Source organism: Nannocystis pusilla (assembly GCF_026626665.1).
In the GTDB taxonomy this organism is placed as follows: Bacteria; Myxococcota_A; Polyangia; order Nannocystales; family Nannocystaceae; genus Nannocystis; species Nannocystis pusilla.
This window is the reverse complement of sequence record NZ_JAPNKE010000002.1, coordinates 619,217-734,559: the sequence shown is the minus strand read 5'-3', so window position 1 is coordinate 734,559 and position 115,343 is coordinate 619,217. Positions and strand designations below refer to the sequence as shown.

Genomic DNA, 115,343 nt, shown 5'->3' with positions numbered 1-115,343 from the left:
TCACCGCCGACAGCACCGCGCTCTGCGGCGAATGCAGGTGCATCAAGTCGAGCGCGCGCAGGTCGGGGTAGGTCACCGCGAACGCGGCCGGGATGATGGCGAAGTACTTGGCGACGTCGTTGGCGACGCTGAAGGTGGTCAGCGCCCCGCGGGTCATCAGCATTTGTTTGCCGATCTCGACGATGTCGAGCAGCTTGGTCGGATCGGAGTCGAGGTCGACCATGTTGCCGGCCTCCTTGGCCGCCTGCGTGCCGGTGTTCATCGCCACCGCGACGTCGGCCTGGGCCAGCGCCGGCGCGTCGTTGGTGCCGTCGCCGGTCATCGCCACCAGGTGGCCCGCGGCCTGCTTGCTGCGGATCAGCGCCAGCTTGGTCTCCGGCGTGGCCTCGGCCTGGAAGCTGTCGACCCCGGCCTCGGCCGCGATCGCCCCGGCGGTCTGCGGGTTGTCGCCGGTGATCATGATCGTCTCGATGCCGATCCGCCGGAACTCGGCGAAGCGCTCGCGGATCCCGCCCTTGACGATGTCCTTGAGGTGCACCACCCCGAGCGCGCGGCTGCCCTCGGAGACCACCAGCGGCGTGCCGCCGCTCCTGGCGATCGTCTGCACGAGGGCCTGGACATCGGGGCTCAGCCCGCCGCCCTTGGCCTTGAGGTGCTTGCCGATCGCGTCGGCGGCGCCCTTGCGGATCCTCGCCCGCCGAGGTCGACCCCGCTCATGCGCGTGTGCGCCGTGAAGGCGATGAAGCGCGCCTCGGTGTTGGCGAGCTCGCGCTGGCGCAGGCCGTACTTGTCCTTGGCGAGCACGACGATGCTGCGGCCCTCGGGCGTCTCGTCGGCCAGCGAGGCCAGCTGCGCGGCCTCGGCTAGCGCCTCGACCTCCACGCCCGGCGCCGGCAGCAGCTCGACCGCCTGACGGTTGCCGATCGTGATCGTCCCGGTCTTGTCGAGGAGCAGCACGTCGACGTCGCCGGCGGCCTCGACCGCGCGGCCCGAGGTAGCGATCACGTTGGCGCGGATCAGCCGGTCCATGCCGGCGATGCCGATCGCCGACAGCAGGCCGCCGATGGTCGTGGGGATGAGACACACGAGCAGCGCGACGAGCACGGTGATCGGGACCGGAGATCCCTGTCCTCGGGCCTCGAGCGCGAACAGCGAGAACGGGTACAGCGTCGCGCAGGCCAGCAGGAACACCAGCGACAGGCCGGCGAGCAAGATGTCGAGCGCGATCTCGTTGGGCGTCTTCTTGCGCTTGGCGCCCTCGACCATCGCGATCATGCGGTCGAGGAAGGTCTCGCCGGGGTTGCTGCGGATCTCGACGACGATCCAGTCCGACAGCACGCGCGTGCCGCCGGTGACCGCGCTGCGATCCCCGCCGCTCTCGCGGATCACCGGGGCCGACTCGCCCGTCACCGCGCTCTCGTCGACCGAGGCGATGCCCTCGACGACGTCCCCGTCGCCGGGGACCGTGTCGCCGGCGAGGATCAACACGAAGTCGCCGCGGCGCAGCGCGCTCGCCGGCACCTGTTCGGCGCGCGCGTCCTTGTGGCGCTCGGCCAGGCGGCGCGCCTGCACGTGCTGCCGGGCCTTGCGCAGGCTCTCGGCCTGAGCCTTGCCGCGGCCCTCGGCCAGCGCCTCGGCGAAGTTGGCGAACAGCACCGTGAACCACAGCCACGCGGCGACCCCGGCGATGAAGCCGAACGAGGCCTCACCCTCGCCGACCAGCGCCTGCACCGCGAGGATCGTGGTGAGGACGCTGCCGACCTCGACCACGAACATCACCGGGTTTCTGATCATGCGCCGGGGGTCGAGCTTGATGAACGCCTCGACGGCGGCGCGGCGGACGATCGGCCCGCGCGGGGGCTTGTGCTTGGCGGCGTGCATGGCGAGGAGACCTCAGGGGTGGGCGCCGGTCATCTGCAGGTGCTCGACGATCGGCCCGAGCGCCAGCGCGGGCACGAACGTCAGCGCGCCGACGAGGACGACGACCGCGGCGAGAAGGAACACGAACAGCGGGGTGTGCGTCGGCATCGTCCCCGGCCCCGGCGGGACGGTCTGCTTGCGGGCCAGGGCGCCGGCCAGCGCCAGCACCGGGACGATGATGCCGTAGCGACCGACGAGCATGCACAGCCCGAGGGCCAGGTTGTAAAAGAACGAGTTCGCGCCGAGGCCGGCGAACGCGCTGCCGTTGTTGTTGGCGGCCGACGAGAAGCCGTACAGCACCTCGCTGAAGCCGTGCGCGCCGGGGTTCGAGATGCCCGCGCGCCCGGACTCGCTGGCCACCGCGATCGCCGTGCCGACCAGCACGCCGGCGGACGGCAGCAGCACCACCAGCGCCGCCATCTTGACCTCGAACGCCTCGATCTTCTTGCCGAGGTACTCGGGCGTGCGGCCGACCATCAGACCGGCCAGGAAGACCGCGAGGATCGCGAACACCAGCATGCCGTAGAGCCCCGAGCCGACCCCGCCGAACACGACCTCGCCGATCTGCATGAGCCACATCGGCACCAGCCCGCCCAGCGGGTTGAACGAGTCGTGCATCGCGTTGACGGAGCCGTTCGAGGCCGCGGTGGTCGCGGTCGCCCACAGCGCGGACGCGGCGGCGCCGAAGCGCACCTCCTTGCCCTCGAGGTTGCCGGCCGAGGGGTCGACCCCGAGCTCGACGAGCTGCGGCGCGAGCTGTCCTTCGGACCAGACGCACAGGCCGAGCAGCGGCAGGAAGATCGCAAACATCGCCCCCAGCACCGCAAAGCCCTGCCTCCGATCGGCCACGAGCTTGCCGAAGCTCAAACACAGCGCCGCCGGGATCAGCAGGAGCGCCAGACACTCGAGGAAGTTCGTCAGCGGCGTCGGATTCTCGAGCGGATGCGCCGAGTTGACGTTGTAGAAGCCGCCGCCGTTGGTGCCGAGCTGCTTGATGGCGATCTGCGAGGCGCCCGGGCCGAGCGGGATGGTCTGCTGGGTGATCACCTGTCCCTCGGGACCGGTGGCCGCGCGCATCAGCTCGACCTCGGCCGCGGGCGCGAACGTCTGCACCACCCCCTCGGCGGCCAGCGCGACCGCGAGGACGAGCGCCAGCGGCAGCAGGACGTACAGTGTCGCGCGGACCAGGTCGGCCCAGAAGTTGCCGATCGTCTCGGCCCGCCGGCGCGAGAAGGCCCGCGCCAGCGCGGCCAGCACGGCGATGCCGGTGGCGGCCGACACGAAATTCTGCGTCGTCAGCCCGACCATCTGCGTGAAGTAGCTGAGCGTGGTCTCGCCGCCGTAGGCCTGCCAGTTGGTGTTCGAGGCGAAGCTGACCGCCGTGTTGAAGGCCAGGTCCGGCGCGACCGGGCCGAGCTCCTGCGGGTTCAGCGGCAGCAGGTGCTGCAGCCGCTGCAGGCCGTAGACGACCAGGACTCCGAACAGGTTGAACCACAGCACCGCGACCGTGTAGTCGCGCCAGTGCATCTCGGCGTCGGGGCTCACGCCGGCGGCGCGGTAGAGGAGTCGCTCGAGCGGGCCGAGCAGGCGCTGCAGGAGCGTCGCCTCGCCGCTCACGACCCGGGCGCAGTAGCTCCCGAGCGGGATCGCCAGGGCGACCAGGACCGCCACGTAGGCGCCACACAGCAGCAGAGCCTGCGCGGTCACGAGAACTTCTCCGGGGCGAGGAGAGCGACGAGGAGATAGACGCCGAGGCCGATCGACACGAGGCCGGCGAGCCAGTGCATGAGGGTCATGGGACGTGGATTCCTTGTCAGAGCCGGCCGACGAGGCGCATGAAGCCCCAGAAGGCCGCGAACGACGCGAGCACGACTGCGATGAAGAAGAGGTCGGTCATCGGGGCCTGCGTGGAGTGGACCGATCGAAGGCGAGCCGGAGCTGCGCCCGGCACGGCCCCCTGCGCTCGAGAAGCTGCATCCGGCCGAGTTAAGACGGGGTTAAGAATGCAGCGACGGCAGCACGCATTCGTCGAGTCGCGCTCCTACGAGTCCCTCTCGGCTCATCGACGAGCGAGCGACTTTTGGCGCCATCTTAACCTCGCCGGCCGCACCCTTCGGTTCGCCATGCTCATGACCACTCCGAGCGATTCGCAGTCGATGGAGCCTCCCAGTCTCGACGACCCGTACGATCCGCTGCCGCTGGCCGCCTCGTTGCTGCGCTGTCCGAGCGTCCCCCCGCCGATGGCGGCGCGCTCGCCGTCGCGTCGCGCGCCCTCACGGCGCGCGGGTTCTCCTGCAGACGCGTCGACTTCGCCGGTGCCGGCGGCGACACCGTGCCCGACCTCGTGGCGCGGCTCGGCAGCGGTTCGCCTCACGTCGCGTTCTTCGGACACGTCGACGTCGGCCCGCCCGGCGAGGGCTGGACGGTCGACCCCTTTGCGGGCGAGCTGCGCGGCGGCGTGCTGTACGGGCGCGGCGCCTGCGACATGAAGGGCGCGATCGCCTGCTTCATCGCCGCAGTGGCCCGCTTCTGCGAGGCCCGCCCGCACGGCTTTCCGGGCACGATCAGCGTGCTGCTCACGGGTGACGAGGAGCACGACGGCGTCGGCGGCGCCGCGCGGCTGCTCCCGCATCTGGCGGCGCTCGGCGGCGCTCGGACATCTGCGTCGTCGGCGAGCCCACGTCGCAGAGGGCGCCAGGTGACACGATCAAGATCGGTCGCTGCGGTCGAATGTGCGGGACGGTTCGGGTGCGCGGCGTGCAGGGCCACGGCGCCTACCCCGATCGAGCCGACAACCATCTCGCGCGCCTGATTCGCTTCCTGAGTCACCTGGGCGAGACGCCGCTCGACCATGGTTCGCTTCACTTCGCACCTTCGAGCGTCAGCATCACCTCGATCGATGGCAGCAACGCCGCGACTCACGTGACGCCAGGGCAGGCCCAGGCTTGCTTCGACGTCCGGTTCAACGACTGCCACACTCGTGCGTCGCTCGAGTCGCGGCTCCGTCGCCTCGCGGCCGCACAGCTCCACGAGACGCACGAGCTCGAGCTGCGCTGCGACGCCGAGCCGTTCCTCTGCGCCCCGGGCCGCTGGCACGAGGCGCTTGCGCATGCCGCATATGCGGTGGTCGGGCGCCGGCCGGAGTTCAGCACCAGCGGTGAGACTTCCGACGCTCGCTTCATCCACCCGTACTGCCCCGTGGTCGAGCTGGGTCTCGTCGGAACGCCGGTGCACCGCGCCGACGAGCACGTCTCCCTCGCCGACCTCGACTCGCTGACGGCGATTTACACCCTCATGCTCGCTGGGTTCGTGCGCGTCGCCGCTCACTGATCGACGGACGGTCCCCGTTTTACCTCTTTCTTAACCCGCGCCAGCCAAACATCCGGGGTCGCCGCATGAAGAGCGCGTCCCTGCCTCGTCCCGCACGTCGACTTCAAGCCGCGCGCATCCTCGGGGCGACGGTGCTGAGCGCGATCGGCGTGCGCATCGTCGTCGACGCTCACGAGGGCAGCTTCCTCGGCGCCCCGGACCGGCTCTTGACGCTCGGCGGCGTCTACTGCGTCCTCGCCGGCCTCGCCGCGCTCCTGGCAGTAGTAGCGATCCTCCGCGGACATCGCTGGGCGCTCCCCGCGGAGCGGTGGTCCTGTCGCTCAACATCGGCATGGGCATCCCGATGATCGCGGTCGACGTGCTGATCGCCGGCGTGCTCGTCGTGTGGAATCTGTTGCTGCTCGGGGACAGCCTGTTCGCGGTCAGCCAGCACCCTCGTCGCGCCCGCCGGTCCCGAGAACGCGAAGTCGGTGAGCTGTGGCAGCAGCGCTACGGCGCCGCCGCGCAGCACGCTCTGCTGGTCTCCTTGCTCGGCGGCCTCGCAGTGATCGGCTACCCGCTCCGCGACGCGCTCGTCCCCGGGGCGCTGGCGCTGGCGTTCGCGCTGGCCACGACCGCCATGACTGCGCCGTTCGTGGCCCAGCTGCTCCGCCATCGTCGGCGCTACGGCGTCGCGCTCGCGCTCCTGCTGCTTTTCTGGCTGCCCGGCGCGCTCACGAGCCTGACGGTCGCCCTGGTCCTTCTGTGGATCCTGCAAGCTAGCGTGCTGCTGGTGCTCCTCGCTGGAGGGCCCGTATTCGGGGACCTGCTGCGGAGCTTCTACGAGCGCCCGGCGCTGCTGATCCTCTCGACGTTCGGCCTGCTCGCCTTCGCCGGCGCGCTGGTGCTGACCTTCCCCGCGGCGTCAGTCACCGGGAGCTCGCTGGCGTTCATCGACACGCTCTTCACTGCGATGAGCGCCACGTGCGTCACGGGCCTCATCGTGCTCGACACGCCAGTCGCCTTCTCGAGCTTCGGCCACCTCGTGATCCTCGTGCTGATCCAGCTCGGCGGCCTCGGCATCATGGTCCTGTCGACCTTCGCCGCGGTGCTCCTCGGCGGACGGCTGGCCCTCCGCGGCGAGCAGGCGCTCGAGGAGGTCCTCGACCTCGCCAGCCCCGGCTCGGCCTACGAGCTGACGCGCTTCATCGTGCTGTCGACGCTGGCCATCGAGGCGCTGGGCGCCGCGGCGCTCGGACTCTCGTTCGCTTACGCCTACGGCATGGCGCCGCTCGACGCCCTGTGGCGCGGGACGTTCCACGCGATCTCGGCCTTCTGCAACGCCGGCTTCTCGCTCTGGAGCGACTCGCTGATCCAGTTCCGGAGCGACCCGTGGGTCCTGGCCGTCCACGCGGGGCTCATCTTCCTCGGAGGCCTCGGCTTCCCCGTCCTCGCCGCCTTGTGGTGGCGGGCCAGGGGCGACAAGCGGCGCCTCCCCTTGCAAGCGCGCCTCGTCCTGATGATGTCGCTCGGGCTGCTCGTCGCCGGGACGGCGCTGTACGCCATCTCGGAGTGGGACGCGTCGCTCGCCAGCCTCTCGGTCGAGGACAAGCTGGTGAACGCCACGTTTCAGAGCGTGACCCTGCGGACGGCCGGCTTCAACAGCGTCGACTACGTGCCTCTGGAGCGCTCGACGATCTTGATGATGATCGTCTTCATGTTCATCGGCGCCTCGCCAGGGAGCACGGGCGGCGGGATCAAGACGACCACCCTCGCGGTGGTACTCGCCGCGATCCCCGCGCTCGCGCGCAACCAGGCGCGCGCTGCTCCTGCGCCGCACGATCCCGCACGACGTCGTCTACCGCGCCGCGACCATCATGACGATCGCCACGCTCGTGGCGATCCTCGTCACCTTCGCGCTGCTCGCCAGCCACGACATGGCGTTCGAGAAGGCCGCCTTCGAGACAGTGAGCGCGCTGGCCACCGTGGGCCTGTCGATCGGCGGCACCGCCGAGCTCAACGCGCTCGGCAAATGGTTGATCATCGTCACCATGTTCATCGGCCGCGTCGGGCCGATCTCGCTGGCGCTGGCGCTCGGCACTCCCCGAAGCGTCCACGTGTCTTTCCCCGAGACGAAGCTGATGGTCGGCTGATCCGCGCTCGCCCGCTTTCGTCTCCGACTCTTTAGCACCGTCTTGACCTCGCCCGAGCTATCGAAGTAGAGGTGCGTCGGCGTCTCGGGATTCGCCAGACCTGACGCCCCGGGATCGATAGGGATGACGTCCAGCCGAGGCATATCTCCGCGCTCGTCCGTCTATGCCTCGAGAGGCGCCTCGGCTGCTCGTTGACGCGCTGCGGCGCTCCCTTTACCTCGGGCGGGCTCATCCAGACCGGAATTCCGACGCCCTGACGCATCGGGCCATGAAGCGTGGATGGGCGCCGGCGGCTCCTCCGGATCAGGGGCAGCTCGCGGGCGCGCTGACGTACAGCTGGCCGAGCTCCGTCAATTGGCCCGACTCGCCGAGCAGGTCGATCGACGGGGTCGCCTCCCAGCGCCCGGTGAACCACGAATAGCGAGCGACTGCCGGCTCGTCCTCGAGGTACTCGAGCGCCTCCTGCATGTATTGCTTCTGCACCGCGACCGACTTGTCCTCGGCGTCGAGGCACGAGAACTCCGTCAGCCAGATCGGCAGGTCGTAGCGCTTCATCTCGCCGATGTACCAGGTGAGGGCGTCGCGCGTGCAGGCGTACCAGTGGACCGCCAGGTGGTCGACGCGGCAGCCCTGGCACGCCGCGAAGAACTCGTCGAACCACTCGAACGGGTCGGTCTTGTTGCAGTCCCCGCCGCAGTAGTTGAGCGCCGGCGACACGATCTCGAGCCCGTGGGCGTCCGCCACCGCCTCGACCTGCGGCCACAACGCCGCCGCCTCCTGCGGCGTCAGGTTGGCCTGGGCGCCGAAGTTCGGCTCGTTGAACGCCAGCAGGTAGCGCGCCCCCTCCGGGATGGGCGGTTCCTGGTCGAGCGATCCGCCGCCCCACAACATCGGCACGAACTCGACGTCGAGCGACGCATAATCACCCGCGTCCTGGTCGGGCGGGACCGCCCAGTTGTACCACCACGACACCCCCGGCGCGAGCGCGGCCAGGTCGGCGTTCGAATGATAGCCGTAGGCGATCCCTCGCTTGCACGACGAGCGGTCGACCCCGCCCGAATCGGTCGAGTCGCCGGTGTCGGTGCCGGGCTGCTCGCCCGTGCTCGTCGGCGTCGCCGGCCCCGTCTCCGTCCCGTTCGCCGCGCTCGTCTCCGTCCCGCTCGCAGCGCCCGTCTCCGTGGCGCTCGCCGGGCTCGCGGTCGAAGGCCCGTCCGAGCCGCCGTCGCTGTCGCCGTCCCCGGGCGGCGCCGCAGCCGATCGCGAGCCCCAGTCCCCAAAGCCATGTCATGCGAATCGTCATCGTCTTGTTCTCCGTCAATGGGGCAGACGCAGCCCGAGCGCGTCCGCGATCGCGGCCTGCGAGAGCGACCCCGGCAGCCCCGGGAGCAGCGGCGCGAGCGCCGGCGGCACCTGCTCGGGGTGTACGATCGCCAGCTGGACCGTGCGCGACGCCGTGTCCATGAGGATGATGAAATAGCGGTAGCCCTCGATCGGCCGGCGGAACGCCGCCCCGGGCCCCTGATTCGGGGTGGCCACCGCGCCCGCGGCCGCCTCGACGTTCTCGCCCTTGTCGATCAGGTCGACCTCCGGCCCGAGCTGCGACACGTCGCACTGATCGCCGCACGGCCCCTCGCCGACGTAGCCGGCGTAGCCGAAGAAGTTGGTGCTGAACACGCCGAAGTTCTGGTACTGGTTGTTGTCGTTGACGACCTCCCACACGTTGAACTGGCCGCAGCCGTCGCCGAGGTACCATTCGTCGGGGTTCTTGGCGTAGCACTGGCAGCTGGAGAACGCCCCCGCGCGCACCAGCTCGCCGAGGCTCAGGCCGATCCACGGCGCGTCGTACCAGTTGCCGGTCATGTCCTCCGAGCACGGCTCGCCGACCTCCTCGGCGTTCGGCATGCGCGCCAGCAGCACGAACAGCTTCGAGCCGGCCCAGCCGTCGTACTGCGTATCGTCGGAGGCCGGGCAGAACGGCACGCTGCCCTCGCCGCAGGCGAACGGCGCCGCGGTCGAGACATTGACCAGACACTCGGTGCCGACGACCCCGTGGAACCCCTGCGATTCGGTCTCGTTGCCCTTGAACGCCAGCCCCTGCCCGTCGGCCGGCCAGCGCTCGTCCCAGCTCGACGCCAGCGTCCACTGGTCGCCGCCGCCCGGCTGATACGCCGCGAATTGCTTGAGCTGCAGCGGCCCGCGCAATGTGAGGATCAGGTCCTCGTCCCACGGCGTCAGCTGATCGCCCGCGACCTCGTGCTGCGCCAGACAGCACGTGTCGCTTGATACGCGTCGCACGGCCCCGTCGCCGGATCGCGGCGGCTCGGGTACCAGCCCGGCGCGCCGATCTGCTGGAACGTGATCGTCCCGCCGTGCGACGGCGCGTCGAGCTCGTCGGCGTCGAATTCGGCCGGCCCCAGCCCATCGCCGCCGCCGGTCGGGTCCGTGCCGACATCGGGCCCCGGCCCCCCGGTCGGCTCCTGGCCGGTGGGGTCCGCTCCACCCGTCGGATCGACGCTCCCCGTGGTGGGGTGCTCGCCACCCGTCGACGGCCCTGCGCCGGTCGGGCCCTCACCCGTGGCGCCGGTGGCCGGCGAGCCCGTGGGCCCCGCGGTGCTGCCATCGGTCGGCTGGTCCGCGCCGCCGGGCGTACACGCCAGCAGCCACGCGAGCGCGACCGAGGCGTGAATCGAGCTTGTCCGCCGCATCCTCGACCTCCCCAATGCGCCCACTCTACCGCGACCCCGGGCGGCGAATCCACCGCGATCGTCGCGCGCGCGAATGCATCCACCGCGCACACCCTGCAAAACGCAAACGACGCGGCGCGTCCCCGCTTGCCGAAGGCCGTGCACCGCTGCCCGGGCATGGGCCGCCGCCCGACAGGGGTTCCACGACCCGCGCCCGCGCACGAGCCTCGGCGCGCCGCCGTTCAATCACTGCAGAGAAAGCGAGACAACCGATGTCTCACCAATGTCACGAGTCGCGCCGCGCTCACGGCTCGCTGGCCGCCAGCAGCCCCTCGGGCGTCGCCGGCAGCCGCACCGCCCCGAGCGGCGCGCCGACCACGATCACGTCCTGACTGTCGGCGGTGAACGCCAGGGTCAGCGGCGCGTCGCTCTGCAGCCGCGCCACCGTCCCCGCGAACGCGCCGTCGCGCGCGTCCCACAGGCCGATGGCGCCGCTGCGATCGGCCGCGGCGATCCGCGACCCGTCGGGTGAGAACACGGCCGACAGCATCACCCAGCTGCGGCGGCCCTCCAGCCGCCCCAGCGGCGACATGTCCTCGGCGCGCCACAATCGCCCCGAGTGGCCCTCGTCCAGCGTCAAGATCGTGCTGTCGTCCGGCGAGTAGACGGCCGACAGGATCATCGTCGAGCTCCCCTTCAGCTCGGCGAGCGTCTCGCCGGTGCGGGCGTCCCACGCCTTGGCGTCGCCGCGCCAGCCGTGCGCGAACACCTGCGAGCCGTCGTTGCTGAACGCGACCTGCAAAATCGGGCTCTTCATGCCCTCGAACTGCACGCGGCGCTCCGGCGACCACGGGTCCACCAGCTCGAGCTGGCGCGTGATCCCGGGCAGCACGATCTGTCCGGCCGGCGTGCCGCGCACCCTCCCGTAGGGCAGCGGCGGCGCGTTCAGCGAATGCACCCCGCGGCAGTCGAGGCTCGACCACACGTGGACGGCGCTGTCGTCGTCGACCGTCACCAGGCCGTCGGTGTGGGCGACGAAGATCGGCCGCTGCTCGAGCTTGACGCGGGTCGGCAGCACGCACCGGCGCGCCCCGGTGTCGGCGTCCCACAGCTCGGCCGTGCCGTCGGCCGTCGCAGTGAACAGCACGCCGCGGTCCGACAGCTCGACCTGCTTGCGCGCCTCGCCGGCGCCCGGCAAGCGCGCCAGCTCGGCCCCGTCGGCGAGGCGATGCACCCTCACGGCCCCGGGCTCGGCCATCACCAGGCGGTCGCTGCCGACGTCGATGTCCATCGCCGTCGGCGAGCCGGGCACGTGCCACCGCGCCGGCACGCTCACCGGCACCTCCCACACCATCGTCGGCCCCGCCCCCGTACCGACGAGCAAGCGGCGCCCGTCCGGCGAGAACTGCACCGACATCCCCGAGTCGCGGTCGGTCCGCAACGTCGCGCGCAGCGCTCCGCTCGCGACCTCCCACACCCGCACTGTCCCGTCGCCGGCGCCGACCGCCAGCCACCGCTCGTCGGGCGACAGCTCGGCGCCGCCGAATTGATGGAGCTGGGTGTCGACACGACGGATGAGGCGCCCGTCCTCCGGGTCCCAGGCGAACCACGTGCCGTTGGCGATCACCGAGATCAGCGTCCGCCCGTCGCGCGTGAACATCAGCTCCTGCGGCGTGTGCTCGGGCCCGGCCGCGCGCTTCACCAGCCGCGGCGAATCGCCGCTGGTGTCCCACATATAAATATCATGATCGTTGCCCGCGACCGCCACGCGCTGGCCGTCGCCGCTGATCGCCACCGTCGAGTACATGCGGGCCGACGTCGGCAGGTCGCCGATCGGCCGGCCGTCGGGCAGCGACCACAACCACGCGTAGCCGTTGTCGCCGGTGACGACCCGAGAGTTGTCGCGCGAGAAGGCCGCGGCGTAGCCCTTGCGCGGCAGCCTCGCCACCAGCGCGCCGCTGATCGCGTCGCGCACGAAGGTCCCGGCGTCATCGGTCGTCGCCACCCGCGTGCGATCGGGCGACATGGCGATGAGCAAGTCCTCGTCCCCCAGCTTCGCAGTCACGGCGCCGGTGCGGGCGTCGCGGCGCACCAGCCCCGCGGGGCCGGCGGTCACGAGCGCGCCGTCGGCCGCGACGCCGAAGCCCGTCACGCCCTCGATGTCGGCCAGCATGCGCCCGCTCGCGGCCTCCCACAGCCGCAGGCGCTTGCCCGCGACGACATCGGCGATCACCTGGTCGTCGCCGACCCAGCGGGCGTGGCTCACGTATTCGCCGTCGGCCGCGCCCACCGTCGTGATCGCCCGCGGCGCCGTCATCGCCGCCGCCAGCGCCCGACTGGCCGCCGCGACCGGCCCGCCGGTGCGCAGCGCCTCGCCGAGAGCGGCCCGCGCGATGGTCCGCGCCTCGTCGGTGCGATCGGTCTCTTCGGACATGTCCTGCGCGCGCAGGATCGACGCCTGCAGCCGCTGCGCGTCGACCACGGCCTGGCGTTCGAACGCGCTGCGCGCCGCCTTCTCGGCCTGCGCCGCCGCCTCGCGCTCGGCCTGCTCGGTCTGCGCCCGCGCCTCCGCCCGCGTGCGCGCCTGCTCGTAGCCCAGCCACCCGAGCGCCACGCCGCCCGCCAGCACCAGCCGCAGGCCGGCGAACGCCACCGGGTGCGTGCGGGTCCACAGGCGCGTCCGCTCGCGCAGCGAGTACGAGTGCGCCGCCACCATCTGGCCGGCCTGGAAGCGCCGCAGCTCCTCGGCGAACGCCGCCGCGTCGGGGTAGCGATCGTCCGGTGCGCGGGCCATCGCCCGCTGGGCGATCGTCGCCAGCTCGGCCGGAATCGCCGGATCGACGCGGCGCAGCTCGTCGACCTCTCCGGCCAGCACCTGCGCCGCCAGCCCGGCCCCGGTCACGGCCGCGAACGGCGGCTGCCCGGCCAGCACGTGATAGAGGATCGCCCCCAGCGCGTACACGTCCGAGCGCACGTCGACGACCTCGCCGGCCGCCTGCTCCGGCGGCATGTAGCGCAGCGTCCCGAGCACCGTGCCCGCCTGCGTCATGTCCGAAGCGCCATGGTCTTCGGGACCTGCCCCTTCGGCCATCTCCGTGTCGACCGCCGTCAGGTCCTTGGCCAGGCCCCAGTCGATCACCACCGTCTCGCCGAAGCGCCCGACCAGCACGTTGGCCGGCTTGAGGTCGCGGTGCAGCACCTTCTGGTCGTGCGCGTAGGCGATCGCGTCGGCGACCGCGATCACGTGCTCGACCAGCCGCAGCCGCTGCGGCAGCGTGGTGGCCTGGCGGATCTTCGCGTCCAGGCTCTCGCCGTCGACCAGCTTCATGCAGTAGAACGGCTCGCCGGTGGCGCGCCAGCCGAGGTCGTACAGCGGCACGACGCCGGGGTGCTGCAGCCGGGCGGTGATCGCCGCCTCGAGCGCGAACCGCCGCTGCGCGTCGGGGCTGGCGCGCAGCAGCTCCTTGACCGCGATCACCCGGCCGAGCCGGCGGTCCTCCGCGCGGCGGATGACCCCGATCCCGCCGGATGCCAGGGCCTCGCGGAACACGTAGCGCTGCGTGTCCGCGACCTCCGGCAGGGTTGCGATCGCGACCGCGGGCGGCGCGGCCTCCTCGGACAGGGTCACCGACGATTCGCCCAGCGAGGACACGCGGGCGAGCAGCCGGTCCTGGGCGCGGCGGACGATCTCGGTGGGCGGGGCAAGGTGGGGCACGGGCATGACGAACTCCTCGCCGGTGGTGTGTCCGCAGCCAGTATTTCTGATCCCCGCCGCGCGGGGCCCTCGTCGATTGTTCGAACCGGCCTCACCGCTCGGGCTCGCGCACCCGGCCGAGGTGGGCCTGCAGCTTGCCGTAGATGCTCTGCATGCAGCTGTCGAGCCCGTGGACGCTGGCGTCGCGCAGGGCCGGGTCGGCGACCAGGCGCTCCACCGCCTCGCGCAGGCGCGTGCGGGCGCGTTGCAGCCGGCGCGCCACCGTCGGCTGCGGCGCCTCGAACAGGTCCGCCAGCTCGGCCTGCGTCAGCCCCTCCCAGTCCTTGAGCTCGACCAGGATCTGGTCGTCGAGCGGCAGCGACCGCAGCGCCTGGACGACGATGTACTCGAGCTCGCGGTCGGCGAACAGCGCCGTCACCGAGCCCTCGGTCGCCGGGTCGATCGCGCTGTCCTCGGCCGGCTCGAAGCGCTTGCCGTGCCGCTGGCGCCGGCGGATGTGCGCCACCAGCACGAACCGGGCGACCCCGTAGACATAGGCGCGGAACGGGCTGTCGCCGCGGAACGCGTCGCGGCGGCGCACCACCACCTCGAACGTCTCCTGCGCCAGGTCCTCGCACGCCGCCGGCTCGGCCTTGTTGTAGAAGAAGCGATAGATCGCCGCGTAATAGCGGGTGATGAGCTGCCGCCCCGCCTCGGCGTCGCCGCCGCGCCATGCCTCGAGGAGCGCCTGTTCTTCCACCTGTGCAGTCTAGCGCGAGTTTCTCCGGTACCAAGCGCCGACTCCGGCGCCCACCGATCTTTTTCTCGCTCACGGCAATGCCATCGGCCGAGGCGTTCGCCGGGTCGGCACCGAGGATGCGCGTCGCCGCGTCGACGCCGGCGTGGCCGGGGCTCGTGCCGGTCGCTGCGCGCTCGAGGACCGCGGCCCTCGCCGGATGTCCGAGGCGCTGCCGCCACGCGACGCGCCCGAGCCGTGGTACGTTCGGCGCGCCGGAAGCGTCGACCTGCTACCATGATTCGAGGCGTGTGATGACCGCGGAGACCACAACGGAGAGCGTCGATTGGCTCGTGCGGGCCCTGGGCCACCCCGCGGACGATCCGGCGCTCGCGGAGATCGCGTTGGACGCCGCCCGCACGCTCATGCGCGTCCCGCCCGAAGAGCTCGTGCCCCACGTCGCGCCCATGATCACGGCGCTGGCGAATCGGTTCAGCGTCACCGGCGGTGACGCGGCGCTCGACCGCGCCGCCGAGGTGCTCGCGCGGATCGAGCCGGGCGCGCTCACGGCGGCGCTCGCGGGCATGCTCGCCGCCTGCGACGAGACCGCCCGCCTGTCGTGGCTCCGCGAGCTCGACGGCCTCGCGCTCGCGTGCCCCGCCCTCTTGCCCGTGCTCGCCTCGCTCTCGCCGCGCCCGCCCGCCCGCGACGCCGCGTTCGAGGCCGAGGTCGGGCGCTTCGGGCCCTACGTCGACGCGTTCCTGGCCGCGCTCGCCGAGAAGTCCGCGATCGGCTCGCTCGGGGCGTACAAGGCAGTGGTGCGCGCGCGACTGCGGAGCCCGAGGGTGCTCGACCGGTATCTTGCGCTCGACTGGGCTGCGCCTCGCTCCTCACCGCGGAGGAGAAGAACGCGATCATCGTCGCCGGCGCGCACAGGCCCGCGCCGAACGTCGATCTCGTGGACTTCTGCGTCTGGGTGAACAAGCGCGTCGTCGAGGTGGTGGAGGACCCGGCGACCGAGATCGATCGCACGGAGCTGCGCGAGCGCGATCCGGCCTACTGGGAGGAGATCGAGCTCGGGGAGACGGTCGGCCTGCTCGACAGCGACCGCACGCACGCGCTTCAGACCGCCGCGCTGCGGGCGTTCGGCCTGTGAGGCCGGCGGCGCACCTCAATCCGCCATCACCGGACTTCGGCCGCTCCGCTCCCTCCGGCCCTCCCCACATTCCATTCATGACAGTGCGCGCCGTCTCGCACGCGGCGCCGTCCTGCTCATCTTGCGAATCACCCCTCGACTCGATTCACCGCCCCCATTCACGGCACCTCAGCGCCTCGCCGCCGTGCAGCGACGAATCGCGGCTGCCAGCGCGTCGGCCACCGTGGCGAACGTCTCGGCGCGGGGGGCCGTGCCCTGATTCACCAGCGCGTCGGCCACGGCCGGGCGCACCCCGCTGACGAAGCATTGCACCCCGAGCAGCTGTACCGCCTGGAAGATCGCGTGCAGCCGCTCCGCCGCCGTCACCTCGATCGTCTCGAGCCCCGTCATGTCGAGGATCGCCACCCGCGCCCGCGTCTCGACGATCGTCTCCAGCAGCTTCTCGCTCACGTGCACGATCTGCTGCTCCTCCAGCGTCCCTGCCAGCGGCACCGCCAGCACGTCGCGCCAGATCCGCAGCACCGGCGCCGACAGCCGGAGGATCTGCGCCCGCTGGCGCTCGATCTCGTCGACGCGCTGCTGCAGCTCCGCGTTGCTCTGCTCGAGCGCCGCCGCGCGGGCAGCAGCCACGCTGCCGAGGTGTTCGCGCTCGCGGGCCACCAGGCTCTCCAGCACCGGCCCCGCCGTGTGCAGGAAGCTCCTGGCCAGCGCCACTTGCCGCGGCGAGAAGGCGGCCGCGCGCGGTGGACCCCCAGCAGGATCGCCGCTCCACGGCTCGTGCGCAGCGGCAGCATCAGCGCCGCGCGGACCCCCGGCACCGCCGCCAGCGGCTTCAGATCGGGCACGCGCGCCACGTCGAACACGGCGGCCACCTCGCCGCCCTCGACCCGCTGCACGAACCCGCCGGCGGGCAGCCGCACCGCCTTCAGCGCCTCGTGCGTCGCGGTCGCCGGGCGGTACTTCCCGCCCGTCTCGGGCACCAGCACCGCGCCCGCCTCGTAGCCGAACACCGGCGCCAGCGCGGCCAGCAGCGCCTCCTCGGCGTCTGCCAGCGAGCGCGCCGTCGCGGCCGTGCCGACCCCCGACAGCAGCCCCTCTGCCTCGCGTCGGCGCTCGCGCTCGCGGTGCAGCGCCTGCTCGAGGTGGGCCACGGTCTCGCGCAGCAATTCGTCGTCGCGCGCCACGTGGATGCCTATGCGCGCACCAGCGCGGTGACCGAGATCATCAGATTGCCGTGGCGATTCTCGCCGCCGACGAAGCAGCCCTGCTCGCCGAACGTGAAGCAGCCGACGAACGGCGCCCCGCCGAGGGCCGCGCGCAGGCCGGCCGCGATCGCGTCCAGCTGCGAGCGCAGGGCCAGCATGCAGCCGGCGCAGAACACCACCAGCGCCCCCGCGACCGCCTCCTGCGGCACCCCGGCGAACGCCAGCGCGTCCGCGGCCACCCGCTCCGCGCGGCTCGCCAGCGCCTCGTGCGTCCCGTGCATCAGCACCACCTCGTCGCCGACCTCGAAGCTGGCGAACAGCTCGATCGCCCCGTCGGGCCGGACCACCGCCGGGTGGGCCAGGCGATAGGACGCCAGCTCGCCGATGCCGCCGACCCGCCGCCCCAGCGGCTGCAGCGTCGATTCGGCCAGCACGTTGCCCCCGCCGCGCGCCGCCGCGATCGCCCCGCCGGTCCACGCATTGTAGACCTCCGCCGCCGGCGCCCCGTCGATCTCGAGGATCGCGCGCTCGTCCGCCCGCGTCACCTTGCCGCTGCGCGTCGTCGGCGTGTAGCCGCTCTGGAACGCCGAGGCCACCCGACCCGAGGGGTACAGCACGCTCACCACCACCGCCTGCGAGTGCGTCCCCTCGCGCGTCCATTGATACCAGCGGCCCGCGATCGCGTCGTCGGCCGCGCTGCCGCCGACGATCGGCACGTCGGGCCCCAGGACCGCCTCGATCCCGGCCAGGCACGCCTCTTCGTGGCCCGGGGCCGCGGTGATCCACACCAGCATCGGCACCTCGCCCGGGCGGCCGGCGTCGTCGATCGCCGCCATTACCGCCTGCTCGGCCGCTGCGCGCGGGTCGGCGCCGAGGTCCGCGGCTCCGACCCCGAACGCCCCCTCCGGGTCGCGGACTGCCAGCAGCGCCAGCCCGCCCGCGTGCACCCCCGCCTCCGTCAGCACCGCCATGCACGAGCTGCTGCCGTGGGCCGCCGGCGCCCCGAGCTCGACCAGCGCCCGGCGCACCGCCTCGCCCGCGTGGGCCTCCGTCGATTGCACGAACAGCCAGTCGGGCGGCCCGCCGAGCGCCTCGACCGCCGCCGCGTACGCCGCCCTGGCCGCTTGCGAAGTGTCCCGTTCGTCACTGTGAGCACTCGCTGTCCGCATGCAGCGAAGGTACTACAGAAGGCCGCTGCGCGGGCCTCCGCAGACATTCGCAGGCCGCGACATGTCCGTGGAATCACGCCTCGCACGAGCCGCGTCGACCTCGGCCTACATCGGCATCGCCGAACTCGGCTTCGTCCGGAGGTGCCCTCATTCATCACACCGATGCGGCGGTCGCCGCGCCCGAACGATGATTCGAGGCCTGCCGACCCCAATCACAGGAGATGTCCCTGAGGACAGTCGACCTCTCAGCCCTCCAGGATCACGAGCAGCTCGTTGCAGATGCCGATCCGCGGATCGGCCGGATTGAACTGCCAGCCGCCGTTCACCGGCAGCGCGATCGTGGTGCCGCTCGCCTCGTGGGTGAACACCGAAAACTTGCCGCCCTCCAGCTTCCAGCCGGCAGGCCGCGGCGCCGCGAAGTCGGCGACGTCCTCCAGTTCGTCCGCGACGCGCTCCTCCTCCCCGCTGGCGAGCGTCCAGATCCGCCACGCCTGGTCGCCCACCCGCGCCGCGATCCGCCGGCCGTCGCGCGAGAACCGGGGCGGCGGGTCGTACGACCGCCGCTCGCGTGCCCCCTGGATCACCTGACCGCAGCGCCGCACCAGCGCGCCGTCCACCGTGCGGACCTCGACCCGCCCGCCGCGCTGCACCGCGAGCATGCTCCCGTCGTCGGCCATCCCCAGCGCCTGGCCGGCCAGCTCGAAGATCACCGTGCGAACGAGACGCCCATGCGGCAGCTCGTGCAGCGCCACGGGCTTCTTGCCCTGTTGCAGCGCCGCCAGGCGCGAGCCCTCGCGGTCGTACGCCAGAGTGTACCAGTGCGGGAACCCGAGCGGCTCCGTCGTCTCCAGCGGCTTGCCGCGGCGCGCGTCCCACAGCTGCAGCCCGCCGTGCGTGCAGATCAGCACGCGCGTGCCGAAGTGAAGCCACGGCTGCGGCGGTCCGCCCTCGAGGTACGGCCCGAGCTCCGGATTCAGCCGCGCGACGCGCTTCCCCGTGCGCCCGTCGAGCAGCTCCCGGTCGCACAGCAGGCGCTCGCCGTCCGGATCGAAGCACGCCGGAAACCCGGGCTCGGGCGGCCGCGCCTCGTGGCGCACGAGCTCCGCCAGCGACCAGAGCTTCAGGACCCCGGCGAAGGTGGCCACGTACTTGCCGCTTGGTGACACCGCGAACTCGTATTCGCCGATCGGCAGCACGTACTTGCGGCCGTCGACCCACCCGATCGTCCCGCTGCGGTACGTCGATACCACCATTTGTCCGCCGCCGTCGACGACGCTCGACACCGGCGAATCGACCTCGAGCGCGCGCTCGACCGCCAGCGTCCCGGGATGGACGACATACACGAATCCCCCGGCGTATTCGTCGTGCGTCCCGTACACGATCAGGCGCGAGCCGTCGGCCGACCATTGCACGCTCGCGCTGCCCCCGTCCGGGCACGGCAACGCCACCCGCGGCGCTCCCTCGGCGCGGATCATATACGTGGGGCCCCACCCGTCCGACACGAACTGCGGATATTTCGCCGCGGCCCCGTCGCCCGCCGGCGCCGGCTCGACGATCGCGCGGCCCTCGGTCCAGTGCCAGCGCACCCGCTCCTTTTTTCGCCCCGATCCGCGCGGGTGCGCGGTCAGCAGCAATTCGTCGTCCGTCACGAAGAGCGGCACGCGCAGCCCCCCGAACGACAGGCCCCTGGCGGATTCCAGCTCGGCCAGCGGGAGCACCTCCACCGGCAGCTGGCGTAGCGGCCGGATCCACGGCCGCCCGCGCGCCGCCAGCTCCTTCGCCCACGCCCGGTGCAGCGACGCCAGCGCCTTGACCCCGAACGTCCGCGCCAGCAGGCAGCTCCCCAGCGAATCGGGGTACTGCGTCCACAGCTTGCGATCGGCCTGCAGCGCGCGCTGCACCTGTTCGCGCACCGCCTCGTCGCTCAGCTGCGCCAGCCATTCCGCTTCGGTGCCGGTGGCGAGGGCGGACTCGAGCGCTGCGAGGGTCGCGGGCATGCCTCGCTTATCGCACGTCCCCGCGCCCCTGCGCAGCCATTCTCCGCCCGCGCGCCCTCGCTCGTCGCGGCCGAGCTCCGGCCGCGCCCGATCGCCGCGAATCACATGTCCCGAAGGACAGCCATCCGGGAATCACCGCGCGACGAACTCCACCTTGCAGACCGTCCCGACCCGCAACGCCTGCAGCGGCCCGTCCTCCGGCGCCAGCCGGGCCTCGGCGAACACCAGCCGCGTCCCCGCGTCGATCTCGGGCGCGATCGCCGTCACCTCGCCCGTCACGGTCAGCCCCTCGTCGACGAACTCCACGCGCACCGCCGCCCCCAGCCGCAGCGCCTCGCCGCGCGCCTCGGGCACCGCGAACCGCACCAGCCGCGCGTCCGAGATGAGCTGCACCACCGGCCGCCCGAGCTCGAGCGTCGCCCCCGCGTCGACGTAGCGCCGCGAGATGGCGCCGGCGAACGGGGCCCGCAGCTGCGCCTCGACGATCTTCGCGCTGGCGTCCTCGACCGAGCTGCGCTGCTGCCGGAGCGACGCGCTGGCGCTGCGCTTGCGGGCCGCCGCGAGCTTCTCGGCGTAGCGGTGCTCACGCAGCTCGGCCCCCGAGACCACGCCCTCCAGCTGCTCGGTGTCGGAGCGCGTCTCCCGGGCCCGTTGCAGCTCGAGCTCGAGCCGCTCGAGCTCCGCCTTGCTCGCCTCCCACGCCGCGGTGGCGGCCGCGAGCTCGTGGCGCTCCTCCCGGACGTCCAGCGCCGCGACCACGTCGCCTTCGCGCACCCGGTCGCCGACCTGCACCTCGATCCGCTCGAGCCGCGCGAACTCCGGGGCCGTCAGCACGACCTCCGCCACCGGCACGAGCACGCCGACCATCGCCTCGGCCGCGGCCGCGCTCGCTGCCACGGGCTCCTCGCTTGCACGCGAAGCGACGCGCTCGGCCACGTGCGCCGCGGCGACCTCGCGCGCATCACACCCGTTCGCGCCGAACACCAGCGCCCCCGCGAGCGCGAGCCACTGTCTCTTTGCTGCGCGCCTCATGACTCCTGCCTCTCGTACAGCCGGCGGTACACGTCGCCGTGGGTCAGCAGCTGGCGGTGCGTGCCCGACTCGACGATGCGCCCGCCGTCCATCACCAGGATCAAGTCCGCGTCCACCACCGTCGACAGCCGGTGCGCGATGACGATGCGCGTGCACTGCAGCGACGCCAGCGAGCGCTGGATCGCCGCCTCGGTCACCGTGTCGAGGTTGCTGGTCGCCTCGTCGAGCAGCAGCATCGCCGGCTTGCCGACCAGCGCCCGCGCCAGCACCAGCCGCTGCCGCTGGCCGCCGGACAGCGACGCCCCGCGGTCGGCGAGGATCGTGTCGTAGGCCATCGGCAGGGCCATGATCTCGTCGTGGATCGCCGCCCGCTTGGCCGCTTCGATCACCTCGTCGAGGCTGATCTCGGGCCGCCCGAGGGCGATGTTCTCGCGCACCGACACGCCGAACAGATCGCCGCGCTGGGTCACCACGCCCAGCTGCTCGCGGACGCTGCGCAGATCGAGGCCGGCGATGTCGATGCCGTCGTAGAGCACCCGCCCGCCCTGCGGCGAGTACAGGCCGACCAGCAGCTTCGCCAGGGTCGACTTGCCCGCCCCCGAGCCGCCGACCACGGCCACGAACTGGCCCGGCTCGACGCGCACCGACACCTCGCGCACCGCCGGCGGCACCGCCTCCGAGTAGCGGAACGTCACCGTCTCGGCCTGGATCCGCCCCGACAGCCGCGGCGCCCGCTTGACTCGCTTCGGGTCCTGCTCGGGCTCGGTCTGCATCACGTCCTCGATGCGCTCGAGGTAGCTGCCCAGCACCTGGAACTTGATGGCGACGCCCACCAGCGTGCCCATGGGCCGCAGGAACCCCGAGCCCAGCGCCGACAGGCCGAGCATCGCTCCGAGGCCGAGGTCGCCGTCGAGCACCAGCTTGGTGCCGACGCCGAGGATCACCAGCGGCGCGGCCATGCTGAAGCCGTCGAGCAGCGACGAGATCATGGCGTCGAGGCGACCGCGCCGCAGCGACACGTTGAGCGAGTCGACGAACAGGTTGGACCAGCGATCGACCGCGCGGTACTCGGCCCCTATGCTCTTGAGGGTCTCGATGCCGGTCAGCATCTCGACCTCGTAGCTCGACGTCTTGGCCTGCACCGCCAGGCCCTCGCTCATCAGCTCGCGCTGGGCCCGGCGCGTCGCCCAAAACAGCGCGAGCTGCAGCGACGCGAGCAAGAGCACCACCGCGCCCACGAGCGGGCTGATCCAGAAGATCAGCACCAGGTACACGCTGACCAGAGTGCCGTCGAGCAGCGCCGACATGGCCCCGGACGTGAGGATCTCGCGCACCGTGGCGTTGCTGCCGAGGCGCATCAACAGGTCGCCGGCGGACCGCTTCTGGAAGAACGAGTACGGCAGGTCGATCAGGTGGTCGAGGAAGCCGATCGTCATGTTGGCGTCGAGCAGCGTGCGCAGCTGCACCAGCAGGTTGGCGCGCACCAGCGAGCTGACGAACGTGAACAGCACCATCATGACGAGGCCGGCGACCAGCACCATCAACAGGTCGACGTCGCGGCGCGGGATGATGCGGTCGACCAGCAAGGTGGTCATCAGCGGCAGGGCGAGCGCGAGCAGCTGGACCAGCACCGACATCAGCAGCGAGCGGCTCCACAGCGCCGGATAGGCCAGCACCTGCGCGAAGTAGCGGCGCAGCAGCGGCTGGCGCCGGCCGCTGGCCTCGAACGCCTCCCCGGGCTCGAGCAGCAGCGCGACCCCGGTGAACGCCTCCTCGAACTCGGCCCGCGGGACCCGCCGCCGACCGTGCGCGGGGTCGAGGATGATCGGGACGCCGCGATCGACGCGCTCGAACACCACGAAGTGGTTGAACTCCCAGTGCAGGATCGTCCCCGCCGGCAGCATGTCGAGCTCGTCGAGGTCGTCGACCCGCACGCCGCGGCCGCGCAGGCCGTAGCTACGCGCGGCCCGCAGGATGCCCAGTGCGCTGACGCCGTTGTGATCGACGCCCATCGCGTCGCGCAGCTCGTCGAGCGGGTGGGTGCGGCCATAAAATCGCAGCACCATGCTCAGGCAGGCCGCGCCGCAGTCGGTCGCGGTCATCTGCTGGACGTGATCGAGGTGCCGGAGAACCCGATCGCGCCCAGCCGCTGCAGCGCGGGGAAGCGCCGGGAGAGCGCACGGTCTTGTTCGGTGTGGCTCATGACGACTCACAACTGCTTCAGGGCCGGAACGAGGACTTCCAACAGGGTCTCGGAGCGCAGCCGGGCCTCGAGCACCCCCTGCATGCCGTCGTACACGCGGTACTCGGTGTCGTCGGCGACGAAGGTGTCCGAGGGCAGCTCGGTCTCCACCACCACCACGGGGCCGGCGAGCTCGAGCGCACCCTGGCGGTCGCGTCCGAGGTAGCGCATCGCCTCGGCGGGGCCGACGACCTCGTCGGCCACCGATCGCACCGCGACCTCGTGGCGGCTGTCCGGGAAGCCCTCGAGCTCGAGGGTGAGGCGGCTCCCGGCCGCGCTCAGCAGCGGCCGATAGTGCCCGGGGAACAACCCAATCACCACAGTGCGCGCGGTGTCCTGTTCGACCGCGATCACCGCGTCGCCGGGCGCCACCGGCTGGCCCGGCCGCACCCGCACGTCGGAGACCCGCCCCGGCTGCGAGGCGACGATCTGCCGCTCGCGCACGCGGGCCTGGGCCAGCTGCAGCTGCGCCTTCAGGGTCGCCAGGCGCTCGCGCTTGGCGTCGTCGGCGGGGCTGCGCAGCAGCTCCACCAGGCGCTGGTGGTACTCCTGCTCCACCCGCGACAGCTCGGCGCGCGGGGCCGCATCGTCGAGCTGCACCAGCACCTGGCCGGCCGCGACGCGCTGACCGGCGCGCACCTCGATGCTCTGCACGGTGCCCGAGACGTCCGAGGTGACCGCCACGCGCCCCTCGCGACGCACCACCGCGCGGCCCTCCGCGTATTCGCCGACGCGCGCAGTCACTGCGAACACCAGACTCGCGGCCACCAGCAGCAGGGTCACGCCCATCGCCCAGCGCGTCCAGGTGGCCACGATGTGCAGCGGACGGCCCGGCCCGGCGCCGCGGCGGTGCGCCTGGACGGCCTCCTCGCGGAAGATGGCCCGCCTCGCGGCCGCGCCGTCGTCGTTCGGCTCGCTCACGGGGCCCCCTTCTTCGCGACCTGGCTCGCGTCGTGGTGGGCCGGGGTCTCGCGGCGCATCACGACGAGGCCGTCGAGGACCTCGTGCCATTCGGCGCGGCGAAACTCGTGATTGAGGGGACGCGCCTCGACCGAGCCCAGCGCGCGCAGCTTGGCGGCGTCGAGGTAGCGGAGCGGCTGCTCGGGCGCGAGGACGCGGCCCTCGAGCGATTCGGGCGGCGCGACGGACAGCTCGCGCCCCGGGCGACCGCGCGGCTGGGTCGCGCCGGACCAGGCGGAGAAGCCGATCGCCGCCGCGCGCTCGCCGTAGTGCTCGCGGATGTGCTGCCCGAGCGGCGAGAACCCGCGGCGCGACGCGATCCCGCCGAGGTCCTTGGCCGCGTGCACCGTCGCGCACCACACGATCGCCTTGCCCTGACCTCCCGCGCGCTGGCGGTGCCACTGGAAGTTGTCGAACATCGAGCGATCGCGGGCGTTGAAGATCGCCTGGCCGTCGGTGACGAAATCGCGCGCCGCCCAGCGCCCCAGGTTCTTCGCCATGACGAGCGCCTCGGCCGTCTCCGTCGACGGCGCCGCCTTCGCCGCCGCAGCCTCGATCTGCGCGTAGCACGACAGGAGCTCCGCCTGGCTCGCCTCGGAGTGCGGGTGGGCCTCGTCGTACGTCCACTGGTGATGCCGCGCGATCCGGGCCTCGCAGTCCTCCTTGCGCCCCGGCGGCAGGTAGGCCGCGAGCACCGCGGGCAGCTCTCTGCGCATGGAAGGCGGTGGAGTGGATCTGGTCGTCGAGCCCCATCACCTCCAGGCGATTCGCGGCCGCGGCCTCGTGCACGTACGTGATCCACGCCTGCGTCTCGCGGGCCTCCGCCCACACCGCGCCGATGGCGTTCGCCACGTCCTTCGCGGTCGCGGTGCCGGCCGCGTGGGCGCGGTCGAGGGCGAAGAAGTCGTACAGCCCGCTCTCGACGTACATCGAGTCGAAGCCGCACGAATCCACCAGGGCGCGCACGAGCTCGGTCTTGATCTCCCAGGTATGACCGTCCCCGTGCTCGCCCTCGCCGAGCAGCACGACCTGCTTGTCGCACAGGTCGCCGACCAGGCGATCGAGCTCGGCCCTGTCCTCGCGCTGCTTCGCCGGGGCGTGACTGTCGCCGGGCCCGGGCGCGCAGGTGGCGAGGGCCAGGAGGGCTATCGATCGCAGCATCATGGTCGTCTGCCTCGGGCTAGGGCGTGGTGAAGACAATCGATCGATTCAGGACCGCACGATCGGCAGGTGCAGGCGCGCCTGATACCGGGCCATCGTCGCAGCGGCGCCCGGTCGCTCCCGCCAGTCGGTCCAGGAGTCGGTGTAGGGGTCGTAGCCGCACTTCAGCGGCTTGCTGTCCTCGGCCTCGGGATCGGCGAGCAGCGCGCGGCAACCGGTGCACGCGTAGCGGTACGGACAATCGCGGCAGCCCTGGATCTCGTCGTTCCTGGCCCGCCACACCCGGCGAAAGTCCTCGCGCGCGACCACGTCCGCCAGCGCGACCGTGCGGTGGTCGCCGAACGACCCGCGCATCGCCGGGCAGTTGCGGACCTGGCCGCCCTCGTCGACGGCGACCTTCCGATTCAGGCACCCATTGGATGGTGCAGCTCGTTGAAGCTCGGCGTGCTCGGCGGGAGCAGCTGTCGCTTCGCCAGATGGCCGCAGTCCAAATGAGTCTCGAGCGGCCCCGGGGTCAGCTGGATCTCCGTGGCAAGCAGCTTCGCTATGCTGCCGCGCGCGCCGTACTCGACCGCGATCGTCCGCTCCGCGTCCGCCGAGTGGAGGACCAGGCCGGAGATGATCCGGTGGGCGCCGACGACCGCCACGTAGTCGGCGTCGCCGAGGCCCGGATCGTACTGGAGGATCGCCTCCAGGGTCTGGATCGACGAGCTGCGGCACAGCTCGGCCAGCTCGGCCAGCTCGGCCAGACCGAACAGCTTCGAGTAAGCCCGCACCTGCAGGTGCTGGCAGCCCAGCGCCTCGAGCCCCGCGACGATCTTGCGGTAGTCGTGGTGCTGGCCGCGGACATCGATGATGGCGTTGTGGATCGTGCAGGGCGCGTCCCAGGACCCGGCGATCGCGGGGAACGACGCCGGATCGTCGACGACGGTCACGTATTCGTGCTCGAGCAGGAAGTCCAGGAACTCGACGAAGTCGTCGCCCTCCTCGGGGGCCAGCTCGCCGAGGATCTCCCGCAGCCGGCGGGCCCGGAACAGCTCGAAGAACGGGAAATACGCCGACGGGAAGGTCGAGATCAGCCTGCGGGTCAGATCGTAGATCGCCGACGCCGCGTGCCCCTCGACCGGGATGCAGTCGGAGTAGAGGAACACGTACTTGTCGAGGCCATCGCGCAGCAAGGTCTTGGCGTCCATGGTCACAGCTCCAGCTTGGAAATCGGCTTGCCCGCGCGGGCCACGTAGACGACCGCGTGGCGGTACTTCGGCAGCGCGAGGGTCACCCGCTCGTTCGTCTCGTCGTCGATGATGGTCTCGCTGGTGAAGATCCGCGCGTACCCGAGCGGCATCCCCTCTTCCATCATGGCGGCGGTGTCCATCGGCTTCAGTTCAGTGCTCACGTGCCACCAACCTCTCCGCGATCATGCGCTCGATCCCCATGTTGCACTTCTCGGACAGCGGCCCGAACTGGCCGACCGGGTTCACCTCGAGCAGGTAGTACTCCCCCTGCGAGTCGACGATCATGTCGAACGAGCCGGTGTTCAGGTCGAGCGCACGCGCCAGGCGCGACAGCTTGTCCTCGATCGCTTTCGGCAGGCGGAACGGGATCACCCGGTTCGGCCGCACGTCGTTGTACTTGCGATAGTCGACCCGGGTCTGCTCGTCGTTCTGCGAGAAGATGGCCCCCGCGCGGAACTGGTCGTCGAGGAAGAAGATCCGCAGCTCGAAGGCCTTGTCGACGTAGCGCTGGAAGAACGACGGGGCCATGCTCGCGCCCACGCCGTCGAGGCTCTGCGGCCCGAGCGCCTCCGTGTACGTGAAGTACCCGGTCTTGCTCTCGGTCGCGTCGAACAGATACAGGCCGTCGGACATCGCCTTGGTCACGTAGCCGCCGCCCGAAGCCACCAGGCCCTCGGCGTGGCTGCGCTGGTTCGACACGCTGAACGACGGCGTGCGCAGGCCCAGCTCGCGCGCGTGCTCGAGGACCACCAGCTTGTTGGGCGTCGAGCCGTGGGCGCTGCCCAGCACGGCGCAGCGCTTTCGCAGCACGTAATGAAAGTGGTCGCGCAGGGTGCGGTTCTCTCGCTCGAGCATCTGGCTCAGGTGGCGCGTCAGCGCCGGGCGTCCCTCCGCCGTCACGGCCGGGAACAGGCCCTTGAACCAGAAGCCGCCCTTGCGCAGCCACGCGCTGGACACGTCCGCGAGGCGGAACGCGTCGTCGTTCACCTGGACGAAGAAGTCGTCGTCCGCGAACGTCAGCGCCACGCGGTACCGCTCGTCCGCGTTGATCCGGACGACCTTGGCGGGGCTCAAGTGGTGGATCCACCGCATCACGTCGAGGGTCGACGGATCCCCGAATTGCTGAAGATCAGGATCATGGCAGGTCTCGCTCGCGGCTGTCGTCCGTACGTCGTCGGAGAGAGCGACCTCCGCCGGCACGACGCCGGCGGAGGTCGCGATGGATGCAGGGGGCTCGCCGTCGCGGCTCAGTCGCCGTCGTAGCAGCCGTCGACGTGGCAGGCGCTCGTCGTGCCGCTGCTGTCCGGCGGCACCCCGCCGGTCACCTGGCACAGCTCGTCCGCGCCGAGCGTCCTGGCCTTGAACTTGGGGAGCTTCTTCTCGCTGTCCTTCTTCTTGTCGTTCTTGTTCATGACTAACTCCATTTCTTCACAGTCGTGCCACCGGCCCAATGCCGATGGATGCAGGGGAACTACCAGCCTCGGTACGGGGCTCGCCGTCGCGGCTCAGTCGCCGTCGTAGCAGCCGTCGACGTGGCAGGCGCTCGTCGTGCCGCTGCTGTCCGGCGGCACCCCGCCGGTCACCTGGCACAGCTCGTCCGCGCCGAGCGTCTTGGCCTTGAACTTGGGGAGCTTCTTCTCGTTGTCCTTCTTCTTCTCGTTCTTGTTCATGGCTAATTCCATTTCTTCGCAGTAGTGCCACCGGCCCGATGCCGATGGATGTAGAGGAACTTCGGGGCTTCAGGAGACGGCGGGGGTCGTCGACGCCGTCGGCGCGACAGATGGGCTCAGTCGCAGTCGGTGAGGCCGTCGACGTGGCAGAGGCTCCGCGTGCTGCCGGTCTCCGGCGGCATCCCGCCGGTCACCTGGCACAGCTCGTCCGCGCCGAGCGTATTGGCCTTGAACTTGGGGAGCTTCTTCTCGCTGTCCTGCTTCTTGGTGTTCTTGTTCATGGTCTATCCACTCCTCCCGTTCGCACGGGGGAAACTCGTCCACGACCCGCCCCGAACCGCCGGGGCGAAGATCGATGCTGCGTCGCGCCGAGGGCCGGCGCCGATTCAGCCGCCCTCGGAGTCACAGACGCCGTCGACGTGGCAGCCGCACTGCGTGGCGCCGGTCTCGGGGCCACTCCGCCCGTCACCCGGCACAGCTCGTCCGCTCCGAGCGTGCGGAACGCGAACTTGGGCAGCTCCTTCTTCTCGTCGTCTCTCCGCTTCATTGTCTCGAGCATAGTCCAATCCATTCAGTGTAGTTCAAGCCAGTTTAGTGTAAGTCGGGCGCGAGGATCCGTTCGCCTGCCCCCGCGCACGACCGCCGCGACCCGGAGGCGCGGCGGCCGGGCGCGGCCGCTTGCGACGGTGTGCCTCTGACTCGTCGCCCTCGCCGCGGGTTTCGAGGTCACCACCGAAATGATTCACCAGCCCATCGCCGCCGAACCCGCGGCCGTCGCGGCGCACCGTGACGCACGCGTCATGGTGAACCGTCACGGTGCACCGCCGCACCGCGGTGCAGGAGCGCGACGGGATGTTGGCTGGAAGGCGCATCAATAAGCTCTTTCAAGGGTAAGCAAGGGACGCCCCGGAGGGGACGCGCCGGCCCGAACGTCTACAGTGACGGCCAGGCCGGTCGAACTCTTGTAGCAGCGGCACCTGACCTTGCCAACAGTCTCGCCGGAATTCTGACATGCTCGCAGTGAACGGGCCCGCGCGGACCGGTGAATTGCGTTCATGCGACGGCGCTTTCGAGAAGACGCCAATCGGCGCGCCGCCGACGATCCTATGTATGGACAACTCCGGCCACGCCCGGACTATGCCCAATCAATTTTGCCCGTCCTCCTTACATTCGCCGACGCGACCGACGGTGCGCGCGTGCATCGGAGCCGCGCAGGTGTGACCACCTCGACCGCCGACTTCGCCGGGCTTGCTCACCCGCAAAACTTCGCCCTCGCTGAAACCGCCGGACGACCCCGGCGCCGACTGCCTCGATCGCGCGTAGGACCGCGCCGGCGCCGGTCTGGGGCCGCCCCTGCGACGACGACGCATGAACTCGGCTTCGCCGCCCTGGCCGCCGCGAGCGAGCCCGACGGCGAGGGCGCGAGTGCGCAGCCGCGGCCGCACCTGACCCGAGAGACAGCGGAGGTGCCGACGCCCGGGGTGGGGCCTTTGCGCGACACGGGGTGGTCCCGGGCGATGAGGGTTCTTCCGCAGTCCTCGCGCGCGGCGCGTCCGTTGACAGCGCGATCGCCTGGCGTTAATCGGGACGGTCGAGGCCCGACGGCGACCTACGCTGCGGGCCTGCGAGCCGTCGCATGCAGCCAGCGCAGCAATTGTCCGAGTTCATGACGGCGCCCGTCGGCCTCTACGTCGCCTCGCGGGTCTTCGTGTACTGGTGCGCCAGCGCGGAGCTCTACGGGTTCGCCCTGTGGGGCCGGCCCGACGTCGCCGATCTGCGCGCCCTCACCGCCATCCTCGACGTGGAGATCCGCCCCGACGTCGCCCCGCACGCGTCGCTGGTCGACCTGCGCCGGCTCGTCGGCGTCGACGAGGGCGCGTACGAGACGCTGGTCGCGTACCTCGGGGCGCGCCAGTCCGCCTATCAGGGCGTCGTCACGCGGCAGGCGCTGCTGCGACCGGCCGGGCTGCCCGGCGCCGTCGTCACCGGGTTCTATCAGGTGATGGAGCCGCCCTATCCGACGCAGGTGCACGAGGACCCGGAGCCAGCGCTGCGCTGGCTGGGGCTCGCCGAGCCGGCGCCGTTCGTCGCGGAGCTCGACGCGATCGTGGCCGAGGCGATGGACGAGGGGATCGTCGCGCGGCTGGGCCGCGTGTTCGTCCCGCCGTTCGCCGGGATCACGCTCGAGAAGGCGGCGGCCACCCTGGGGATGTCGGCGCGCTCGCTGCAGCGGCGCCTGCAGGAGGAGAACACGACCTTCCAGGACGAGTACAACGCGGCCCAGGTGCGCGCCGCCCAGGCGGCCCTGCGCGACACCGACATGAAGCTGACCGCGCTCGCGCTCGAGGTCGGCTGCGCGTCGCTGGCGAACTTCAGCGCGATGTTCCGCCGCGTCACCGGCGAGTCACCGAGCGATTACCGCGCCCGCCACCGCCCCGGCGAGCGCGACAAGCGGCGCTGAGGGGCTCTCACGAGCCCGGCCTCCGCGCCCCGCCTGCGGCCCTGCAGGCGCCCTCACGCGCGGTCGAGCTTGCCGACCAGCCCCAGCTCGACCGGCACCCCCTCGAGCGAGAAGTGGGGCTCGACGGCCAGCGCGCAGCGGAACCATTGCTGCTGGCCCGGGACCTCCGCGACCGTCACTCGCGCGCGGCGCAGCGGCTTGCGGGCCCGCGTGTCCGCCGGCGGGTCCGGCATGTCCGCGACGTAGCCGCGCAGCCATTCGTTGAGCTCGCGCTCGAGGTCGGCGCGGGTCTTCCACGACCCGATCTGCTCGCGCTGCAGCACCTTCATGTAATGCGCGATCCGTGCGATCACGAAGGTGTAGGGCAGGCGCGAGCCGACCGCGTCGGTGCGCGCCGCCGCCTCGCCCTCCGGGGTGCGCGGATACAGCTTCGGTCGATGCGCCGAGTTCGCCGACAGGAACGCCGCGCTGGCGCTGTGCTTGCGGAACACCAGCGCGATGAACCCCTGCTCGGACAGCTCGCGGTCCCACTGATCGTCGAGCGACACCTCGATCGGGCTCTTCGTCTTGAGGCGCCCGCCCTGCTCGTAGATGTGCAGCGGCAGCTCGTGGATCGCCCCGCCGCCCTGCGGTCCGACGATGTTGGGGCACCAGCGATAGCGCGTGAAGCTGTCGGCGATCCGCGCCGTCATCGCCAGCGACGCCGGCCCCCAAAGATAGCGCTCGTGGCGGTCGATCACGTCCTCGCTGTACGCGAATGACGTCACCGGCGCGTCGGGCCGCTGCGCCGCCGGCACGTACTCCGTCGAATCCTCCGGCACGTGCACCGGCTCGCCGTACGGGTAGCGCAGCTGGAACCGCGGCAGGCACACGCCGACGAACCGCGCGTCCTCGCTGTCGCGGAACGAGCTCCAGCGCGAGTACTTGCCGCCCTCGAACAGCGCCGGCAGGTCCTTGATCCGCGGCAGCTCGGTGAACGACGACAGGCCGAACATCGCCGGCGCCGCGTTGACCAGGATCGGCGCGTGGGCCATCGCCGCCACCGCCGCGCACTGCTTGAGCAGCGCCACGTCGTCGCCGTCGGCCCCGAACTCGTGCGTCGAGCAGATCACCGCGTAGGGCTTGCCGCCGAGCGTGCCGAACCGGCGCCGGTACACCAGGTCGTAGAGCCCTGAGGCGGTGATGTCGGGCGCGTCCTCGAAGTCGACCCGCAGCTCCTCCTTCGTCACCTGGACCAGCTCGAGGCCGATGTTCTGCGCGACGTCGATCCGGTCGACCAGGTACCGCACGCCGCGCCACGCCGCCTCGATCTGCTGGACCCGCGGGTGATGCAAGATCTCGCTGACCTGCGCCGACATCCGGCGATCGAGCTCCGCGATCATGCCCTCCACCGATTGTCGGTCGACCTTCGGCGCCGCCTTCTCGGCCTTGCGCAGCAGCTCGTCGAGCAGCCGGTGCGTCCCGCGGCGCACCAGCTTGTAGCCGTCGCTCCCGCGCGGCCCCACGCTGCTGACCGTGAGCAGCTCCGACAGCAACGTCCCGCCCTTCGACCCTCGATCGTCCCCGTTCCCACTCATGATTACGCCCTCCGCGCGGCGGGCGAACGCCCTCCGCACATTTCGCAATCGTAGAAGATCGCGACCGCGCTGTCCAGCGCTCGATCTCCGGCGCCGCGCCGGCGTCACCCTGACCGCGGGCCGGTGCCCGGGCCCGTGCGCCGACAAAGCCGAGTCCGCTATGTTTAATCGCTCGCGCCGAAGTCTGTGCTTTAAAGGAGTGGTTCGCACTACGAGCAATCGCGCGCGACACCGCGGAGCCCGCACCGCGCATTCATCGAAACCGCCGCGATCGCGCCCCTGGACCGCTCTGCGTGTGGTTCGGCGTCACGACTGCGAATACCCACCGCGGCTCGCGCGGGCCGTGATCGCGCCAGTGCGAATTCATCCCGTGAAGTCGAATGCGCGGACACATCGATCGTTCGCGGCTTGAAACCACCGCGGGACAATGGATATGTTGCCGACGACGATGCCGGGCCGGAGGGGACGACGTGGAGTCTGAACTGCTCGCCGCGAGCATGATCGGCGGCAACTCGGCCCGCTTCGAGGTCGACGGCTCGATCAATCCCTACTGGGTGCTGCAGTTCTCCGGGGTCGAGGCCGTCTCGGAGCTCTACGAGTTCAAGATCGAGGTCGCCTCGCGCTACGTCGACGTCGACGAGCTCGTGGGCGCGACCGCGAGGCTGCGCCTCGCCGGCGTCGATCGCAGCCCCCGCACCGTCCACGGCCTGATCTGCGGGGCCGAGTACGCCGGCGAGGCCCCGCCGCGGTCGCTCTACCGCATCACGCTGGTGCCGGCGATGTGGCGCATGCAGTTCCGCCGCAACAGCCGGATCTTCCAGCAGACGACGACGCCGGCGATCCTGCAGACCGTGCTTTCCGAGGCCGGCGTCGCGTTCCAGGCCCGCCTCGGCAGCAGCTACGCGGCGCGGGACTACTGCGTGCAGTACCGCGAGAGCGACTTCGCGTTCGTCCGCCGGCTGATGGAGGAGGACGGCATCGCCTTTTACTTCGAGCACGGCGACTCCGGGCACACGCTCGTGCTGTCCGACATCAACACCGGGCGGGTCAAGATCGAGGGCGACCCGAAGCTCTCGTTCCGCATCGACGAGCAGGTCCGCGGCGGCGAGCACGTGAAGGTGTTCGCGCTCGGCCGACAGATCGTCCCCGGCGCCGCCGTCGTCCGCGACTACGACCTCCACGCCTCGCAGGACGTCGAGGGCCGCGACCAGGGCCGCGATTACGCCCAGCTCGAGCTCTACGACGCGCCCGCCGGCCTGCGCGACCCGGGCCTCGCCACCACGCGCGCCAAGGTCCGCCTCGAGGAGGCGCGCGTGCCGGGCAAGGTCGCGACCGGCACGAGCGACTGCCCGCGCCTCGTCCCCGGCCACTCCTTCACCCTCGAGGGCCACATGCGGGGCGAGCTCGACGGCGACTACCACGTCATCCGCATCGTCCACCGCGGCGAGCAGACGAAGATCGTCTACGCCCAGGCCGCGCTCGCCTACACCAACGACTTCGTCGCCCTCCCGATCGAGACCCCCTATCGACCGCCGCGGATCACCGCGGTCCCGTCGATCCGCGGCGTCCAGACGGCCACCGTCGTCGGCCCCGCGGGCGAGGAGATCTACGTCGACGAGCAGGCGCGCGTGAAGGTGCAGTTCCACTGGGACCGCGCCGCGCCGTTCGACGAGACGAGCTCGTGCTGGGTCCGCGTCAGCCAGGCGTGGGCCGGCACCAACTTCGGCGCGATGTTCATCCCGCGGATCGGCCACGAGGTCCTGGTCGAGTTCATCGAGGGCGACCCCAACCGGCCGATCATCACCGGGCGGATCTACGACGGCACGCGCACGCCGCCGTACCCGCTGCCCGACGAGAAGACCAAGAGCACGATCAAGAGCGAGTCCTCGCCCGGCGGCGGCGGCTTCAACGAGCTCCGCTTCGAGGACGCGAAGGGCGCCGAGGAGGTGTTCATCCACGCCCAGCTCGACATGAACACCGTCGTCCTCCAGGACGCCACCCGCGACGTCGGCCGCGACGACGCCCTCACCGTGCGCAACAACCAGAGCGAGGACGTGCTGGTCGACCGCGCGGCGTCGGTCGGCAACAACGAGACGATGCTGGTCGGCGTCGATCAGAGCCTGGTCGTCGGCCAGCACCAGACGAACGTCATCGGCCAGAACCAGGTCAACACCATCGGCCTCAATCAGGCCAGCACCGTGGGCGTCAACCAGGTCAATACGATCGGCGGCGACCAGACGACCACGGTCCACGCCAACCAGCGCACCACCGTCGCCGGCGGGCAGGACACCGTCGTCGGCGGCGATCGGACCGTCAGCGTCACGGGCCACCACCTCACCGTGGCGGCGATGGACAACGCCCTCGCCGTCGGCGGCAACCAGCACGTCCAGGTCCTCGGCGCCCAGAAGCTCGAGGTCGGCCTCGACCAGTTCGTCACCGTGGTCGGCAGCACGGTCTACAGCGCCGGCATGATGGTCTCCGCGACCATCGGCGCCGACGCCATCGTCACGATCGGCGCCAACCACAGCCTCGGCGTCACCGGGACCCGCACCACCACGGTCGGCGGCACCGACACCCTCGCAGTCACGGGCGCCCTCACGATCAGCGCCGCGACGATCACCCTGTCCGCCGGCGGCGCCTCGATCACCCTGTCGCCCAGCGGGATCAGCATCGCCACCGGCGGCAACATCACGATCGACGGCGCGCTCGTCACCGTCAACATGGGCAACGCCCTCGGCAGCTTCTTCTGACGACCCGAACAGGAGAACCATCGGCGTGCCGAGCTTCACCAAGAACACCCCGGGGCCGCTCAAGCAGTCGATCAAGACGCCGAACGAGCCGCCGAACGGCGCGCCGCCCGAGCCGCCCAACGGATCGCCGCACGAACAGCCGAACCTCGCGCCGGCAGGTGCCGCGTCGGCGCAGCAGGGCTCGCCGCCGAACCCGGCGACGCAGCCCGGCGAAGCCGCCGCGCCGGCCAATTCACCCGCAGGAAAGGGCAGCGGCCTCGGCTTTCTCTCGGGGCTCATCGGGCCGAAGTCGCAGGCGGGTCCGAAGGCCTCGGGCTTCGCGTCGACGGCCCCGGCTGCGAAGCCGGCCGGAGGGACATGGTCGATGGGACAGATGATCTTCTCGCCGAGCTTCCCGCCGACGATCAGCTTCCAGTCGAGCGGCGGGCCGGCGAGCGGGCAGTTCGCAGGGTCGAACTTCGGCGCGAGCAAGAAGCCCGGCCAGCCCGGCAAGACCGACCCGAGCAAGCAGCCGAATGCTCAGCCCGGACAACCCGGCAAGACTGACTCGAACCAACCGCCGACCGGCCAGCCCGCGGGTCAGCCCGACAAGATTGACTCGAACCAGCCGCCGGCCGGTCGTCCCGGTCCACCCGGCAAGACCGACGGGGCGCCCGATTGGTGGGACGAGACGATGCAGCCCCCCGAATCAGCCGGATGCGACGTCCGAGGACATCGCCCACTTCAAGTCGGCCTCGGAGGGGAATGAAGGATTCACCGAGGAAGCCGAGCTCGCCTGGATTTCACACCTCAAGACGTCCTGGCCGAAGGTCTACGGCCACATCCCCGACGCCGAACTGCACGCGGTGCTCCGCTACACCGGGGATGATTTCGACAAGGTCAACACCGCCCTGCGCAACCACGACCCGGATCCCAAGTGGGGCGGCTACGCGCGGACGGTGAACGCGGCGCTGGCCAAGCTCCCGAAGTACAAGAAGACGGTGGTCCGCGGCTGCGACCTCCCGGAGGCCATCGACCAGCAGTGGCAGAAAGGCGCGCACGTCTCCGATCCGGGCTTCACGAGCACGTCGGCGGCGAGCGACACCCCGGTCGCCTTCCGCAAGCAGCACGAGATCTACATCGAGTCGAAGACCGGCGCCTACGTCGAGGATCTATCCTACTACGGCCACCACAAGCTCGATCCAAAGAAAGCGAAATACCCGCCCGACCTCCATTCCGGGCGCGAGTCCGAGGTCCTGTTCCCGTCCAACACCAGGTTCCGCGTCGCCCATCGCGAGAAGATGGAGGTCCACGAGTGGGACAAGTCGAAGACCTGGGATGAAGACCCACCCAAGCTCGTGAAGGTCGTCCGGGACGTGATCTATCTGGTGGAGGAGTGATCGTCATGACCGACGGCACCGACGATTCCGCAGACGTCGTGGCGCGGCTCCAGGCCGCTGCCAGGGCGCGTCACGAGAAGATCCGCGCTGCCCTCGCCGCGGGTGAGCCCGTCCCGCTCGCCCGCAGCCGCTTCCGCGACGACACCGGGCTCCGGATCGTCCGCGACTCCGGCCCGCGCAACGAGCCGCCGCTGCTGCCCGGCGCACACGACAAGGGCTGACGTCGGAGCCGCACGCGATGAAGCTTCACAACGCCACTCCTTACCCTGCGCACTTGTTCCGCGGCTGCATCGACGAGGAGCGGGTCCTCGCCGGCCTCATCGTCCGCGTCACCCACGACATCGTCGACGGCCGCCTGCGCCCCGCCGACGCGCAGCCGTGGCCGGTCTCCGCCGGCCCGTATCAGGGCCCGCTCGGGCCCATGCCGAGCGACCAGCGGTTCGTCCGCGACGGCGTCGACGTCCTGATCTTCGGCGCCGCTCGCAGCGACCGCGGGCGCCCCGTCCCGCGCATCGACGTCTCGGTCCAGATCGGTCGCACCTGGCGCGCCGACCTCGTCGCGTGGGGCGAGCGCGTGTGGCGGAGCGGCGTCGCCGGCCTCGTGCCCTCCGCGCCCGAGCCCGTCGCTTCGGTCCCGTTGACCCTCGCGCACGCCTACGGCGGCGCCGACGAGTGGGACGGCCTCGAGGTGGCCTACCCCGACAACCCCGGCGGTCGCGGCTTCTACCTCGAGCGGTCGCGCGCGCGGCGGCCTGCTGCCCAACCTCGAAGATCCCGCCGCCCCGATCCGCGCCTGGGACGACCGCCCCGAGCCGGTCGGCACCGGCACCTGCCCGCAACACTTCGGCCCGCGGGTGCGCCGCGGCCTCGAGCTCGACGAGGCCACCGGCGCGGTCCGCCAGATCCGCCCCGGCTTCTTCAACGACGCCTTTCCGAACATGATCGCCCCGCGCGCCCGCCCCGGCGATTCGGTGGTCGTCCATGGCGTCCGCGAGGACGGCCCGCTCGTCTTCACCTTGCCGCGCATCGACCTCCGCGTGGGCGTGCAGATCGGCGACGACGGCGGCGAGCGCACCCCGGTGCTCGACCAGATCGGCGTCGACGCCGACGCCCGCCGCGTCTTCCTCACCTACCGCTATCCGTTCCGCTACGTGGTCACGCCGCACCAGCGGCGCAGCTGCACCCTTCGGCTCGTCGAGCCCGACTGAGAGGCCTCGCAGTGTTCGCAGTGATGAAGAACTGGGACCTGATGATCGGCATCGATCATCACATCTGCTGGCCGCCGGGCGCCCCGCTCCCGCTGCCCAAACCAGTCCCTTATGTCACGGTCATGGTCCTCAACGGCCTCCAGCCGCTGACGCCGATGCTCGCGCCGACCAGCCAGACCTTCCACGGCCTGACGGTCCAGCGCGGCAGCGACATCGGCCCCGGCATCCCGCACATCGGCGCGCCGAGCCTCCTCACCCCGCTCGACGTCCTGTTCAGCTCCTCCGTCTCCTACTTCGGCGCCAGCGCCTACACCCACGAGGGTCAGCCGTGCGCCGCCGCGTTGCTGGTCGCGGTCGGCCTCAACGCCAACTGTCAGGAGCCGGTGTCGCTGCCGACCGGCCTCGTCCTCTGCATCACCACCCACTTCACCTGGATGTCGCCGTTCGACATCCTGTTCGGCGCCGCCTGCATGATCTTCGACGCCGCCCTCGAGTTCGCCGGGCAGAACGCCGCCAACTGGGCCAGCGGCTTCGTCACCCGGCGGGTGATGAACCCGATCGGCGCCAAAATCTCCGCCAAGATGGCCTCCAGGACAGCCGCCAAGAACGCCGCCAAGACCTCCGCCTCATCCACGACGTCCGCCGCCGCCAAGAACGCGCCCCCGCGCTGGCAATCCGCGCGGCCCTCGGGCCAGCCCGGCAAGACCGTCCCGACCGCAAGCGGTCACCGACCCCAGAACGCGCCCCCTCGCTGGCAATCCGCGCGGCCCTCGGGCCAGCCCGGCAAGACCGCCCCGACTGCGGGAGGGCATCGACCCCAGACCGCGGGGACGCCGACGAAGCAGAGCTCCTCCTCGACATGGCGCTGGACATGTTCTTCGAACTCGGCATGGAGGTGCCGCTGTCCTTCGTCCGCATGCTCGGCATGGACCTCCTGAGCCTCAGCGGTATCGAGGAGTTCGGCGCCCCGCGCGAGCAGCCGCAGGCAGGATCATGACGCGAGTCCAGACCGCCCCCTCCGACACCGGCACCCAGCTGTCCGTCCGTCTGCCCGACGGTCGCTGGGCGCTCGAGATCCTCGCCAAGCGCACCTACGAGTTCGACGACGCCGGCCGCCTCGGCCCTGCCGACGAGCAGCCCGGCTTCGTCCTCGCGCCCGAGTGGGACCCCGCCTTCCCCGAGCTGCTGGTCGCCGACATCGACACGTACATGTACAAGCTGCGCACCGACGTCGTCGTCCAGGGCCACGTCTACGGCGACGGCACGGCCGCGCGGGTCGACGCCGAGGTCGCGGTCGCCGGTCGCACCACTCGCCTGCGCGTCGTCGGCGAGCGTCGCTGCGCCCTCGCGCCGACCGGCGAGCTCCGCTTCTCCGCCGCGACCGCGATCGAGCGCGTGCCGCTGCGCTACACCCACGCCTACGGCGGCCGCGACCGCGTCTACGAGGCGCACCAGGGCAACCCCGCGCGCGAGGACCCGCGCTTCCACGGCATGACCGACGCGCAGCTCGACGCCGCCTCGCCCTATCTCTACCCGCGCAACCCCCACGGCCGCGGCTACCTGATCGAACCCACGCGCGCGGCCGTCGAGGCGCTCGAGCTGCCGCAGATCGAGGACCCCGACGACCCCGTCCGCACCGATCGCCTGGCCGTCGGCGACTTCATGCACTGGCACCGCATGCCCCTGCCGCGCGGGACCGACTGGATCGACTACGGCTGGTACCCGCGGGTCGCCATGCTCGGCGTCGTGCCCGTCGCCGGCGACTTCGATCGCCCGCCCGCCGAGGTCGCGCGCGGCCTCGTGCCGCCCGCCCTCGCCGCCGGCGACGGCAAAAGCCGCCGCACCACGCCCTCGAGGTCAGCAACGGCGCCTCTCTCACCCTGCAGCTGCCCTACTTGCGCGGCGGCGAGGCGATCGTCCTCCAGCACATCCACCCGCGTCGCCCTCGCCTCGAGCTGCGCGTCCCCACCGCGCCCGAGCGGCGATCGACGCCCGCAAGGGCGGCGCGGTGCAAGCCGTCGAACCGGTCCTCCACACCCTCCTGCTCGCGCCCGATCGCCGGCGCCTGACAGTCGTGTGGCGCGGCTGCGGCCCGACGCGACGGCGTCACGCCCCACAAGATTCTTGAAGATGCCGATGCGCGTGGCCTGGCGCGATTGAGCGGACCGCCGGCGCGCTGTCTTTCGGACATGTCCCGAAGGTCATTCACCGAAAAGCCGCCGCGATCGGCGTGGCCCGACGTCCTTCGGACCCGTCATGCCGACCCCGACGAGCGTCGCACTTGCGGCGTGCGACGATGAAGCGAGCCCCCTACTTGAGCTTGCAGATCGACCTGACCTTCTCGGGCTTCGCCATCTGCTTGCACCTGGCCATCGCCTCGTCGCGGCCCTTCTCGTCGCCGTCCGAGGCGCGCAGGCGGGCGAGGGCGGCGTAGGCGTAGGGGGTCGCCACGACATCGCGCTTGGCGAGGTCCTCGAGGATCTTCCTGGCCTTGCCAGGGTTGGTCTTGGCGAGCGCCTCGGCGAGGTCGGCCTTCTTTGCAGCGTCGCCCGGGCTGTCATCGGCGAGCCGCGAGAGCACCCAGACGGCGTTGTCGAGGAAGACCTTGCGGTGTTCGCTCCGGAGGTCGTCGAGCCGGACGTTCGCCAGCGCGATGATGCGTTGGGCACGCTTGGTGAGGCCCTTGGCGCTCGGCGTCCGCTCGTCGAACTCATCCGCGCCGCCGAGGATCTCCTGGATCCTGCGGCGCGCCTTCAGCGGGTCGCCGCCGTCGAGGCTCACCTCGGCCTCCTTCACGGAGGCGACGCTCTTGTCCGTCGCGAGCACGGCGTTTTCGCAAGCATCGCCGCGTGCCGGGGCGAGCGCCCAGAGGGCGGCGACGGCGGCGACGATCATCCCGGATCTCTGGCGTGCCATGCGGTCACGTGTATCACGCTGAGCAACGCCTCCCAAATGGAGGGCGATTCAGCGTGCATGCCACCGAGAGGGGCAGCCTGCGGACTCGCGGCAGGACAAGTCTCGCCGGGATGATGGCGGGTCCGGTGTGGGCGAGCAAGTTCTCGGCGTCGACGGCGGAGCGCTCGGGCAGCATCGAGTTTGCGGTCGCGCCCGGCGAAGACGACGGCCTCGCGGCCTGCGAGCTCGGCGCTGGGCGCGATGTAGCCGAGGGCGCTGTGGCGGACGTCGTAGTGCTCGACGAGGTCGGCGGTGACGCAGCGCGCCGCTTCGATCGTTGTCGGCGCTGCGAGCCGCAGCGCGGTGGACTGGAAGGTCTCGGGCCCGTCTCACGCGCTCGTATCGGCGGCTCAGCGCGCTCGCGCCGCGGCGGTCCCGGCGCGGCCCGCGGCAGCAGCGGAGGCCGCCGCCGATCGGCCTGGATCAGGATGGGCCTGCGGCTCTGCCTCCTGCCGCTCGCAGCGCCGCGTCTGCGATGCCGCGGGCGCCGTGCGTCCCGGGCCGTTCGGGAGCCGCGCCGCTCCGCTGCCTTGTCGACGCGCCGCTTCTGCTAGGATGGTTGGCTCCGAGAGTCGTGGCGGCTGTTCCAGAGCCTGCCCGCTCCGCCACCCCGGACGGGGTGCCTGCTCGACGGCAGGCACGCGGAGGACAGACCCATGACACATCTTTCGACGGAGCAAAGGACGGTTCGGGTCAAAGGGTATCACGTCACCGCGAAGATTGACGAGACCGCGGGCTCCGCCACGTATCTGGCCCGCCGCGACGCCGACGGGGCCCGCGTGGCGATGAAGGTGCTGCACACCGAATATACAAGGATGGCCGACATCGCGCGCTTCAAGCACGCCTACGGCCTCATCAAGCGCATCGACTCGGAGCGGGTCGTCAAGGTGCTCGAGGTCGAGGAGCACGGCGACGGGCTGGTCCTCATCACCGAATATTTCTCGGGCGACGCCCTGTGCGTGACGCCCCGCGGCGAGCTCGATGTCCGCGCATTCCTGGACGCCGCCATCGCGATGGCCGAGGCCCTGGCCGACATCCACCGGCGCGGCCTCATCCACGGCGACGTGAGGCCTCCCAACATCCGGCTCGGCGAGGGCGGTCAGGTGAAGCTTACGGGGTTCGGCGTCGATTGCGACGTGACGCGGGAGAAAGAGGAGATCTACAGCCCGCGCGTCCTCTCGGAGGTGCTCCCCTACACGTCGCCCGAGCAGACCGGCCGCATGAATCGCAGCGTGGACTACCGCACCGACATGTACTCGCTCGGGATCGTATTCTACGAGCTGCTGGCAGGGCGACGGCCGTTCGAGGCCACGGACCCGCTCGAGCTGATGCACGCGCACATGGCCGTGAGGCCGGTCCCGCCGGCGGAGCTCGACCCGCACATCCCGCAGGCGCTCTGTGCCATCACGACGAAGCTCCTCAGCAAGAACGCCGAGGACCGTTATCACAGCGCCAGGGGCCTTGTCGCCGATCTGGAGGAGTGCCGGAGGCAATGGGACGGCAGCGGCGCGATCGAGTCGTTCAACCCCGGCCAGTACGACAGGAGAGACCTCTTCGAGATCCGCCAAAAGCTCTACGGGCGCGAAGAGGACATCCGACGGCTCATCGAGGCGTTCGACGACGTGCTCCAGGGGAAGCGCGCGATCGTCCTCGTCTCCGGCTATTCGGGCATCGGCAAGTCGTCCCTCGTCCAGGAGATCCTGAAGCCGCTGGCCCGCGAGAAGGGCTACTACATCAGCGGGAAATACGACCAGCACGACCGCGACACGCCCTACAGCGCCATCGTCCAGGCGTTCGACTCGCTCGTCCGGCAGCTCCTCCGAGAGCGAGGAGAGGATCACGAGGTGGCGGGCCGCCATCCTCGAGGCCCTCGGGAGCAACGCGCAGGTCATCTGCGACGTCCTCCCGTGCCTGAAGCACATGCTCGGCGAGCAGCCGCCGGTCCCCACGCTCGGCCCGGTCGAGGCCCAGAACCGCTTCAACCTGTACTTTCGAATCCGTGGCGGTCTTCGCCAGGCACGCCCATCCGCTCGCGGTGTTCATCGACGACCTGCAATGGGTGGACTCGGCCAGCCTCGCCCTCATCACGACCCTCCTGGCGAGCGACGCCATGGAGTCGCTGTTCTTTTGCGGCGCCTATCGGGACAACGAAGTGACCCCGACGCATCCGTTCACCGTCGCGCTGGAGGCGCTGCAAAAGACCGGCCTCGAGGTGGTGCACATCGTCCTCGGGCCCCTCCGGCGGGCCCACCTGCTCGAGCTCGTCCACGACAGCCTGCAGATCGCCGACGGCGACACGCTCGCCGACGCGGTCCTGAAGAAGACCGGAGGCAACCCGTTCTTCGTGAAGCAATTCATGAGGCACCTCCACGAGACGAAGCTGCTCGTCTTCGATCCGGCGGCGGGCTGGCGATGGGACCTGCCGCAGATCGCGCGGCTGGAGTACACCGACAATGTCCTCAGCCTGATGGCGGAGACCCTTCGTCGGCTGCCCCAGGCGACGCAGGAGGTGCTGCGGCTGGCCTCGACGATCGGCAACACGTTCGACCTGGACGTCCTGAACACCGTCAGCGAGCGCCCTCCCGAGGAGACGTACGGGAGCCTCGACAGGGCGCTCGCCGAAGGTTTGATCGTGCGCGCCGACGGCCGGTACCGCTTCGCCCACGACAAGGTCCAGGAGGCCGCGTACTCGCTGATCCCGCCCGGAGACCGGCCGGCGTTTCACTACCGGATCGCGAGGCTCCTGCTCGGCAAGCTGGATCTCGGCGCCGGACGCAACCTGTTCGACGTCGTCAATCACTTGAACAGCGCGGGCGACCTGCTGCAAGCCGCGCAGGAGCGCATGCAATCCGCCAGGCTGAACCTCCAGGCGGCCCGGCGAGCCGAGGAGTCGGCGGCCTTCACCGCGGCCTTGAAGTACCTCGAGCACGGCATGACCATGCTGCCCGCGGACGCGTGGTCCTCCGACTACGAGCTGGCATTCGTGTATCACACCGAGAAGGGAGTGATGGAGTCGCTGTGCGGGCGGCACGACGACGCGCTCGCGACCCTCGCGGGCTGCTTCGATCACGCGATGGGGCGCCTCCACAAGACGGAGGTGCGGCGCCTGAAGATGAACGTCGAGATCCTCAAGAACGACCTGCCCGCGGCCCTGGAGGAGGGGCTCGCGGCGCTGCGGGCGTTCGACATCCATCTGCCGCCCTACCCCGACGACGACATGCTCGCCGCCGAGTTCGAGCGGACGATCGCCGTCATCGGCGACCGCCCCGTGGCGTCCCTCGTCGACCTGCCCGCCCTGAACGACCCCGAGATCGCCGTCCTGCAGGATCTCCTGCAGGAGATGTTCTCGCCCACCTATCAGCTCGGCACCAACAATTTCGGGATCACCGTGATGCGGATCCTGCAAAACTCGATCGAGCACGGCATATCGAGGAACTCGATCTACGCGTTCGTGAACTTCGGGACGCTCCTGTGCGCCAGGCTCGACATCGAGAAGGGCCACGAGTTCGGGCGGGCGGCGGTCCGCCTCGACGAGCTCCATCCCGACAAGAAGTCCGAGTCCATGCTGTGCAACATGTGGGGGGCGTGGGTCCAGCACTGGAAGGACACCTACGAGCACTCGAAGGCGTCGCTGCGCAAGGGCATCCACGCGGGCATCGAGACCGGGCAATACATCTGGGCCTTCTACAACACCTGCAACGCGTGCATGAACAGCCTGCTCCGCGGGGCGCACCTGCGCGACGTCCTCGAGGAGGCGAGGCTGTATTTACCGCTGTGCAAGCTCGACAAGTTCAACGCGATCACGTGGATGGTCGGGGCCGTCGCGCGCTGCGCCGAGGCGTTCGGCGCCGCGGTCGACGGCGAGCCGACGTCCGCGGCGTGGGCGGACCTCGACGCCGTCACCGAGGAGGCCCGCAGGATCGACAACCGGGCGTCCCTCTACTTCTTGAACATCTTCGCCGTCCTCGCCGGCGTGTTCCAGGGCGCGTACGCCGAGGTGGCGGAGATCTGGGGCTCGACCGACCCGGGGCGCCTGGGCATGCTCGCGGCCTGGCACGCCAGCCCCTGCTATTATTATTACGGCGGGCTGGCCTTCGCGCGGGCCGCAGGGCCGGCCGATCCGGCGCGCAGAGCGGTGTACCTGGCGCGGCTCGGCGAATGCGCGCACAAGGTGGAGCTGTGGGCCCAATGCGGCCCGGCGAGCTTCCGCCACCGCAGCCTGATCCTGCAGGCAGAGCTGGCCCGGGTCCAGGGGCGCGAGGACGCGGGCGCCCTTTACGACCTCGGGATCGCCGCCGCGCGGAGGGGCGGTTCCTGCACGACGCGGCGCTGGCCAGCGAGCTCTGTGCCCGCCATTACCTCGACCTCGACAGGGAGTTCCTGGCGGGCGCGTACATGACCGAGGCGCACCGCCTGTACGCTCGCTGGGGCGCCGTTCGCATCACCGAGCGGCTGGAGCGGGACTTCCCGCGCCTCCTCCCGCGCGAGGCGACGCGCCGGCGGGCGGCCGGGCCGGTCGAGCTGGACTTCGCCGCCGCGCTCAAGGCCTCGCAGGCGGTCTCGGGCGAGCTCGTCCTCGACCGGCTCATCGAGACGCTGCTGACGATCGCGGTCGAGAACGCGGGCGCGGAGCGAGGCCTCTTGATCCGCCCGCGTGGCGCCGAATGCGACCTCGAGGCCGAGGTCGTCACCGTGCGCGACCGGGTCGAGGTCACCCTGCGCCAGGCTCCCATCACCCCGAACGATCTACCGCTCGCCATCCTGCATTATGTGATGCGCACGCGGGAGACCGTGATCCTCGACGACGCCGCCGCGCCCAATCTGTTCTCGGACGACCCCTACGTGCGCGAGCGCCACCCCCGCTCGGTGCTCTGCCTCGCTCTGGTGAAACAGGGCACGCTGGTGGGAGTCCTTTATCTCGAGAACAACCTGACCCCGCGCGTCTTCACCGCCGACCGGATCGCCATGCTGGAGCTCCTGGCGTCCCAGTCGGCCATCTCGCTGGAGAACGCCCGCCTCTACACCGAGCTACAGCGAGAGAACAGCGAGCGCCGGCGGGCCGAGCTGGCGCTGCGGGAGCGGGAGGCGCGGATCCGGTGCCTGGTGGACTCCAACATCATCGGCATCGGATTCTGGGATCTGGACGGCAGGATCACCTACGCGAACGACGCATTCTTGCGCTTCGTCGGCTATAGCCGGGAGGACGTGATCGCCGGCGAGTTCTACTGGGCGAAATGCACGCCCCCGGAGTTTCACGAGGCCGACGAGCGGGCGCTGGAAGAGCTGCGTCTGACGGGCGAGTTCAGGCCCTTCGAGAAAGAGTATGTCCGGAAGGACGGCAGTCGGATCCCGGTGCTCCTCGGCGGCGCCCGATTCGCCGGGTCGGAGCGCGAGGGGGTGGCGTTCTGCCTCGACTTGACCGAGCGCAAGCAGGCGGAGGAGCGCCAGAAGCTGCTGCTGAACGAGCTGAACCATCGGGTGAAGAACACTCTGGTGATCGTGCAGGCGATCGCCGCGCAGACGCTGCGCACGACGGACTCGCCCAGGGCCTTCGCGGAGGCCTTCGGGGCCCGCCTCCTGGCCCTCTCCCAGACGCACAACCTCTTGAACGAGACCTCCTGGCAGAGCGCCAGCCTCCACGACATCGTGGGCGCCGAGCTGTCGCTGTATGCCGAGGGTGACGCCCGCCGCTTCAGCCTGGCCGGCCGGGACGTGCCCCTCCGCCCGGAGGCCGCCGTGACGCTCGGCATGGTCTTCCACGAGCTGTCGACCAATGCGGCCAAGTACGGGGCGCTGTCCGTGCCGTCCGGCCAGGTCGAGGTCGCGTGGGACGTGAAGACCTGCGCGGCCGGGCGGCGGATCCACCTGGAATGGCGCGAGACGAACGGGCCGCCGGTGCAGGCGCCGCACCGCAAGGGGTTCGGTTCGCGCCTGATCGAGCGCGACCTCGAGCGACAGTTCGCCGGCGACGTGCGCCTCGAGTTCCTGCCCGAGGGAGTGCATTGCGTGATCGACCTGCCCCTGGACCGCGTAGCCGTATGACGAACCAGGACCCCCTGAACGCGGACGTGCTGAAGGGGTTGCGGGTCCTCATCGTCGAGGATGAACCGATGATCGCGTCGTTCCTCGAAGACGCCCTGACCGACCTCGGCTGCGAGGTGATCGGCCCGGCCTTGAACATGAAGGACGCGCTGCGGTTGGCCCGCGAGGCGCGGATCGACGGGGCCGGCCTGGACATCAACGTCGCCGGCGAGAAGGTCTATCCCGTGGCCGACGTCCTGGCCGAGCGGGGGCTCCCGTTCGTCTTCATGACCGGGTACGGAAGAGCCGGGCTGCGCGAGTCCGATCTCGACCGGCCCGTGCTGCAGAAGCCGTTCAGCTTCGAGCGTCTGGTGGAGATCATGACCCAGTGGCGCTCGTCCCGGAGCGGGACGCCTCAAGCCTGACCGTCAGAACCGCACGCGCGCCGAGTTCGAGCGGCATCCCGGCCGTCGCCGGCGTCACGAGTCCGCGAATACGGCCACCTGCCGCTGGCCTGCGCGACGCTCCCGTCCGGCCCGCGGCCCGCGCGGCCTTCACTGGGGGTGCAAGCGTTTCGAATGACTTGCGTACATTTCAGCGATCCATTCGAGGTGCCAATCGATAGACTTCTTCAGGCTCTCGAGACTACCCAGCGCCTGGGCATCGGCACTCGTCATGGCGTCTCTGTTCAGGACGCTCTCGACGAACTCCTGCGGAGACATCACCTTCTCCTCGACCTCCATCCGGCCATTCTTGACCACCCTCGAAGTGGTGCCGATGGTCTTGTTCTCGCTGGCCCACACCTCGGCCTTCGCCCGCAGCGCCGTCGGGTAGTCATGCGCCGGGCACACGATCCCCATCCATGGATCGACGATGATCGAGTCTTTGGGCCATTCCGAGAAGTCCTTGGGGACGCCCCCCTGATTTGCTCGTGGCGGATCGATCACGACGAACTCGTGGTCACCCCGCACGATCGTGTCGACGCGCCGGTCGGTCATGCCGTGCTTCAGCAGGTAATCGACGAGCTCGCGCAGGACGGCCGTCGACATCTCGCCGCAGTTGCCGAGACCTTGCCGTTCACGGATCTGCGATTGGGCGACATGGCGCCCCACGGTGGACCTGGCCCGTTTGCCGTAAAATTCGTCATAGACGGCCTTGTGAACCCCTTCTAGCTTCGGCCACCGGTCGAACTCGCCGTCGACCAGGATGTTGTCCGGCCTCAGGCGTTGCCGGACAGCTTGACTCATCTTCGCGGCATCGTCCATCAGCCTCCGCAAGGGGTCGCTGCTGGCGGCGTCATTGTTGTTACTGTTGTTATTGTCGTCGGCGTTGCCTCCCTCCTGCGGCTTCGGTTCGGGTTGAATTGACCCTGTCTCCGCGGTGGGAGCGACGCCGCCGGTCGAACCGCCGCGGTAATTGAGCCGCGGCGTGGTACCGACACCCGAAGTGATCGGCTGTCCCATCGACCATGGCCCGCCGGCCGAAGAGGGTCTCCCCGGCGCGAGGAGCGACGGCGAGACGACTGGCTCCGGTGGGCCGATGAGGGACACCGGCAGGCTCGATCCCGTGGTTTCACTCCCTGCGAGGGTGAGAGGCGATGGACTGGCCTCCGTGGATCCGGGGAGCACGTGCGACCCGGCGGACGCCGTATGCTGCGACGACGACGAAGGCTGCTGCGACGTATGCTGCGACGGCGGCGGCGTCGGCGTCGTTTGAGAAGACGAAGATTGTTTCGACGGTTTTGCGAGATCTGGACTCGACCCGCTCCGAAAGTGTTTCATGATGGTTCCCTCGGATCTGGCCCGCCGTCCGTCGAGGGTCGATCTCGCGTCGGGCCTCGTCGACGCTACAGGATCGCGGTGCCCCGCTCAATGAGCGGACTGGCGCATGTGTCCCGCCATCTGCGGCGGCGTCGCGGAGCGGCTCGTATCGACGGCCCGGCGGCCGCAGGCCAAGGATCTCGTATCGGCGGGCGGTCCGGGCTGGCGCGCAGGCCCGAGCGCATGGCAAATCATCGATCGACTTCATGCGCGAAACGGATGCGCGCTGGCCTCGCCCGCCGCCGCATCGTCCGCCGCCACGGTGGCTCGCCTCGAAACCCCTCAGAACCGCACGCGCCCCGCGACCGCCGGCGTCGCCGTCGACGGCTCGGCGCGCGCGAACCCGAGGCCGAGCTGTCCCGACTCGTTGGCGCCCCAGCAGCGCAGCGACCCGTCGGTGAGGCGCGCGCACGTCGTCGCCGCCGCTGGCCGCCAGAAGATCGGCCTCGCCGCCGAGGTCGACCGGCGCCGGCGGGAACGTCAGCGGGTCGACCCCGACGTCCGCGGTCTTGCCGTCGCCGAGCTGCCCCGCCGCGCCCGCGCCCCAGCAGCGCACCGCGCCGTCCTCGTGACGCGTGCACGTGTGATTCGCCCCCGCGACCACCTGGACGACCCCGTCCACCGCGATCGGCGGCGGCGGCATCTCGCCGGGTTCGTCGCCGACGTCCCCCGTGCGCGCCTGACCGAGCTGGCCCGCGTCGTTGGCTCCCCAGCAGCGCAGCGACGCGTCCGCCAGCAGCGCGCACGTGTGGTGGCCGCCAGCCGCCAGTTGGACCGCCGCGCCGCCGAGCGCGACCGCCGGGGTCGGCAAGTCGCCGGGCGCGTCGCCGCGGCGGAGCGCATCGCCGTAGCCGAGCTCTCCGCGCGAGCTGCTGCCCCAGCAGTGGACCGTGCCGGCCTCCACGCGGGCGCACGTGTGGCTGACCCCGGCGACGACCTCGACCACGCCCGCGAGCGCGACTGTCGGCGGCGGCAATTCGTCCGCCTCGTCGCCGAGCGCCTCGGTGCTGCCGTTCCCGAGCTGGCCGAGCAAGTTCCAGCCCCAGCAGCGCAGCTGCCCGCCGCCGAGGATTGCACACACATGCCCGTGCCCCGCCCCGATCTGCTCCGCCGGTCCAGCGAGCGCGAGCGAGGCGACCGGCAGCGCCCCGGGCTCGTCGCCGACGTCGCGAGTATCGCCTCGCCCGAGCTGCCCCCACGCGTTACCGCCCCAGCAGCGCACGTCGCCGTCGACCAGCCGCGCACACGTGAAATCATCGCTGCACACCACCTGCGCCGCCGCCCCGCCGACCGCCACGTCGGCCGCCGGCAGCTCCGTCGCCGCGTCCCCGATCGTCGCCGTGTCGCCGCTGCCGAGCCGCCCCGCCGCGCCCGAGCCCCAGCAGCGCACCGCCCCCTCCTCGAACACCACGCAGGTGTGCGAGCGGGCCGCGCACATGTCCGCGACGATCGTCTCGCGCGAGCAGTCCGCCGCGCACGCGTCGTGGTCGAGCGCGTCGCCGTCGTCGCACACCTCGCCCTCCCCGACCTCGCCGTCGCCGCAGCCCGACGGACCGGCCCCGGGGACCGCCTCCCACCATACGGGGCATGCCGCGCCCGCGGTCACGACGACCGCGAGCGCGACCCCGGTGCCCCACAGTCTCGCCATTACCCCTCGAGACATTCGAGCGCGGTCTTGCCGACGCACGGACCGGCGTCGGCGTCGAGGCACAGGCCGAGATTCTGCACCGCCGGATCCGGCGCCTCGCCCTGGCCGTAGTACGCGACGCAGGTGTTGCCGAATTGCACACAGTCTCGCCGACGGTGCACCACTCGGCGATGCAGCGGAACTCGTCGCACCGGCACCCGTCATGGTAGCATTCGGGGTCGGAGCGGATCGCGCCCGCCTTCATGCACACGAGGTCCTCGCAGTAGCACTGCTCGTAGGGCCCGCAACCGCCGAGCGCCTCCTTGCACGCGAACGAGGCGCCCTTGGGCAGGCAACCCATCTCCGGCGCCCCGTTGTCCTCGATACAGCCGCCGACCCGCGGGTCGCAACATACGTCGTCGGGGTCGGCGCCGCGGTCCTTCGAGTTGGGGCAGAAGTCGCATGCGTTGCCGAGGCCGTCCTCGTCGATGTCGCTGAGCGGATCGAACTGCGATGGCGCCTGCGGCGGGTCCGGGTTGGCGACCGCGGGGCAGTTGTCGCAGCCGTCGTCGTAGCCGTCGCCGTCCATGTCGACCCCGCTGTCCGGGCACGCGTCGCACGCGTCACCGCGCTCGTCGCCGTCGGCGTCGACCTGATCGAGGTTGGCCACGAGCGGGCAGTTGTCCTCGCTGTTGGCCAGCCCGTCGTGGTCCTGGTCGAGGATCCGCGCGTAGTCCGGCGGCGCCCCCGGCAGGCCCAGGCCCGCCATGTAGTCCGCCAGGGCCGCTCGCACCGGCTCCGCCTGCAGGGCAGTCTCGGCCGCCTCGAGTCGGCCTCGCAGCGCGGCGTCGTCGAGCGTGCCGTCGCCCGCGAGGTCCTCCGCCAGCTGGTTGAGCAGCGTCTGCACCGCCGCGTCGGCCGCTGCCGGATCTGCCAAATACGCCGCCTGCATGACGACCGCGCTGACCGCGAACAAGTACGCGTTGTCGTCGGTGTCCGGCCCGAGCACGCTCGCCTCCGCGGCCGCCCCGGCGAGCGCGAACCCGGGCTTGCCGATCCCCAGCGCCGCCACGACCTCCGCGTCGGCCAGCGCCAGCGCGTCCTCGACGGTCACTTGCTCGGCGATCAACATCCGCGCCCGCTGCTCGCTCAGGTGGCTCAGCACATGAATGTTGACGGTCGTCGCGTCGCCGCTGACCCGGTGGAGCGCGCGCAGGGTCAGCGGCGCCATCGACGGCCCGCCGCGGATCTCGTCGTAGTGATACCCGTTGGCCAGCAGCGCCACCGGGCCCAGCGGCACGCCGTCGACCGAGATCGCCGCCGTCGCTGTGCGTCGGCACCTCGAATTGCTGGCCCGTCGGCTGCCCGGTGTTCGTCAGCGGCGACACCGAGATCGAGGCCCCGAGCACGAACGGCCCCTTCTGCGCCACGCCGTGCAGCGTCAGCGGCCCGCCCCCCTCGGTCGGCTCCGGCTCGGACGTGCTCGTCGTGTCGGACGCGCTCGTCGTCTTCGTCGCCGTCTCGTCGCCGAGCCCCGCGCTCGTCGAACACGCGGCCATCATCAAGATCACGCTCCACAATCCAGGTCGCATGCGATCGACGATAGCAGCCGGCCGCCGGGCGTCACTTTCACGCGCTTTCAGGCCCGGAGGGCCGTGAAGACAGCTCAGGCCCGGAGGGCCGTGAAGACAGGTCAGGCCCGGAGGGCCGTGAAGACAGCTCAGGCCCGCAGGGCCGTGAGGACAGGTCACGCGCGGTCCCATCGTCGACGCGCTCAGAAATGGACCGCGACGCCCGCACGCGGGCCGCTCCACGAAGCAGAGACGCGTGCGCGGCGGGCATGGCGGACGCGCAGCCCGGCGAGCACCGCCGTTGCCGCCAGCGCGACGCCCAGGGTGACCCCGCTCGCGACGAACAGCCGTCGCGCCGACCGCAAGTCGTCGCATCCGACCGCCGACGGCGTCGCCTCGCAGAAATCCACACCGGCCGGGGCATCGGCCGCCCCGGCCCGGACAGCGCCGCCGCGTGGGCCTTGCGCCCGAGCCCGTCGCCGACCACCAGCCCGGCGATCGCCAGCCCGGCGACCGCGGCCGACACCCCGAGCCCCGCGTCGAGCCCGGTCGGTCGTCGCAGCGGCAGCATCGGCTTCGGCGGCGCCGGTATCGATTCGCCGCGCGGCTCGGTCGGCCTCGCAAGCGGCGGCTCCTCCGGCTGCGGCGGCGCGGGCAGCCCCGCGAGCAGCGGCTCCAGCTCCGCGCGTCGCTGCCGCGCGGCCGCGGCCGATCGCGACGTCCCGGCGTTCACCGCCTCGAGGTCCGCGAGGAACTCGTCGAGCAATTCGGCGCACGCGGTCAGCATCGCCCGCTGCGCCTCGTCGGGCAGGTTCGACGCGAGCGCGCAGCCCTCCGTCCCGTAGTGCACGATCTGCTCGCCCGCTGCCACGTACCAGTCCGCCGCGGCCTCCTGCTTGCCGGCCGCGTAGGCCTCGCGCGCGAACATCAGCGCCCGGGCGTAGGCCGCCGCCGCCAGCCGCGGCTCGTTGGCCCGCCTCGCCTCGCGCGCGTCGCCGAGGCAGTTGCCGAGGTTCGCGTCGGCGCCCGCGTCGGCGCGCTCGTTCGGACACGTCGAGTCCGCCCGCGTCGGGGTCACCGGCGAGGCCGCGATCGCCGCGGCGAGGACCAGACGTGGGCACGCCAGCACCGGCGTATCGTACCATGCGGCGTGGTCGAGGCAGACTACACGGGCGTCCTCCTCGACGGGCGCTACCGCGTCCAGGCGAGGCTCGGCCAGGGCGGCATGGGGACCGTGTACGTCGCCGAGCACGTCGGCCTCGCCCAGCCGCGGGCGATCAAGTTCCTGCGCGTCGACATCGCCCGCAAGCCCGGCGCAGTCCGGCGGTTCCTGCAGGAGGCTCGCGTCCTCTCGGCGATGCGCCACGACAACCTGGTCGGCGTCATCGACATGGGCGAGCACGACGGCTCCGCCTATTACGTCATGGAGCTGCTCGCGGGCGAGGACCTGCGCCGACGCCTGCGCCGCCTCGGCGGCATGGCCTGGCCGCAGACGCGGGCGATCGCCCTGCAGGTGTGCGCGGCGCTGCGGCTGACCCACGCCCGCGGCGTCGTCCACCGCGACCTCAAGCCCGAGAACTGCTTCTGCGTCGACGCGGAAGGCGGCGCGGTCCACATCAAGCTGCTCGACTTCGGGGTCGCCAAGGTCCCGCGCGAGGCCGGCGGCGCCTCGCAGCTCACCGGCGCCGGCGAGCTGCTCGGCACCATCGGCTACATGGCCCCCGAGCAGCTCGAGGGCCAGGGCGACCGCCGCGCCGACATCTACGCCCTCGGCGCCATGATGTTCGAGATGCTCGCCGGCCGCCCGCTCCACACCGGCAACGCCTACGAGGTCCTCGCCCGCATGCTGCTCGCGCCGGCGCCTGCGCTCGCCAGCGTGTGCGCGGTCGACCCCGCGATCGACCGCTTGCTCGCCACCGCGGTCGCCCGGGACCCCGACGAGCGCTTCGCGTCGATGGACGCGTTCGCCGCGGCGATCGCCGAGATCCCCGTCACCGCCGAACCGCAGACCTTCGCCCGCCCCGCCCCCACGCTGGCACCGCCCGAGGGCGAGACCACCGCCGGCGGCACGCCTGTCCCCGCGGACATGCCGGTCACCGCCGCTCCTGGCCCGGAGGACATGCGAGCCATCACCGCACATGGCCCGGAGGACATATCCCTCACCTCCGGACATGGCCCGGAGGACAGGCTACTGTCGAGTCGGCGCCTCACGGAGCTCGCCCATGGCGCCCATATTCCCGCGGGCGCCGCCTCCGCTGTCGACGACCCTGCCCTCGCGCCCACCCGTGTCCCAGGCTCCCCTGCTCCTGCGAACGACTCCTCTGCGCCACTTGCACCTGTCCCGGCGGACAGTTCGTCCGTCTACCCCGCACCTGTCCCCTCGGACAGCCTCTCCGCCCCGCCCGCACCTGCCCACGCGGACAGCCCCTCGGCTCACCTCGAACCTGCCCCCCGGACAGCCCTCCCGCGAGCTGCGCCGCCCAGACTCCTGTCCCCACCGACAGCTCGGCGACTCCGCCGCGCTCGCGCCTCCCACCCGGACTCGCCCTCGCCCTGCTCGCGGCAGTGATCGCCTGGCAGGTCTGGCCGTTCGAGAACATCGTCCGTCCCGGCCACGTCACCACCAGCCGCAGCCACTGAACCTGCCCTTGCGGCCGGCCCCCGCGCAGGCGCGCCTGTCCCTTCGGCCAGCACCATCGCAAGCGCACCTGCCTCTTCGGCCAGCCGCCACACGGACATATCTGTCCCTTCGGCCATCCACGACGACTCGCCCGTCGCACCTGCGGCCAGCCCGTCCGCAGGACCACCTGACCCTTCGGCCAGCCGCGAGGACTCGCCCGCCTTATCTGCCCCTTCGGCCAGCCACGAAGACCCGCCCGCCCCACCTGTCCCTTCGACCAGCCCCGCTCTCCCGCCTCACGCACCTGTCCCTGCAGCCAGCCCTCCCGCCCCCGCGCCTTCGCGCCCCGCGCCCGTCAAGCCTCCACGCGACGCGACCTCCGTTCGCCCGCTCACCCGCGAGGCCCTCCGCGGTCGTCTCGCGCGCGAGCTCGCCTCGTGCGGCTCGCCGTACGTCGCCGAGGAGATCGCCGTCCGCGTCACCCCCGGCGAGGCCGGCAAGCTCGCGGGGCTCGCCGTGCTCGCCGACGGTCGACTCGCCCCCGGCACCGTCGACTGCCTCGAGCGGGAGCTCGCGCGCGTCCTCGCCGGGCTCGTCGAGGGCGTCGACGCCGCGCGGGCCTTCGACGTGTCCTTGACCCTCCCCCGGCGCGGCGGGGGTTGATCGCCGCGAACGAGGCCGTGTACTGGTAAGCGATGGCGGCGCTCCTCGGACCCGACGGCCGGCGCCTGGGCGCCCTCCCGGCCCGCTGCGTCGTCGGTCGCTCGCCCGCCTGCGACCTCGTCCTCGACGTCCGCGACGTCTCGCGCGAGCACGCCGTCGTTTACTGGACCGGCGCCGCGTGGGAGCTGCAGGACCTCGGCAGCCGCAACGGCACCTACCTCGCGGGTCGTCGGCTCGTCGCGCGCGAGTGCCTGCCGCTCGCGCGCGGCGCCGAGATCCGCTTCGGCGAGACCCTCGGTCCCTGGCAGCTCGTCGACGACGCGCCGCCGCGACCGATGGCCGTCAACCTCGTCGACGGCCGCGTGGTCCTCGTCGATGTCGACGAGCTCGCCCTGCCCGACGCCGACGAGCCCGCCCTGTGGCTGCGCCGCTCGGACGCGGGCGTGTGGTTCGCCGAGCCCGCCGACGGCCCGGCCACTCGCGTCGAGGACCGCGCCGTCCTGACCGCCGGCGGCGAGCCGTGGCGCGTGCACCTCACCGACGGCGTCGCGGCGACCTGGCAGGCCGCGAGCGAGCCCGACGCGCCGCCCGTGCACCTGCAATTCCGCGTCAGCGCCGACGAGGAGCACGTCGAGCTCGCCGCCCGCGTCGGCGAGCGGCGGATCGACCTCAAGGCGCGCGCGCATCACTATCCGCTGCTCCTCCTCGCCCGCGCCCGCCTGGCCGACCGCGCCGCCGGCATCCCCGACGGCGAGGAGGGCTGGCTGCCGCAGGACCGCCTGCTGCAGATGCTCAAGGTCGACGTCGGCTACCTCCACCTGAGCATCCATCGCATTCGCCTGCAGTTCACCCAGGCCGGCGTGCCGGACCCCACGCGGGTGGTCGAGCGCCGCCTCGGCGCCGGCCTCCTCCGCCTCGGCATCGCCCACGTGACGATCGATCCGCTGTGACCGCTCGTCCTCGGCGATCCCATCATCGATCGCTGCAGAGGACGGACGGTGCAGCGAGGTGCTCGCCACCGACGGCGCCATGGGCCCGCTGGGCCTCGCATGCCTGGTCCGCGCGCTCGACCCCGCGGGCGAGGCGGTGCGCGAGACGGAGCACTTCGAGATGTACCCCGAGCTCGGCTACACGGTCGTCATCCTCTCGAACTTCGACGACGACCCCCGAGCGATCGCCTCCAAGTTGCGGGAATGGCTGACCCAGGGCGTCCGTCCCCGCTGACCCCGGCAGTCTCGGGCCTCGGCCCCGGCGATGGGGGATGCGAGGACGCGTGTTCGCCCTCGCCGGCGCTGGCGCGCGCAGGTCAGCGAGGACTGGCGACCTCGAAGGTCGGCGGGCGACTGCCGACGCGCCGGCGCGACCACACGGTCCAGTCCCACTGGCTGACGCCGTCGAGGTCGTCGTCGTCGGCCGTGATCTCGCCCGACTCGTACAAGGCGACCAGCGTGTCGAGCAACGATTCGAAGTCGTAGGCGACGACCTCGCGGTCGTTGTCGTCGTGCCAGAAGCCGACGAGCTCGTCGGCCTCGCCGCCGAACTCGCCGCTGGGGTCGAGGCAGATGTTGTTGCCCGACGGGTCGTACAGCACCGGCAGCCAGGCCGGGCACCACCACTGGGGCTCGTCGGCGAACCACTCGCGGACCTGGGCGCGCCGCGCCAGGGCCTCGTCGACCGAATAGAGCGAGTAGACGAACGCGATCGGCATGAACTCGCCGCCGCCGTCGTGCCACGCCCACAGCTGGCGCAGCGCCGGCGGCAGCGGACGACCGAGCTCGCGCTCGCACGCGTCGAGTCGCGCCGGGTCGGCGCCCGGTCGCAGCTTGGCGTGGACGGCGGGAGCTCGGGTCGCGAGCCAGCGCTCGAGGCGAGCCAGCAGGCCGTCGACGCGGGCGCGCTGGGCCGCGGCCTCGCGCTCCCGCCACGCGAGCACCTCGGGGAGCCACGGCGGCGGCTCGTCGGGCGGCTCCGGCAGGCGCTCGGCCCACCGCCAGATCGCGTCGAGGTACGAGAGGTACTGCGACTCCATCAGGACCTCACGGGCCTCGCTGTCGACGCGGCGTAGCTCGCGGTCGAACGCGACGATCCGCAGGTGCGTCAGCGCGTCGTCGTCGAGCCCGTACGCGTCCCGCCACAGGATCGCGTCGTTGCGATCGTCGCGCTCCTGCTCGACGCGCTCGACGAGCTCGGCCGACGTGCGGCGGCGCGGGCCAGGAGGCAGCGCCTCGATGTAGTCGCGAAAGCGGCGCGCTGCTCCGGCGAACCTTCACCGTCGAGCACGCGCAGCATGTGCTCCCTCTGCGCGGGGTCGGCGAGGCCGCTCGCGCAGGCGCGTCGAGCCCTGAGGCGGCGCATCAAATAGCGGGCGCGCACGACGGTCCCGCGCTCGGGTCGATCCATGCTCGCGCCCCACAGGTGCCGCTCGTCGGGTCTCGGCCACACCCCCGCGAGGAACGGGTAGCCGACCTCCTCCATCGTGAAGCGGCCCGTCGCCGGATCGAGCCGGCACGTGTCGTCGAGCTCGAGGCCCTCGCTGATCAGGTCGAGGTCGGACCAGTGGATCTTCATCGGCGTCTGGGGGCGGCATCGGGGTCTGCCGGCGGCCCACGTTATCCGAGAACCGTGGCGAGCGCACCCGTGGAACCGGCGAGCGACGGCCTCCTCACCCCACGTGTGAGCCTCGGCGGCCGCGCCGAGCTCGCGGCCGCGTCGACGATGCGCGAGCGCGTGGGCCCGCGGACGTCACTCCTCCGGAGGCAGCTGCCGCGACGCCCGCGCATCCGCCAGCGCCACGATCGCGGCGAAGGCCTGCCCCAGCTGCGCCTCGTGGCCTTCGCTGCGGCGCCGCCACAGCGCGCGCCCGCCGGCCCAGCCCGCGACCGCGCCGGTCGAGGCGAGCGCCCCCAACAGCACGAGCAGCAGCGCCTTGACCACCACCGCCTTCAGCAGCACGACCGCGAACAGGCCGGCGAGGAAGCCGACGAAGCCGCCGAGGAATGCGCTCCCCAGAGTCACGCTCGCGTCCATGCGTTCTTCCAGGCGCAGCGTCGTGCGGCCCTCCTGCTCGACCACCGTGAAGTGGAGCCGGCGCGTCGTCGTCGACCAGATCCGGGCCCCGGCCTCCTGCTTGAGCTGCCCCGGATCGCCGAGCGAGCGGCGCAGGACCTCGATCATCTGCGCCAGCGTCGCGTCGTCGACGTGGCCATCGACCACCTCCTCGAACATCAGCTCGGTCTTGCCGCCGACCCACCACACCGGCCGGTTGCGGACGTCCTGGATCGCCAGCTCACCCGTCGCGCGCGCGACCAGGGCCTTCGAGATGCCCAGCTCCTGGACGACCTCCTCGATCTCGCCCCGGCTCATCGACCGCGCGTCGGTCTTCTCGCCCTCGCGCGCGTGAAGCTCCGCGACGCGCCGGAGGATCTGGCCGACCTCGCGGTCGTCGTAGCGGCGGTCCCCGGACATATCTCGATCCTATCATCCGTCTGTCAGCGGTGCGCATGCAACCACTCGTCGAGCTCGGCGGCCGCGGGCGTCGCGCTCGCGCTCGACGTGCTCGCCGTTTCGCGACGAAAGCTTGTGACGAGGGCCCGCTCGAACTTCGTTCAGATGGCCCTGGACGCTTCTTCGGCGAGCCCTCGACCACGACCGTCATCCTGGGGGACCCAGGTCCGGGGACACCCGCATGTCACGAGCCGGCGCGCCGCGACGTCGGACTCTCCGACCCGTGGTAGGGTGCGCCGCCATGAGCCTCGGCGAGGCTGCCCCGAATGCGCGGCCGCGGACGAGGTCCGGAGGAGAGCAAAGACATGATCACAGTGTTCGGTGAAGGGAGAGGTTTCCGGGTCGTGTGGCTGCTGGAGGAGATGGGACTCCCCTATCAGCTGCGACCGGTCGACCTGGTGGCCGGCGTCGACAATGACCCGGAGTTTCTCGCCATCAACCCTGCTGGGTTCATCCCGGCGCTCCGGGACGGCGACGCCACGATGGTCGAATCGATCGCAATCATGGAGTATCTGATGGGCCGCTACGGACCGACGCCCCTCGCGCCCGACCCGGCCGATCCCGCTTTCCCCGCGTACCAACAGTTCCTTCACCTCGGCGAAGCAGGCCTCGCCGCCTCGCTCTTCTTCGTCGTCGTCAGCCGCAACCTCGCGCCGGAGGCCGAGCGGCACAACTGGGGCGCCCGCAAGGCGCTGGAAGTCTACGAGAGCCGGCTGAGGTTGGTGACCCGGCGGCTCGCAGACTCCCCCTATCTCGCGGGCGATCGATTCACCGCAGCCGACATCTCGGTGACCTACGCCCTGGAGTTCGCCCAAAGAACCGGCGCGGCCGCCCTCGGCGAAGCAGAGCAGGCCTATGTCACCCGCACCAGCGGACGCGAAGCCTACAAGCGGGCCATGGACGTATGCCAAGCCACGAAGGCCTGGGCCGCCGAGGCGTCGGCCAGGCGCAACTCCGGCTCCGAAGAGGCCGGAGCCCGATAAAGCTTCGAGCCTGAGACCCGCCGCGGGTCGATGTCGACGAGAATCGACAGAGTCATGCACGGCGCCAATTTTCTCGACACAGCCTGCGACGGGCCTGCGCCCGTCGCACGCATGGTCGCGACCGCCTGTGGTGAATCGGCGATGGCAACAATCGAGCCCTCCCAGAATCAGGTCGGGGCGAGGGTCGGCCGGACGGCCGCCAGCACCTGCTCGGGCTCGGGGCGGCGGGCCGCTCCCCACAGGTTCAGCATGGAGGGGCGCTGCACGAAGGTGAACAGCTCCTCCTCCCCGCGGAACACGAACACGGCGGGCTGGATGTATCCGTCCGCGTAGCCGTGGGCCTTGGAGAGCGCACGCGAGATCGGGATCCCGTACAGGTCCGCCACCCGGTGCTCCTCGTCGCTGAGGAAGGGCCACTCGGTCGGGACGCTCAGCCGCTCGCGCAGCTCGGCGTTGCGCGTCGGGGGGTCGGCCGAGATGAACACGGGGAGGAGCCCCAGCGCCTCGATCTCCTTGCGCAGCTGCACGTAGCCGTCAACCTGACGGCGGCAGAACGGTCACCAGTGGCCGCGGTAGAAGAACAGGAGCGTCCGCTGGCGGGCGCGCAGCGCCGCGTCGAACACGAACGGGCGGCCCGAGTCGCTGGGCAGGGTGAAGTCGTGGGCGCTCATGAAGAAGATCCTCCGGCTTGGGTGTCGCTCATGGTGTTCAATTCCTTCCCAGGCTTGAAGAGCCAGCCGGCCGGAGCGTGACACGCGAGGATGAATTTTCTCGCGAGGCGCGAGGATGCGCGTCGTGGCGGCACGAGCCGAGGTCGGCGCAGGAATCGGGGCTGTCTTGCGCCTCGAGCAGCGCCGGGTCGGCCGGCGCTCGAGCGTCCGCCCGGCGTATTGCTGAGCTCGGCGGCCTCGCGTGCGAGCGACCGCGCCAGCAGCGGTCATGCGAGGGCCAGCAGCCGTGCGAGGGTGAAGTGAGGTCCTCGTCGCCCCGTTCGCGTCCGCCACCCTGGCAGGAGGAGACCTACGACATCTCGCGCACCGCGCCCGCGCAGAGCGTCGGCCCCATGTCCGGCGGCCAGAGATCGCTCGGGCTCAGGGTGCAGGTGACGCGGGGGTACACGAAGTCGGTCTCCTGGTTCTCCCGCCGGCGCAGGCGCAGGAATTCGCGGCGCTCCTCGTCGTCGGCCAGGGTCAGCGGTGTGCCGTCGGCGAGGCGGGGCTGCCCGTCGTCCACGTGGACCCACGTCTTCGACGTGCGAAACGTGAGCCCGAGCCAGGCGTTGTCGGCGTCGCCGGCCGCGGGGTCCAGCACGATCCGGTGGCGGAACCTGCGATTGGTGTCGGCGGAGAACACGACGACGCGGCCGTGGAGGAGCGGAATCACGAACGAGGGCCCCCCGTCCGCCTTCGATTCCACCATCAACCGCCGCGACGGCCCGGCCTCCGGGTGTTCATAACAGGAGAACAGGGCGATCTCCCCGGCGTCGTCCAGGTCGAGCGCCTGGTCCGAGTGGGCGCCCATGGTGGCATAAGCGCGGGTGTAGATCTCGAGCAACGCGTTGTTGAAGGCGACCGGGAGCGAGGCGCACTCGCCGATCCGTCGCGCGAGCACGGCGTGGACGGGTCGAAAGCGCTGAGCCGGGAGCGCGTAAGCGGTGGTGGTGCGGACGATGGGGACCTTTTGCGGGCCGTCGGTCGCCACGAGCACCGCGCCGCGCCGGCCTTTTCCGAGCTCCTCGAGCCGGGCCGACGCGGACAGCTCCGCGAAGAGGTCGTCCCGGGTGGAAATGGTATGCGTGCGGAACGCGTCGGATGCCTCGTAGATCGGCGCCTGGTAGTCCCCCGCGTTCATGCTGAAGCGGAAGCCGTCCCCGTAATCGATGGGAGCCGTCGTCCTGTTCTCTTCGGCGTACAACCGACGCAGCTCCGTCATCCCCTCGGGCGTGGCGGCCTCCAGCTCGGCCCGCGCCCCGTCCCGGAGCAGGAAGGTGCGCCCGTCCTCGTGGACCGCCTCGGTCTTCGAGCAGCGCACCACGTAGCCCAGCCGGGTCGGCAGCCGCGCCGCTTCCAGCTCGGACGGCACGATCTCGTGGGTGTAGCGCCGGTTGGTCGACAGCGGCATGAAGAACACCGAGTTGGGGTACAGCGTGATCGTGAACTGCTCGGGAAACGCACCTCTCTCCGCGGCCTCGACCTCCTTGTGTCGGAAGCGGAGCCGGGTCAGTCCGCTGATTCCGCGGTGACCACGGTCGAAGGGGTCGCCGGCCATGGGGCCGAGTCGATCGAGGTGTTCGTAGAAAGTGCAGAAGGCCATCACGCCGTCGTCCGGCATGTCCTTGGTCTTGTCGGCGTGAGACGAGATCCGCGCCTTCGCCTGCTTCTTCTCGGCGTCGGCCGGGGTGTTATGATAGATCTGCGCCAACACGTGGTTGAGCGGCGCCGCCCCCGAGAAGATCAGCGCCGCCTCCTGGTTCAGCGCGTCGACGATATGTCGGTCGGTGGCGCGGAAGTTGTCGGTCGGGCCCGACAGGTTGGTGGAGCAGCGCAGCAGGCGGAAATGCAGCCCGTCCCGCTCCTGTCGGACCGGTGACAGGTAGATCCCGGTGCGGTGCGCCGTGCCCGGCTTGGTGGACTCGGTCAGCGACTGGAAGTCGTGCTCGCCGCGGATCCGCGCGACGTAGTCGACCACCTCCGGGTCGAAGAAACTTCGGTAGTACACGCCGAGCCCGTGCACGCGGATCGGGACCCGGCCGGAGCTCACCGCCGGCCAGGGGGCGAGGCCAGCCGCAGCGTCGCCGTGCGAGCCCTCTCGGATCACGAGGACCCGCGACGCGGCCGAGAGGTCGAGGGCGGCGGCCTTCGACGCGTCACCGCACAGATACACGGCCTTCCCCGCGAGGTCGGGCAGACCCGCCGAGAGGTCCTGGACCACGGCGCCGGCGAAGCCGTCCATCGGGCGTTCGTCGCCCCGCGGCGAGAGCACGATCAAGACCTGGCGGGTGTCGTCGATGCGGGCTTCGGGGAGGCGCGGCCGGGCCATGGCGGCAAGATACCACCAGGACGAGCCGCGCTCGCCGACGAGGAGGTCGCCGCGCGCCTGCGCCCGCCGCACGGCGCCGGGGCCTAGCGCTTCTCGCTGTCGAGCGTGCCCATCAAAGCGGCAGGGTAGCGCGTGCCTGCGATCGCGCCGCGCGGCACCACCGCTTCGACTTCGGCGAGTCGCTCGGCGGTCAGCGGCGCGGCCGCGACGGCCTCGTCCAGCTGCTGCAGCGTGCGCATGCCGAGGGTCGGCACGAAGCGCGGCTGCTTGCCCAGCACCCAACCGATGGCGAGCTGACTCGGCGTGAGGCCCCAGTGCTTCGCCAGGCCGTGCAGGTCGGCGACGAGCTTTGCGTTCGCCTCTCCGTTCGCGCCGGAGAACCGCGGCATGTGAGCGCGGTGGTCCCCCGTCTTGATCGGGCTGCCCGCGAGCAGCCCGCGCGACAGCACCCCGTAGAGCGTCGCGCCGATGCCGAGCTCCGCGAGCAGCGGGAAGATCGCGTCTTCCGGGTCGCGGCTCACGATCGAGTACTCGATCTGCAGATCCGCGATCGGGTGAACCTTCGCCGCGCGCCGGATCGTCTCGGGCCCGACCTCCGACAGCCCGATCGACCGCACGTAGCCGGCCCGCACCAGATCGGCGATGGCGCCGATCGTGTCCTCGATCGGCACCGCCGGATCCAGCCGCGCCGGGCGATACACGTCGACGTAATCCGTACCGAGCCGGACCAGCGAGTACGTGAGGAAGTTCTTCAGCGCCACCGGCCGCGTGTCGACCCCGCCGAAGTTGCTGTCGGGGCTGCGCAGCGCGCCGAACTTGACCGACAGCTGGACCTTGTCGCGCCGGCCGGCGATCGCCCTGGCGATGAGCAGCTCGTTGTGGCCGGAGCCGTAGAAATCACCGGTGTCGAGGAAGGTCACCCCACGCGCGATGGCGGCCTGGATGACGGCGATGCTCTGCGCGTCGTCCGTCTTGCCGTAGGCGCCGGACATCCCCATGCAGCCGAGCGCGATCTTCGTCGGGTTCGAGGCGGTTCTCTCGTCGTTCATGACGCTGTCCTAGGCTCGCCCGCTCGGACGCGCTTGTGTGTTCTTGGCAGGAAGTCCGCCGAGAACGCACGAGCGCCGGCGCGCCCGCGGGTGTAGGATCGGGCGATGGAGCGCTCCGTCGAGATCCCTGTCTCGTCGCCGGCTGTTCGCGCGGTGCGTGCGACGATCGCCTCGCTGCACGCGGGGATGAAGGACCACTACGGCGTCGGTCGTATCGAGCACGGTGACAGCGAGTGGTGGGCCGGCGGCAAGGTCTGGCGCTCCGCGCCCGGATGCGTCCTGATGAAGCAGCCGGGCGACGTGCATCGCGACCTCGTCCGTCACGGACCGACGACGTTCATCAGCGTCACGCTGCCGACGAGCGACGTGGCCCATGTCCAGCGCGAAGGCAAGACGGCGCTGATCCCCCAACTCGAGGCCGACGACCGACGCGCCGCCCCCTTTCATCGCTTGATCGACGCAGTGTGCGCCGGCGTCGACCGCCTCACGCTCGAGGTCGCCATCGCCGAAGCGGTCGGCACGCTGGCGACGCTCCGCCACGCCTATCCCGACTACTCGCGTCCGGTGCGACGGGCGATGGAGTACATCCGCGAGCGTCTCGGCCACTCGTTCACGCTCGCCGATCTCGCAGAGCACGCGGAGCTCGACAAGTTCCACCTGTGCCGCGCGTTTCGGACGCAAATCGGACTACCGCCGCATGCCTATCTGACGCGGCTTCGCATCGCCCGCGCGAAGGAGCTGCTGGTCCGCGGCGTGCGTGCGTCCGAGGTGGCGCCGCTCGTCGGGTTCTGCGATCAAGCGCAGCTGACGCGTCACTTCAGAAGGCTGGTCGGGACGACGCCGGCGCGCTACGCAAAATCGCCGACGACCCGGGCGTGATGCCGGGAGCTCAGCGCGCCCGCTTCGAGGCGGCGGCCTTCTTCGCGGCGCTCTTCTTATTGGCCGGAACGGCCTTCTTCTTCTTCTTCTTCTTCTTCTTCTTCGCGGACGCCGCCTCCATCGCCTGACGCGCCTCGGTCTTCTCGCCTCTTCGCAGCGCGAGCGCAGCCGCGATCCACTCCGGCGCATAGCTCGACGTGCAGCCCTTCGGAATGGGCCGCGTGTCCCACCGGCCCAAACGCTCGCCGATGGCGATCGCCGACTCCGTGTACGCCGGCAGGTGGAGGCCGATCCAGACGAGGCAGTAATTGATGCCTTCCTTCACCCGGTACGGGGTGGCCGGCAGCTCCCGCTCGATGCGCGCGAGCGTGGCCTCGACGTCGAGGTTTTTGACGAGCCCGCGAGCGATGCGGCCGGCCAGCAGCTTCCACCCGGCCCGACGCGGCAGCTCCGTGTCACCCTCCATCCAGCGGGTCTGCAGCGCCTCGGCGACCGGCGCATGCACGAACACGCGTCCGACCAATTCGTCCACCAGGGTGACATTGGAGAGCGGCTCGAGCAGCCCGCGCGCCTCCTTCTCCGTGAGCGCCCCGGGATCGAGCAACATGCAGGCCAGGATCCGGGCCTCGTGATTTCCGCTGGCCCACAGCTCCAGGCCCAGCGCGTGGTTCGTGCCCAGCGCTTGCGCGAGGCCGCGGATCTTCCCCAGCAGCACGCCGAACACGTTGTCCCCGGCGCCGTCGCGCACGTACCGCTGCCGCACCTTGTCGTCGCCCTGGGCTTCGAGCTGCTGCATCACCTGAGAGAGCGTCATCTGCTGCGGCATGCTCGCCTCCTTAGCGGAGGCCATCGCCGCGCGCAAGCGGCGAGGTCGCACGACGATCGCTCACCCGTGAGTCCGCCATGACGACACCGGCCGAACCGTCGACCTGCGTGCGGAGGGGACACGCCGCGATGCCTCAGCGCTGCCTGCGTCGCCTCCGGCCCGATGGCGCGGACGCCACGAGGCCGGCGTCGTGTTGCAGGAGAGGCCGGACCTCGCGAGCGCTGTCGATGAGCGCCCGCACCACGGGTGTATCCGCGTCCTTCACCCGCCAGGTGACGACGTCGGACAGCTTGATGTCGAGGTCGACGACCGGACGCCACACCACCGAGCTCATCGGAGTCACCAGCGCCGCGGTCCTTCGGGGGAGGAACGACACCGCGTCACCGATCGCCACCAGCGCCAGGAGGACCTCCAGATCGGGCACCTCCGAGATCACGGCGAGGCTCACGTCTTGCGCGCGGGCGGCGGCAATGATGTCTGCATGGAGGTGGGGGTAGAGCCGACGCGGCTCGAGGATCACCCGCTCTCCCGCGAGATCGTGCAGCCGAATCTTCGTGCGCCGCGCGAGCCGATGATCGTGCGCGAGCACCATCCCGAGCCGGTCCCGGGTCATCTCCATGCAGGTCAAGGCGTCGTCGGTGGCAGCGTAGTTGCCGTAGGCAAAGGCGATCGTCCCGTCGCGCAGCGCGACCCACTGCTCGGCGCTGCTCATGGCGATGAGCTGGAGACCGATGCGCGGAGCACGTCTGCGAAACGCCGCCACGAGCGAGGCCAACGCGCCGGTGAACGTGGCTCCCGGCTCGAACCCGAGGACCACGGTGCCGAGCCTGCCCCCGGCGACCTCTTTGGCCTCCTCGACGGCCGCGTCGACGCTCCCCAGGATGCTCCTGGCCCGCTCCGCGAAGACCTTCCCGGCGGCGGTGAGCTTGATCCCGCGGCCGTCGGGCTCGAAGAGCTCGACCCCCATCTCCTCCTCGAGATCGTTCATCTGCCGGCTCAGCGGAGACTGAGAGACGTGGAGCCTCTCGGCGGCCCGGCGGAAGCTCTGCTCCTCGGCGATCGTCACGAAGTAGCGCAGGTGTCGGAGTTCCATGCGTTCGAGACCGTTGCCAAAAGAGTATCATAAGATTGCGATCAATGTCTTGGACGGCTCGATGCGGAGACGGTACACCGGCGGCCATGAGCTCGACGAATCCCCGACGCCCCGGCCCACGGGTGCTGGTCTCCGGCGCCAGCATCTCCGGCCTCACCATCGCCTGTTGGCTCGCCCGCCACGGCTTCGCGGTCACGGTGGTCGAACGCGCGCCGCATCTGCGTCCAGGCGGTCATGCGCTCGATGTGCGCGGCCCGGCCCTGGAGGTCGCGGCGCGGATGGGCATCCTCACCACGCTCCGCGATCGGAGCACGAAGCTGACGGGCATCGCCGTGGTCGACTCTGCCGGTCGAGAGATCTTTCGCAGCACGGAGAGCACGTTGACGGGCGGCCGGCTCGACAGCCCCGATGTCGAGATCCTGCGCGACGACCTCTGCGAGGTGCTGTACGAAGCCGTGGGCAGCCAGGTCGAATACGTCTTCGGCGATTCGATCGCGTCGCTGACCCAAGACGAGTCGGGCGTCGACGTCACGTTCGTCACCGCCGCGCCTCGCCGCTTCGAGCTGGTGATCGGCGCCGATGGCGTGGGCTCGGGGGTGCGGCGGATCGCCTTCGGCCCCGATGCGCAGTTCCTCCACGCCTTCGGTGACCTGTACGTCGCTACCTTCGGCATGCCGAACTTCCTCGGCCTCGAGCGATGGCAAGTTATGTATCAGGAGCCCGACTCGGTCGGCGCGCTGGTCATGGGACTGCGCAAGGACCTCGATGCGAGGGTCTATCTCGGCTTCAACGCCCCGAAGGGGCTCGACTACGACGTCCGTGACAGCGCGGCGCAGAAGCGGCTGCTGGCCGACCGCGTCGCCGGCGCGGGCTGGGTGATCCCGCAGATCACGGAGCACATGCTGCGCGCGTCCGACTTCCACTTCTACTCGCTGAGTCAGGTCCGCATGCACCGCTGGTCGCACGGGCGGATCGTGCTGGTCGGCGATGCCGGCTATGCCGTCTCGCTGGGCACGGGTCAAGCCACCTCGGTGGCGATGGTCGGCGCGTACGTCCTGGCCGGGGAGCTCGCCCTGCACCGGGATGATCTGGTCCGTGGGCTCGCCGCCTACGAGGACGGCCTGCGCGCCTATGTGACTCGCAATCAGGACATCGCGCTGGAGCAGAACACCAGCGCGTACGTATCGAAGGACGAGGGGGAGAGCGATCCCACCGGCGGCATCCCCGACTTCGGAGCGCTGACGCTGCCGTTCGCCCTCAAGGACTACCCGGATCGCGTGAGGCTCCCCTGAGCTCCACGAACCCGAATCGCCCGCGCCCTCCCTGCGTGAATAATGCCTCTCCCGAGCTCTCCTCGTGCTCGAACGGGGCCAAGGCAGGCCGGGAACCGAGCGTCAGGTCGAGGGGGTCCCGGACAGGCCAACGGTCGAGCTGGTCGCCGAGGTCGAGCCGGTCGCTGCGCCGGCGGATAGAGTCTGGCACCTCCACGATGTTCGCGTCAAGGTGGCTGCCGTCATCGCCCGTAGATATCGGTCTCTGAGTTGTACGCCCTCCAATCGAACCAATAGTCCCAGAGGACGGGAACTGGCGTCATACACAGCCTCGCGGCCGCCTGCGGCCCCTCGACCGCGCAGCCCCGGAAGTCCCACAGGCTCCCCGTCTCCGCGTCGCGCAGATGCTCGCCATCGGCAGGCGCGAGCAGCAGCGCCTTGCCATCGACGCGGCGGTCGAATGCTCGCAGCATGCGTCCCCCGCCCGACCAAGCACGACAGGCACCTCCCCGAGCTCGTCGAGGATCACCCGCTCGGCCGCCAGCCGGCTCGCCTCGTACGCCCTCGCCTTGCCTCCGACCGCGACCCCCGCCACGAGCGCGCGCGGCGGCAGCGGTGAATCGCGGGTGTCGACCACCGTCGGCAACTTGTCGATCCCCGGCTCCCAGTCGCGCTCGTAGCTGTCCGAATAGCCAGGTTCACCGAGCAACACCTGTCCTCCGGGCGACTCGGCCCGGAACCGCGCGACCGTCAGCTCGTCGTTGTGGACCCGCTCGAGCTGCGCCCCGCGCATCGGCCCGGCGACGCACTCGCCGCTGACCTGCTGCCAGAAGCTCCCCGTCTCCTCGTCGCGCATGAGGAAGTTCTGGTTGTGGATCCCCGCGAGGTGGAACGTCAGCGTCTTGCCCTGGATTGTCCGCTTCCACACCAGACCGGTGTGGCAGAGCGTTCAATATGTCACGACAATCGCCGCATCACCCACCACGTCGTTGAGCACATGGTGATACGCCATCACCTCGACCGGGTACGCGCGCGCCTGCTCCCCCACGCGCACCGCCATCACGATCGCCGCGTCGGGCAGCCCCGACTCGCTCGCCCCCGCGAAGCGCGGCGCCGGCATCGGCTCGAACATCTTCTCGAACACGTTGATCCGCGACAACATGCCCGCGCCGAGCGTCAGCACGAGCATCACCACCGCGCCGATCCGCCGCCACCACCCGCCGGGCCACGCGCGCACCACCGCAGCGACGGCCATGAGTCCTGCCCCGAGGAGCAGCCACGGCCCGAAGCGCAGCACCCACAGCGCGACCGCCAGCTCGGTCGGCCCCTGCGGCCGGAACGGGCGCATCACCCACAGCGGCGTGACGAGGGTCGCCAGGGCGACGAGCAGCGCGCCGAGGCCGAGCAGCACGAACGGACGACGATGGGAGGGCATGGTCGGCAGGTTACACCGCCGCGCACGCCCTGTCTCCTGCTCGCCCCGCGCCGCCGCCTCCCGGCCGATCCTCCACGCACCCTTGACCGGCGTCAGGCCTCACCGCTTGCGATCCGGCGCCAGTGGGTCCTCCCCCCATTCGGGTTCGAACTCGCCGCCGAGCCCGTCGACCAGGCGATTGTAATAGTTGAACAGCGCCGTGATCTGCACGATCTGGTGGATCCCCACGTCGTCGAACCCGTGCGCCCGCAGGTCCTCGATCCGCGCCGCATCGAGCGCCCGGCTGTCGCGCGTCAGCGCCACCGCCACGTCGATCATCGCCCGGTCGGCCGGCGACAGGGCAGCGCGATCCGGGTCGCGCTCGAGCGCGTCGGCGATCGCGTGGACATCGGGTTGTGCCTCGACCTCGGCCCGGAGGTCGTCGCTGTGCGCGCGCGTTCAATACACGCAGTGGTTGGTGCGAGACACGGCGACCGCGATCATCTCGCGCTGCGCCCGCGACAGCGGCCCGGGGCCGAACATCAACTCGCGGTACAGGTCGAGCGACGCCTGCAGGACGCGCGGCTGCACGCTCTGGATCCGCAGCACGTTGAAGATCTTCCCTGCGCGCGCGATCGCGGCGCGGTAGATCCGCGCCAGGAGGCCGTCAGCGTGCTCGAGGTCGACGATCCGGATCCATGCCATGCGGACCACTGTACCGCGATCGGCGCGCCGCGGGGAGGTCCGCGGCCCCGCCTCGCCCGGCGAAACCCGCAAGGTCCTTCGTCTGCCGCCAGGCCCACGGATCGGGCTATGCTCGGCTCGTGCGCCTCGCCTGGGCGACCGACATCCACCTCGACTTCCTCGACGACGGGCAGGTGCGGCGCTTCGCGGCCGAGCTCGCCGCGCCGCGGGCCGACGCGCTCGTGCTGAGCGGCGACCTCTCGCACGCCGAGACCCTCGAGCATCACCTGCGCCTGCTCGCGCAGGGCGTGCCGGGGCCCATCTACTTCGTCCTCGGCAACCACGACTACTACGGCAGCTCGGTCGCGGCCGTGCGCGCGGCCGTGCTCGACCTCGGGGCCCGGCGGCCGCGGCTCTCGTGGCTGCCCGCGGCCGGCGTCGTGCGTCTGACCGATCGGACAGGTCTGATCGGCTGCGACGGCTGGGCCGACGCGCGGAACGGCGAGCCCGACAGCACGCCCGTCGTGCTCAACGACTTCTTCCACATCGAGGAGCTGGCCGGCACCATCGACCCGGTCGCGCGCGCCGACCCGCGGCGGTTCCGCGGCACCAGCCGCAGCCACCTGCACGCCGAGCTGCGGTCTCGCGGCGACGCCGAGGCGGCCGCCCTGCGCCCGCTCCTGCGCGACGCCCTGCGCGAGTTCGCCGAGGTCGTCGTCGTCACCCACGTGCCGCCGTTCGCCGCGGCCTGCTGGCACGAGGGCCGCCACTCCGACGCCGACTGGCAGCCCTACTTCACCTGCGCGGCCGTCGGCGACGCCCTGCGCGAGGCCGCCGAGGCCTGGCCCGACCGCCGGCTCACCGTCCTCTGCGGTCACACCCACGGCGCCGGCGAGGCGCAGATCCTCGCCAACCTGACCGTGCTCACCGGCGGCGCCGAGTACCGCCGGCCGGTCCTGCAGCGGGTGCTCGACGTCGCCTGAATCGGCATGTCCCTCGGGACATGTCCTGAATCACATCCGCCAGATCAGCGCGATCACCGGCGCCGTCACCAGCGCGGCGGCCAGCGCCGGCCGGTCCTGCAGCGGGACCTCGACGTCGCCTGAATGGGCATGTCCCTCGGGACATGTCCCGAATCACATCCGCCAGATCAGCGCGATCACCAGCGCCGTCACCAGCGCGGCGGCCAGCGCCACGGTGCCGACCATCCGCAGCCCGCGCCGGTTCGCGGCCGCCGCGTCGCGGGCCGCCGCCGTCGCGCCGTCGCCTTTGGGCCTGTCCTTCGCGGCATGTGCCATCACCGCCGCGATCGCCGCCGCGAGCTCGTCCATCGACCCGTAGCGCTTGTCGGGCTGCTTGCGCAGCGCCTTGCGGAACAGGTCGTCGAGCGCCGCGGGCAGCTCGGCCTCGGGCGCCGTCTTGCGGGCCGACGGCACCTCGGCGGTGAGGATCAGGCGATACGTGTCGGCGGGCGTCGGCCCGCGGAACGGCAGCTTGCCGGTGACGAGCTGGAACAGCAGCACGCCCGCGGCGTACACGTCGATGCGATGATCGATGGGTCCGCCGGTCGACTGCTCCGGCGCCATGTAGAAGCTCGTACCGAGGATCGTGCCCTCGGCCGTCAGAGCGACCGATTCCTGGCTGATGTTGTCGATGCCGCGGGGCAGCCGCTTGGCGATGCCGAAGTCGATCAGCTTGATGAAGTCCTGGACCCCGCGGAAGCCGACGCGGAAGCAGTTGGCCGGCTTGAGGTCGCGGTGGATGATGCCGTGGCGGTGCGCCTCGGCCAGCGCGCTGCAGATCTGCAGGACGATGTCGGCCGCGCGCCGCAGCGGCAGCCGGCCCTCGCGCAGCAGCGTGGCCTGCAGGTCTTCACCGTAGAGCAGCTCCATCACCAGGTAGCAGACCCCGTCGGGCGTCACCCCGAAGTCCAGCGTCTCGACGATATGGTCGTGGACGATCTGCGCCGTCGCCTGCGCCTCGCGCTTGAACCGCTCGCGCGTCACCGGCTCGCGGCTCCACGGCTCGCGCAGCAGCTTGATGGCCACCCGCTTGTGGGTGTGGAGGTGCTCTGCGGCGTAGATCTCGCCCATTCCCCCCTTCCGCAACAGCCGAACGAGGCGGTAGCGGTCGTCGATGAGCGTGCCGACGGGGAGGGAGTCCTGCACCTGCGGGTCCAGGGTAACACAGAACCCCGGGCCGCTCGGGGCCGTCAGCCCGCAGCGCGCCTTCGATCGGGGCGCGAGCGCCCCCGTCTCTATCCCGGGAAATGGACTGCTCCCGCGCGCGCGTCACGGCCGGGTCACGCGCGCCCGCGCGCGGTGGACTCGTGACATTCACCGTGGGGTCGTGACATTCGCGCCGAATCATCGGCCGAGACGTCGTTTGTCAGCACTCGGCGCTTTCACCAGGATGCGCGCCATGCGTCCGTACAACCCCATGCTCGATCGTCGCACCTTCCTGCGCGGCGGCGCGGCGATGGCCGCCGCCGCGTCCCTGCCCCTGGTGTTCTCCTATCATCGCACCGCACGCGCCGATTACGGCGCCCTCGTCCCCGACCCCGAGGGCCTGCTCGACCTGCCCGCGGGCTTCTCGTACACCATCGTCAGCCAGACCGGCGACGCGATGACCGACGGCTATCGCGTCCCGGGCGCCCCGGACGCGATGGGAGCGTTCGCCGGGCCGAACGGCACCATCGTCCTCATGCGCAACCACGAGCTCAGCCCGGAGGCCGCCGACAGCCCGTACGGCCCCGGTCAGGACCCGCCGCCCGAGGCCTACGATCCCGACGCGGTCGGCGGCGTCACGCGCACCGTGCTCGACGGCGCCACCCTCGAGGTCCTCGCCAGCAACCTCGTGCTGGTCGGCACGATCCGCAACTGCGCCGGCGGCCTGTCGCCGTGGGGCTGGCTGAGCTGCGAGGAGAACACGGACGACGGCCACGGCTACGTGTTCCTGTGCCGGACCGACGCCGAGACCGTCCAGATGCCGCAGCGGATCGTCGGCTACGGTCGTTGCAATCACGAGGCCGCCTGCGTCGACCCCGACACCTTCGTCGCCTATCTCACCGAGGACCGCGCCGACAGCTGTCTTTACCGCTTCGTACCCGCCGACAGGGCCGATCCGTTCACCGGCAAGCTGCAGGCGCTCAAGGTCATCGATCAGGACACGTTCCTCACCACCCTCATGGACGTATCCGAGACCGTCGAGTGCGAATGGGTCGACATCGACGAGCCCGATCCCGCCGACGACAGCCTGCGCGAGCAGGCCCAGGACCGCGGCGCCGCGCTGTTCATCCGCGGCGAGGGCATCTGGTTCTTCGAGGGCGCCGTCTACGTCTGTTCGACCAGCGGCGGCCCGGCGGCGGGCGGCCAGATCTTCAAGCTCGTCGATCGGGAACGCGGCGCCACGCTCGAGCTGCTGGCCCGCTCCGACGACAAGGACCTGCTCGACATGCCCGACAACATCTGCGTCGCGCCGTGGGGCGAGGTGTTCATGGCCGAGGACGGCGACGGCGACAACTTCGTCCGCGTCCTCGCTCCCACCGGCGAGGTCTACGACTTCGCGCGCAACGCCCACAGCGACAGCGAATTCGCCGGCGTCTGCTTCTCGCCCGACGGCCAGACCCTGTTCGTCAACATCCAGGGCGACGGCATCACCCTCGCCGTTCGCGGCCCGTTTCCCGCGGTCGAGCGGCCCGGCACCAGCGGCGACGACAGCGACGGCACCACCGGCGACAGCACCACCGGCAATGACACCACCGGCGACGGCACCACCGGCGACGGTCCTGCGCCGACCACCTCGGCCGGCAGCGCCGGCGGCACCGAGGGCGACACCGGCGATCCGACCACCGGCGACGTCCCGACCACGAATGGCAGCACCGGCGAATCGCCTGCGACCGGCGACAGCGACAGCGGCGGCGCCGAGGGCGAGCCGGCCGGGTGCGGCTGCGACACGACGCGCAGCGACCCGCTGTCCGACCTCGCCCTCGCGGCCGCCGGCGTCGCGGTCCTGCGCGGCATCACCCGCCCCGCGGCCGTGGACGCCGGCGAGCGCGGCGACGTCTGACCGCCGTCGCGCTCCGAAATCGACCGGGCGGGCTCGGGGCCTGCGCCCGAGCCCGCCCTCGCCGCTCACGGATGGCCGAGGCCGACGTAAGCGTTCCGCGAGATCCGCATGTAGTTGGTCGGCGAGTGGTCGCCCCACGCGTACCGCATGGTCGGGGACATCGACAGATAGATCGCGTCCTTCCACCGCGCCACCGCACCGACCACGTTCGCCGTCAGATGCGCCCGGATCTGGCGGTCCAGCCTGCTCCTCGACCCACACTCCGTCGCGGCTGGACGAGACCATCTGGCGCCCGAAGTGCTCGTAGCGCCCCACCGCCAGCGGCGGCATCTTCGTGATGAAGTCGTTCTCGTACATGAAGCGATAGGTCTTGTCGCCGAACAGCTTGTCGAGGGTCCTGGCGAGCGTCGGGTCGGCGAACATCGCCGGGCCGTAGGCATACAGTCCGCGCACCAGCGGGCGCATCGGCGCGAACTTCGGGTCGATATGGATACCGGCCGTCGCCATACCGGCGAGCGAGCCACCCGTGCTGTGCCCGGTGATGTAGAGCGCCTCGAGCTGCGGCTTCTTCTTGCCGACCTGCTCGACCTCGCTCTCGGGCCGCTTCCCCGGCTTCTTCGGGGACAGCTCGACCAGCCGCTTGCCGAGCGGCTTGCCCGTGTACAACGCTGCCAGGAATTCGCGCAGGGTCGGCCAGATGGCCATACCGCTGCGATAGAGGCCGCCGTGGGCCGAGCCGACCGTCGGGAACGGCATCATCGTCGCCCGCGGGTCGGTCAACCAGGGGATGATGTCGTCCTGCGCGACGCCGCGGAGGGTGAGGATCCCGAGCCGCTTGTCGGCGCTCTGGTACAGGTAGGCCGCCGCGTCGACGAGGATCGCGTCGTTGCGCACGCAGATGCCCACGACCTCGCCCTCGAGGCCCATCTGACACAGCCGATCGGTGTACGTCCCCAGGCCCGCGTAGGACCAGGCCGACGCGGCCGAGAGCAGCTCCACCACCCCGTGGTCGTACTGGCCCTCGTTGACGCCGTCGATGAGGTATTCTGCCGGATCGCCCTTCTTGGTCCCCGGGCACTTCGTGAATGCATGTTCGAGCCGCATGTTTCGTCTCCCGATCCGGGTATTGGGTCCGGACTCGACCGAGGTTCTTGGATCGCTCGGATCGCGGCGCAACGATAAAAAATACGTCATGTCGGCCGCGCCGCCCGCGGCTCACATTCGAGCGAGGCGACCATTGCCAGTGTGCGTCTCGGGCTGATATTCGCCATTCGACGCGCGCCCGCGCCCCGGCCACGCGGCCCGCGACGGGCGCGGCTCGGGCGGCGCCGCGAACTGCCGCGAACCGGCGAGTCAGGCGCTTATGTTGAATGTCCGATCGGACATCTATGCATATTCTCTCCGCGGCCGCGCCCGCCCCGCGCCGCTCGCCTCCGCGCGACGAATGGCATCACTCGATCGCGCGGCGCGGAACCGTCCGCGCCGTCGCCCACGCCGCGGCGGTCGGCGCTCCGCATCCACCTGTCCTTCGAGACATCTCGCTCGCGTCACGAGCCCGCCGACGGGGCGAGCGCGGGCGGGAAGCCGTTGAGCTGACGCCACACCTCGAAGCCGAGGCGGACCCGCTCGAGCAACACCCAGCCGTTGGCGCGCACGCCCTGGCGCAGCCAGCGGCTGTCGGGCCACGGCAGGTCGTCGGGATCGGGCGACACCACCACGCGGAAGGTGCCGCTCTCGTCGGCCAGCGCGTCGACGAACTCGACGACCCCGCCGAACGTGCCGACCGCGACCGACGGCCAGCCGATGAACTGCACCGCCGGCCAACCCTCGAACTGCAGGCGGACCCGCTGCCCCGCCGCGATGAGCGGGCCGTCCTTGCCGGACATGTACAGCTCGACCGCGCTCGCGCCCATGTCGGGCACGAAGGTCGCGATCGCGTCGCCGGCCGCGACCATGTCGGTGCCGTGGCGGCCGATCAGTTTCAAGATCGTCCCGTCGCGCGGCGCGACGATCTTCATCCGCTGCTGCCGCGCCATCCGGACCTCGAGCTGGACCAGGTCGGCGGTGGCGGCGGCGAGGTTGCTCTCGGCCGACGCGAGGTTGCTGCGCGCCTCCTCGATGCTCGCCCGCGCGGTGGTGTCGACCGCCTGGGCGTCGGCGTCGAGCGCCCCGATCTCGCGCACGCTCGCCTTGAGCGAGGCCTTCGTCGCGTCGAGGTCGGCCGCGCAAGTGGCCTGATCGAGCCGCGCCAGCTCGAGGTCGCGTTTGGACGCCAGCCCCTCGTCGAACAGCGCCTGCATGCGCGCGAGGTTGAGGCGCGCCGTCTCGGCGGCCGACACCGCCGCGTCCACCGCTCGCTGGGCCGCGATCTGACGGTCGCGACCCATCCGCGCCCGCAGCCCCGCCGACGACGACTGCGCCGCGCGGCTCAGCTCGAGCGCGGTGATCCTCGCCTTCGAGACGGCGACCGAGCTCTCGGCCGCGAACCTGCGCGCCTCGATCGCCAGCCGCTCCCGCTCGAGCCGCGCGAGGATCTCCGGGTCGTTGTCGCTGACGTCGGCGATCGGGTCGCCGGCGTTCACGTGCGTCCCCTCCTCGACATGCCAGGTCTGCAGGCGCCCGTCGATCGGCGCCTCGATCGCGTGCTGGCGGTCGAGCGGCGCGTAGGCGATCACGCGGCCCTGCCCGGGCACGCTCTGTTGCCACGGCACCAGCGCCAGCGCGGCCACGAACAGCAGCAGCGCCAGCAGCATCAGCCGGACCGCCAGGTGGGTCCCTCGCGGCTGGCGGACCGACAGGAGGCTGGCGCGCGACACGTCGAGCAACGGGACGATGTGGAGCGGTGCGTCCATCGACTCCTCGGCTCTCAGCAGCCGGCGCTCCCGCGCTGGTGCCCGCCCCCGCGGACCCGCGCGACCCGCTCGCGCACGCCCTCGAGCTCGAGCGCGCGCGTCTCGACCGTGAAGCGCGCCGCCCCGAGCCCGGCCGGCAGCGTCGCGCTCGACCCGGAGGACTGGTCGCAGTCGGCCGCGGCGCTCGCGGCCTGGAGCGACGACCCGCGACCGGTGACGCCGGCCCACGGCTCGGGCACGCGCGCGTAAAAGCGAGACGGATCGGACATCGAGTGCATGGGCGGATTGAGATCGACGGGGCGTGCCACGCGCGAGACAAAGCGCGGCCCAGCCACGGGCCGCGCACGGCTCGGGCAGGAGAAGAGGCAGGTTGTGGTTCGCCGGGCCGATGAAGACCCAAGGCGCGGCCTGACACCGCATCGACCGGACGGTCCGACGCGAGCCGACAATGATGGGTGATCGTGCGAGGTTTTACATGCTGCGACGGACCACCGGCGAATCGACGGCGGACGTGCAGACGTCTAGCGCTTCGCGCTCAACACCGATCGGCCGGGGGCCCACGCGCCTGCTGCGTCGCTCTCACGGGCGTGCGAGGCGACGCGCTCGGCGCCGGCAACGACCAGGCCGAGAACGCGTCGAGCATGACAATCGCGTAATCATCGGACCGCGGCGGCAGGACCGGATTGGTCTCGTCTCGCCGGGCCGAACGATCGAACGAATCTTGCTGGCGCGAGACCACCGGGACGTCGTGTTGCCCGACCGAGCAGACTTCCTCGCTCGCGCCCTCCAAATTCGCATGCGCGCGCCGGTGGCGAAAAGCAACGCGGTCGACACTGCGATCAGCAGCGCCAACGCGAGTCTCCAGCCGGTCACCACACGCATGGAAGCGAAGCTACCCTAACACAGGACGGCGGAACAAGCTTGCACGACATGCCGCATGCACGTGAGAAAGATGGACCCGAGCGTTTCCGGAGCTCGACACATTAACACGACGACAGCTTGCGGCCGCTCCACCGAACATTCGTCCGATCATCGCGTCGTCGACGGACGGACAGACCGACTCGTCCTCCGGATGCGCCGCGACGTGGGCCGCGAGCGAGGCCTCGACGAAGGAGCAGAGCACAGCGACCGCAGCCGCGGCCCGATCCTCTTCGCGCTCCCCCTCGCCGAGGACCCGACCTCGGCGCACGCGTCGGCGATCGCTTCGCTCATCCGCCGCGCCGCGGCGCGCCGCGAGGTGTGGTTCGCCGGCGGTCACCAGCTCCACCGCCGCGTCGACGAGCCCCGCGGCGTCGATGAGACCGTCGGCGAGCGCGTGCTTGAACAGCTGCACGACCGCCTCGGCGCTCGGGCCGGGCAGCCGGCGATGCACGTGAAACGCGTACAGGCCGTCGGCCGCCGCGTGGTACGCCGAGCACAGGTTCAGCACCACCCCCGCGGCCGGGGCCGGCCATGGCGGCTCGGCGAACAGCGCCAGGTCGTCGGCGGTCGCGTCGCTCCACCACTGCCGGAACAGCGCCGGCTCGCCGCCCGCGGCCGCGACGTACCGCGCCCCCGCGCGCCGCATCAGCGAGCGCAGCCGCGGCGCGTCCCCGGCCGCCGCCTCGACCTCGACCCGCGCCATAGCGACCTCCGGCGCCGCGAAGCGCCGCGCCAGCGCGCTCGCCAGCGCCGCATCGCGGGCCACCGGCCAGCGCTGCGAGTCGAACCCCTCGCCGTCGCGCACGCGCGTCCGCACGTACTGCTCGGGCGGCAGGCGAGCGAGCAGCGGCGTCAGCAGCTCGGGCGCCACCACGCCGTCGCGCACCAGGAAGAAGAACGGGCCCGGCGCCTCCATCACCCGCCCAGTCTATGCCGAAGCCGCGCGCGTCGACGCGAGCCCCGGCCGGCCCGGGCTACACTGCCGGCATGCCCAAGCAGAGCGCCGGCATCCTGCTGTTCCGCGGCCACGGCCCCGATCTCGAGGTCCTGCTCGTCCACCCCGGCGGCCCGCTGTGGGCGCGCAAAGACGCCGGCGCGTGGACGATCCCCAAGGGCGAGTTCGGCCCCGACGAAGATCCGCTGACGGCCGCCCGCCGCGAGTTCGCCGAGGAGACCGGCGTCGCGCTCCCCGGCCCCTTCCACGCGCTCTCGCCGATCCGCCAGCGCGCCGGCAAGGTCGTCCACGCCTGGGCCTGCCGCGGCGACTGCGACCCGGCCGCGCTGCGCAGCAACACCTTCGAGCTCGAGTGGCCGCCGCGCTCCGGCAAGCGCCAGAGCTTCCCCGAGGTCGACCGCGCCGAGTTCTTCTCGCTCGCCGCCGCGCGCACCAAGATCAACCCCGCCCAGGTCGACCTCCTCGACGAGCTCGCGCGCCTGCAGGTCGCGCTTGACCCTCACGCGACGTGAGGCCCTATCCCTGCCGGTGAGGCGCGAGACATCTTCATGGCACTCACCGTCAAGCAGGTCGCGAGCATCGCCGGGGTCAGCGTCCGCGCGCTGCACCACTACGACGAGATCGGCCTGCTGCGCCCCTCGGGTCGCAGCGGCGCCGGCTACCGGCTCTACAGCGAGGCCGACCTGTCTCGCCTGCAGCAGGTGTTGTTCTTCCGGGCGCTCGAGTTTCCATTGCAGGAGATCTGCAGGATCATGCGCGACCCGGAGTTCGACATCGGCGCGTCGTTGCGCATGCAACGGCAGCTGCTGAGCGAGAAGGCCGTCCAGCTGCAGAGTCTGCTCGCGGCGGTCGACGCCGCCATCGCGCGCCTGGAAAGCAAACGACCCATGACACCCGAAGAGATGAAGCAGATGTTCGACGGCTTCGACCCCAGCGAGCACGAGGCCGAGGCCGAGGCGCGCTGGGGCCACACCGAGGCGTTCCGCGAGTCGAAGCGGCGCACGGCCGGCTACGGCAAGGGCGACTGGCAGCAGATCAAGGACGAGGCCGCCGCGACCTTCGAGCGACTCGGCGCCCTCATGACCGCCGGCGCCGCGCCCGACTCGCCCGAGGCGATGGACGCCGCCGAGGCCCACCGCCGGCACATCGACCGCTGGTTCTACCCCTGCTCGCCCGCGTTCCACCGCAACCTCGGCCGCCTCTACGTCGACGACCCGCGCTTCACCGCCAACATCGACAAGACGACGCCGGGCCTCGCCGCCTACGCCGCCGCGGCCTTCGCCGCCAACGCCGAGCGCGCGAAGCCGCCGGCCTGACGTCGGCATCGTCTTCCCCCACGAGGAGCCTCCATGATGCTCTCGTGCGAGGCCGGGGGAGGCGCGGCCGGCGGAGCGGGCCCGTCTTCTCACGGGCGGGCCGCGCTCTCGGGCGCGACCTCCAGTCGCCTACTCATCGAGCATCGCACCGAGTTGCCCGATCTCCGCGGCCTGGTCGCGGATGATCTTGTGGGCCAACTGTCGCATGTCCTCGCGCTCGAGGTACGGCAGGGCCTCGTGGGCCATCGTGATGGCTCCTGCGTGGTGCGGCAGCATCTCCTCGACGAACACGCGATCGACCTCGGCCCCGGAGGCGGCCGCCAGCTTCTTCATGTCGGCTTCCATCTGCTGCATCTGCGCGTCGTGACGCTCCGGGACCTCGTCGGAGCCGGTCAGCTCGGCGCGCACGGCCTTCATCTGCGCGATCTCGGCGAGCTGGGCGTCGTGCATGCCCTGGGCCATCGCCTGGACCTCCGGATCGGTGCCGTCCGCGAGCTCCTTGTTGCTCATCTCGACCGCCATCTCGTGGTGGGGGACCATCGCGTCGATGAACTCGACATCGGACCGGGGCCCCGCGCATTCGGCCTGGGTGTCATCACAGGCGACGACGCCGACGAGCGCGACGAGCGAAAGGATCGAGCGAAAGATCTGCATCATCGTCTCCGGGCAAAGCCTGCTTTTGGCATACCCGTCGGAGACAGCGCCGGCGGCGCCCCGCGCCGTGAGAGCTTCGAACCGGAGGAGCCGAGGCCGACGAACTCCTCGGCGTGCCCTCGCGCAACGACCGCCGGCGGAGAAATCGCAGGACGAAGCTCAGGGGCGGCCAGCAGAGCTCGGCGAGCCGCGAACCGACGTGCCAGGACCGGCGGGCTCGGCGAGAGGGCGCGCTTGACCCCCGCGCGGCGTGCAGAACACTTCGCCACGTCTCTCCGACACGAGCGAGGTCCATGCGAGCGAGCGGTCGCGGTGGTGCGCCCGGGAGCCGACGATGTCGCTCAGCGGCTCGCGCGTTCGGCCTGCTCCTGCAAGCAATGCCGGAGCCCGGCGCGCAGGTCGCGGAAGGCCCGCAGGTCACCGAACCCGACGCCGAGCCCGGCCAACGTGTCGGCGACCGCGGGGCGCACCCCCGTGAGCACGCACCTGGCGCCCAGCAACGAGGCGGCCCGCGTCACCCCGAGGATGTGGTCGGCAGCCGCGGCGTCGAGCGCGTCGACGCCGGTGACGTCGAGGATGACGCTGCGAGCGCGGGTGGCGACCAGCCGCGTCAGCAGGCCCTCCATCATGTTCTCGGCGCGGTGCGGATCGATCGCGCCGATGATCGGGAGCACGAGGATGCCGTCCCAGAGCTCGAGGACCGGGGTCGAGAGGCGGCGGATCGTCTCGGCCTGGGCGGTGATGGTGGCCAGGCGCTGCTCGAGCTCCTCGCGCTGGCGCGCCAGCGCCTCGTGCATCTGCTGCACGCGCTCGTGCTGCGCCAGCGTCTGCATCAGCAGCACGTTGCGCAGCACCGTCTCGAGGTGGCGGGCGACCCACTGGAATTGCTCGACGTCCGCCTCGACGAAGGGCACCCGGAAGCGCGCGGCGCGGGCGTCGAAGCCGGCGAGCGCGAGCAGCTCGAGGTCGGGGCCCGGGCTGATCACGCACCACAGGAACCGCTCGAGCCGCAGCGCGCCGGCGAGGGCGGCGAGGGCCCCCTCGGGCGCGTTGAGCAGCCCGCCGCGACGGGCCCGCAGCTCGGCGACCAGCCCGGGGCCCGCGATCGCAGCCGGCGGCTCTCCCAGGTGCGAGGGCCAGGACAGCGCCTCCACCTCGTCGTCGCCGATCCTCAGCACCGCCGCGGCCTGAAAATCGAGCTCGTCGAGGAGGAGCCCGCACCAGCGATCGCAGGTCGATTGCAGGCTGGCCTGCGCGTCGACGTCGGTCTCCAGCGCGTGAAACGTGCTCCACCACGACAGCGCCCGCTCGTGCTGGCGCCGCAACGCGTGGAGCTCCGCCTCCCGCTGGGCGAGCAGCTGCGCTTGCTTGCGCTGGAGATCCTCGTCGGACATCGGACTCACTCCGCCAGCGCGAGCATCGGATACGTGAAGTTGTAGTAGGTGGCGTGCGATCCGTACGGCGCCACCTCGCCCCACGCCAGCATGCCGAGCCACTCGGCGTCGGGGGCCAGCGCCTGTTGGACCAGCGACTGCTCGCGCGCCGCCTCTTGCTTGCCGAGCAGCGGCACGGTCCGCGCGCTGCACTCGAAGCCCATCACCAGCCGGATCTCTCGGCCCTGCAGGCGCCTCGCCAGCGCGCGCGGCCTGCTCGGCGCCTTCGAGGGCGGCGCGGATCGATCGCAGATGGAAGACGATGCGGATGCCTTCGGGGAGCGGCGCCGCCATGACGAGCCCGCCGCGCCGCGTGTCGAGGGCGAACGGGGCGCGCACGACGTACGGCGTCAACGCGTCCGACTCGGCCGGCGGCGCCGCGAACTCGACCCCCAGGGCGACCTTCGCGGTCGCCTCGTTGTCGAGTTCGCGCAACAGCTCGCGGCCCTGGAACTCGCTGTAGACCTCGAGGGCGGGGCGACCATCGAGCTCGAGCAGGACGTTGCCGTCGGTGCGCGTGACCGTGGTCGTCGAGGTGGTCGGCTCGGTCCCCGTCGAGGTGGCGATCTCCGCGACGAACTCGCCCCCCAGCGCGACGGCCACGGCGGCGCCGCTGCGCACGCGGTCCCCCAGGTACTGGTACGTCTGGGCGAAGACACCCCACGGCTGCCCGGCGCCGCCGCCGACGGCAGGGCAGCCGAGCTCCGCTTGCACCGCGCGCGTGAACGATTCGAAGTCGGCCCCGCCCAGCGGATCGCCGTGCACGATCACGACCCGCGGCGACGCACCCTGCAGCCCGTCGCGGAGCTCTCGCCCCACCGCGTGCCCCCTGGCGACGGTGTCCCGCGCGAAGTCTTCGACCATCGCCGCCGCCGCCCGCAGCGCGGGCCCGCCGAGGCCGACGATGCCGGCGGCGTAGTTGCCCTCGTGAAACGAACCGCGCCCCATCAACCCGGAGGTCGAGCAGCCGACGATCGGCGTCGAGCCCAACCCCTCGCGCACCGCCCCGAGCAACGCCTCCTGATCGTGGTCGACCGTCGCGTACAGCAGGGCGACCGCCGGAGGCTCCGCGCCGAACGCTGCGCGAATCTCCCGCGCCAGCGTCCCGCCCGCCGCGCGCGCGAGCTTGTCGCGCGAGACCACGGCACGGGCGAGGAGCCGAGATTCGCTCTTCATGGGCGGAACCATAGAGGGTCCCGTCGAGGCGGTGCAAGCCTGCGAACCGGGAACATCGCGCGCGGAACGTGCGCCACGCGAGCCCGAACGCGTCGCGGACACAGGGGGATCGGCCCTCTCTGTCCGCCCGTACGCGGGTCGAACGTTCGCACGGTGTTCCTCCGCGGAGCGACCGTTCGCGTCATCCAGCCTCTGCCGCAGCGAGCCGCAGCGCCCGGCAACCCATGCGGTTTCGAGCGCGGACACGTGCTCGGGGGTTCTTGAAGCTTCCGTCGAACGCCGACGGAGACGCGGATCGGCCTGACGTGGAAGTCATCGTCGACCCCATCGTCGCGCCGATCGAACCGCTCGCGCGAGCGGGCGCCACGGCCGTCCGTCGGCGCCCGGGCTCGTCCATGCGACCACGCGTCGCGACACCGCGATCAGGGCGCCGTGAAGTACCCCTGGACCATCGCACCGGGGCCGGTGAGCGGCTTCACCGACCAGCGGTAGTGCTGGATCCACAGGTCGCCCGCGCACGCCTGGCCGCGCGGCTCGATCCGCAGCCGGCACTCGCCCCACCCGCTCGGGCCGAGCGGCTCGCACACGAACTGCTCGCCCCAGTCGGACCCGCCGACGGGCGCGTCGGTGGTGCGGAAGGTCTGGTAGAGCCGCCAGCTCGGCGGGAAGCCGGGGATCGGCGGCGACTCGAGGCCGTGGACCTGGATCTCGAAGTCTTCGCCGCCCGGGTACTGGTCGGCGAGCGCGGCCCGGGGCGCGGAAGACCACCACCTGCTCCTCGCAGTCGTCGAACGGCAGGGTCGGGCCGACGAGGATCGGGTCGACGCTGGGCGGCAGCAGGTCGACCGGCTGCGCGAGCGAGCAGGCGTCGGCGAAGGTGGCGTCGCCGGTGTGGGCGACGTCGAGGAGGCACCCCTCGCGGAGGAGGATCGGGCAGGACGCGCACACCGTCTGCGCGAGCTCGGCGAACGGGCCGTTGGTGCCGAACTGGGCGGTCGGCATCAGGCTGTAGGGCGGCGCGCGGAACGTCATCGGGTCGGCGCCCGCCGCGTAGTCGAACAGCGAGGCCGCCGGCTCGACGCGCCAGGCCGCGCCGAAGGTCCCGGGGCCGTGGGCGTGCAGCGACGCGAAGCTCACCGGGTGCGGCATGAAGGTGTCGGGGCCGAGGCGGATGTCGTTGGCGCGGTCCCCGTCGGCGTCGCCGAGGAGGCCCTCGACCTCGCCGTCGCGGGCCGCGGGCAGGCGGACGAAGATGTTGAAGTGGCTCCGGTCGGCTTGCCCGGACTTCAGGGCCTCGACCTGCTCGCCGCCGGGGTAATCAATCATGTAGGCCGACCCGCCGACGAGGCCGATCTGGCCGGCGCCGAGCGCGAGGGTCTCGCCGTTGGCCAGCTCCGTCGGGACGCCGTCGACATACAGCGTCGAAGGCATTCGCGTGTAGAGACCGACGCGGTGGCCGTCGACCACCGTCGCCATCGCGGTGTTGTACGACAGCGCGAGCTGCTCGCCGAAGGGCTCCTGGCGGGTCTGCACCTCGAAGGGCGCGCCCTCGGTCGCGCGGGTGAGCACGAACTCGCCGCCGGCCTGGAATTCGAAGAGCAGTCCGTCGTGCGAGATGAGGTGGACGTCGGCGTAGCTGCCGCCGCCGGGCTCCTCCGGGTCCTGGTCCGGGTCCTCGCAGAGCTCGGGGACGACCGGCATCTCCCAGCACTTCTTGAGCAGCTCGACCTCGAAGAGGGTGACCTCCTGCGGCTCGAACACCTCGCCGTCGACCCACACGTCGGAGTGCCAGCCGACCTCGGCGCCGCCGTCGACGAAGGCGGTGAGGCAGCCCTTGCAGGTGTCGTGGGTCGCCTTGAGCCCGAGCCCGAGCTTGGGCGCGGCGTAGGGGCCTTGCAGGAACGCGAGGCGCAGCTCGAACTCGGGGGCGACCTCGACCTTGACCTCGCCCTCGACCTCGAAGCCGCCCCCGGGCCCCGCCTCGCCGTTGATCTTCGGGTCGACCTGGGTGCGCCAGCCGGCCTCGTCGTACACGATCGAGAACGGCGCGCGGATCGAGCCCTTGAGCAGCGCCTTGAGCGCGGCCGCGAAGGTCGCCTTGGGCACCATCCACACCGTCAGCGGCACCGGCGTCGGCAGGGTGCCGACCACGTACTCGCCGAAGTCGTCCGACTCGCTCTCGAACTCGCCCTTGATCGCCACAGTGATCTCGCCCGACGGCGTGCCCGTGATGTCGACCCGGTCGAGCCCGAACAACCCGAAGTGGAGGACGAGGCGCTCGACGAACACGCCGGCGAACACCTCGAGCTCGCCGAGGCCGCCCATGACGTCGAGCGCGACCTTGACGCCCAGGGTCGCCTCCTCGTCGGCCTGCACGCCGAGCAGGCCCGGGGCCTCGCCCCCCGCCGCGCCCGGGGCCTCCGGCACCGGCGTGACCGTGCCGGGGCACGTGCCCGCGCCGCAGCCCGCCTTCGAGGTGTCGATGGCCACGTCGCGCAGGCCGAAGAAGCCGCCCGCGACCGCGTCCTCGAGCCCGACCGCCACGCCGATCGCTACCAGCGTGTCGCCCTGCGTCATCACCTCCTCCGCGCGGATCATGTAGCCGCTGGGGCCGCCCTTGCCGACGATCACCGCGCCGGGCGCGATCGCCGGCACGTCGCCCGGGCTGGCGAAGCGCAGCTTGACGGTCGCCAGCGCCGGCGGCTGGGCCGGCTCGACCGCGGCCTCGACGAAGCCCGCGGCCTCCTCGGGGAACACGACGTCGGGCTTGTATTCGAGGTGGTTGGCGAAGATCGAGGTGGCCGCCCAGATCCGCCGCTGGCCGTCGCTGACGAGGATCGAGGGGCGGTGCTCGCCGACGGCGGCGAAGGTGTGAAACGGCAGCGCGGCGGTCTTGATCCCTTCGGTGTCGCGCACGCACGGGGTCAGCACCTTCTCGGCCTCGCCGTCGCCGTCGAGGTCGAGGGCGCAGGTCAGCGCGGCGTCGGCGTCGGCGGCGAGCTTCCAGCCGAAGTGAGCCGACACTGGCGCCTCGCCCCAGCCGGCCTCGGCCGGGTCGAAGCGCTCGACCGCGAGGGGCGGCACCGCGTCGCAGCTGCCGTACCCGCCGAGCCCGCCGGCGATCAGGCGATTCGCGGCGGCGTAGGGGTTGACGGGCCCGGCGAACGTCTGCACGGGCTCGCCGAGGGCGACGTCGATCTCGAACGCGCACGGCGGCAGGCGCACCTGCAGGAGGCCGCCCGCCCCGTTCAGCGTGGTGTGCATGTCGAAAGCCCGCGACGGCGGCTTCGGCGTCAGCACGGCCGGGGTCACCCCCGGGGACGTGTACGCGACCAGCGACAGGCGCCCGCCGTGGTCCGCCGCGCACCCGGGCGCGAGCGCGTAGTTCAGCTGCACGAGGTCGTTCGGACGCGCGAGCGACCCGAACCCCTCTGCCAGCGACGTCGTGACGTCGACGGTCCCGTCCTCGTGTTGCAGCACGAGCTTCAGGTCGTCGAGGCAGCTCGGCGGCGCGGGCTCGGGGATGACCTCCTCGAGCGACACCTCGCGGGGGACCGGACCCGGCGCCGGCTCCGGCGCCTCGCAGCCGAGCAGGCCCGCGAGCGTGCAGGCGGAGATGAAAAGGGGGTGATGACGATATGGCATGATCGATCCTCGAATCGGGGCAATGACGATTGTCGAGAGCACGGGCGGCCCGACCCGAAGTCGGCGCGGCTCCGCGCGCGGCGGTCCGCGAGCGCCGCGGGTGCGGCGACGCGGGGGATTGGCTACGATGACCGGGTCGCGCGCCGCGGGGGCGGCGGCGGATCACCGAGGGAGCGCACACATTGTCAGCAGCGGACGATTCGGAGGAGCAAGCGCTCCTCGCGGCCTGGCGCGCCGGCGACGGCCAGGCCGGGCAGGAGCTGTTCCGCCGCTACTACGTCGGGCTCCTGCGGTTCTTCCGCAGCAAGGCCGGAGAGCACGCGTTCGAGCTGACGCAGGCGACGTTCCTCGCCTGCGTCGAGGGCCGCGACGCGCTGCGCAGCGCGCAGACCTTCCCGGCCTACGTGTATTCGATCGCGCGCAACCTCCTCTACGATCATTATCGAAAGCAGACGCGTTCACGGGGGATCCTCGATCTGTCGGAGATGTCGTGCGAGGACCTGTCGCCGGGCCTCGCGGAGCTCCACGCCAAGGAGCAGGAGCTGGCGCTGCTGCTGCGGGCGATGCGGCGGATCCCGCTCGACGCCCAGATCACCCTGGAGCTGTATTACTGGGAGCGGCTGACCGCGCGCGAGATCGGCGAGGTCCTCGGCAAGCCCGAGGGCACGGTGCGGACGCGGATCCGCGACGCCAAGCTGCACCTCGAGGCGCAGATCGCCCGGCTCGCCCGCAGCCCCGAGCTCGCGCAGAGCACGGTCGTCGGCTTCGACACCTGGGCCGAGCAGCTGCGCCAGCTCGTCGCCCGCGGCTAGGTCGCGGCGCGGCGCGGCGTCACGGCAGGCGGGTCACGAACCACGCGTCGACCTGCTTGGTGAGCTTTCCGTCGCAGGCCGGGACCGCGACGCCGTCGCAAGCGATCGGGCCGTGGCCCGCCCGGCGCGGCTCGCCGGCGCAGACGAGGCCGTGCGGGCCCCACACCGCCTCGATCGGCCGGCCCGGATCGGTCGGCCCGCGCACGCCCCACATGTCCTCGACGAGCAACGGGACCCCGGCCGCGGTGTGCGACTCCCCGTCGTAGCAGTAGTCGGCCCGCACCAAGCGGACCGCCGTCTCGAACACCTCGAGGTCGTCGAGCGCGCGCGAGGTCGTAATAACCCCAGGCCGCGGCCTTGCCGATGGCGCCGTTGGTGCACGCGAGGAAGGTCGTCGTCGGTGAAGGCGTGAGGTCGCCGGTCTGTTCGTCGAGCGACACGCCGGAGAGCACGCGCACGAGCCCGTCGGTCGCGCCGACGCAGTTCTTCACCAGGCCCCCGTCGCCCTGATGGACGAAGACGTAGTGGGTCACGCCGTCGACCTCGACGACCTCGGCGATCTCGATCGGCGCCTGCGGCAGCCAGAAGGCGTTGCCGACCCACCAGCGCGAGCCGACCAGCGCCGCGCCCTCGCGCTTCTCGCCGCGGTCGTCCTCGACGACGAGCGCGCCGTCGACGACCGCGAACGACGCGACGCCTGCGCCGTCGCCGAGCTCGACGTCGACGAGCGCCACGCCGAGCGAGTCTTCGTGGGCCGGCGTCAGCTCGGAGAAGTGGCGCTTCTCGAGCGCGTGGGTGTTGAAGACGGTGCCGCCGCCGCTGCCGCCGCCGCCGCCGAGGGTGGTGCGGAACTCGAGGTCGTCCTCGGGCGCACAGGCCGGACCGACGAGCGCGACGAGGATGAAGATGGCCCTGGTGAATGACTGCATGGGTCTCGGCGGGACAAGTCTCGGCGCGGCGGAATCAATTGACGATTGTCGCGATCTTTTTTCGCGCGGCGCGGAGCCGCGCAACCTGGGGCGGCGTTGCGGCGCTCGGGGCTGACCGATAGGCTCGCCGCCGTGTCCGCGGGCGACCCTGCGAGCCCGGGGCCGACCGGCGGAGCCCCTCTCATCGCCCTCCTCGGCGCCGCGCCCGGGGCGATGCAGGCCGGCGACGACCCGTTGGCGATGGCGCTGATGCACGCGCGCCTGTTCGGGCCGCAGGCGGGCTCGCTGCAGGTCGGTCGCTTCACCGTGCTGGAGCGGCTCGGCGAGGGCGGCATGGGCGTGGTCTACGCCGCCTACGACGCCCTGCTCGACCGCAAGGTCGCGCTCAAGCTGCTGCACCCGCGCGGGCTCACGGGCGGCGGCGACGCGCGGCTGCTGCGCGAGGCGCAGGCGATGGCCCGGCTGTCGCACCCCAACATCGTCTCGGTGTTCGAGGTCGGCAGCCACGGCCCGCAGCGCTTCATCGCCATGGAGTTCGTCCGCGGCCACAGCCTCGACGCCTGGCTGAAGGCCGCGCCGCGCGACTGGCGGGCCGTGCTCCCGATCCTGGTGGCGGCCGGGCGCGGCCTCGAGGCGGCGCACCGGGCCGGCCTCGTGCATCGCGACTACAAGCCGCACAACACGCTGGTCGGGGTCGACGGCGCGGTGAAGGTCGCCGACTTCGGGCTCGCGCGGACCCACGTCGCCGCCGAGCCGCCGCCCGCGGGCGACGACCCGGCCGACGAGGCCCCGCTCCTCGACCGCCCGCTGACCCGCGCCGGCGCGGTCGCCGGCACGCCGGCCTACATGGCCCCCGAGCAGCACGAAGGCCGCCCCTGCGACCCCCGGAGCGACCAGTTCAGCTTCTGCGTGACCGCCTATCAGGCGCTCTACGGCGCCCTGCCCTTCCCGACCGACTCGCTGGCCGCCCTGCTCACCGCGGTCCGGGCCGGGCAAGTGCTTCCGGCGCCGCCGGACTCGCCGGTGCCGTCGTGGGTGCGGCGCGCGATCGTCCGCGGCCTCGCGCCCGACCCGGCGCAGCGCCACCCGTCGATGGGCGCGCTGCTCGCCGCGCTGCTCGCCGACCCCGCCGTGACCCGCCGCCGGCGCGCCCGGATCGGCCTGTTCGGTGCGGCGCTCGGGCTGCTCGGCGCGCTCGCGGGCGCGCTCGCGACCTCGCCCGGCGCGCGCTGCCCCGACGGCGCCGCCAAGCTGCGCGGCGTGTGGGACGACGGCCGGCGCGCCGCGATCGCGGCGGCGCTCCTGGGCAGCCGCCAGCCCTTCGCCGCCTCGACCTGGGAGCGCGTCGGCCGCGACCTCGACCGCTACGCCGCGGCCTGGCGGGCGGCGCTCACCGACGCCTGCGAGGCCCACCGAGCCGGGCGCCAGTCCGACACCCAGTACGACCTGCGCGTGCGCTGCCTCGAGCTGCGCCGCACCGCCCTGGCCGAGCTGACCGGCGTGCTCGCGCAGGCCGACCCGGCCGCCCTGCCGCGAGCGGCGCTGGCGGCCGGGTCGCTGCCGCCGATCGAGGCGTGCGGCGACCTCGAGGGGCTGCTCGCCGACCCGCTGCGCCCGCCGGCCGACCCGGCGCGCGCCTCGGCGGTCGGGCGGACGCAGGTCGGGCTCGCCCACGTGCGCGCGCTCGAGAGCACGGGCCTGTACGCGCGCGCGGTCGCGGCCGCCGACGCGGTCGCGGCCGACGTCGCCGCCACCGGGCACCGGCCCTTCGCCGCCGAGCTGGCGCTGCTGCGCGGCCGCGCTCTCCTGAGCGAGCGCGCCGAGGCGGCGGACGCCGCGCTGACCGCCGCCGTCCGCGAGGGCCTCGCCGGCGGCCACGATCGCGCGGCGATCGAGGCCCTGGCCCGCCGGATCTTCGTCCGCGGCTACCGCCTCGGGCGCCGCGACGACGCCCTCCGCGACGAGGAGTTCGTGCTGGCCCTGCTCGATCGCGTCGCCGACGACGGGCGCCTGCGCGGCGAGTACCTCAACAACATGGGCGCGGTGTGGCTCGGCCTCGGCGAGTGGACGCGCGCCGAGCCGCTGCTGGTGGCGGCGGTCGCGGCCAAGACGGCCGCGTTCGGCCCCGACTCCGGCGAGTTGGTCTACACGCTGGCCAACCTCGGCACCCTGCGGAACGACCTCGGGCGCACCGGCGCGGCGATCGAGGCGCTCGGCGACGCCGGCGAGCTGGCCGAACGGGCCTTCGGCGCGACCCACCCGCTGGCCCTCCTGGTGCGAGCCAACCTCGGCATGGTGCGGCTCAAGCACGGCCGCCTGCGCGACGCCGCGGTCGCGCTGGAGGCCGCGCGCCAGGGCGCGACGTCGCGCCCCGATCCGGACCACGCGACGCTGGCGTTCGTCGAGCGCCAGCTCGGCTGGCTCGCGCTCGAGCGGCGCCGCCCCGACGACGCCGAGGCGCACCTCGCCGCCGCGGACCTGCACCTCCAGGCGCTCGGCGGCGACGCATGGGCCGCCGCCGACGTCGAGGTCCTGCGGGCCCACCTCGCCGCCCTCCGCGGCGCCCGCGACGCGGCGCTGGACCATCACGCCCGCGCCCGCGAGCGGCTCCGCGGCACCCCGCCGGGACACCCGCGCTGGCGCGAGCTCGAGGGCGACCTCGCCGACCTCGAGGCGAGCTTCGGCCGTCACGCCGAGGTGCTCGCGCTCGCCGACGCGACGGCCCGCGCGCTGGACCTCGACGGCCCGCGCCCGCGCCTGCAGCTCGCCCGGGCCCGCGAGCACGAGGCCCTGGCGTATCAGGGGCTCGGCCGCTTCGACGAGGCCGCGCGGGCCGCCGCGGCCGCGCTCGCGCTGCTCGAAGAGGTCGTCGCCGAGGACAACCCGCGCCTGGCCGCCGTCCTCGTTCGCCTCGGCGTCAGCGAGGCCGCCGCCGGTCGCCGCGACGCCGGGCTCGGCCGCCTCGCTCGCGCCGAGCAGATCCTCGTCCGCGAGGCCGACCCCGACCTGCCCGCGCTCGCGCTGCTCCGCTTCGAGCGCGCCCGCCTGCTCGCCGAGCCCGACGCCGCGGCGGCCGAGGCGCGCGCCGCCCTCGACGTCCTGCGCGCCGCCGGCGACGGCTTCCGCCGCGAGCGCGCCGCCGTCGAGGCCTGGCTCGCGCGGCCGCGAATGGGCGGCTGACGCAAGAGACATGTCCCATCGGACACTCGCGGACCCGCTCGGCTCCCTCGCTCATGATCCGGTGTCGCCGCCGGCGAACCCACCGCGCCGCTCATGAAGGCGGGGGCGCATCGACCACCCGGACGCGGTGGAACGAGCGATAGTCGAGGACGCGCGAGCCGTCGGCCCGCGGCACCAGGACGCTCTCGAATACCGCGCCGACGACGATGTCGTCGAGCGTATAGCGGTGACGCGCGTGGATCTCGGTGTTGAAGGTGTCGTCGATCCCGCGCAGGCAGACGACCAACTCCGCCCCGGCCGCGCGCAGCCGGGCGAGTGGGTCCGGCCCCTGCAACGGGCTGTGCGCGTCGATCCTGTGCTTCACCGTCCAGGTCACGGGGAGGATCGGCGTCTCGTCGACGACGAGCGGCAGCTCGATCGCGCGCTGCACCGGCTCGCCGTCCTCGCCGATCGCTTCGCACAGCAGGAGCACCTGCACGCGCACGTCGGTGAGCAGGTTGTGCCGCCAATTGGCCATGCGAATCATCAGGTGTGGCGACCCATCGGCCGGCCCGATCACGGCCCGCGCCCCGAACAGGATCCGCGCGGTGGGGCGAGCGAAGCGCGCGAACGTCAGGCCGGTGACGAGGGCGTTGCACATGATGCCGAGCATCGCCTCGACCGACACGAGGACGTGCGCATAACGGGTCTCGGGGTGCATCACGCCGTAGCCGATCGTCGCCACCGTCTGCACGCTGAAATAGAACGCATCCTCGAACGAGCCCGGCCGTGCGCCGGCGATCCCTCCCGGTTCGAGGGTGTAGAGCCAGGCGAACGCGATGTTGACGGCGAGGAAGGCGCCGGCCAAATAGGCGATGGTGAGGCTCCACGGCAGCGTCAGCACGTAGTGATAGATGTCCTCCAGGGGCCGCGTCACCCGGCCGACCACCCGGGCGGGCGGCCCGAGCGGGGGCCGCGGCGTGAAGCGGACCAGAGGTTGCTGTGAATGCTCCGTCACGGTCTCGGCCCCGCTGCGCACGAGACGGTTCTACTCGACGCCCCGGACCCGCGAAACTCCTTCGCGCGCCCGCGCCGGCCCCGGCCGGGGCTGGCAGATTTTTCGCGCGCGGCGCCCTCTCCTCCGCCGGCGATCGGGGCCATGGTTGGGCTGCATGTACAAGAGCATCCTCGCAGCCCTCGACGGCTCTCCGCGGACCGAGCTGGTCCTTCGTCACGCGGAGCGCCTGGCCGATGCGAACGGCGCGGCGCTTCACCTCTGCCGTGCGATCAACATCCCGGTAGGCATCCCGCTCGAGGCCTGGGCCCTGTCCGGCCAGGAGCTGACCGAACACCTGCTCGAGGACGCGGAGCGCGAGCTGGCGGCCCTGCGCCGGCAACTCGTGGTGCCCCTGCCCGGAGGCCAGCACGTGCGGGTGGGCCGGCCGGCCGAGGTCATCTGCGGGCTCGCCGACCAGCTCCCGGCCGACCTGATCGTGCTCGGCAGCCACGGCTTCGACGCGCTCGACCGCTTGCTCGGGACCACGGCGGCCCGCGTCGTCAACCACGCGCACTGCAGCGTGCTGGTCGTCCGCCCGCCGCGCGCGCCCTGATCGCGCCCCGTCCCGAAGCGAGAATCGACCGACGAGCGGCGCCATCCTCGGGCCAAGCTCGACAGGCGCGGCCTCGACGGCGGCTCAGACCGGCAGCTCGACGGTGAAGGTCGAGCCCTCGCCGGGCCGGCTGTCTGCGCGGATCTGGCCGCCGTGCGCCATGACCAGCCGCGCGGCGATGTAAAGCCCGAGGCCGAGGCCGCTGAAGCTGTTCGGGGACACGTATCGTTCGTAGCGCTGAAAGATGCTGGGCAGATGATTCGGAGGGATCCCGATCCCGTGGTCGCGCACGCTCAAGGTGGCGGTGTCGGGGTCGGCCTCGACGCGCACCTCGATCGGGCGGCCGGCGCCGAACTTCATGGCGTTGCCGAGCAGGTTCGAGACGACGACCTCGAGGGCGGTGCGGTCGCCTCGCAGCATGACCGGGGCGTCGGCGCGGATCTCCAGCTCGGAGCAGATGAAGGCCTTCGACGCCGCCTGCTCGCGCGCGACCTCGCGGACGAGCGCGGCGAGGTCGAGCGGCTCGACCCGCAGCGGCGGGCTGCCCTCGTGGAGCGGCGCGAGGACCACGAGCTCCGTCAGGCGCGACAGCCGCGTGGCCTGCCGCGCGATGGTGTCGACGGCGTTGCGCGCCGCCGGTAGCAGCGGCTCGACCAGCTTCTTGCGGAGCAGGTCGACCGCGAACTCGAGCGAGGTGAGCGGGGTCCGCAGCTCGTGTCCGGCGAGCTCGAGGAACTCATCGCGGGCGCGCAGGGCCTCCTGCGCGCGCGCGAGCAGGTTGATGTTCTCGAGCACGGTGCTGACCTGCTGCGCATAGGCCTCCGCGAACTGCAGGTCCTCGCGGTCGTAGTTGCGGCTGTCGCTCCACAAGGTGAGCACGCCGGTGATCGCGTCGCGGACGGTGAGCAGGACGGACATCGTGCTGCGCACGCGCAACCGCGACAGCAGATCGATCTGTCCCTCGGGCAGCTGGAGCCGCCGCATGGCATCGCCGTCGGCGACCTGAACGAGCAGCGACTGCCGCTCGCGCAGCGCCTGGAACGCGAGGCCGGGCCGCGTCATGTCCTGACAGTAACGCGCGCACATCTCGGTGATGAGCCGCTCCTGTTCCGCCTGGACGTGCGCCGAGGCCACGCACTCGGTGCGAGTGCCGTCGTAGTGAATGAGGCTGGCCATCTCGCCGAGCCGCGGGAGGGCGCGACGCACCGCGGTCTGGCGCGCCTCCCGGAGGTCCAGCGTCTGGGCGATGGCGTTCGACGCCTGGGCCAGGAAGATCGCGCGTCGCTCGTTCTCCTCGGCCTGATTCCGGGCCCGCTGCTCGAGCAGCGACGTGAGGATATGGCTCATGGTCAGCGCGAGCTCCACTTCGCGGGAGCTCCATCGCCGCAGCCCGCCGACGTGTTCGTGGCAGAGGATCCCGGCGAGCCGCCCCTGCGAGAAGACCGGCACATCGAGCATGGCGGAGATCCCGTGGAGCTCGAGGTACGCGCCGAGCGTGCGCGAGCGTGGATCGGCCCGCGCGTCGCGGATCGCCAGCACCTGGGCCTCGCGGATCGCCTCGAAGTACTCGGGGCTGCTGCCCTCGAGCAAGGCGAACCCGCGCTCGAGGATCTGAGTGCTGGCGACGTACCCGAGCTCGCACACGAGCGCCGACGGATCGTCGCGCAAGCTCCAGTAGTTGGCCCGGTCCACGCCGATGAGGTCGCACGAGATCTCGAGCGCCTGCTGCAGCGCCGTGCCCCAGTCGTCCTTGCCGATGAGGCCGAGACGAAGCAGGGCGGCGACGGTGGGGGTACGCTTGCGCGGCACGACCAGACAGTAGATGGCGGCCGCCCTGCGTCGCACAAGCGCGGTATGTCGGCTCCGTGGAACAGAGGACGCGCGGAGGGTTTCTCGCCTGGCGCCTCCTGGGCGGGCGAACCGCCGTGGTGACAGTCGGCCAATGCGCCGACATGCGCAACAGCCGCGTCAGGAGCGAGGCAGCGGCGAGCAGGCGCCACCGACGCTCGCAGGGCCCGCCGCGGTGGCCCTGCCGGCCGTCGAACCGCGCCAGGCCGCTCCCTGCTCGGCATCGTGAAAATCGACGATCTCATCGACCCGGAGCGCCGAGCGGCTGCGGTCCCGGGTGCAGTTTCCCTGGACCGAGCCACAATCTCGCGGTCAGGCGCCTGCGAACTCGTCCATCCCATTGTGGGCAGCGAGCGCTACGAGCGCTACGGCCCGCCCTTCGCGGCAAAGAGGTGCTCATGCTGATCGGCGTTCCCAAGGAGACCAAGGCTCACGAGTACCGCGCCGGCCTGACTCCGGCGGGCACCCACGAACTGGTCGCGCGCGGCCATGCGGTCGTGGTGCAGGCCGGTCTCGGCGCTGCCATCGGCCTGACGGACGAGCAGTATCTCGCCGCCGGCGCGCGGGTGGTGCCTTCGGCCGCGGAACTGTTCGCGCAGGCGGAGCTCGTCGTCAAGGTCAAGGAACCACAGCCGGAGGAGCGGTCCATGCTGCGCCCCGGCCAGGTGCTGTTCGCCTACCTGCATTTGGCTGCCGATCCGCGTCAGACGCAGGCCCTGGTCGAATCCGGGTGCATCGCCATCGCCTACGAGACCGTGACCGGCCCTGACGGCACACTGCCCCTGCTGGCGCCGATGAGCGAGGTTGCGGGTCGAATGTCGGTGCAGGTCGGCGCGGCCCACCTCGAGCTGCCACGAGGCGGCAGGGGCGTGCTGCTGGGCGGCGTACCGGGCGTGGAGCCTGCGCGCGTGGTCGTGCTGGGCGCAGGGGTCGTGGGTAGCAACGCGGTGCAGATGGCCGTGGGCGCCGGCGCCCGTGTCACTGTCCTCAATCGCGGCGTGGACCGACTTCGCCGGCTCGACGCGCTTTACGGCAACCGCATCGTCACGCGCGCTGCCGGATCGGACGCTGTCGAAGAGGCGGTGCTCGCGGCCGACCTCGTGATCGGTGCGGTGCTGCTGCCGGGCGCGGCCGCACCGACTCTCGTGAGCAGGGATACCGTGTCTCGAATGAAGCCAGGTGCCGTGGTCGTGGACGTGGCCATCGATCAGGGCGGTTGCTTCGAGACGTCGCGACCGACCAGCCACCTCGCGCCGACCTACGTCGAGCACGGAGTGGTGCATTACTGCGTGACCAACATGCCCGGCGCCGTGGCCCGGACCTCGACCTTCGCGCTCACGCAAGCGACCCTGCCGTTCGTGCTGGCCCTCGCGGACCAGGGCTGGCGCCAGGCGGTGACCCGCGATCCGAACTTGCGCCGCGGCGTGAACATATGCCGCGGTGAGGTGACCTGCGAGGCAGTGGCGGCCGTGCTGGGCTACCCCTGGCACGACCTCGACGTGGACGACCGATGAGAGCGTCGGCCGACCTCCAGGGAGGATGTTCTCGAGGTCTCCGGATCGAATCGGTCCGCAGGGAGCTCGGGCAAGTTGGCCAACCGAGGCCGGCGCCGCCGACGCCCGCATCGGAGACGGGCGACCGGCCGCGCACGGGCGGCCGCGGCCGCCTGAACCCCCTCGTGTCTGCAGGTGCCGTTTTGATGCCGACACCTCGATGAGAGAGGCCCCCGCGCGCATGGTTGCAGTCGCCGGCGACGACCGCGACGGATCCTCCGCCGACCCGGCGCCTTCGCACGACGGGCGCGAATATTGCGGAAGAGTCTGCTCGACACATCGCATGTCAGCCCCATCCTGGATCGAAGCTCGGAGCGCCGGCGGGCGCTGGAGCCGAATCCTACGAAGGACAGGAAATGTTCGCACCGCTTCCCAGTGCGATGACCGCATGCTCGGCGAGCATCCTGTTCGCGCTCGTCGTGCTCGCCCCGCGGGACGGCGAGCAGCGCGCGCTCACCGTCCGACGACGTGGAGCCGCCGGCCCGATTCGGTCTCGGCGAAGGGTCCGGCCCTGCGCGCCGCGGTGCGCTGAAGATCGAGCAGCGCTCCCAAAACTTCACGTGTGCCCCTGCCACGAGCTGTGTCTGGCAGGTCTCCTGCGAAGCGGACGAGCAGGTCGCCGGGGGAGGTTACCAGTTGAGCGATCCGGACGTCGGCGTGCTCGACGTCTGGGGTAACTCGCCCGAGGGAAACGGCTGGCAAGTCGCAACAATGAATCACGATGTCACCAGAGCCATCCGATTCAAGATCTGGGCGATGTGCGCGGCGCTCGTCTCCGACGAGTGAACGCCTCTCCGAGGCGTCACGCTCGCAGCGCCTCCAAGTCGCGCTCATGCCGCCTCACGAGGCGGCATGTCGGCCGCGTGGATCCGGGCCCAGCAGGTCGCCGACGCCGCCGACGCCGAGCGCGCGGGCCGGAAGCGGGGCCCGTCCTGTCGGGACGCGGGACTCAGGCGAGCTCGTCGGGCCGCAGGAGCATGGCGATGCGCGAGCCGACGAGGCCCTTGCGCATCTCGGCGAGCAGCGTCTGCACGGCCGGGTCGCGCCCCACGCGGTCCAGGTACGCCGCGAGGCGCGGGTGCTCGGCGGTAGCGTCGTCCTTCCCGAAGAAGCGGGTGAGGCGGTTCTGGAAGGTCAGGAAGGGGATCAGCGCGCAGTCGGCGGTGGTGATCGAGTCGCCGACCGCGAACGGCTCGTCGCTCATGAAGTGCGACAGGTGGCGCAGGCCCTCGTGGATCTTCGCGACCGCCGCGTCGACGGCCGCCGGATCGGGCGACGGGGCGAACAGCTGGCCGAACAGGCCGGACCAGCTGGCGGCCATCACGTACTGCTCGAACACCCGCGCGAGCAGGCGGCCGCGGGCGGCGTCCTGCGGGCGAGCGGGGCGCAGGCCGGACTGCGGGAAGGCATCGGCGAGGTACTCCACGATCGTGTCGGATTCGGGGAGCGCGCTGCCGTCGTCGAGGATCAAGGTCGGGACCTTGCCCATCGGGTTGAGCGCCAGGTAGTCGGGCGACTTCTGGCCGCTGGGCAGCCACATGCCCGCCGGCGCGATCTCGACCGGCAGCGACTTCGCGTGGATGGCGAGCCGCACGCGCGAGGCGAACGGCGACAGGTCGGAGTTGAGCAGCTTCATGGCGGCGCGAAGATACCTCCTCTCCCCCGGCCGACGCGACCGGTCCAGGCCGGCGACCCGCGCTTCACCTGAAGGGGATCCTCCCTCGGCCTCGGTCCGAGCGAAGCGCATCGCCCCTTGCGGGCTCGAAAGGCCCCTGCCGTGGCGAGCGCGGGAGCCGACCGCATATTTCCGAGCGCAGTACGCATCCGCTGGGATGGAGTCGCAGGTCGGGTCGTGATACCGACATCCCCATGCTCCGCCCTGGAATGCGCCACCTCTGTGCCACCGCCCTGCTCACCACCCTCGCCGGCTGCGGCGACGACGGCACCGGCAACGTCACTGCCACCGTCAGCATCAGCACCAACCCGAGCACCACCCAGGACACGGGCGACACGCAAGATCCGACCGGCTCCACCTCCGCGCCGACCACCAGCACCTCCGAGGCTTCGGGCGTCAGCGACTCGAGCGACACCACGACCTCGACGACCAGCCCGGTGACCAGCAGCACCACCGACGGCCCCGGCACCTCGACCAGCACCACCGACGGCCCCGGCACCTCGACCAGCACCACCGACGGCCCCGGCACCTCGACCAGCACCACCGACGACACCACCACCACCAGCACCACGGGTCCCCAGCCGTGCGCCGAGGACACGCTGCAGTGCGACGGCAACGTCGAGAAGATCTGCGACGGCATGGGCGGCTTCAAGTCGGAGACCCCGTGCGCCGAGGTGTGCGCCGAGCCGCTCGGCTGCGTCGCCTGCGAGCCCGGCACCAGCAAGTGCGAGGGCGACCAGGTCATGGTCTGCAACGATCAGGGCGAGTGGGTCGCCGGCGACAGCTGCGACCCGCTGCTCGGCCTGGCGTGTGACGCCAACTTCGGCCAGTGCGTCGGCGCCTGTGCCAACCTCGGCACCTCGTACATCGGCTGCGAGTACTACCCGACCGTCACCCAGCAGCTCGACGTCTACGTCGGTCCCGGCAACCCCTACGCGGTCGCGGTCGCCAACACCACCGCCAACGCGGCGACCGTCACCGTCCACCGCGGGCCCAACCAGGTCGCGCAGCAGATGGTGGCCGCCAACAGCGTCGCCGTGATCACGCTGCCGTGGGTCACCCAGCTGACCGGAGGGACAGGTCCCACCGTGAAGGTCACCGACGGCGCCTACCGCCTGCGCTCGACCCAGCCCGTCACCGTCTACCAGTTCAACCCGCTCAACGCCGACGTCACCAACGACGCCTCGCTGCTGCTCCCGGTCAACACCTGGACCGGCAACTACCTCGCCGCCGCCTGGACCCACTGGAACCCCTACCCCGGCTTCATCGCCATCACCGCGCACCAGGACGGCACCGTCGTCAACGTCAAGGCGCCGAAGAACGGCGTGCCGACCCAGGCCGGCGGCGGCATCGACGCGCAGGGCAACGGCAACAACATCACCCTCGACGACGGCGACGTCCTGCAGATCACCTCGGCCAACGGCGGCGACCCGACCGGCACCATCGTCACCGCCAACAAGCCGATCCAGGTGATCGGCGGGCACGACTGCACGCAGGTCCCGATCGGCACCGTCGCCTGCGATCACCTCGAGGAGTCGATGTTCCCGATCGAGGCGCTGGCCAAGAAGTACATCGTCGCCCCGCCGGTGCAGGTGCCCAACAACGCGCTCGAGAAGGCCGTCATCGTCCGCGTGGTCGCCAGCGAGGACAACACCACCCTGACCTTCACGCCCGACCAGCCGGGCAACAAGGTCCTGGCCAAGGCCGGCGACTTCGTCCAGCTGGCCCAGAGCACCAACAAGTACGTGGTCGAGGCCGACAAGAAGATCCTCGTCACCGAGTACATGGTCGGTCAGGGCGCCAACTTCGGCACCTCCGATCCGGCCATGCTGGTCGCGGTGCCGAGCGAGCAGTTCCGCTCGAGCTACCTCTTCTACGCCCAGACCGCCTGGTCGGCCAACTTCGTCGACATCATCGCGCCCAACAACTCGATGGTCCAGGTCGACGGCGCGGCGGTCAACAACTTCGCCGCCATCGGCGCCAGCGGCTACTCGCTCGCCCACGTCAAGCTCAGCAACGCCGGCAACGGCAGCCACACCGTCACCTCGAACAACAAGGTCGGCATCAGCGTGTACGGCGTGATCGACTACGGCAGCTACTGGTACCCCGGCGGCCTCGACCTCGACGTCATCCCGCAGTGAGCCCGGCTCGCCGCGTCTGGAGGCTCGACGTGGAGCCTCCAGGGCGCGCGACGCCTGCAGATCGAAGGTCGACGCACCGCTCGCGGGGCGTCGACCTGCTCGAGCCGCCGCCCGACGTGGCGGTCGCGGAGGGTCGCGGCTCGAGCTCGCGGGATGGCGCGATGCGACGCGCCCGTGGCAAGCTCGCGCCGTGCCGACCGAGTCCGACGCCATCGCGCTGAGCGAGCCCGAGCTGCGAGAGATCGCCGGCTACGCGGCCGACTGCGCGCGCAGGGTCCTGGCGCTCTTCGAGCGAGAGCTGCCCGCGGACGCGCGCCTGCGCGACGCCATCGAGGCGGCGTACGCCTTCGCTCGCGGCGGCCGACGCACGGGCGCGCTGCGGCAGCACGGCTGGGCGGCGTTCAAGGCGGCCCGCGATGCAGCCTCGCCCGCCGCGGCCGACGCGGCGCGAGCGGCGAGCCATGCGGCCGGCGCCGCGTACCTCCATCCCAAGGCCAGCGCGCATCAGGTGAAGCACATCCTCGGGGCGGCAGCGCATGCGGCACGCGCCGAAGAGCTGGCCGCCGGCGGAGACCCTCGGGTCAGCGCCGCCGCGCTCGAGTGGGCGCGTGGTCACGCGCCGCCGGCGGTCACCGCGGTGCTCGGCCGACTGCCCGCCGCGCCCCCCGGCGGCGGGCGCGTGGGCGAGTTCATCCGCCACCTCGACGCCGCCCTGCGCGCCTGATCTTCGCGGCCCGCGGATCCGCGGCGCTCACGGCATCTCGCAGTTGCCGTCGGAGCAGACGAACGACACATCATTATAGTACCACCCGTAGCGGTTCCACGGGTCGCCGCCGTCGTTGATCAGCACGTCCTCCGGCAGGTCCTGGTAATTGGTGTTCTCCTCGGACGCGCCGAAGCCGAGGTCGGAGTCGACGACGGTCAAGCCGCCGAGGCAGTTGAGGCCGCAATCGTCGATGAAGATCCCGCCGCCCCCCTCGTACTGACTGGCGCCCGTGGTGTGGTTCTTCTTGATCACCGTGTTGGTGATGTCGCAGACGCTCTCGCTGGTGCAGCCATAGGACAGCGCGAGCGCCCCGCCGGTCCTGGCCACGTTCCCGACGAAGCTCGAGTCGCTGATATGAACCCGCCCGTAGCTGGCGATCGCCCCGCCCTCGCCGGTCGCGGTGTTGTTTTCGAACACCGAGTCCTCGATGTAGATGTCCGGGTTCTTGCCGCCGTTGTTCGACCCCGAGACGTGGATCGCGGCCCCGTACTCGGCGCTGTTTTCGAAGAAGCGGCAGGCGCGGACCGTCAGGCTCTCCTGCACGCCGTAGGTGTCGTTCATGGTGATCGCGCCGCTCGAGGCGACGTTCCAGCCGTTCGGGACCTTGGCGTTGCAACCGGTGAAGCCGAAGCCCTCGACCACCGCGCTGCCGGCGTCGAGGTCGAAGTGGAAGCCGCCGCCGTCGATGATCGTCTTGTCCGCCCCCGCGCCGCGGAGCGTGATGGAGACGGTCACCTCGATCTTGTCGCTGTAGGTGCCGGGGCAGACCTCGATCACCGAGCCGTCGCTGGCGGCGGCGAGGCCCGAGGTGATGGTCGGGAAGCGCGCGGAGACGTTCGGCGAGACCGTCACGATCACCGGGTTGGCCGGGTCGTCGTCGCACTCGGCGACGAACTCCGGCACGTCGCCGGTCGTCCCGCCGTCGGTCGTGCCCGCCGTGGTGTCTTCGCCGGTCGTGGTGCTCTCGCCGGTGCTCGTGGTCCCCTCGCTGTCGCTGACCGCGGAGGTGGTGCTCCCCTCGGTCGTGGTGCTCTCGCCGGTGCTCGTGGTCCCCTCGGTGGTCCCCGCGGTCTCGCCGGTGCTCGTGGTCCCCTCGGTGGTGGTGGGGTTCTCGCCGGTGCTCGTGGTCCCCGCGGTGGTCGTGATGGTCTCGCTCTCGCTCTCGCTCGCGGTCGTCGAGGCGGTGGGGCTGTCGGTCGACGCGGACCCCTGGGTCGTCCCGTCGCTCGCGCCGTCGGTCGTCGCGCCGCCGTCCGTCAGGGTCCCGCTGTTCGCCGTGCCCGAGTTGCAGCCGCCGAGGGCGACGACGAGTCCGATTGAAGCAGGGGTGCGAGGTGCCGTTGCATCGGCGGAATCTATCACGCGAGCCCGGGGCCGACAGCCCGACCACGGCGTGGAATCGACCCGCGAATGCCATCGACGAGGGCGGAGACGCGACCGTGCCTCGCGCTTCGCTCGCGACGGCGGTCACTCGCGGGGCTGCACCGCCAGCAATTCGACGATCTCGCCCGCGAGGCTCATGGCCGCCGGCGGGTCGTGATTGCCGAGCACGGCCACGACATAGCTGCCGTCGGCGAAGAATTCGAGCTGGCCGTTGATGCCGTGGTGCCCGCCGCCGTGGCCGCGGACCTCCCTGCCGCCGACGACGCGGGTCCAGAAGCCGTAGCCGTAGCGCCCCTCGGGGCCGAACATGGGGGCCTCGACCTTGGGCCCGGTGACCGTCTCGGTCATCGCCTCGCCGAGGAGGACGTGGCCGCGAAGGGCGCGGACGAACGCCACGAGGTCGATCACGGTCGAATATCCGCCGCCCGCCGGGGTGCCGCTGAAGGGCAAGTACGACACGTTGGTGCGGCGGGGCCGGAGGCCGAGCGGATCGGAGTCCTCGCGCCCGTAGCCGACGGCGAGGTTCGGCGCGACCTCGTCCCAGGCGACGGCGGCGGTGGCGTGCATGCCGGCGGGCGCGAAGATGTGCGTCTTCACGTAATCGTCATAGGCCTCGCCCGAGACGTGCTCGACGATCCGCCCCAGGGTCATGAACCCCGGGTTGGCGTAGCCGAAGCGGGCGCCGGGCGGGAAGTCGGGCGACTCGCCGGCGAACAGCGGGATGTAGTCGGCGGCGCGCTTGTAGCGGTCGCGGTGCTCGTACACCGGCGGGGCGAAGATGTCCCCGCCGATGCCGGAGGTGTGGGTGAGCAGCTGGTGAACGGTGACGCGCCCGGCGAACTCCCGGTTCGGGTAGTCGGGCAGCGCGCGGGCGAGGCTGTCGGTGAAGTTCAACGTACCGCGCTCGACGAGCTGAGCGACCGCGACGGCGGTGAACATCTTGTTCATCGACCCGAGGTTGAACCGCGTGTCGACGCGATTGTCGGCGGCGAACGCCTGCTCGGCGCGGCCCCGGGCCAGGCGCACGAGCTCGCGGTCGCCCTTCACGACCAGCACGGCGCCCGAGAAGCGATCGGCCGCGGCGAGGCCGTCGACCCGGCGGCCGATCGCCTGGACCACCTCGGCCTCGCTCATGGCGACGACGGGGAGCGCGTCGGGGTCGGTCTCGCCGGGGAACGGCTTCGGGAGGACGAAGAAGTCGTGGAGCGCGTCGCGCTCGTCGAGGATGAGATGCACCATCGCGTAGTGGTTCCCGCGACGGGAGCGGACGGTGAAGGCCATGTCGGTCGGCCGCGGCGGCTGCGGGCCGATGGCGATGATGTCGAGACCACCGCTCTGCTCGGACAGCGCGACGAAATAATCCGTCCATTGCTCGAGCGGCCCGAACTTGAGGATGTTCCGGGAGATCCGCGGCGCCAGGAACGCCCGCAGCGCCGCGGCATCGCCCTGATTCATGGCATCGAGCCATGCCCGCGTGAACACGCCGATGCGCGAGTCGGGGAGGTCGACGGGCGCGGGCGCGACGTCCGGCGCGGGCGCGGTGCTCGGCGAGGGCGCGACGTCCGGCGCGGGTGCGGTGCTCGGCGCGGGCGCGGTGCTCGCTGCGGACGCGGCGTCCACCGCGGGTGCGGCGTTCGCTGCGGAGCGCTCGGCGCCGGACTCGGCCGCAGGTTGCGGCGATTGGCAGGCCAGCGCGACGGTCGTGAGGAGGAAGCTCGAGAATCTTCGCATGCATCTCTCCGCGAGCGGTCGCACGACGCGAACCGAAGGCACGATAACCGGCAGCAGGTCGCGCCGACAGGGCCCGCGAGCGCCGTCGCCTGCATCGCGCAGGCCCGCTCTCGGCATCCGCCAGGAAGGTCTCGCGACTCCCGGAGCTGGCGCGACCCGTTCCCGCGCGTCGAATCGTCGGCCGTCAGTAGCGGATTCCTGCTCGTCGCGCATGGCCGAATGTCGCCTGTGCCTGATTGCTGGCAGGGGGATGCTCCCAACCTATGGAGCCATCGACACGGGGGCAGCCGGGCGGTATCGCCCTGCGCACATTCGCTCGGCGCACGAGCGGCTCGAACCGCCGAGAGCGCGGCTTCACTCGCCCGAGGCGCAATATCGCCTCGCGCACATTCGCCCCGCGCACGCGCGGCGCCGAACCGCCGGGCGCGCGACATCACTCGCATGATACGCGATATCGCCCTGCGCACATTCGCTCAGCGTCCGGGCGGCGCTGCGCCGCCGATTGCGCCGATTGGCGAGAGCGCGCGATTTCACCCGCGCGATCGGCCGAATCGTCGCTGCGCGGGCGCCTCCGCGGGGTGCATTCCGCCCTCCCCGGGGGTCTCCACACTTTCGCGCGATGGCGAAAGCGACCCGGCGCAAGGCCAGCCCGCGGCGGACCACGAGCGCGGTTTCGCTCGGCCGAAGCGCGCCGTTCCCGGCCAAGTTGCTGCCCCAGCTTGCCACCGCCGTGTCCACCCCGCCGCGCGGTCCCGGCTGGGTCTACGAGGCCAAGTTCGACGGCTACCGCGTCCTCGCACGGGTCGCCGGCGACGACGTCGCCCTGTTCACCCGCAACGGGAACGACTGGACCGCGCGCATGGGGCCGCTGCGCGACGAGCTCGCCGCGCTCGGCCTGAAGTCCGCCTGGCTCGACGGCGAAATCGTAGTACTCGACGCCAAGGGCAGGCCCGACTTCCAGCGCCTGCAGCAGGCCTTCGACGGCGCCGGCAGCCGCGACATCGTCTATTTCGCCTTCGATCTGCTCTACCTCGACGGCCACGACCTCCGGCGCGAGCCGCTGGTCGAGCGCCGCCGACTGTTGAAACAGGTCCTGGGCGCCGCGCGCCCGGGCGTGCACGTGCGCCACAGCGAGACGCTCGCGGGCCCGGTCGATCGCCTGCTCGCGGACGCGTGCAAGGGCGGCTTCGAGGGCATCATCGGCAAGCGCGCCGACAGCCTCTACACGTCCGCCCGCTCGTCCGCGTGGATCAAGCTCAAATGCACGCAGCGGCAGGAATTCGTGGTCGGCGGTTACACCGAGCCGAAGGGCCGGCGGACCGGCTTCGGCGGGCTGCTGCTGGGCGTGCACGACGACAGGGGCCGCCTCGTCTACGCCGGCAAGGTCGGCACGGGCTTCGACGAGGCGCTGCTGCGATCGATCGATGCCGAGCTGAAGGCGATCGAGGTCGATCGTTCGCCGTTCCACGACCGCCCGCGCGAGGTCCGGGGCCACTGGGTGCGGCCCGTGCTGGTCGCCGAGGTGTCGTTCAGCGAGTGGACGAGCGAAGGGCGAGTGCGCCACCCGGTCTTCCGCGGCCTGCGGGCGGACAAGGACCCGGCGTCGATCGTCCGCGAGCGGCCGCGAGCGGTGGAATCGACGAGCGCCCGGGCCGCGCGCCGGGCCGCGCCGACGATCAAGGTGACGCACCCCGAACGCGTCATCGATCCGTCGAGCGGCGCGACCAAGCTCGACCTGGTCCGCTATTACGAGGCCGTCGCGGAGCACATGCTGCCCCACCTCGCGGGCCGCCCGGTCTCCATGGTCCGCGCGCCGACCGGCGTCGCCGGCGAGCAGTTCTTCCAGAAGCACAACGAGAACTACCGGATCCCGGGCGTGCGTCAGCTCAGCCCCTCGCTGCGGCCCGGCCACGCGCCGATGCTGGAGATCGCCAGCGCCGAGAGCCTCGTGGCCGCCGCGCAGATGAACGTGGTCGAGTTTCACACGTGGAACTCGACCGTCGCCGACATCGATCGTCCGGATCGCGTCATCTTCGACCTCGATCCCGGCGAGGGCGTCTCGTGGATTCGCTGCGCGACGCCACGCGGCTGACGAAGGGGATCCTCGAGCTCCTCGGCCTGCGCAGCTTCCTCAAGACCAGCGGCGGCAAGGGCCTGCACGTGGTGGTGCCGCTGCGACCGACCTGGTCGTACGACCCGGTGAAGGAATTCTCGCGCGACGTCGCGGAGCACCTGGCCGCCACGTTGCCCGCGCTGTTCGTGGCCAGGAGCGGGGCCCGCAACCGGCGCGGCCGGATCTTCGTCGACTACCTGCGCAACGGCCGGACGGCGACGACGGTCGCTGCATTCTCGGCCCGCGTCCGGCCGGGCCTCGGCGTCAGCGTGCCAGTGGCGTGGTCGGAGCTGGACAAGCTCTCGGCCGGCGATCAGTGGAACATCTTCAACCTCGCCGCCCGGCTGCGGGCGCGCCGCGGCGACCCCTGGGCCGACTACCGCAACGACCAGACGCTCGCGGCCGCGGCCGCGCAGCTCGGTCGTCCCGGCCGCCGACGCTGAGCGGATCCTCGTGGCATTCGCGGGCGCCGGCGGTCCGCGGCGGACTCAGCATGAGTCGGGCATGCCGGTCGAGGCCGTCGGCACCTCGGTCGAGCGGGTGAAGGAGCACCTCGCGAACCGGCGCTAGGACCGATGCCGGCGCCACCCGGCGCCGAGCCCGTGCGGGCTGCCCGGGGCGCTGCAGGCCGCCCGCGAGGCGCGAGCGCAGCCCTCACTTGAGCAGCTTGGGCGGCTTGACCGTCTTGGTGTCCGACAGCGTCTTGAGGTACGCCACGATCGCCGCCTCCTCCGCGACGGTCAGGTCGAGGTCGCCGATCAGGAAGCCGATGGCGAGCGTGCCCTGCTCCTCCGGCGCGGGCCAGCAGTTGGCCGCCAGCGCCTCCGCCTGGGTCCAGTCCGGCTTGCTCGGGTCGCACCGCGTGATCCCGAACTTGGCGGCGGTCGCACCGTCGCTGCTCACGTCGGCGGTGTTGTAGAAGTGGACGAGGGCCTCCAGGCTCTTGAACCACCCGTTGTGGGTATAGGCCTTGACGAAGCTCTTGGAGGGGCGCTTGTCCACGTTGCGCAGAGACGGGGTCTTGTGAAAGCCGAGCTGGGCGGGGAGCGCCGAGCGAGCGCCGAGGCCCGGACTGCCGAGCGGGCCGGGGATCTTGGCGTTCCGCGGCACGCCGATGTTGTGATAGGCGGCGTCGGTGTAGAGCTCGCCGGGGTCGAGCCCGGCCTTGTTGGGATCCTCGATCACGAACACCGGCGTATTGCTGTGACAGAGCGCGCAACCGGCCTTGCCGTAGAACAGCTCGTGGCCGAGGTTCTCCTGGGCCGTCAAGCCCTGGAGCGGGAACGCCACGTCCGCGCCCTCCTTCTTGATCTCCGCCGCCAGCGCGATGTCCCGCTTCGAGCTGAACGAGTTGACCTCGCTCGAGGATTGAAAGGCCGCGAGCGCCACCGCGATCCGCTTGAAGCTGAGCAGGAAGCCGGCGTTGCTGCAGTCGATCTTCTCGCCCCAGGCCAGCTTGTAGAGCAGCGAATACGGGGCCTTCGCCACATGGTTGCAGACCTCCTTCTCGCCGATGTTCTGCTCGACCGGGTTCGGGAACGGCTGCAGCGCCTGATCGGCCACCGGCCCCAGGAACTGCGCGAACAGGCCCTCCAAGTTTGCGCTGCTCTTGAAGACCTCGAGGCCGACGTGCGGCGACGCCCCGGCGACCAGCGGCACGACGTTGCCCTCCGCGCGGCCGTCCCAGAACACGCCGCCGCAGGGCAAGAGGAAGGGCGGGCACTGCAGCTGCAGCGGCATGTTGCGCGCGTAGGCGTTGCTGGGCGGCTTGATCGAGCCCACCGCGCCCGGCACCGCGCCCGGGGCCGCCACCTGCGACTTGTTGATCGCGTCGACCCCGAACGTCCAGCCGGCGGCCGGGTCATGACAGCTGACGCAGCCCTGCTTGTTCTTGGGGCTCGATATCTTGTCGAAGAAGACGAACTTGCCCAGCTGCTTCAGGCTCAGCTCCTGCAGCCCGAACGAGCGGCCGGGCGGGACCTCGTCGTCGAACAGCAATTCGAGGGGTACCTCCGCCGGCTCGTCGGCGGCGGCGAACGCCTCGACGTCGTCGGCGACGTCGTCGAGGACGACATTTGGCTCGCCGTCGACCTCGACGCTCTCGCACTGTAAAAACCCTGCGAGCGGACCCGCCAATAGCGCCCCGCTCATGAGGATGTTCATAGGAGTCGTCATCCCGAGATCTACCTCCGTGCAACACTGATCCGATCAACCGCTGGCCCTCCGACGATGCAGGCACTCTCCGACCCGAGCAAGCGGCGGGCGTGCTCGCTGTCACCCGGACGTCCGCGTCCAGACGGCGCCAAAAGGCTTGCCGGACTCGTTCGCTCCGCCGATTCGCGCGCCTGAAGATCACTGCGATCGCTGAAAGTGTGCGCCGCCACCGTCGCGGATCGTGCCCATCGCATTCGCGAGGGTCACCCCTCGCGCTGCGCCGACGATCGCGGGCTCGCCGGCACACGCGCGCGTCACAAGCCCGGGGCTTTCATGGCACCCTCCCCCGCGCGACGCCGTGCCCGGGCGGATGGGACGGCATGACACGACGCCTGCGTATCTCGACTGTCGACACTCGCCGGATGCTCGATGCGGACCTGCAGCGGCCACAAATCAGGCGCGGTCGTGATGCTGCCCCGCGGTGCAATCACGATTCGGCCGCGCCCTCGCTGCAGACGTCCGCTCCGGCGCTGCCCCGCGACGATCAGGACCGACGCAACGCGCCGGCCCGGATCGAGCGGGCCGCCAGGGTGATGACGGCGCGGGTCGGGACGCGCTCGAGCGAGGCGCATCAGCGCCGGGGCGGGGACCCGGCGCACTGCCGAGGTCGCGCCGGCAGCCACGACCCGCGGTCGAGCCCCAGCCCGGCGCAGTCGAGCTGGCGCGCCTCCTCGACGCCTCAGGCAGCCGCTCCCGACGGCCGTCCCCTTCGCCGCGCCACGGTCGCGCTCGCCGACTGTCGGGGCCTGAGGAGCTCGCGCCCGGCAGCGAACCGGCCACCATCCGCGCTCGCTTCCGGTCCGCGGCCCGTGCAAATCCGAGAAAATCTTCCATCCCAGCAGGCGCCAAAGGCGCATCCGGCGAACGCGGAGTGACCCGGGGTTTTCACGGATCCCGGGCGTCTGCCACCAGGCGCCTTGTGACTCATTGCTCGATTCACGGGGAGGGCGCCGAAACTCTGTTCACGCGCCGCATCGGCGACACCGTCGCCGGCGGGCCGGACAGCATCCGGTCGAGGCGCAGCCCCGCCCAATCTGCCGCTGAAGGCTCGATTCAGGCCGGTTCCGGGCCACTGGCACGCTCGCGGATCCACGAGCTTGCTGTGCTCGGGCGCATGGCGGCGCCTTTGCTCGTACCGCGGTCCCCCTCAGACTTGCCCTCGACGACGCACCTGCCATAGAGCACACGTCAACGAGCTGAAAGAGCTGAGAGCAACATGCTATTCAATCAAACCAGTATCCTCCTGACCGCGCTCACCCTGGGCCTCGCGATCCCGTGGACCGAGCCCACGTGCGACTGCAATCCGCACCCCGACGACGATCCGTGCACGTACGACTCCGACTGCTACGGCGACCAGGTCTGCGTCGACTACGAATGCGTCGACCCACCGACGCCCCCCGAATGCACGTACGACTCCGACTGCTACGGCGACCAGGTCTGCGTCGACTACGAATGCGTCGACCCACCGCCCGAGTGCACCTACGACTCCGACTGCTACGACGGCCAGATCTGCGTCGACTACGAGTGCGTCGACCCGCCGCCCGAGTGCACCTACGACTCCGACTGCTACGACGGCCAGATCTGCGTCGACTACGAGTGCGTCGATCCGCCGCCCGAGTGCACCTACGACTCCGACTGCTACGACGGCCAGATCTGCGTCGACTACGAATGCGTCGATCCGCCGCCCGAGTGCACCTACGACTCCGACTGCTACGACGGCCAGATCTGCGTCGACTACGAATGCGTCGATCCGCCGACCTCGTGCGAGTACGACTCCGACTGCTACGGCGACCAGATCTGCGTCGACTACGTCTGCGTCGACCCCCGACCTCGTGCAAGTACGACTCCGACTGCTACGGCGACCAGATCTGCGTCGACTACGTCTGCGTCGACCCCCGACCTCGTGCAAGTACGACTCCGACTGCTACGGCGACCAGATCTGCGTCGACTACGTCTGCGTCGACCCGCCGACCTCGTGCAAGTACGACTCCGACTGCCCCGAGTACTATATTTGCATCGATTACGTCTGCCAGGAGAAGGTGTGCGGCGGCGACGCCCGCTTCTACGATCCTCACTGCTACTGACGCTCGGCCGGCAGCTCCCCTCGCGGTTCGGCGCCCCGATTCGGCGGCGCCGGCCCAGACCGCCGCGATCGAACGGACCTGACGCCGGCGACATCGACCTCGACGGTCACGAAGAGACGGCCCTCATCGCTCGTCGCCTCGACTCCGAGGCGACGAGCGGCGGAGCTTCACCGAGGCGAACCTCGAGGACCTGGCCGCGCTCGACGACCTGGTCTTCGGGCCAGACGCGACGATCCCTTCGGTCGCCCGCGGCTCACCGACCTCGCCGCCCGGCTCGTCGTGCGCCGTCACGACCTCGCCGAGGCAGCGTCGCCTGAAACGCGCCGCTCCAGCCCGCCCAGGCGACCCTCGGTGAAGCGCTCGCCACCGCGGGCGCGAGCATGGTCGCCGTCGGCAAGGCCGACGAGTCCGCGGGCACCTGGAAGCTCGTCGGCGGCACCCAAACCTTTTGCCACAGGTGCTGGCCCGCCCCTTCCGTCGGGCTCCACCGCCGCGACGGGGCGCTCGTCGGAAAACACCCGTACGGCGGTGCCGTGGTCGACGGCCTCGTGAGCGGCGACGGCTTCGTCGTCCTCGCCCGCGCCGCGACCCTCGATCCCGACGGAGGGGACGTGTAGGTCCGGCGGATCGACGCCGGCGGCCTTGCTCGCGCCGATCTCCGCGCCGGCGAAGTTCAGCACTCCGTCGCTGACGCCCCGATCGCGAATGAGGCGATCGCGGTCCGGATCGATCCCCGAAGGCCGCGTCGTCCCGCCGGGACGGCCGCGAGCCCGCCCGGCGATCTCGTCCGACCGCGATCCGACACCGCGTCGTCCCTCGTCGCAATGACTGCGCCCCGACGTGTACGACGCCGAATTGTCGACGCCCGCGGCATCGATCGCATTCCCTATTAATAGGTGGCCTGCCTCGCCGGCACGCCTGCGCCGCGTCGTCCTGGTGCCGCGTCGATTCGCGTTCGCCCGCGCGCAATCGCGCGACCTTCGCCCGCTCGCCGCCAGGATCTGCTGGCCCGAACTCACATGGCTCGAAGTTCAGGTGATGATCTATCGGCCTCGACCGTCGGCGAATATGCGCGGGCGAATGCATCGCTACCGGCCGGGGCCTGACGTCCCGCGGCCGTAGCGATCGTGCCCGGGTCTCACGCTTGCGCCGCGCTGGCGGCCACGGCGTGGCACGCCGTGATCCAACCGATCGATCGGAGTAGCAAACAGATGGAGAATACGAAGTACCTCGCGGTTCGCCGCGCGTATGCGTGCACGCTGGCGACGGCGCTGCACCTTTTGGCCACCGGCTGTGACGGTGGCGTCGAAGTCTCGATCCATATCACCAACCCCGCGCCCGACCTCCCCTGCGGCGACGGTCAGCTCGATCCCGGCGAAGAATGCGACGACGGGCCCGAAAACGGCAACGACGCCGCCTGCAAGCTCGACTGCACCCTGGCCGTCTGCGGCGACGGCCACGTCGGCCCCGGCGAGGCCTGCGACGACGGCAACGACGTCGACGACGACGAATGCAGCAATGCTTGCGCCCCCGGTCCGGTGTGCGGCGACGGCGTCGTCGACCCCGGCGAGGCCTGCGACGACGGCAACGCCGTCGACCACGACGCCTGCAGCAACGCCTGCGGCCTCCGGCCTGCGGCGACGGCATCGTCCAGCTCGGCGAGGCCTGCGACGACGGCAACGGCGACGACACCGATCTATGCACCGCCCTCTGCGTCCCCGCCGGCTGCGGCGACGGGCACCTGCAGCCCGCCGCCGGCGAGGAGTGCGACGACGGGGCCGGCAACGGCGCGAACGCGGCCTGTCGCGCCAATTGCGAGCTCAACGTGTGCGGCGACGGCGACATCGGCCCCGGCGAGGCCTGCGACAACGGCCCGAGCAACGCCGACAACGCCGCCTGCAAGCTCGACTGCGCCCTCGCCGTGTGCGGCGACGGCCACGTCGGCCCGATGGAGGGCTGCGACGACGGCAACGCCATCGACCTCGACGCCTGCAGCAACGCCTGCACCGTCCCGCTCTGCGGCGACGGCGTCGTCCAGGCCAGCGAGGCCTGCGACGACGGCGACGCCGACAACACCGACGACTGCACCGACGCCTGCACCCTCGCGACCTGCGGCGACGGCTTCGTCCAGGCCGGCGAGGCCTGCGACGACGGCCCCGACAACAGCGACGGCGGCGACTGCACCCTCGCCTGCAGCGTCGCCACCTGCGGCGACGGCCACGTCCACGATCAGGGCAGCGGCGACGAGCAGTGCGACGAAGGCCTCGCCAACGGCCCCGGCCACGCCTGCCTCGCCGATTGCACCCTCAACGTCTGCGGCGACGGCGACCTCGGCCCCGGCGAGGCCTGCGACGACGGCAACCTCGTCGGCGGCGACGGCTGCGGCCCGACGTGCGCCCACGAGGCCTGCGGCAACGACCTCGTCGACGTCGGCGAGCAGTGCGACGACGGCCAGGACGGCGATCCCGACGACGGCTGCACCGACGCGTGCATGCTCCCGAGCTGCGGCGACGGCTTCGTCCAGCCCAGCAAGGGCGAGCAGTGCGACGAGGGGGCCGGCAACAGCGACGGCGGCGCCTGCACCAGCCAATGCAAGCTCGCGACCTGCGGCGACGGTCTGGTCCAGCTCGCGGTCGAGCAGTGCGACGACGGGGCCGGCAACGCCAACACCCACGCCTGCAAGCTCGATTGCACCCTCGGTTACTGCGGCGACGGTTTCGTCGGCCCCGGCGAGGCCTGCGACGACGCCGACGCGCTCGACGACGACACCTGCAGCAACACCTGCAAGCTGCCGACCTGCGGCGACGGCCTCAAGCAGGGCGCCGAGGCCTGCGACCTCGGGCCGCTCAACGACAACAACGGCGAATGCACCCTCGCCTGCACCGCGGCCAAGTGCGGCGACGGCTTCGTGCGCGCCGGCGTCGAGACCTGCGACGACGGCAACAGCAACCATCACGACGCGTGTTTGAACACGTGCCAGATCGCCGCGTGCGGCGACGGCGTGGTGCGGACCGGCGTCGAGACCTGCGACGACGGCAACACCCTCGGCGGCGACGGCTGCAACGCCTTCTGCCTCCGGCCCAAGCGCGTGTTCGTCACCAGCACCACGTATTTCGGCAGCCTGCTCGGGCTCGCCGGCGCCCAGTCCAAGTGCCAGACGCGCGCCACGGCGGCCGGCCTGACCGGCACCTGGGACGCCTGGATCAGCACCAACGTCAGCAGCCCGGCGACCCGGTTCATCAAGTCGACGACGCACTACGCCCGCATCGACGGCCCCGAGATCGCGCAGAGCTGGGAGGACCTGACCGACGGCAGCCTCGACGCGCCGATCGACGTCAACGAGTTCGGGGTGGCCGTGTCCCCCAGCAGCGTGTGGACCGGCACCGCCGCGCACGGCAGCGCCCTCGCCGAGACCTGCCTGAATTGGAGCATTACCCAGGCCCCGAACAAGGGCTACGACGGCCGCACCGACGCCACCGACTTCAACTGGACCGCGCGCTCGTTCGCCCTCGCCGCCACCTGCGGGAACTACCAGCGCCTGTACTGCTTCGAGCAATGAGCCCGGGCCGCCCCTCGACATTCATCTCTGGAGATTTCATCACCATGTCCATCCGTATTCGACCCATTCATTCCTTGCAGGCGGGCCTGCTCGCGGCCGGCCTGCAGCTCGTGATCCCGGCCTGCGACGGCGCCCTCGACGTCGCGGTCGACATCAACGTCAGCACCGCCGGCGGCGCCTGCGGCGACGGCGAGCTCCGACCCGGCGAGCAATGCGACCTCGGTCCGGCCAACGGCCCCGGTCAGGCGTGCCTCGCCGACTGTCAGCTCAACATCTGCGGCGACGGTGACCTCGGCCCCGGCGAGCAGTGCGACGACGGCGACGACAACGGCCCCGACGCCCCCTGCACCCCTCAATGCACGCACGCCGCTTGTGGCGACGGCTTCGCCGGCCCCGGCGAGGCCTGCGACGACGGCAACGCGCTCGACACCGATCTGTGCACCTCCGCCTGCGCGCCTGCGGCCTGCGGCGACGGCCACCACCAGCCGGCCGCCGGCGAGCAATGCGACGACGGCCCCGCCAACGGCCCCAACGCGGCCTGCCGCACCGACTGCACCACCAACGTCTGCGGCGACGGCGACATCGGCCCGGGCGAGGCGTGCGACAACGGCCCGAGCAACGCCGACGACGCCGCCTGCAACTCGAACTGCGCTTTCAACGTGTGCGGCGACGGCCACGTCGGTCCGATGGAGGGCTGCGACGACGGCAACGCCGTCGACCTCGACGCCTGCAGCAACGCCTGCGTCGCGGCCACCTGCGGCGACGGCGTGGTCCAGGCCAGCGAGGCCTGCGACGACGGCAATCCGATCGACACCGACGCCTGCACCACCGCCTGCACCGCCGCGGCCTGCGGCGACGGTCACCTGCAACCCGGCGAGGCCTGCGACGACGGCCCGGGGAACAGCGACGGCGGCGACTGCACCCTCGCCTGCGCGCTCGCGACCTGCGGCGACGGCCTCTTGCACGATCAGGGCGGCGGCGGCGAGCAATGCGACGAGGGCCCGGCGAACGGCCCCGGTCACGCCTGCC

General features: G+C 71.4%; 89 protein-coding genes and 10 pseudogenes (2 of these 99 running past the window's edge). 42 read left to right on the top strand and 57 right to left on the bottom strand.

The genetic code is table 11. The features are described 5' to 3' along the window. The 4 genes and pseudogenes from kdpB to OV079_RS03425 all read right to left on the bottom strand — a co-directional run. Positions 1-1,881: pseudogene (gene kdpB / locus OV079_RS57185) on the bottom strand (potassium-transporting ATPase subunit KdpB); it reaches 185 nt to the left of the window's first position. Between the two features lie 12 nt (positions 1,882-1,893). Further along, positions 1,894-3,627 (bottom strand): potassium-transporting ATPase subunit KdpA, encoded by a 1,734-nt coding sequence (gene kdpA, locus OV079_RS03435; RefSeq protein ID WP_267766202.1) that lies wholly within the window; start codon positions 3,625-3,627, stop codon positions 1,894-1,896. Continuing rightward, positions 3,624-3,716, bottom strand: a complete 93-nt coding sequence (kdpF, locus tag OV079_RS03430; protein WP_267766200.1) for a K(+)-transporting ATPase subunit F — start codon at positions 3,714-3,716, stop codon at positions 3,624-3,626. Before kdpF ends, kdpA begins: the two co-directional genes overlap by 4 nt. A 17-nt stretch (positions 3,717-3,733) precedes the next feature. Further along, complete coding sequence (locus OV079_RS03425) at positions 3,734-3,871, bottom strand: hypothetical protein (protein ID WP_267766198.1); 138 nt, start codon at positions 3,869-3,871, stop codon at positions 3,734-3,736. A gap of 381 nt (positions 3,872-4,252) precedes the next feature. Between OV079_RS03425 and OV079_RS57180 the strand changes: the two genes are divergently transcribed. The 4 genes from OV079_RS57180 to OV079_RS03405 all read left to right on the top strand — a co-directional run bounded on the left by OV079_RS57180 (position 4,253) and on the right by OV079_RS03405 (position 7,417). Further along, positions 4,253-4,732 carry a M20/M25/M40 family metallo-hydrolase gene (locus OV079_RS57180; RefSeq protein ID WP_420829390.1) on the top strand — a complete coding sequence of 160 codons (480 nt, stop codon included), beginning with the start codon at positions 4,253-4,255 and terminating at the stop codon, positions 4,730-4,732. Beyond that, the gene (locus OV079_RS03415; protein ID WP_420829496.1) at positions 4,627-5,250 is read left to right on the top strand and encodes a M20/M25/M40 family metallo-hydrolase; all 624 of its coding nucleotides are present in this window, start codon (positions 4,627-4,629) and stop codon (positions 5,248-5,250) included. The genes OV079_RS57180 and OV079_RS03415 overlap by 106 nt, the downstream gene beginning before the upstream one ends. A gap of 65 nt (positions 5,251-5,315) precedes the next feature. Next, on the top strand, positions 5,316-5,597 hold the full coding sequence (locus tag OV079_RS03410; protein WP_267766196.1) for a hypothetical protein: 282 nt from the start codon (positions 5,316-5,318) through the stop codon (positions 5,595-5,597). Beyond that, on the top strand, positions 5,558-7,417 hold the full coding sequence (locus OV079_RS03405; RefSeq protein ID WP_267766194.1) for a TrkH family potassium uptake protein: 1,860 nt from the start codon (positions 5,558-5,560) through the stop codon (positions 7,415-7,417). Before OV079_RS03410 ends, OV079_RS03405 begins: the two co-directional genes overlap by 40 nt. A 268-nt stretch (positions 7,418-7,685) precedes the next feature. On the opposite strand, the gene OV079_RS03400 is transcribed toward OV079_RS03405, so the two are convergent. From OV079_RS03400 to OV079_RS03385, 4 genes and pseudogenes are all read right to left on the bottom strand, one after another. Next, entirely contained in the window at positions 7,686-8,405 is a 720-nt protein-coding gene (locus tag OV079_RS03400) for a glycoside hydrolase family protein (protein WP_267778446.1), read from the bottom strand. Positions 8,406-8,696: 291 nt separating this feature from the next. Further along, a pseudogene (locus tag OV079_RS03395) lies at positions 8,697-10,087 on the bottom strand (DUF2403 domain-containing lipoprotein). A gap of 283 nt (positions 10,088-10,370) precedes the next feature. After that, the gene (locus OV079_RS03390; RefSeq protein WP_267766193.1) at positions 10,371-13,787 is read right to left on the bottom strand and encodes a WD40 repeat domain-containing serine/threonine protein kinase; all 3,417 of its coding nucleotides are present in this window, start codon (positions 13,785-13,787) and stop codon (positions 10,371-10,373) included. Positions 13,788-13,872: 85 nt separating this feature from the next. Further along, positions 13,873-14,520 (bottom strand): RNA polymerase sigma factor, encoded by a 648-nt coding sequence (locus tag OV079_RS03385; protein ID WP_267766191.1) that lies wholly within the window; start codon positions 14,518-14,520, stop codon positions 13,873-13,875. 290 nt (positions 14,521-14,810) lie between these two features. Between OV079_RS03385 and OV079_RS03380 the strand changes: the two genes are divergently transcribed. Both OV079_RS03380 and OV079_RS03375 read left to right on the top strand, forming a co-directional pair. Continuing rightward, positions 14,811-15,476 carry a hypothetical protein gene (locus OV079_RS03380; RefSeq protein ID WP_267766190.1) on the top strand — a complete coding sequence of 222 codons (666 nt, stop codon included), beginning with the start codon at positions 14,811-14,813 and terminating at the stop codon, positions 15,474-15,476. After that, a complete protein-coding gene (locus tag OV079_RS03375) occupies positions 15,473-15,652 on the top strand; it encodes a hypothetical protein (RefSeq protein WP_267766189.1) in 180 nt (59 codons plus the stop codon). The genes OV079_RS03380 and OV079_RS03375 overlap by 4 nt, the downstream gene beginning before the upstream one ends. A gap of 168 nt (positions 15,653-15,820) precedes the next feature. On the opposite strand, the gene OV079_RS03370 is transcribed toward OV079_RS03375, so the two are convergent. Beyond that, entirely contained in the window at positions 15,821-16,366 is a 546-nt protein-coding gene (locus OV079_RS03370; protein WP_267766188.1) for an STAS domain-containing protein, read from the bottom strand. Positions 16,367-16,429: 63 nt separating this feature from the next. On the opposite strand from OV079_RS03370, the gene OV079_RS03365 reads away from it, so the two are divergent. Next, positions 16,430-16,654: a hypothetical protein gene (locus OV079_RS03365; RefSeq protein WP_267766186.1), complete on the top strand. Its 225-nt coding sequence runs from the start codon at positions 16,430-16,432 to the stop codon at positions 16,652-16,654. 190 nt (positions 16,655-16,844) lie between these two features. Here the strand turns inward: OV079_RS03365 and OV079_RS03360 are convergent, their stop codons facing one another. The 6 genes from OV079_RS03360 to OV079_RS03335 form a co-directional block, all read right to left on the bottom strand. Further along, positions 16,845-18,026, bottom strand: coding sequence for an FIST signal transduction protein (locus tag OV079_RS03360; protein WP_267766185.1), 1,182 nt, complete (start codon positions 18,024-18,026; stop codon positions 16,845-16,847). Between the two features lie 245 nt (positions 18,027-18,271). Then, on the bottom strand, positions 18,272-20,023 hold the full coding sequence (locus tag OV079_RS03355; RefSeq protein ID WP_267766184.1) for a WD40 repeat domain-containing protein: 1,752 nt from the start codon (positions 20,021-20,023) through the stop codon (positions 18,272-18,274). A 132-nt stretch (positions 20,024-20,155) separates the two neighbouring features. Then, on the bottom strand, positions 20,156-21,055 hold the full coding sequence (locus OV079_RS03350) for an efflux RND transporter periplasmic adaptor subunit (RefSeq protein WP_267766183.1): 900 nt from the start codon (positions 21,053-21,055) through the stop codon (positions 20,156-20,158). Beyond that, the gene (locus OV079_RS03345) at positions 21,052-23,157 is read right to left on the bottom strand and encodes a peptidase domain-containing ABC transporter (RefSeq protein WP_267766182.1); all 2,106 of its coding nucleotides are present in this window, start codon (positions 23,155-23,157) and stop codon (positions 21,052-21,054) included. The genes OV079_RS03350 and OV079_RS03345 overlap by 4 nt, the downstream gene beginning before the upstream one ends. Positions 23,158-23,264: 107 nt before the next feature. Continuing rightward, entirely contained in the window at positions 23,265-24,218 is a 954-nt protein-coding gene (locus OV079_RS03340; RefSeq protein ID WP_267766181.1) for an efflux RND transporter periplasmic adaptor subunit, read from the bottom strand. Beyond that, positions 24,215-24,973 carry an erythromycin esterase family protein gene (locus OV079_RS03335; protein ID WP_267766180.1) on the bottom strand — a complete coding sequence of 253 codons (759 nt, stop codon included), beginning with the start codon at positions 24,971-24,973 and terminating at the stop codon, positions 24,215-24,217. The genes OV079_RS03340 and OV079_RS03335 overlap by 4 nt, the downstream gene beginning before the upstream one ends. A gap of 8 nt (positions 24,974-24,981) precedes the next feature. Here OV079_RS03335 and OV079_RS03330 point away from each other — a divergent pair, with 8 nt between their 5' ends. Next, positions 24,982-25,251 carry a hypothetical protein gene (locus tag OV079_RS03330; protein WP_267766179.1) on the top strand — a complete coding sequence of 90 codons (270 nt, stop codon included), beginning with the start codon at positions 24,982-24,984 and terminating at the stop codon, positions 25,249-25,251. Positions 25,252-25,466: 215 nt separating this feature from the next. On the opposite strand, the gene OV079_RS03325 is transcribed toward OV079_RS03330, so the two are convergent. From OV079_RS03325 to OV079_RS03295, 7 genes are all read right to left on the bottom strand, one after another. Further along, positions 25,467-25,772: a hypothetical protein gene (locus OV079_RS03325; protein WP_267766178.1), complete on the bottom strand. Its 306-nt coding sequence runs from the start codon at positions 25,770-25,772 to the stop codon at positions 25,467-25,469. A 50-nt stretch (positions 25,773-25,822) separates the two neighbouring features. Continuing rightward, complete coding sequence (locus OV079_RS03320; protein ID WP_267766177.1) at positions 25,823-26,611, bottom strand: hypothetical protein; 789 nt, start codon at positions 26,609-26,611, stop codon at positions 25,823-25,825. A gap of 2 nt (positions 26,612-26,613) precedes the next feature. Then, the gene (locus OV079_RS03315; RefSeq protein ID WP_267766176.1) at positions 26,614-26,814 is read right to left on the bottom strand and encodes a hypothetical protein; all 201 of its coding nucleotides are present in this window, start codon (positions 26,812-26,814) and stop codon (positions 26,614-26,616) included. Beyond that, on the bottom strand, positions 26,804-27,853 hold the full coding sequence (gwsG, locus tag OV079_RS03310; RefSeq protein ID WP_267766175.1) for a grasp-with-spasm system ATP-grasp peptide maturase: 1,050 nt from the start codon (positions 27,851-27,853) through the stop codon (positions 26,804-26,806). Before gwsG ends, OV079_RS03315 begins: the two co-directional genes overlap by 11 nt. A 47-nt stretch (positions 27,854-27,900) precedes the next feature. Further along, a complete protein-coding gene (locus tag OV079_RS03305) occupies positions 27,901-28,065 on the bottom strand; it encodes a hypothetical protein (protein ID WP_267766174.1) in 165 nt (54 codons plus the stop codon). Positions 28,066-28,158: 93 nt separating this feature from the next. Next, positions 28,159-28,335, bottom strand: a complete 177-nt coding sequence (locus OV079_RS03300) for a hypothetical protein (RefSeq protein ID WP_267766172.1) — start codon at positions 28,333-28,335, stop codon at positions 28,159-28,161. 104 nt (positions 28,336-28,439) lie between these two features. Then, complete coding sequence (locus OV079_RS03295) at positions 28,440-28,604, bottom strand: hypothetical protein (RefSeq protein ID WP_267766171.1); 165 nt, start codon at positions 28,602-28,604, stop codon at positions 28,440-28,442. Positions 28,605-29,959: 1,355 nt separating this feature from the next. Between OV079_RS03295 and OV079_RS03290 the strand changes: the two genes are divergently transcribed. Further along, positions 29,960-30,784, top strand: coding sequence for a helix-turn-helix transcriptional regulator (locus OV079_RS03290; protein ID WP_267766170.1), 825 nt, complete (start codon positions 29,960-29,962; stop codon positions 30,782-30,784). Between the two features lie 53 nt (positions 30,785-30,837). Here OV079_RS03290 and tssC read toward each other — a convergent pair whose 3' ends face one another. Beyond that, positions 30,838-32,361, bottom strand: coding sequence for a type VI secretion system contractile sheath large subunit (tssC, locus tag OV079_RS03285; protein ID WP_267766168.1), 1,524 nt, complete (start codon positions 32,359-32,361; stop codon positions 30,838-30,840). A 470-nt stretch (positions 32,362-32,831) separates the two neighbouring features. Here tssC and OV079_RS03280 point away from each other — a divergent pair, with 470 nt between their 5' ends. The 7 genes and pseudogenes from OV079_RS03280 (at position 32,832) to OV079_RS03250 (ending at position 39,858) form a co-directional block, all read left to right on the top strand. Continuing rightward, positions 32,832-35,111: a type VI secretion system Vgr family protein gene (locus OV079_RS03280; RefSeq protein ID WP_267766167.1), complete on the top strand. Its 2,280-nt coding sequence runs from the start codon at positions 32,832-32,834 to the stop codon at positions 35,109-35,111. Between the two features lie 25 nt (positions 35,112-35,136). Beyond that, complete coding sequence (locus OV079_RS55525) at positions 35,137-35,859, top strand: hypothetical protein (RefSeq protein WP_267766166.1); 723 nt, start codon at positions 35,137-35,139, stop codon at positions 35,857-35,859. Beyond that, complete coding sequence (locus OV079_RS03270; protein WP_267778445.1) at positions 35,768-36,490, top strand: ADP-ribosyltransferase; 723 nt, start codon at positions 35,768-35,770, stop codon at positions 36,488-36,490. The genes OV079_RS55525 and OV079_RS03270 overlap by 92 nt, the downstream gene beginning before the upstream one ends. Before the next feature lie 5 nt (positions 36,491-36,495). Continuing rightward, a complete protein-coding gene (locus OV079_RS03265; RefSeq protein ID WP_267766165.1) occupies positions 36,496-36,711 on the top strand; it encodes a hypothetical protein in 216 nt (71 codons plus the stop codon). Positions 36,712-36,728: 17 nt separating this feature from the next. Next, a pseudogene (locus tag OV079_RS57170) lies at positions 36,729-37,698 on the top strand (DUF2169 domain-containing protein). Positions 37,699-37,709: 11 nt separating this feature from the next. Continuing rightward, positions 37,710-38,636 carry a hypothetical protein gene (locus OV079_RS03255; protein WP_267766164.1) on the top strand — a complete coding sequence of 309 codons (927 nt, stop codon included), beginning with the start codon at positions 37,710-37,712 and terminating at the stop codon, positions 38,634-38,636. 55 nt (positions 38,637-38,691) lie between these two features. After that, positions 38,692-39,858 (top strand): DUF2169 domain-containing protein, encoded by a 1,167-nt coding sequence (locus OV079_RS03250; RefSeq protein ID WP_267766163.1) that lies wholly within the window; start codon positions 38,692-38,694, stop codon positions 39,856-39,858. Between the two features lie 150 nt (positions 39,859-40,008). On the opposite strand, the gene OV079_RS03245 is transcribed toward OV079_RS03250, so the two are convergent. Continuing rightward, the gene (locus OV079_RS03245) at positions 40,009-40,593 is read right to left on the bottom strand and encodes a hypothetical protein (protein ID WP_267766162.1); all 585 of its coding nucleotides are present in this window, start codon (positions 40,591-40,593) and stop codon (positions 40,009-40,011) included. A gap of 716 nt (positions 40,594-41,309) precedes the next feature. Between OV079_RS03245 and OV079_RS03240 the strand changes: the two genes are divergently transcribed. The 3 genes from OV079_RS03240 (at position 41,310) to OV079_RS03230 (ending at position 47,099) form a co-directional block, all read left to right on the top strand. Then, positions 41,310-42,809 carry a serine/threonine protein kinase gene (locus OV079_RS03240; protein WP_267766161.1) on the top strand — a complete coding sequence of 500 codons (1,500 nt, stop codon included), beginning with the start codon at positions 41,310-41,312 and terminating at the stop codon, positions 42,807-42,809. 2,239 nt (positions 42,810-45,048) lie between these two features. Next, positions 45,049-46,695 carry a sensor histidine kinase gene (locus OV079_RS03235; RefSeq protein ID WP_267766159.1) on the top strand — a complete coding sequence of 549 codons (1,647 nt, stop codon included), beginning with the start codon at positions 45,049-45,051 and terminating at the stop codon, positions 46,693-46,695. Next, positions 46,692-47,099 carry a response regulator gene (locus OV079_RS03230; RefSeq protein ID WP_267766158.1) on the top strand — a complete coding sequence of 136 codons (408 nt, stop codon included), beginning with the start codon at positions 46,692-46,694 and terminating at the stop codon, positions 47,097-47,099. Before OV079_RS03235 ends, OV079_RS03230 begins: the two co-directional genes overlap by 4 nt. Before the next feature lie 129 nt (positions 47,100-47,228). Here the strand turns inward: OV079_RS03230 and OV079_RS03225 are convergent, their stop codons facing one another. The 4 genes and pseudogenes from OV079_RS03225 to OV079_RS03210 form a co-directional block, all read right to left on the bottom strand. Beyond that, the gene (locus OV079_RS03225; RefSeq protein WP_267766156.1) at positions 47,229-48,224 is read right to left on the bottom strand and encodes a hypothetical protein; all 996 of its coding nucleotides are present in this window, start codon (positions 48,222-48,224) and stop codon (positions 47,229-47,231) included. Positions 48,225-48,246: 22 nt separating this feature from the next. Continuing rightward, entirely contained in the window at positions 48,247-50,142 is a 1,896-nt protein-coding gene (locus OV079_RS60565) for an RCC1 domain-containing protein (protein WP_476703780.1), read from the bottom strand. A gap of 520 nt (positions 50,143-50,662) precedes the next feature. Continuing rightward, positions 50,663-50,890, bottom strand: a pseudogene (locus OV079_RS57155) (thrombospondin type 3 repeat-containing protein); the annotation flags it as partial. An 860-nt stretch (positions 50,891-51,750) separates the two neighbouring features. Beyond that, positions 51,751-52,821, bottom strand: coding sequence for a hypothetical protein (locus OV079_RS03210; RefSeq protein ID WP_267766154.1), 1,071 nt, complete (start codon positions 52,819-52,821; stop codon positions 51,751-51,753). 21 nt (positions 52,822-52,842) lie between these two features. On the opposite strand from OV079_RS03210, the gene OV079_RS03205 reads away from it, so the two are divergent. From OV079_RS03205 to OV079_RS03190, 4 genes are all read left to right on the top strand, one after another. Beyond that, positions 52,843-54,261, top strand: coding sequence for a serine/threonine-protein kinase (locus OV079_RS03205; RefSeq protein WP_267766152.1), 1,419 nt, complete (start codon positions 52,843-52,845; stop codon positions 54,259-54,261). Between the two features lie 567 nt (positions 54,262-54,828). After that, positions 54,829-54,975, top strand: a complete 147-nt coding sequence (locus tag OV079_RS03200; RefSeq protein ID WP_267766151.1) for a hypothetical protein — start codon at positions 54,829-54,831, stop codon at positions 54,973-54,975. Between the two features lie 32 nt (positions 54,976-55,007). After that, complete coding sequence (locus OV079_RS03195) at positions 55,008-55,925, top strand: FHA domain-containing protein (protein WP_267766150.1); 918 nt, start codon at positions 55,008-55,010, stop codon at positions 55,923-55,925. A gap of 58 nt (positions 55,926-55,983) precedes the next feature. Further along, positions 55,984-56,199 (top strand): hypothetical protein, encoded by a 216-nt coding sequence (locus tag OV079_RS03190; protein WP_267766149.1) that lies wholly within the window; start codon positions 55,984-55,986, stop codon positions 56,197-56,199. Between the two features lie 82 nt (positions 56,200-56,281). On the opposite strand, the gene OV079_RS03185 is transcribed toward OV079_RS03190, so the two are convergent. The 3 genes from OV079_RS03185 to OV079_RS03175 all read right to left on the bottom strand — a co-directional run bounded on the left by OV079_RS03185 (position 56,282) and on the right by OV079_RS03175 (position 58,440). After that, a complete protein-coding gene (locus OV079_RS03185) occupies positions 56,282-57,004 on the bottom strand; it encodes an SMI1/KNR4 family protein (protein ID WP_267766148.1) in 723 nt (240 codons plus the stop codon). 68 nt (positions 57,005-57,072) lie between these two features. After that, positions 57,073-57,543: a hypothetical protein gene (locus OV079_RS03180; protein WP_267766147.1), complete on the bottom strand. Its 471-nt coding sequence runs from the start codon at positions 57,541-57,543 to the stop codon at positions 57,073-57,075. A gap of 174 nt (positions 57,544-57,717) precedes the next feature. Then, the gene (locus OV079_RS03175; RefSeq protein WP_267766145.1) at positions 57,718-58,440 is read right to left on the bottom strand and encodes a hypothetical protein; all 723 of its coding nucleotides are present in this window, start codon (positions 58,438-58,440) and stop codon (positions 57,718-57,720) included. Between the two features lie 344 nt (positions 58,441-58,784). Here OV079_RS03175 and OV079_RS03170 point away from each other — a divergent pair, with 344 nt between their 5' ends. Continuing rightward, entirely contained in the window at positions 58,785-59,462 is a 678-nt protein-coding gene (locus OV079_RS03170; RefSeq protein WP_267766144.1) for a glutathione S-transferase family protein, read from the top strand. 167 nt (positions 59,463-59,629) lie between these two features. Here the strand turns inward: OV079_RS03170 and OV079_RS03165 are convergent. The 3 genes and pseudogenes from OV079_RS03165 to OV079_RS03155 all read right to left on the bottom strand — a co-directional run. Beyond that, positions 59,630-60,007: pseudogene (locus OV079_RS03165) on the bottom strand (redoxin domain-containing protein); the annotation flags it as partial. Positions 60,008-60,482: 475 nt separating this feature from the next. Next, positions 60,483-62,501, bottom strand: a complete 2,019-nt coding sequence (locus OV079_RS03160) for a 2OG-Fe(II) oxygenase family protein (protein ID WP_267766143.1) — start codon at positions 62,499-62,501, stop codon at positions 60,483-60,485. 83 nt (positions 62,502-62,584) lie between these two features. Further along, entirely contained in the window at positions 62,585-63,550 is a 966-nt protein-coding gene (locus OV079_RS03155) for an aldo/keto reductase (RefSeq protein ID WP_267766141.1), read from the bottom strand. 105 nt (positions 63,551-63,655) lie between these two features. On the opposite strand from OV079_RS03155, the gene OV079_RS03150 reads away from it, so the two are divergent. Next, positions 63,656-64,429, top strand: coding sequence for a helix-turn-helix domain-containing protein (locus OV079_RS03150; protein ID WP_267766140.1), 774 nt, complete (start codon positions 63,656-63,658; stop codon positions 64,427-64,429). Between the two features lie 10 nt (positions 64,430-64,439). Here the strand turns inward: OV079_RS03150 and OV079_RS03145 are convergent, their stop codons facing one another. Together OV079_RS03145 and OV079_RS03140 are read right to left on the bottom strand one after the other, a co-directional pair. Continuing rightward, on the bottom strand, positions 64,440-65,255 hold the full coding sequence (locus OV079_RS03145; RefSeq protein WP_267766139.1) for a DNA alkylation repair protein: 816 nt from the start codon (positions 65,253-65,255) through the stop codon (positions 64,440-64,442). 133 nt (positions 65,256-65,388) lie between these two features. Beyond that, complete coding sequence (locus tag OV079_RS03140; RefSeq protein ID WP_420829389.1) at positions 65,389-66,321, bottom strand: LysR family transcriptional regulator; 933 nt, start codon at positions 66,319-66,321, stop codon at positions 65,389-65,391. 113 nt (positions 66,322-66,434) lie between these two features. On the opposite strand from OV079_RS03140, the gene OV079_RS03135 reads away from it, so the two are divergent. Further along, positions 66,435-67,640 (top strand): FAD-dependent monooxygenase, encoded by a 1,206-nt coding sequence (locus tag OV079_RS03135; protein ID WP_267766137.1) that lies wholly within the window; start codon positions 66,435-66,437, stop codon positions 67,638-67,640. A gap of 221 nt (positions 67,641-67,861) precedes the next feature. Here OV079_RS03135 and OV079_RS03130 read toward each other — a convergent pair. The 3 genes and pseudogenes from OV079_RS03130 to OV079_RS03120 form a co-directional block, all read right to left on the bottom strand. Beyond that, positions 67,862-68,739, bottom strand: a pseudogene (locus OV079_RS03130) (DUF3179 domain-containing (seleno)protein). Between the two features lie 414 nt (positions 68,740-69,153). Continuing rightward, the gene (locus tag OV079_RS03125; RefSeq protein WP_267766135.1) at positions 69,154-69,372 is read right to left on the bottom strand and encodes a carboxymuconolactone decarboxylase family protein; all 219 of its coding nucleotides are present in this window, start codon (positions 69,370-69,372) and stop codon (positions 69,154-69,156) included. 120 nt (positions 69,373-69,492) lie between these two features. Continuing rightward, a complete protein-coding gene (locus OV079_RS03120; RefSeq protein WP_267766134.1) occupies positions 69,493-69,738 on the bottom strand; it encodes a carboxymuconolactone decarboxylase family protein in 246 nt (81 codons plus the stop codon). A 119-nt stretch (positions 69,739-69,857) separates the two neighbouring features. On the opposite strand from OV079_RS03120, the gene OV079_RS03115 reads away from it, so the two are divergent. Further along, on the top strand, positions 69,858-70,700 hold the full coding sequence (locus OV079_RS03115; RefSeq protein ID WP_267766132.1) for a metallophosphoesterase family protein: 843 nt from the start codon (positions 69,858-69,860) through the stop codon (positions 70,698-70,700). A 153-nt stretch (positions 70,701-70,853) separates the two neighbouring features. Here the strand turns inward: OV079_RS03115 and OV079_RS03110 are convergent, their stop codons facing one another. Further along, a complete protein-coding gene (locus OV079_RS03110; protein WP_267766131.1) occupies positions 70,854-71,885 on the bottom strand; it encodes a serine/threonine-protein kinase in 1,032 nt (343 codons plus the stop codon). A 253-nt stretch (positions 71,886-72,138) separates the two neighbouring features. Between OV079_RS03110 and OV079_RS03105 the strand changes: the two genes are divergently transcribed. Further along, positions 72,139-73,785, top strand: a complete 1,647-nt coding sequence (locus tag OV079_RS03105) for an alkaline phosphatase PhoX (RefSeq protein WP_267766130.1) — start codon at positions 72,139-72,141, stop codon at positions 73,783-73,785. 65 nt (positions 73,786-73,850) lie between these two features. Here OV079_RS03105 and OV079_RS03100 read toward each other — a convergent pair whose 3' ends face one another. The 5 genes and pseudogenes from OV079_RS03100 to OV079_RS03085 form a co-directional block, all read right to left on the bottom strand. Continuing rightward, positions 73,851-73,991, bottom strand: coding sequence for a hypothetical protein (locus tag OV079_RS03100; RefSeq protein WP_267766129.1), 141 nt, complete (start codon positions 73,989-73,991; stop codon positions 73,851-73,853). Positions 73,992-74,115: 124 nt separating this feature from the next. Then, positions 74,116-74,490 (bottom strand): annotated as a pseudogene (locus OV079_RS57150) (lipase family protein); the annotation flags it as partial. 842 nt (positions 74,491-75,332) lie between these two features. Continuing rightward, on the bottom strand, positions 75,333-76,637 hold the full coding sequence (locus tag OV079_RS03095; protein ID WP_267766128.1) for an HlyD family secretion protein: 1,305 nt from the start codon (positions 76,635-76,637) through the stop codon (positions 75,333-75,335). 14 nt (positions 76,638-76,651) lie between these two features. Further along, positions 76,652-76,915, bottom strand: coding sequence for a hypothetical protein (locus tag OV079_RS03090; protein WP_267766127.1), 264 nt, complete (start codon positions 76,913-76,915; stop codon positions 76,652-76,654). Positions 76,916-77,529: 614 nt separating this feature from the next. After that, positions 77,530-78,477 carry a hypothetical protein gene (locus tag OV079_RS03085; RefSeq protein WP_267766126.1) on the bottom strand — a complete coding sequence of 316 codons (948 nt, stop codon included), beginning with the start codon at positions 78,475-78,477 and terminating at the stop codon, positions 77,530-77,532. Between the two features lie 68 nt (positions 78,478-78,545). Here OV079_RS03085 and OV079_RS03080 point away from each other — a divergent pair, with 68 nt between their 5' ends. Both OV079_RS03080 and OV079_RS03075 read left to right on the top strand, forming a co-directional pair. Beyond that, the gene (locus OV079_RS03080) at positions 78,546-79,025 is read left to right on the top strand and encodes an NUDIX hydrolase (protein WP_267766125.1); all 480 of its coding nucleotides are present in this window, start codon (positions 78,546-78,548) and stop codon (positions 79,023-79,025) included. Positions 79,026-79,061: 36 nt separating this feature from the next. Continuing rightward, entirely contained in the window at positions 79,062-79,829 is a 768-nt protein-coding gene (locus OV079_RS03075) for a MerR family transcriptional regulator (protein WP_267766124.1), read from the top strand. A 129-nt stretch (positions 79,830-79,958) separates the two neighbouring features. On the opposite strand, the gene OV079_RS03070 is transcribed toward OV079_RS03075, so the two are convergent. From OV079_RS03070 to OV079_RS03060, 3 genes are all read right to left on the bottom strand, one after another. After that, positions 79,959-80,486 carry a DUF305 domain-containing protein gene (locus OV079_RS03070; protein ID WP_267766123.1) on the bottom strand — a complete coding sequence of 176 codons (528 nt, stop codon included), beginning with the start codon at positions 80,484-80,486 and terminating at the stop codon, positions 79,959-79,961. 338 nt (positions 80,487-80,824) lie between these two features. Continuing rightward, complete coding sequence (locus tag OV079_RS03065; protein ID WP_267766122.1) at positions 80,825-83,092, bottom strand: FIST N-terminal domain-containing protein; 2,268 nt, start codon at positions 83,090-83,092, stop codon at positions 80,825-80,827. Between the two features lie 312 nt (positions 83,093-83,404). Continuing rightward, entirely contained in the window at positions 83,405-86,737 is a 3,333-nt protein-coding gene (locus OV079_RS03060; RefSeq protein ID WP_267766121.1) for a hypothetical protein, read from the bottom strand. Positions 86,738-86,919: 182 nt separating this feature from the next. Between OV079_RS03060 and OV079_RS03055 the strand changes: the two genes are divergently transcribed. Continuing rightward, the gene (locus OV079_RS03055) at positions 86,920-87,549 is read left to right on the top strand and encodes an RNA polymerase sigma factor (RefSeq protein WP_267766120.1); all 630 of its coding nucleotides are present in this window, start codon (positions 86,920-86,922) and stop codon (positions 87,547-87,549) included. Between the two features lie 19 nt (positions 87,550-87,568). On the opposite strand, the gene OV079_RS57145 is transcribed toward OV079_RS03055, so the two are convergent. Together OV079_RS57145 and OV079_RS57140 are read right to left on the bottom strand one after the other, a co-directional pair. Then, positions 87,569-87,832: an ADYC domain-containing protein gene (locus OV079_RS57145; RefSeq protein WP_420829493.1), complete on the bottom strand. Its 264-nt coding sequence runs from the start codon at positions 87,830-87,832 to the stop codon at positions 87,569-87,571. Between the two features lie 61 nt (positions 87,833-87,893). Next, positions 87,894-88,478: pseudogene (locus OV079_RS57140) on the bottom strand (hypothetical protein); the annotation flags it as partial. 132 nt (positions 88,479-88,610) lie between these two features. On the opposite strand from OV079_RS57140, the gene OV079_RS03045 reads away from it, so the two are divergent. Continuing rightward, positions 88,611-91,658, top strand: coding sequence for a serine/threonine-protein kinase (locus OV079_RS03045; RefSeq protein ID WP_267766118.1), 3,048 nt, complete (start codon positions 88,611-88,613; stop codon positions 91,656-91,658). 91 nt (positions 91,659-91,749) lie between these two features. Here the strand turns inward: OV079_RS03045 and OV079_RS03040 are convergent, their stop codons facing one another. After that, positions 91,750-92,676: an ion channel gene (locus OV079_RS03040; protein WP_267766117.1), complete on the bottom strand. Its 927-nt coding sequence runs from the start codon at positions 92,674-92,676 to the stop codon at positions 91,750-91,752. A 133-nt stretch (positions 92,677-92,809) separates the two neighbouring features. Between OV079_RS03040 and OV079_RS03035 the strand changes: the two genes are divergently transcribed. Continuing rightward, positions 92,810-93,247: a universal stress protein gene (locus OV079_RS03035; RefSeq protein ID WP_267766116.1), complete on the top strand. Its 438-nt coding sequence runs from the start codon at positions 92,810-92,812 to the stop codon at positions 93,245-93,247. A gap of 84 nt (positions 93,248-93,331) precedes the next feature. Here OV079_RS03035 and OV079_RS03030 read toward each other — a convergent pair whose 3' ends face one another. After that, complete coding sequence (locus tag OV079_RS03030; protein WP_267766115.1) at positions 93,332-95,056, bottom strand: sensor histidine kinase; 1,725 nt, start codon at positions 95,054-95,056, stop codon at positions 93,332-93,334. Positions 95,057-95,493: 437 nt separating this feature from the next. Here OV079_RS03030 and ald point away from each other — a divergent pair, with 437 nt between their 5' ends. Together ald and OV079_RS03020 are read left to right on the top strand one after the other, a co-directional pair. Further along, positions 95,494-96,609 (top strand): alanine dehydrogenase, encoded by a 1,116-nt coding sequence (gene ald, locus OV079_RS03025; RefSeq protein ID WP_267766114.1) that lies wholly within the window; start codon positions 95,494-95,496, stop codon positions 96,607-96,609. A 507-nt stretch (positions 96,610-97,116) separates the two neighbouring features. Continuing rightward, positions 97,117-97,434: a hypothetical protein gene (locus OV079_RS03020; protein WP_267766113.1), complete on the top strand. Its 318-nt coding sequence runs from the start codon at positions 97,117-97,119 to the stop codon at positions 97,432-97,434. Positions 97,435-97,597: 163 nt separating this feature from the next. Here the strand turns inward: OV079_RS03020 and OV079_RS03015 are convergent, their stop codons facing one another. Beyond that, positions 97,598-98,284, bottom strand: a complete 687-nt coding sequence (locus OV079_RS03015; protein WP_267766112.1) for a glutathione S-transferase family protein — start codon at positions 98,282-98,284, stop codon at positions 97,598-97,600. 233 nt (positions 98,285-98,517) lie between these two features. On the opposite strand from OV079_RS03015, the gene OV079_RS03010 reads away from it, so the two are divergent. Further along, positions 98,518-100,464 carry an IgGFc-binding protein gene (locus OV079_RS03010; RefSeq protein ID WP_267766110.1) on the top strand — a complete coding sequence of 649 codons (1,947 nt, stop codon included), beginning with the start codon at positions 98,518-98,520 and terminating at the stop codon, positions 100,462-100,464. Positions 100,465-100,654: 190 nt separating this feature from the next. Then, complete coding sequence (locus OV079_RS03005; RefSeq protein WP_267766109.1) at positions 100,655-101,188, top strand: putative immunity protein; 534 nt, start codon at positions 100,655-100,657, stop codon at positions 101,186-101,188. Between the two features lie 27 nt (positions 101,189-101,215). On the opposite strand, the gene OV079_RS03000 is transcribed toward OV079_RS03005, so the two are convergent. Together OV079_RS03000 and OV079_RS02995 are read right to left on the bottom strand one after the other, a co-directional pair. Further along, entirely contained in the window at positions 101,216-102,592 is a 1,377-nt protein-coding gene (locus OV079_RS03000; protein WP_267766108.1) for a right-handed parallel beta-helix repeat-containing protein, read from the bottom strand. A 105-nt stretch (positions 102,593-102,697) separates the two neighbouring features. Next, complete coding sequence (locus tag OV079_RS02995) at positions 102,698-104,344, bottom strand: serine hydrolase domain-containing protein (protein ID WP_267766107.1); 1,647 nt, start codon at positions 104,342-104,344, stop codon at positions 102,698-102,700. A 619-nt stretch (positions 104,345-104,963) separates the two neighbouring features. Here OV079_RS02995 and ligD point away from each other — a divergent pair. Next, a pseudogene (ligD, locus tag OV079_RS02990) lies at positions 104,964-106,900 on the top strand (DNA ligase D). Between the two features lie 211 nt (positions 106,901-107,111). On the opposite strand, the gene OV079_RS02980 reads toward ligD, so the two are convergent. Further along, positions 107,112-108,632, bottom strand: coding sequence for a cytochrome-c peroxidase (locus OV079_RS02980; RefSeq protein WP_267766104.1), 1,521 nt, complete (start codon positions 108,630-108,632; stop codon positions 107,112-107,114). A gap of 1,255 nt (positions 108,633-109,887) precedes the next feature. Here OV079_RS02980 and OV079_RS02975 point away from each other — a divergent pair. Further along, a complete protein-coding gene (locus tag OV079_RS02975) occupies positions 109,888-111,072 on the top strand; it encodes a DUF7107 domain-containing protein (protein WP_267766102.1) in 1,185 nt (394 codons plus the stop codon). Here OV079_RS02975 and OV079_RS02970 read toward each other — a convergent pair. Then, positions 111,043-111,774 carry a hypothetical protein gene (locus OV079_RS02970; protein WP_267766101.1) on the bottom strand — a complete coding sequence of 244 codons (732 nt, stop codon included), beginning with the start codon at positions 111,772-111,774 and terminating at the stop codon, positions 111,043-111,045. The genes OV079_RS02975 and OV079_RS02970 overlap by 30 nt on opposite strands. Positions 111,775-111,966: 192 nt before the next feature. Here OV079_RS02970 and OV079_RS53490 point away from each other — a divergent pair. The 3 genes and pseudogenes from OV079_RS53490 to OV079_RS02955 form a co-directional block, all read left to right on the top strand. Then, positions 111,967-112,341 (top strand): annotated as a pseudogene (locus OV079_RS53490) (hypothetical protein); the annotation flags it as partial. Continuing rightward, positions 112,266-114,314, top strand: a complete 2,049-nt coding sequence (locus OV079_RS02960; RefSeq protein ID WP_276602592.1) for a DUF4215 domain-containing protein — start codon at positions 112,266-112,268, stop codon at positions 114,312-114,314. The pseudogene OV079_RS53490 and the gene OV079_RS02960, both read left to right, overlap by 76 nt. Positions 114,315-114,358: 44 nt before the next feature. Beyond that, positions 114,359-115,343: the 5' portion of a DUF4215 domain-containing protein gene (locus OV079_RS02955; protein WP_267766098.1), read on the top strand. Its footprint extends 1,262 nt past the window's final position; 985 of the gene's 2,247 nt are visible here — the first part of the coding sequence; it begins with the start codon at positions 114,359-114,361; its stop codon lies beyond the right edge, outside the window.

Excerpts from the sequence above, each read along its gene's own strand:
- OV079_RS03150 (WP_267766140.1), top strand. The coding sequence starts at position 63,656 with ATGGAGCGCTCCGTCGAGATCCCTGTCTCGTCGCCGGCTGTTCGCGCG.
- OV079_RS03235 (WP_267766159.1), top strand. The coding sequence starts at position 45,049 with ATGACCGAGGCGCACCGCCTGTACGCTCGCTGGGGCGCCGTTCGCATC.
- OV079_RS03300 (WP_267766172.1), bottom strand. The coding sequence starts at position 28,335 with ATGGAATTAGCCATGAACAAGAACGAGAAGAAGAAGGACAACGAGAAG.
- OV079_RS03320 (WP_267766177.1), bottom strand. The coding sequence starts at position 26,611 with ATGGACGCCAAGACCTTGCTGCGCGATGGCCTCGACAAGTACGTGTTC.
- OV079_RS02975 (WP_267766102.1), top strand. The coding sequence starts at position 109,888 with ATGCTATTCAATCAAACCAGTATCCTCCTGACCGCGCTCACCCTGGGC.
- OV079_RS03325 (WP_267766178.1), bottom strand. The coding sequence starts at position 25,772 with ATGCGCGGGTCGTTCGGCGACCACCGCACGGTCGCGCTGGCGGACGTG.
- OV079_RS03155 (WP_267766141.1), bottom strand. The coding sequence starts at position 63,550 with ATGAACGACGAGAGAACCGCCTCGAACCCGACGAAGATCGCGCTCGGC.
- OV079_RS03075 (WP_267766124.1), top strand. The coding sequence starts at position 79,062 with ATGGCACTCACCGTCAAGCAGGTCGCGAGCATCGCCGGGGTCAGCGTC.
- kdpF (WP_267766200.1), bottom strand. The coding sequence starts at position 3,716 with ATGACCCTCATGCACTGGCTCGCCGGCCTCGTGTCGATCGGCCTCGGC.
- OV079_RS03390 (WP_267766193.1), bottom strand. The coding sequence starts at position 13,787 with ATGCCCGTGCCCCACCTTGCCCCGCCCACCGAGATCGTCCGCCGCGCC.
- OV079_RS03380 (WP_267766190.1), top strand. The coding sequence starts at position 14,811 with ATGACCGCGGAGACCACAACGGAGAGCGTCGATTGGCTCGTGCGGGCC.
- OV079_RS03245 (WP_267766162.1), bottom strand. The coding sequence starts at position 40,593 with ATGATCGTCGCCGCCGTCGCCGCCCTCTGGGCGCTCGCCCCGGCACGC.
- OV079_RS02980 (WP_267766104.1), bottom strand. The coding sequence starts at position 108,632 with ATGACGACTCCTATGAACATCCTCATGAGCGGGGCGCTATTGGCGGGT.
- OV079_RS03195 (WP_267766150.1), top strand. The coding sequence starts at position 55,008 with ATGGCGGCGCTCCTCGGACCCGACGGCCGGCGCCTGGGCGCCCTCCCG.
- OV079_RS03015 (WP_267766112.1), bottom strand. The coding sequence starts at position 98,284 with ATGAAGCTGCTCAACTCCGACCTGTCGCCGTTCGCCTCGCGCGTGCGG.
- OV079_RS03345 (WP_267766182.1), bottom strand. The coding sequence starts at position 23,157 with ATGACCGCGACCGACTGCGGCGCGGCCTGCCTGAGCATGGTGCTGCGA.
- OV079_RS03010 (WP_267766110.1), top strand. The coding sequence starts at position 98,518 with ATGCTCCGCCCTGGAATGCGCCACCTCTGTGCCACCGCCCTGCTCACC.
- OV079_RS03410 (WP_267766196.1), top strand. The coding sequence starts at position 5,316 with ATGAAGAGCGCGTCCCTGCCTCGTCCCGCACGTCGACTTCAAGCCGCG.
- OV079_RS03335 (WP_267766180.1), bottom strand. The coding sequence starts at position 24,973 with ATGCGCAGAGAGCTGCCCGCGGTGCTCGCGGCCTACCTGCCGCCGGGG.
- OV079_RS03355 (WP_267766184.1), bottom strand. The coding sequence starts at position 20,023 with ATGCCCGCGACCCTCGCAGCGCTCGAGTCCGCCCTCGCCACCGGCACC.
- OV079_RS02960 (WP_276602592.1), top strand. The coding sequence starts at position 112,266 with ATGCAGCAATGCTTGCGCCCCCGGTCCGGTGTGCGGCGACGGCGTCGT.
- OV079_RS03135 (WP_267766137.1), top strand. The coding sequence starts at position 66,435 with ATGAGCTCGACGAATCCCCGACGCCCCGGCCCACGGGTGCTGGTCTCC.
- OV079_RS03035 (WP_267766116.1), top strand. The coding sequence starts at position 92,810 with ATGTACAAGAGCATCCTCGCAGCCCTCGACGGCTCTCCGCGGACCGAG.
- ald (WP_267766114.1), top strand. The coding sequence starts at position 95,494 with ATGCTGATCGGCGTTCCCAAGGAGACCAAGGCTCACGAGTACCGCGCC.
- OV079_RS03170 (WP_267766144.1), top strand. The coding sequence starts at position 58,785 with ATGATCACAGTGTTCGGTGAAGGGAGAGGTTTCCGGGTCGTGTGGCTG.
- OV079_RS02995 (WP_267766107.1), bottom strand. The coding sequence starts at position 104,344 with ATGCGAAGATTCTCGAGCTTCCTCCTCACGACCGTCGCGCTGGCCTGC.
- OV079_RS03265 (WP_267766165.1), top strand. The coding sequence starts at position 36,496 with ATGACCGACGGCACCGACGATTCCGCAGACGTCGTGGCGCGGCTCCAG.
- OV079_RS60565 (WP_476703780.1), bottom strand. The coding sequence starts at position 50,142 with ATGGCGAGACTGTGGGGCACCGGGGTCGCGCTCGCGGTCGTCGTGACC.
- OV079_RS03240 (WP_267766161.1), top strand. The coding sequence starts at position 41,310 with ATGACACATCTTTCGACGGAGCAAAGGACGGTTCGGGTCAAAGGGTAT.
- OV079_RS03160 (WP_267766143.1), bottom strand. The coding sequence starts at position 62,501 with ATGGCCCGGCCGCGCCTCCCCGAAGCCCGCATCGACGACACCCGCCAG.
- OV079_RS03080 (WP_267766125.1), top strand. The coding sequence starts at position 78,546 with ATGCCCAAGCAGAGCGCCGGCATCCTGCTGTTCCGCGGCCACGGCCCC.
- OV079_RS03125 (WP_267766135.1), bottom strand. The coding sequence starts at position 69,372 with ATGATCGACGTGGCGGTGGCGCTGACGCGCGACAGCCGGGCGCTCGAT.
- OV079_RS03065 (WP_267766122.1), bottom strand. The coding sequence starts at position 83,092 with ATGAAGAGCGAATCTCGGCTCCTCGCCCGTGCCGTGGTCTCGCGCGAC.
- OV079_RS03250 (WP_267766163.1), top strand. The coding sequence starts at position 38,692 with ATGACGCGAGTCCAGACCGCCCCCTCCGACACCGGCACCCAGCTGTCC.
- OV079_RS03060 (WP_267766121.1), bottom strand. The coding sequence starts at position 86,737 with ATGCCATATCGTCATCACCCCCTTTTCATCTCCGCCTGCACGCTCGCG.
- OV079_RS03185 (WP_267766148.1), bottom strand. The coding sequence starts at position 57,004 with ATGGAGTCGCAGTACCTCTCGTACCTCGACGCGATCTGGCGGTGGGCC.
- tssC (WP_267766168.1), bottom strand. The coding sequence starts at position 32,361 with ATGAGTGGGAACGGGGACGATCGAGGGTCGAAGGGCGGGACGTTGCTG.
- OV079_RS03175 (WP_267766145.1), bottom strand. The coding sequence starts at position 58,440 with ATGTCCGGGGACCGCCGCTACGACGACCGCGAGGTCGGCCAGATCCTC.
- OV079_RS03360 (WP_267766185.1), bottom strand. The coding sequence starts at position 18,026 with ATGCGGACAGCGAGTGCTCACAGTGACGAACGGGACACTTCGCAAGCG.
- OV079_RS03145 (WP_267766139.1), bottom strand. The coding sequence starts at position 65,255 with ATGCCGCAGCAGATGACGCTCTCTCAGGTGATGCAGCAGCTCGAAGCC.
- OV079_RS03105 (WP_267766130.1), top strand. The coding sequence starts at position 72,139 with ATGCGTCCGTACAACCCCATGCTCGATCGTCGCACCTTCCTGCGCGGC.
- OV079_RS03095 (WP_267766128.1), bottom strand. The coding sequence starts at position 76,637 with ATGGACGCACCGCTCCACATCGTCCCGTTGCTCGACGTGTCGCGCGCC.
- OV079_RS03350 (WP_267766183.1), bottom strand. The coding sequence starts at position 21,055 with ATGAGGCGCGCAGCAAAGAGACAGTGGCTCGCGCTCGCGGGGGCGCTG.
- OV079_RS03070 (WP_267766123.1), bottom strand. The coding sequence starts at position 80,486 with ATGATGCAGATCTTTCGCTCGATCCTTTCGCTCGTCGCGCTCGTCGGC.
- OV079_RS03230 (WP_267766158.1), top strand. The coding sequence starts at position 46,692 with ATGACGAACCAGGACCCCCTGAACGCGGACGTGCTGAAGGGGTTGCGG.
- OV079_RS03090 (WP_267766127.1), bottom strand. The coding sequence starts at position 76,915 with ATGCACTCGATGTCCGATCCGTCTCGCTTTTACGCGCGCGTGCCCGAG.
- OV079_RS03295 (WP_267766171.1), bottom strand. The coding sequence starts at position 28,604 with ATGAACAAGAACACCAAGAAGCAGGACAGCGAGAAGAAGCTCCCCAAG.
- OV079_RS03305 (WP_267766174.1), bottom strand. The coding sequence starts at position 28,065 with ATGAACAAGAACGACAAGAAGAAGGACAGCGAGAAGAAGCTCCCCAAG.
- OV079_RS03120 (WP_267766134.1), bottom strand. The coding sequence starts at position 69,738 with ATGGCATGGATCCGGATCGTCGACCTCGAGCACGCTGACGGCCTCCTG.
- OV079_RS03290 (WP_267766170.1), top strand. The coding sequence starts at position 29,960 with ATGCAGCCAGCGCAGCAATTGTCCGAGTTCATGACGGCGCCCGTCGGC.
- OV079_RS03180 (WP_267766147.1), bottom strand. The coding sequence starts at position 57,543 with ATGAAGATCCACTGGTCCGACCTCGACCTGATCAGCGAGGGCCTCGAG.